This is a genomic window from Paenibacillus sp. FSL H7-0350 (assembly GCF_038593195.1).
In the GTDB taxonomy this organism is placed as follows: Bacteria; Bacillota; Bacilli; order Paenibacillales; family Paenibacillaceae; genus Paenibacillus_AQ.
Genome location: NZ_CP151972.1, coordinates 1,903,161 through 2,018,503, shown reverse-complemented (window position 1 = coordinate 2,018,503; position 115,343 = coordinate 1,903,161). Strand labels below are relative to the sequence as shown.

Genomic DNA, 115,343 nt, shown 5'->3' with positions numbered 1-115,343 from the left:
TTATCCTGAAAGTGCCTGCGGCGGGCTTCTCACCGTTCCTGAACAATCTGGAGAAGATTAAGCATGAGAAGCTCCAGAGAAGCATACAGGGGCAGGATGTGTCGGAGGAATATGTGGACCTGGAGTCACGCCTTAAGGCGAAGCAGATGATGGAGGCACAGTATATTGATTTTATGAAAAAAGCGACCAAACCGGCTGATCTCGTCCAGTTCGCCAACCAGCTTGGGGAAATCCAGGAGCAAATCGAACAGATCAAGGGCAGAATGCGGTATATCGATCAGAACGTATCGTTCTCTACAGTGGAGCTTCGCCTCTACCAGACTGAGAAGAGTCTTGCCCTTACACAGACTAATTCCGAGGGGCCGCTGGGTGAACGGGCTTCGGAAGCGCTTAAGAGCAGCATGAAGGCGTTGTCTGTGATGTTCCAGTGGCTTGTTGTTGTATTGGCGGCCGCGCTCCCCGTCCTGCTGGTAGCTGGAGTCGTGGTGGCACTGGTGCTCTGGTTACGGAAAAGCTTCAAGCGGCGGCAACCTGCGCATCCTGAACAGGCACGCCTGGGCAGCAACCGTCTGCCGGACCGGGAAGCGCAGCCTCATTCTGAAGCGGCACCTCTAGCACCGGCCGCACCGGAAGAGGAGAATACGGATAAGCAGAACAAATAGAATAAAGCCTCCATACCCGTGAATCCGGGCTGGAGGCTTTGTTCTTGGCCGAATGTATGCGAAAAACAGCATACATTGTGCAGGTACGCAGGCGTGTGGCCCTAATGTATGCGGAAAACAGCATACATTCGGGCCACAGGTAAGTTATGCAATATATGAAGCTATAGCTTGAGGCAAGCCGGATCTCCAGCCTTAAGCATGCTGGAAGAGCACGCGATACTCGCCGTAGCCTTCCTTTTCCAGATCCTCTTTGGGAACAAAGCGCAGAGCTGCCGAGTTGATACAGTACCGCAGTCCATTCGCACCGGGGCCGTCATTGAACACATGGCCCAAGTGGGAATCTGCTGTCTTGCTGCGTACCTCGGTGCGGATCATGAGGTGGCTGAGATCGCTTTTCTCCTTGACCGCGTAGTCCCGGATCGGACGCGTGAAGCTCGGCCAGCCGCAGCCGGAATCATACTTGTCCTCTGAGCTGAACAGCGGCTCCCCGGAGACAATATCCACATAGATCCCGTCCCCATGGTGATCCCAGAATTCGTTGCGGAACGGAGATTCCGTTGCGCTGTTCTGTGTCACTTCATATTGAAGCGGAGTCAGGCGCTCCTTCAGGCTCTGCGGGTCCTCCTTGTGCGTCCAGTGGGCTTCGATGAACGCTTCCCGGCCCGAGCCCTTGCGGTAACGCTTGTAATGGCCGGGATTCTTGTGATGATAGCCCTGATGATATTCTTCAGCGGGATAGAAGGGCTTAGCCGGAAGAATAGGCGTCACAATGGGAGCGGAGAATCGTCCGCTGGCCTGAAGGGCCGCCTTGGAAGCCTCTGCCTGCTGGCGCTGCTCCTCCGAATGGGTGAAGATGGCCGTTCCGTAAGAGGTGCCGCGGTCATGGAATTGCCCTCCGGCATCGGTGGGGTCAATCTGCTGCCAGAACAGCTCAAGCAGCTTGCTATATGGAAAAATATCCGGATTAAACGTAATTTGCACCGCCTCAACATGTCCGGTCGTTTCCGAGCATACTTCCTCGTAGGTCGGATTCACGGTATGTCCGCCTGTATAGCCGGATATAATCTTGACAATGCCGGGAAGCTCTTCAAAAGGGGATACCATACACCAGAAGCATCCACCGGCGAAGGTGGCTTGCTCGGTCTTGAAATTTATAGAATCAGCTTGAAATTCACTCATTGTTATCCCTCCATCTGTAGAATGCAATTAAATAGATCACAATTTAATTATAAATCAAATAGAGGCTTACTGCCAGCATACCAGAAATTCTTGAAGCGTTAGCGGCCCGCAGTAGGACGGCGGCGCATGGACAATCCGGCCACAGCCAGTACGGCAATATACACGATTATAGCTACAGCCGCACTTCGCGGGTGCTGGAACATCTGTCCTCCGAGGAAGGCGTAGAGGGCGATGCCGGGGATTTTGCCAAGTGCGGTGGCTCCAAGATAGCTCCAGAAAGGCAGTCCGGCGGCACCGGCGTAGATATTCACAGCCATCTGCGGGATAAACGGTGCCAGCCGGGCAATCACTACGGATGCAAAAGGACGCTGCTCCACAGCGGACACAAATCTGTCCAGCGCCGAAATTCTGCTTAGATAGGCCATAGATTTGCTCCGGAACATGGATGCAACGACTCCATAGACAAGGGCTGCCGCTATTGTAGTTGCACTCCAGCAGATTAACGCTCCTGCGAAGCTTCCATAAGCATATCCGAACAGACCGATAATCAGCTTATAGGGCAGGACCGGAAACAAGGCCAGCACTGTGGCGGCGAGCATGGACAAATACAAAGGATGATCCTCTCTAAGCCAGGCCAGAAGTTCATACCTGTAGATAAACGCGAGGATTATGCACGAAACATATAGAATAACCGTTAGCCATTTTCTCATTATACTATGCCCCTTCTTCACTCCATCCATTTCATCATACTGAAAAAAAAGCAATTAATGCAATTATTGAAGCAAAGATCATTGTTCCCGCAGCATGACACGGTATAATACATCTATAAGGGAATAGAAATTCCCCCGAGTATGTAAGGAGAGATGCTGTTAATGAAACTACCTGTCCGCAAAAGAGTGGCAATGATCGGCATTGGCGATATTGCCCGTAAAGTCTATTTGCCGCTGCTCTCCCGGCATGATCAGGCCGAGGTGGTGGGTGTGCTCAGCCATTCCTCTGCTACGGTCGAGCGGGCAGTTCAGGCTTATCGCCTTCAGCGGGGCACAACCGAGCTTACGGAGCTGCTGTCCTGGGATCTGGATGCTGTGTTCATACATAGTCCAACAACTACGCACTATGAGCTGGTTACCTCTTGCCTGAAGCATGGGGTGTCCGTGTATGTGGACAAGCCGCTCTCCTATGATCTTGAGGAATCCCGCCGGATGGCAGAGCTTGCTGAGAACAAGGGGCTGCTGCTGGGGGTGGGCTTCAACCGCCGCTATGCCCCAATGTATGTTGCCGCCAAATCCTGGCTGCATAAGGCCGGAGGCATCAGTCAATCCACCGCAGTCAAACACCGTACGAAGCTGCAGCAGGGCAGCAGCCATGAGACGATCCATGATGACCTGATCCATATGCTGGATCTGCTGCTCTGGCTGTCCGGCGGAGATTATGAGCTGCTGCACAGCAGCCTGAGGGCGGATGCGGAGGGACGGCTTCTGCAGGCTTCGGGAATGCTGGGTTGGGAGAACGGCACCACCGGCCATTACAGCATGGTCCGGGATGCCGGGGCTGATCTGGAGAAGCTGGAGCTGCACGGACATGGCAGATCGGTTGAGGTGACGGATATGGAACGGGTTATATTATATGAGCAGGGCTCGTTGCCGCGCACGCAGAACTTCGGCAGCTGGGATACCGTGCTGGAGCGCAGAGGCTTCAGCGGAACGGTCAGCCATTATCTCAGTAATATAGCGACACCGGAGCAGTGCGGGATTTCCGCTTCGGCTGTATTGCCGAGCCATGAATTAGCAGCAAGACTAAGCCGCTGAGCAGTCAGAATCGCAGCAGAGAGGAGAACAACATGGAGGATTACGACAACAAGTCGATGGAAGAGCGGATCATCGAGAGCTATAAGCGGGACGAGGAAATGATGATTCTCGTATTTGCCCAGTGGTGTGTGAATAATAAGCTGGACCCGCATGCCCTGTATCTGCAGGCTTATCCGCAGCAGGAGGGCAATCAGGCGCTGGCCAATGCGCTGGCCCTGACGGTATCCGCAGAGGAGGCGGGGTTCATCTCCGATGATACGGTGCTGGGTGTACTCTCTCTCTATAGCAACGATGATCTTGCCTATGTGGTTACAGAGGCCATCCAGCTTAGACGCAAGGCAGAAGACACCAAAGATTGAGAGTGGAAATATAATAATAGTGGTTAATGAACTTTTTTTTGGCAAACGATGTTCATTCCAGAATAAATGTGGTAAAATTATATATACTAACTAATTGTAAGCTTCATAAGTGAGAGGTGATAACCATGGAAGAACATCAATTGACGATGTGCCCGAGATTTGAGACGGCTTTTTCGTTTCTGGGCAAGCGTTGGAACGGACTCATTATTCAGACCTTGATGAGCGGCCCCAAGCGGTTCAAGGATATTTCCGGACTGATTCCGTCAATGAGCGATAAGATGCTGTCCGAGCGCATGAAGGATCTGGAATGCGAGGGCATTCTGGTACGACATGTGTACCCGGAAACACCGGTGCGCATTGAGTATGAATTAACAGTGAAGGGCCGTGCGCTTGAGCCGGTCATGCAGCAAATCCAGTCCTGGGCCGAGAGCTGGGTGGAGTAGCAGTACCGTAATATATATTTGATGACAGCCTCTTGCCGATTATCGGGTAAGGGGCTTTTCATATGCTGTTTTACTTGTTTATGCAGATTTTGCCCAAATAAACCTTGCACTTAGGCCCTACCTGTGTAATATAATAGAACATACTAAATATTACGGATGTGTGGAAGCGTTAACAAAAGTAGGAAAAGCTCAGGGTTATATGGCAGCGCGGATGCTTACGGGATGTGTTTTGGACGATGCTGATGGAAGGAAGCGGAGGGCTTACACAACTTTTAGGAGGCGAAGACCATGACCATTACCTTGTTTTCCCGGGAAATAACCTATGGAAAAAAGGATGTCGCCGAACTGGAGACTGCTTCGATTAAAGTACAGCTGATCTATGACAAGGTGCTGTTCATGCTTCATAACCATCTCCCGGATTCTCTGTGGGATGCGTGGATCGGCGTGCCGTATGAGATCATTTCTTCTCTATATAAAGGGGATAATGACAGCGGGAGTGTGTTTCAGAAATGGATTCAAGGCCCGTCCGGATGGAAATGCATCGGCTGTGAACGGCATTGTCTGGAGCCGGTAACGGCTAAGGAAGGGAGTGGCTCAAATGTACAGCGCCGTTTTACTTTTCATAATGGAATCAGCCAGAGCATGGTACTTCAAGCTGTGATCTGGTCCATGTATGAGAATACCCGGCTGCTCCAGCCTTACTTGGGGGAGGAGGCTTTTCTGAGCGAGGAGGATATGGAGCTAATCTCTGTATATTTCGTGCCAACCTATCTGACCCCGGTACCACTGAGCGAATTGAACAAACCAGCCAAAGAATATAAGGACAAGAACATCAGAGTGTATCAGGAATGGATCTCTGCCCCCGATCTGGTGCTGCAGTGGAACGGCGGCCTGACCGAAGGCAGATGGATGACGGGTGTATATGTGGATCATTCAAGGTTCGCCGGACTTGGCCCCTATCTGAAGGATGCGCAGGGCAAGCGGACTTATATGCAGGCGACGGTTCAATAAAAAAAGTGGAATTCGAAAAAAAGAGTTGAACTTGAAGCCAGGTCGTCGCTGCGGCGAACATTTGGACTTCCGGCCGCTGCCCAGTTTGGATTTCTTGATATTAACCGCTCTACTCCGCCCGGTTATTCCTCCGTCGGATCAAGTACACAGTGCTTAAGATGACCAGTCCAGCTGTAACAGAAATGATTAGAATGACTGTCCCGTTCGCACCGCTGTCAGCTGCTGATTGGGCGGCGGTTGGATTCACGAAGGTAACGATAAGGATACAGGCCGCCACCACAATGGCCAGAATTGCACCCGCAATGCTTCTCCCGCCCACTCCGCTCTGCCTGCTGCCCGGTCCCACATACGCACCGCTCCAGATCAAGCGTACCAGATAGAAACCCACACCCAGCATGAAAATTGTGTAATTGCCCAGCGGATACTCCAGCCACTTCATTCCGTAGTTTTGCAGCCCCATATCTGCCAGCAATAAGAATGCCATCAAAAGAAATGCCTGATTCCCCGCCTTATGCCGCTTCTGCAGTTGTCTCTCATCCAGGTTCGTTCTGCTCATCCTTCGTTCCCTCCCAAAATAGTTGATCCAGTGTCTTCCCCAGTGTTACACAAATGTCAATGCACAACCTCAGGGTGGGGTTGTAATCACCGTTCTCAATCGCGATAATCGTCTGCCTTGTGACCCCCACGGCATCTGCGAGCTGTTTTTGCGACATGTCTTTTGCCGCTCGGGAAGCTTTGAGCCTCAGATTTTTCCCCATTCCCTCACCTCACTCATAGTGTAAAATATATAAAACAAAAAGTCTAGTATATTTTACATTTGGAGTACTGTATTTCTCGTTCAATAAAATTTTATATATTCAGTGCGTACAATCACAAGTTCCGCCTAATGCCAGTGATAAGGTGTAGAAGTGAAAAGAAGCACAAACCTACATCTTAACCTGAGGAGGGGCCAACATGGCGTCCAATCAATTAAACGATACAACAATTCATCCCGGGTTCACCCCGGAAGCAATGGTCAGAGATATTGTTCTGCAGTTCCCCAAAGCAGCAGATTATTTCAAAGCACAGCGGATCGATTTCTGCTGCGGAGGCGCAAAGCCGCTGGCTGAAGCCGCTGCTGAGAAGGGTCTTGACCCGGCAGCAATGGTACAGGAGCTGAACAAGCTGCAGGAACAGCATCCGGTGCTGGAAGAGGATACCGCCTGGAACGAGGCTTCGTCAGAGGAGCTGGTGGATTATATTGTGAACAAGCATCACCGTTATCTGCGTGAAGAGCTTCCGCTTATCAGTCAAAATGTAACCAAGGTGTTCCGCGTTCATGGTGAGGATTCACCGCATCTGGGAGAAATGCACCGTCTGTTCAATATGCTGCGTGAAGAGCTGTTGCAGCATACGGCGAAGGAAGAAGAGAGCGAATTCCCTAAGATGCTAGCCTACACCCAGAACCCGACTGAAGAAGGACTTACTGAGCTGCGCGGATTGCTGCATAATCTGGAAGCTGAGCATGACGGGGCGGGAGAGATTCTGCGTGAGCTGCGTAGAGTTACTAATGACTATACACCGCCCGCGCATGCCTGCACGACTTATCGCCTGACCTATGCCCGTCTTGAAGAACTGGAAGGCATGACCTTCGAGCATGTGCATCTGGAGAACAACATTCTGTTCCTGCGTTATCAATAGGACCGGCTGCAATGGATAAGTCCCTTCGGGGACTTTTTACTTTTTATACCGGCAGAAATGATTTGAGAACCCTTCCTCTATGCGTTATCCTTAAAGAGTCCGGGAAATACATATGAAGGCGGTGCCGTGGGATGTCCACGAAATGGATGCGCTTAATGCTGTGCCTTCTCTTGCTGGCCGCGGCAAGCGGTTGTGGCTTGGGATCAGGGAATGGCGGCAGCAGTAACGGAGGCCAGGGACTAACCTTTTCAGTCAAGGTGGGTGACAGCGAAATGGCCGGAAGCTCAGCCAGATTGCTTAACGAAGCTTACGTGCCTGGGAATTCAATAATAGAGCTGTTTAGGAAGAGTGGCGTTGTTACATTTTCAGCGGATGGAACTAATATTCTTGAGGTGAATAAGGTTTCCCTGGGTCAGGATATGAGCTGGGAGATTCAGGTGAACGGCAAGAAGGTTCAAGAGCTGAATACGACCCTGGAACCGGGTTCGGCCATTACGATGTCAGCAGGGCCTGCCGGAGCCGGAAAGATGTTTCAGCCTGTCATCATCACTGTGAACGGGGGGAGCGAGCAGCCGGAGCTGACACATTCGAATGTGCTTTCTTTTATGCAGGATATGTCCGTCAAGGGATTGCTCCAGAACAGCGGTATGGTCCAGCTTGCCGAAGATAACCGGACGGTGCTTACTGTGATGGAATATACCCCGCTCAGCAGCGAGGAATGGAGACTGAAGGTCAACGATAAAGGACTGCTCGGCAATGGAGTGGACATGAAGCTCAGTCCACAGGACAAGCTGGAGATCTCTCTGGTACTGAAATAAGTGAATGAAGTAGATGAGTGAGATTGTGTACCCGATGAACGGATATCTGTGCGAAACTGCATGGGTATCCGTTTTTTTGAATAATAAATCTCTATGCTTCACGCCAGAAATTGTCCTATATAAGAACGGCGAAGTCATTTTCAGTTGTGTGAAAAAATTCACATAAGATGTGACTGTGGTCACACTTGCCATGGAATGGGGGACAGTATAATTTCTCTATCAGGTAAGTTATTGAAGAAATCAGAGTTTCTGAAGGAGGGTCTACCAATGGCAGCGGAAAGAGAAAAGTTAGTGCTGATTGGAAATGGCATGGCGGGAGTAGGCACTATTGAGCAGATTCTGAAGCTGGGCGGCGCTTATGATATTTCGGTCTTCGGCAGTGAGCCGCATCCCAACTATAACCGGATTATGTTGTCCTATGTACTTGAAGGCAGCAAATCGATTGAAGACATCATTCTTAACGATCTCGGGTGGTATGAAGATAATCATATTACACTGCATACCGGTACGACGGTCACCAGGATCGATGATCAGAACAAACTAATATTGACCGATAATGGACTGGCGGTTCCTTACGATAAAGCAATTATTGCAACGGGTTCGAATTCTTTCATTCTCCCCGTACCCGGCAGCACCAAGGATGGAGTAGTCGGCTTCCGCGATATCGCGGATTGTGATGCAATGCTGGCAGCGGCGAAGCAGTACCGCACGGCGGCTGTGATCGGCGGAGGACTGCTGGGTCTGGAAGCTGCGAAGGGCCTGGTCAATCTGGGCATGGATGTTACCGTTGTGCATCTGCTGGAGGATCTGATGGAGCGCCAGCTGGACCGTACCGCTTCTTCAATGCTACAGGCAGAGCTTACGCGTCAAGGTGTGAGATTCGCCATGGGCAAGCAGACGGTTGAATTGACCGGAGAAGAACGGGTGACTGGTCTACGATTCAGTGATGGCAGTGTGCTGCCGGCAGAGTTTGTAGTGATGGCTGTTGGAATCAAGCCGAATGTCCAGCTTGCGAAGGACAGCGGAATCACCGTTAACCGCGGGATTGTAGTTGACGATTATATGCAGACTTCCATGGCAGATGTGTATTCTGTCGGTGAATGTACAGAGCACCGGGGAACCTGCTACGGACTCGTAGCACCGCTATTCGAGCAGGGCATGGTTCTCGCCAAGCATCTGTCCGGTGTACAGACTCCGGGCTATGAAGGCTCAGTTGTAGCAACCAAGCTCAAAATTTCCGGGGTAGATGTATTCTCCGCCGGTGAATTCACCGAAACGCCGGAGCATACCGTCATTTCTGCCAAGGATGAATGGAAGCGAACCTACAAGAAGATTTTGCTTAAGAATAATGTGATTGTCGGTGCTGTTCTGTTCGGTGATGTAACGGAATCTGCCAACCTGCAGAAGCTTGTGAAAAACAGCACAGAGATGACCAATGAAATCTATGATGAGGTTATGGGCACAAGCTGCTGTGGCGGAGGCGGAGCCAAGAAAGGCATGTCTGTTGAAGCGATGGCCGATGAAGAAATCGTCTGCGGCTGCAACGGCGTAACCAAAAAAGCGATTGTTGATGCTGTTACGGAGAACGGCTTCACTACGGTAGATGAGATCAAAGCCTGCACGGGTGCAACCCGCTCCTGCGGCGGCTGTAAGCCAGTGGTGGAGCAGATTCTGCAATTCGTTCTCGGAGACAGCTTCCAGCAGAGCGCCAAGCAGGGAATCTGCAGCTGCACCTCGCTTAGCCGGGATGAGATCGTTGCCGAGATTACGGCAAAAGGCCTCCGGACTACCAAGGAAGTCATGCATGTCCTGGACTGGAAGCAGGCAGAAGGCTGTTCCAAATGCCGCCCGGCTGTGAACTATTATCTGGGGATGATCTACCCTGACACTCATGAAGACGAGAAGGAATCCCGGTTCGTCAATGAACGGATGAGCGCCAATATTCAGAAGGACGGAACTTATACAGTTATCCCGCGGATGTATGGCGGGGTGACCACTCCTGAGGATTTGAAGCGGATTGCCGATGTGTCCCTGAAGTATGATGTGAAGGTTGTGAAGGTAACGGGCGGCCAACGTCTTGACCTGATCGGTGTCAAAAAAGAAGATGTACCTAAGGTGTGGGAGGAGCTGGATATGCCGTCCGGCTATGGGTATGCGAAGTCGCTGCGTACAGTAAAAACTTGCGTGGGTTCGCAGTTCTGCCGCTTCGGCACACAGGATTCCATGGGCATGGGCGCTATGCTTGAGCGTAAATATGAGCGGCTGGATATGCCGGCCAAGTTCAAGATGGCGGTTAACGGCTGTCCGCGTAACTGTGCAGAATCGTGCACGAAGGATATCGGAATTGTCGGCAACGACGGCGGCTGGGAAGTGTTCATCGGCGGTAACGGCGGGATTAAGCCGCGCATCGCAGATGCCTTCTGCAAGGTGAAGACCGACGAGGAACTGGTTGAGGTCTGCTCGGCTGTCATCCAGTACTACCGTGAGACCGGTAATTACCTGGAGAGAACCTCCGAATGGGTAGAGCGTATGGGTCTTGAGCATATCCAGACTGTGGTTATGGGCAATGACGACAACCGTAAAGAGCTTGCGGCACGTATTGACTTTGCCCTGGCCCAGGTGAGTGATCCTTGGCGGAAAATGCTGGATGACAAAAACACCCGCACCGCGCTGTTCGAAGAGACACAGGTATAGTCTAAAGGGAGAGGGAGAGAGCATAATGGAACGGAGTAATCGGGAATATACGATAGGCGCAGTGGAAGATTTCATGCTGCAGATCGGCCGGGTAGTTCATGCAGGAGAGGTCGAATTAGCGATATTCCGCACATCGGACGGCGCAATCTATGCGGTCCGTAACCACAGTCCCCATCCGAAGGGTGGTCCGCTCGCAGAAGGAATCGTATCGGGCTATTATTTATATGATCCGCTGCATGACTGGAAGATCGACCTTCGCACCGGAGAGGTTCAGGCACCGGACCGGGGGCAGGCAGAAGTCTATCCGGTTACAGTAGAGGGCGGAGTTGTTATGGTCACTCTGCCTGCGGCAGTAACAACTCTAAATTAAAGGAAGAGCAGGTGCGGATATGTTTACGCAGAGCGTAGAGAATATCGTTGAGACAGCCGTAGGGAAACGCGACAAAATGAATGAGAGCCTGCCCAAATATTTTTTGGCGGCCCTCCTGGCAGGAGCATATGTGGGTATCGGTATTATTCTGATCTTCTCACTGGGGGCACCGCTGGCGGCGATCAAATCACCGTTCCAGCCGTTGATTATGGGAGCATCCTTCGGGATTGCCTTGACCTTGGTTGTCTTCGCAGGCTCAGAGCTGTTTACAGGTAATAATATGTTCTTCACGGTAAGCACGCTTGCCGGGAGAACAACAGTCTGGGATACGGTGAAGAACTGGGTCCTGGTATTCCTCGGCAATGTGGCCGGTGCTGTGGTGCTGGCGCTGCTGATTCAGGGATCGGGCCTCTTCAAGGCAGCGCCTGCCGAGCATCTGATCTTCGCGGCGGCTGCCAAAAAGATGAGCCTGCCGTTCTCAGAGCTGTTCTTCCGCGGTATTCTCTGTAACTGGCTGGTCTGCCTGGCACTGTGGATGTCCTCCCGTGCCAAGAGTGAAGCGGCGAAGCTGGTGCTGATCTGGTGGTGTCTGTTCGCCTTCATCGCGAGCGGCTATGAACACAGTGTAGCGAATATGACGCTCCTCAGCGTAGCCGTGCTGCTGCCGAATCATCCAGAGACAGTGAGCATCGCCGGCTGGTTCCACAACATGATTCCTGTTACGCTTGGCAACATCATCGGCGGCGGTGTCTTTGTCGGAATGGCCTACTGGCTAATTTCACCTGTGCGTACTCCGCGTAACGTATCTGTCCCTCCTCAGACTAAGAAAGCAAGCTAGATTCAATATCAAGCCCCGCAGCTGCTACATGGCTGCGGGGCTTTTTTGCCGCTCAATCCCTGCTATAATACACTTCAGGAGGTTATTCTCATATGAATATATTGATTCTTGGTGCCACCGGCCGGGTGGGGAGCCATATTGTTACCCATGCTCTTCAGGATGGACATCATGTGACCGTGCTGGTCCGCACGCCGGAGAAGGTTCAGCCTCTCCATGCCAACCTGACGATCATCGAAGGTAATGTTCTTAATCAAGATGATGTCGCCCGGGCAGTGCAGGGAAATGATGTAGTGATTAGTGCGTTGAACACCGATGGGACAACCACACTTACAGACAGTATGCCTTTTATCATCGGAGCCATGTACGAGGAAGAGATAGAGCGCATTATTACCGTAGGAACTGCGGGCATTCTTCAAAGTGAGTTTTCTCCGGAACTCCTGCGTTACCAATCCAGCGAATCTAAACGCAGGTCCACCCGTGCTGCAGAAGAACATGAACAAGCCTATCGCTTGTTGGAGCGGTCGACTCTGAAATGGACCATTGTGTGCCCAACCGCTCTGCTGAACGGAGAACGCTTGGGGACCTATCGTGTGAGACAAGATATTCTGCCCGAAGGAGGCAGTGAAATATCTGTAGCAGATACAGCGGAATTCACGTATAGTCAAATTGATGCTAGCGATTTCATAAGAACCCGTGTAGGTATAGCTTACTGATACAGGTGATCTATTTAGAAGACGAACGGAGGGGAGGGGTGCGATGGCAAGCTTTAACCATTTTGGCGTATATGGAATTTGTCAGCGTGACGGCAGGCTGCTGGTGATCCATAAAGGAAGGGGCCCTTATAGCGGAAGATACGATCTGCCGGGGGGGAGACTGGAGACTGGTGAATCCCTGGTTGACGGCTTGATCAGAGAGTTTGTTGAAGAGACTGGTTATACAGTAAAGGTACAACAAAACCTGGGCACCTTCGATTTCTTTATCCCGCATAACGAAGATCACTTTACACAAATGCATCATATGGCAGCCTTGTATCAGGTTGAATTGGCCGGGGAAGAAGAGCCTGTTGCCATTTCAATGTTCGATGAACAGGATTCCCGTGGGGCGGAATGGGTGGATTACACTAGAATAACACTCGACTCAGCTTCTCCGTTAGCCGTATATGCTGCTAAGTTCCTTAGGGGTGAGGAGCTGCCTGTAACACCAGAATATTATGATGATTGGGAAGTAAAAGGTTCATAGGATGTGCCGCCAGTACGGTGAATACATCGCCGGACAAGAAAAAAAGACGCCGGACAGGGCGCCTTGACCACTCTATTAAATTTATCGGGTCAGATATGTTTCAATGAGGTAAATAGAGGGTATTATTGATAGGAAATTAAATTCGGCAAATTTCATTGGGACATAATTCGCAATGGCAGATTTCCTGAAGCATCGCCAGATCCTTGATGACAATCATACCATTCTCATACTCCACTGCATCTTTTTTGCGCAGATCACTCAGCATGCGGTTAACGCTCTCACGGGTAGCGCCGATCATGTTGGACAGATCTGTATGCGTGATTTTTTTGTTAATCAGAATGCTGTCGCCGGTCTTCTCACCATAGGTGTTGCCAAGACGGATCAGTGTGGAGCAGAGTGCGCCCGGTTTGCCGTACATCATCAGATCGCGGAATTTCGTCTGTGTGAGACGGTGATGAATCCCCATCCATTTCATGAAGTCAATAGCGAAATCGCAGTGCTGGCAGATCAGAATCTCCAGATCCTTCTGCTCGATCACGCCAACTTCACTCTCTTCAATCACTTCGGCCGTGAAGCTGTGCTTCGTGCTGAAGAACGGGTCAGCCTGACCCACCATATCACCAGCCTGATACATATACAGAATCAGTTCTTTGCCTTCGTCTGTAGATTTGGTTAATTTCACACGTCCACGCTTGATATAAAACAATTTATCCGAAAAGTCGCCTTCCCAGAAGAGGTGAGAACCCTCAGGGACCATGCGTTCCTTCATTGTGACCAACAGGCGGTTAAAGTTCTGTTCGGAGAAACAGTTTGTATTGCCGCGGGCTTCGATAACATTATAATGTTCCTTTATCATAATCGACATCCCCTTTATTCCCTCAGTTTTTCAGTAAATTTTAAATTAATTATACCTTGAAATTCCTCTTTATGGTTAAATATTTTCGTATAAAAGTGTCGAATTTTTAACATTGTGATAATTTTCACTTCATTTGTGTGAGATTGGTTACGTTTTTGCCCTGAAAAGGGTTCCTTTCCCTGTGTTATAGGATATTATAGCAGCTCCCCCCTGTTCTGGATAGTTCTAGGGAGGGAACGGCTTTTTTTGGTTTTCCCGCATGTTAATGATGTCCGTACAAATGCACATAACTCGCTTACGAGCTGACCTTGGTCCTGTGCGGGCTTAGAGATATTCTGAAACTGAGCGTCCGAACCTCCGCATAGGGCGGCGGGGCAGGCCGAGTATTCTCTTAGCGAAGGAGAGTTCCAAGATGGCAAAGGTAGCAGATCCCTATCTGAAGGTCGATCCATGGGCAATTATTGAAGAGGGCTTCGATCCGGAACGAAACCGGACTTCAGAATCGATTTTTTCACTGGGCAATGAGTACATGGGGGTGCGGGGGTATGCGGACGAGGGCTACAGCGGGGATTCCTTGCCGGGCAGCTATTTCAATGGACTAAATGAGCAAATGGGGGTCGGCAACCACTATAAGGGTATTATCCGGTCGCTGCGATATATGGTGAATACGGTAGACTGGCTGCATACCCGGATCTCGGTAGATGGTGAACCGCTGGATCTGGCCCATTCCCGTATTGACAAGTACACCCGCAGACTGGATTTCCGAACCGGGACCTATACACGGGAGTTCATCTGGCTGCTGGCGGACGGGAAAAAGCTGAAGCTCTGCTTCACGCGGCTGGTTAGTATGACCACATCTCATCTGGGAATGCAGCAAATCACCTTCACGCCGCTTAATTTCACGGGTACGGTGGATGTTCGCACAGGGCTTGACTTCGGCATGATCCATGAGGAACACGGCCAGAGCATGTGGAGGGAGCTGCGCAGCGGAGAGGAGGGTGCGGTGACTGCCATTATGGCCCGTACGCTAACGACCGGGAATCAGCTGTTCTCAGGCTGTGTCCTGAAGTCTTCGCAGGAGCTGAATACGGAGCTTGTGGATGAGGACCGCTATATCGGGCAACAATTCTCGCTTATGCTGGCTGAAGGCGAGCCTGCTTCCTTCACGAAGCTGGTAGTCAATGTGACAGGCAGTAATACTTCACGAGCAGCAGACCATCTCTGGACAAAAGGCATGGAGCTTGCAGCAGCAGCGGACGGGCTGGTAGAGGAAGAGGTGCTTGCTGACCAGGCCGCCTATTGGAGCGGTATCTGGGCTGTCAGTGATATCCGGATTGAAGGAGACCCGGAGAATCAACAGGGCATCCGTTTTTGTATTTTTCAGCTGTATCAGACGTATCACGGGGACCATCCCGGGTACAACATCGGTGCCAAAGGGTTGACCGGTGAAGCCTACCGGGGCCTTGCCTTTTGGGATACGGAGTCTTATTGCCTGCCGTTCTATCTGTTCAATAATCCGAAGGCGGCCCGCAGCCTGCTGGAATTCCGCTACAAGACGTTGCCGGAGGCGCTGCAGCGCGGGCACGAGGTGGATTGCGAAGGGGCTTTTTACCCGATTGCCACAATAGACGGAACAGAGAGCTGTGACCTGTGGCAGCACTCCAACCTGCAGCTTCATGTCGGGACGGCCGTCTCCTACGGAATCTGGCATTATATGAATAATACAGGCGACCGGGAATTCCTTTACAGCAAAGGGGCCGAGATGCTGATTCAGATCAGCCGGTTCTATGCATCACGCGGCCAATGGGGGCAGCGCACCGGGGAATACGGATATTATGGTGTGATGGGACCTGACGAATTCCAGCTCATGGTAAACAATAACTGCTACATCAATCTGATGGCCCAGAAGTTATTCGAATATACGCTCGAAACGGTAGCCTTAATGAAGGCGGAGACGCCGGAGAAATATGCGGCGGTTATAGCGGCTACTGCGCTCCGTGAGGAGGAACTGGCTGACTGGGATTACAAGCGTGCACATATGAAAATCCCGTTCGACCCCGGCAGCGGCCTATATGAGGAGCATGACGGATTCTTCGATATGCCGCATCTCGACATTCACTCCATTCCGGTGTCCGAGTTCCCGCTCTACGCTCACTGGTCTTATGATCGCCTGTACCGTTACGATATGATCAAGCAGCCGGATGTGCTGATGTTCATGTTCCTGTATAACGGGCAATTCTCCCGCGAGGCCAAGCTGGCGAATTACGAATATTATGAACCGAGATGTATTCATGAGTCCTCGCTCTCGCCGTCCATTCACTCGATTCTGGCCAATGAACTTGGCAAGCCGGAGGAAGCGTACCGGTTCTTCGAGTTCGCCACGCGTCTGGATCTGGACAATTATAATCGCAATACCCGGGAAGGGCTGCACACCACATCAATCGCCGCAGCGTGGATGAACATCGTCTATGGCTTCGGCGGGATGCGCTCGGATGGAGATTGCCTGTCCTTCTGGCCGGTGCTGCCGCAGCAGTGGACCGTCTACAGCTTCCAGGTGATCTGCAGGGGCGTACTGCTGGGCATTACGGTAAATGCGGAGGCGGTTTCCTTCAGAGCGGTAAATGGCGGAAGCGCAGAGGTGCTGATCTATGATCAGCGGGTGACCGTAGATGAAGCTGGGATTGAGCTTCCGCTTGCTGAAGGGATGGCTGTGTAATGGACTGGACGGTTAGCGAGCACAGCTTCGAGCCCTGGCGGATTACGGCGAACGGCAACAAATATATGACCGGCAATGGTTATATGGGCTTCCGGGGAGTGCTTGAAGAGTTCGGAAAGGAGCAGCTTGCGGCGGTTACGTTAGCCGGAGTATATGACCGGGCGGGCGAGAAATGGCGCGAGCCGGTGAACGCCCCGAATGGACTGTATACGTTAATCACCTGTGACGGCATAAAGCTAAGCGTATTGGAAATAGAACCCCTGGAGCATACACAACGTCTGGATCTCCGTTCCGCAGTTCATCGTAGGGAGACGGTGTTCGGTGTCCGCGAGGGCGGCAGACTGACCCTGACCGCAGAGCGGTTCGCCAGCATGGACCAGCTCCATCTGCTGGCCGCCAGATGGACTCTGCACTGCACTGCCGATTGCCGGATAGAGATTACGACGGGAATCGATGGCGCGGTGTGGGATATCAACGGCCCCCATCTGCTGGAGCAGCAGAGCCGCTCTGCCGGCGGGGGGCTGCTGTCAACAGCGGTTACCGGGGAGCTGGGGCTGCCGGTGGCGGTGGCGGAGCATACAGAGTTCAGCTTAGCAGAACAAGGTACAGTGATGGACATAGACATAATCACAGACATGGGGAGGGCGCTCCGTCATATTTCTTTTGATGCCAAGGCCGGAGAGACTTATGAGTGGTACAAATATGCAGCAGTATTCACAGGTCTGGATGCCGAAGACGGCACTGGTGAGGGCTCCCCTGATGATTGGGCGGTGCAGACCGTCCAGGCAGCAGCCGCTACAGGATATGCTGGACTGCTGGAGGCGCACCGGTGCAAGTGGGCGGAGCGATGGTCACGCAGCGATTGTGTCATTGAAGGCGATGAAGAAGCGCAGTTCGCACTGCGCTACAGTATGTATCAGCTGCTGATTATTGCACCGACGAAGTCGGAGAAGGTCTCGATTCCGGCGCGCGGCTTATCCGGGCAGGTCTATAAGGGTGCGGTATTCTGGGATACAGAAATGTTCATGCTTCCCTTTTTCCTGCACAGCGACCCGGGGATTGCGCGTAATCTGATGATGTACCGTATCCACACGCTGGACGGTGCGCGGCGGAAGGCGGCAGAGTACGGATATTTGGGCGCTTTTTATGCCTGGGAGAGTCAGGATACGGGGGATGATGCCTGCACTCTGTTCAATGTGAACGATGTATTTACCGGGCGGCCCATGCGGACCTATTTCCGCGATAAGCAGATTCATATCAGTGCAGATGTCGTGCATGGAATCTGGCAATACGTGACCTTCACGGGAGATGACAGCATCCTGGCGGACGGCGGGGCGGAGGTCATCTGGGAATGTGCGCGTTTCTTCTATTCCTATGCTCACTATAATCCTGTGAAGCGGCGTTATGAGCTGCTGGATGTTACCGGCCCGGATGAATACCATGAGCGGGTGAATAATAATGCATTTACGAGTGCCATGGTTCAGGAGACACTGAAGATTGCCTTGCGGACAGCAGAACGGTTGCAGGACAAATATCCGGCCGTGTATAACGGTCTTGCTGAACCTTATTCTGACGGGCCGTTCCTGGATGAATTCACTGCAATGCTGGCACAGCTCTACGTCCCGCAGCCGGACCCGGATACGCTGGTGATTGAACAATTCGACCGTTATTTGCAACTGGAGGATGTGTCTCTGGCTGAGCTGAAGGCACGGGTCATTCACCCGAATGAGTACTGGGGCGGAGGCAATGGGCTGGCTGCAACCACAAGAATCCTGAAGCAGGCCGATGTGGTGCTGATGTTACATCTGTTCAAGAGCCGGTTCAGCAGGGAAGTGAAGCAGGCCAATTGGGAATTCTATGAGCCGCGAACCGAGCATGGTTCCAGCCTCAGCGCCTGTATCTACGCGCTGGCTGCAACGGATATCGGCTTGCCGGACTGGGGATATCCGTATTTCATGCGCACTGCCACCGTAGATCTTACCGGTGAGTCGAAGCAGTATGTCGGCGATCTCTATATTGGCGGGACCCATCCGGCTGCAAATGGGGGCGCGTGGATGGCTGCGGTTCTTGGCTTCGCGGGTGTGCGCTTTGATGGACAGATCGTCACCCTTAAGCCGTCTCTGCCGGAGACCTGGAGTTCCATTGAGCTGCCGGTAATCCTGCGCGGAGGCAGCTTCCGGCTGCAGATTGGCCGCGAAGAGATCACGGTTACGGCGGCGCCGGGCAACAGCGAATCGATAAGCTTCGCCGGATTCGGCAGTGAGGCGGTGCCATGCCCGCCCGGTGCAATCCTGGAGTTAGCGTCACAGTCCAATCAGAGAGGAGTATGACAATGATGCTGGAGCATATGAAGGGCGCTATCTTCGATCTGGATGGCGTGATTGTAGACACGGCGAAGTATCACTATCTGGCCTGGCACTCACTCGCCGGGGAGCTGGGCTTCCCGTTCACGGAGACGGACAATGAGCGGCTGAAGGGCGTCAGCCGGATGCGGTCGCTGGATATTCTGCTTGAGATCGGCGGCCTGAGTTTCGGTGAAGCTGAGAAGCTGGCGATGGCGGAGAGGAAGAACCGCCTCTATGTTGAATACATTTCCGGACTGGACGAATCGGAGCTGCTGCCCGGTGTTAGAGTCTATCTAAGTGCGCTCAGAGCACGCGGCGTAGCTATTGCCCTCGGCTCTGCCAGCAAGAATGCAGCCTTCATCCTGGATAAGCTGAATATTGCTGGGCTGTTCGATACGGTGGTAGATGGCAACAAGGTCTCGCAGGCGAAGCCGGACCCTGAGGTGTTCCTGACCGCCTGCCGGGAGCTGGGGCTGGGGCCTCAGGACTGTGTGGTGTTCGAGGATGCAGAGGCCGGAGTAGCCGCCGGGAAGGCGGCCGGCATGAACGTTGTCGGGATTGGCCGGCCGGAGCTGCTGAAGACAGCGGATCTGGTGATATCCGGATTGCATGAACTGTAAGAGCTTGATAGAATGGCCCTTGAGGAACTTTTTTCCTCTATTATCTAATCTAATATAGAAGGAAAGCTTGAGGGATGATAATGGAAACGTTGTTGCTATGGCCTGAAGGTGCGCCTGGAGCGCTGGGAACCAGTGAAGAGGATCAGCCTGCGATTACACCTTATTTAGTTGAAGGCAAGGGGAATGCCGCTGTTCTGGTCTGTCCGGGAGGCGGGTATGCGATGCGTGCCGACCATGAAGGCGGTCCGGTTGCGGAGTGGCTGAATACCCTCGGAATTTCAGCATTCGTGCTGCGTTACCGTGTTGCGCCTTACCAATACCCGAGTGCGCTGCTGGATGCTCAGAGAGCGCTGCGCACGATCCGCTTCCGGGCGGATGAATATGGAATTGACCCGGGCCGTCTCGGCATTCTGGGCTTCTCGGCGGGCGGACATCTTGCTTCTACCGCCGGGGTATCTTATGATCTGGGCAATCCTGATCACCCTGAGCCATTGGAGCGGCTGTCCAGCCGTCCTGACCGCCTCATTCTATGCTACCCGGTCATCTCAATGACCGAAGGGGTGACCCATCAAGGCTCGAAGGAGAATCTGCTGGGAGCCGTTCCCGATGCAGAGCTGTCGCTTAAGCTCAGCAGTGAGTTCCAAGTGACCCCGGACACACCGGCAACGTTCCTCTGGCATACCTCTGATGATGATTATGTCCCGGTAGAGAACAGTCTGTTGTTCGCCGCAGCACTTAGCCGCCATCATGTTCCGTTCGATCTGCATATCTATGCACACGGCGTACACGGTTTGGGTTTAGCTCCTGAAGAACAGCACACTAAGACTTGGGCGGATGCCTGTGCCTCGTGGCTGCAGTTGAACGGGTATACGAGAGCGTGAACTTCTGTATCTAAGCCCGCGTCCAAGGGGACGGTGATAAATCAGCTGAAATGAAGAGCGTCCCACGCTGCCGGTCGGCAGCAGGACGTTCTTTTTTTGCAGGGGTAGAGACTTTAGGCAGCCGGTTATGCTGACTATGTTTCTATATTAATATATATTATTCTATAGATAAGGTGATACGAGAGATCCAGGAAGGCAGGTACATATTATGAGTCTTATGTTTTCACGCGTGCATACAGCGGAAGAAACCGCTGAGGTTGCCCAATTGGCGGCAGAGATATGGAGTGAATATTATATCACCATTATTACCGCAGGGCAGATCGAGTATATGCTTGGCAAGTACCAGTCGGTTCCAGCGATTACGCAGCAGATCCATGAGCAGGGTTACGAATATTACTTAATCCATAGCGTGGAAGGCTCCACGGTGGGGTATATGTCAGCCAGACAAGAGGAAGGGAAGCTCTTCCTGAGCAAGCTCTATATAGGCAAGGAGTACAGGGGGCGCAGCTATGCCAGCCAAGCGTTGGTCTTCCTGGAGAAGCTGTGCCAGGAGCGGAACCTGACTCATATTTGGCTAACGGTCAATCGTGATAATGAATCAAGTATTGCGGTCTATACAAGAAAGGGCTTTCGGACCCTTAGGGAACAAGTGGCAGATATCGGGAACGGATTCGTCATGGATGATTACATTATGGAAAAAGAAATCCCGGTCCCCTGAGAGAGGAACAGCTTATTCATGAACAAGGATTCATCCTATAATCAATCAGTGACCTATTGGAAGCAATATCAGAAGTTTTTCCCGGATGACATGCAGATCAATGAAGCCCATTTACCCGCCGAAGAATGGATGACCTGGAACCATGCTCATATTCATCTGGATCGTATGCCAGCTCCTGACGCACCTTTAAAAATCATTTTCATTCATGGAGCTGGCGGCAATGGCAGGTTGCTCGCTCCATATGCACGAATGCTCCAAACCTACGGTTATGAAGTAGTGTCGCCGGATCTGCCGCCTTATGGTCTAAGCTATACCGATTCAGCGGAATCAATAGATTATCAGTTCTGGATTGACATCCTTAATGAATTGATCGAACAGGAGCTTAGAAGGGACGGCAAGCCTATTATTCTGCTGGGCTCCAGTATTGGAGGCATGTTAGCTTATCATACTGCTGTACAAAGTAAGCGGGTCAAAGGGTTAATAGCAACGACATTTGTAGATACGAGTGATCCGAAGGTTCGTGATCAGTTAGCTCCTAACAAACTCATCAGCCGGTTAGGGGGATGGTGTATGAATCAATTCCCTTCCCTGCTAGACTCCTTGCAGATCTCTGTGAATAGAGTATCCCGGATGAAATGGATCACGAACAACGCCGAGCTGACCAGACTCATTATGAATGATCCCCATGCGGCAGGTACAAGAATCCCTTTACGCTTATTAAGAACCTTTCTAAATATGAAACCGGTCCTGAAACCTCAGCAGTTTGACTTGTGTCCGGTATTACTCGTTCATCCTCAATTAGACCCTATGACTCCTTACTGCTTCAGTAAACCGTTTTATGACCATCTTAAAAGCAGAAAAGAATCTGTGATTTTAGAGGGTGCAGGTCATTTTCCGATTGAACAACAGGGGCTGGAGCAGATGATTGCTGCTGTGCTTGCTTTTTTGAGAACAGTAGAGGAAGAATTACAGCTAACATAAACCGTCCCGCTCAATGTACTCAGGATGAAACACTATAAAACCAGTCCAACACGGGATGTTCGTGTGTGGGCTGGTTTTTGCTTGCTTAGCTGAAAAACTCCATACAAATGGACATAAAGAACTTTGAAATAAACCTGTGTAAGCGCTTGTAGGTTTGTTAAAATATAAGAAATTATAGGTTGCACACGATAACTTATCCTTCTATTTCTCGCTGAAACGGTACCGTCCTTTAAAAGGACGGCAACGCCGTTTCCCCTTGTATTATTGAAACTGGAGGTGAATCCAGGGTGTTGTCCACGCTTGTGAAACCCATTGTCAGGCTCAGTGTTAAGCAGCAGTTGATTCTGCTGTTCCTGATCATGATTACGCCTATTCTGATTCTGAACAGCTACGGAAACTACAAGGCAGAGGAGATTCTGAAGCACCATGTGACCAATGCCTATGTGGAGCTGAACAAGCAGAATCTCGCCATTATTAACAGAGACATCGATACGGTGAACAAAATCACGACCACCGTCATCCAGAATCCGGTCCTGCAGCAGCTCAACATGAGCGGGAATGATACAGTGCTGGAGCGCGTGGAACGTTATGAGACCATCGAGAAGCTGCTCGGCAGCTATTCGCAGGGAGCGGAGCGGGGTGACGGCATCTACTACTCGCTATACGTATATGATCCCGATAACTACTACTTTTTCGCTCCCAATTTCCCGCAGGTGAAGAAGGCGGGGGTTTATTTTTTCTCCAAGGAGGAACGGCCATACTGGTTCGAACAGGTGGTACAGCAGAAGGGCCGCGGATACCTGATGTTCGCCGAGAAGCTGAGCCCGCAGGCCGAAGATCTGAAGACGCTTACGTATGTCAGGGCCGTCAATAATATCTACCGGGGGGTAGGGACGCTCGGCGTGCTGGTGGTGACTAAGATGGAATCGAAGATCGGTGAATCGCTAAGGTCCATCTCACTGCCGGACGGGGAAATCTATCTGACCGATATGAGCAACCGTGTACTGGCCTCGACCACGAATTCAACCGGAGAGGTGATCGTCCTGCCGGACGGCTCGGAGGCGGGAGATCCGGAAGGGACCGAGGATATCATCACTGATGACTTCATCTATGTGGTGAACAACAATCATGCCTTTGAGCAAAAGCTGGTCTACAAGGTGCCCGTCAAATCCCTGCTCCAGCAGCAGAACGAAATGAAACGCGTCATTCAATACATAACAGTGGCTTACGCGCTGTTCGGACTGATCATCATTACCTACTTCTGGCGTTCGCTGATGACTCCTTTGCAGAAGCTGGCTTTTTTTGTACGCAAGTATGAGCCGGGCAACCGTGTGCCCGAGACTCCCCGCAGAGGAAGCAACGATGAGGTCAGTGTGCTGATTACCGCCACGTATGATATGGCCCGCAGACTCAACAGCCTGATTATGTACAAATACCAGATGGAGCTGAAGCAGAAGGAATCGCAGCTGCAGCTGCTCTACCAGCAGATCAACCCCCATCTGCTGTACAACACCCTGGAGAGTATTTATTGGAAAAGCTCGCTCGAAGGCAACGTGGAATCCGCGGAAATGATCAAGGAATTATCCAAGCTGATGAAGATCAGCTTAAGCCGGGGCCGGGAGCTGATCTCGCTCGAAGAGGAGCTTGAACATGCCAGTGCCTACATCAAGCTCCAGCAGCACCGGCATGATTATGTGTTCGCCGTTATCTGGAATATCGCTCCCGGGACCACCAGGAATCTGATTCCCAAGATCACCCTGCAGCCCCTGATCGAGAATGCCATTATCCACGGGGTTAAGCATATGGAGGAGGACGGTGAAATCATCATCACCTCTGTGCTGGAGGATGGCCGGATTCGGATTACCATTGAGGATAACGGCTATAGGCAGGTCGATTATAAGGCTATCGAACAGATCCTCAATGATGACAGCCAGAACCCGGTTAACGGATACGGTATCCGCAATATCCATCAGCGTGTGCAGCTGCATTTCGGCGGGGATTACGGGATCAGCTACGGACCGCGTGAGTGCGGAGGCACGACAGTAAGTGTGATCCTTCCGAAGTCAGAGACTATAGAGTAGAGGAGAGAATACGGTGTTCAATATACTGGTTGTTGATGATGAGCCGCTCATTTGCAAAGGACTGAGCAGCCTGCTGGCTGCTTCCGGGTTGGATATTGACCATATCTATACGGCCGGCAGCGGGTATGAGGCACTGGATTGTATCCGTATGGAGGAGATCGATCTGCTTGTGACCGATATCCAGATGGGGGCGATGAGCGGGATTGAACTGATGCAGCATGCCAAAATGACCAAGCCCTGGGTGCAGACGATCGTCATCTCTGCGCATGAGACCTTTCAATACGCCCAGATGGCGGTCCGGCTGGGGGCGAGAGACTATCTGATCAAGCCGCTGAACAGCGAGCAGTTCCTGGATTCGGTGCGCAGTGTTGTCCTGAAGATGAATAGACCGTCGCCGGAGCTGGCTACATATATGGATGGTAATGGAGACCGCTTCCGGCTGGAGGAGCCGCTTCCCGAGTACAGCGAACTGCTGAACAGTCTGCTTACGGAGACTGCGGAGGTGCTAGAGGCAGAGGAGAAGCTGCGCAAGCTGGATGAGCTAAGGCTGCGGGGGCCGTTTTTTGCGGTGATCAAAATCAAGATCCCCCTGCCGCAAGACCGGCCTGAGCAGAGGTACACTACCCGTGATCACAGCCTGCTGCGTTACGCTGCCTTGAATATCGCCAAGGAGTTGCTGGATCAGGAGTGGAATTCCACTGCCTTCTATTCGCCGGACCAGGAAATCACCATAATCATCCAGTGGGATGAGGAGAGCTACGAGGAGCCGTCCACCGGCCAGTTGAGCAGGTTGGAGGTGCTGGGACGCAGCCTGCATTTTAATATTCACCGCTATCTGCAGCTGAGTGCCGTTATCGGCATCAGCCAGATTCTGAAGGGGCTGAGCTTCATGGATGTGCTGAACCGGCAAGCCTCGAAGGCGATCCTCTGGAACAACGAGCATGTAGATCATTATGTGTTCTATTATGGAGATTTCAACTGGAGTAACTATGCCGCTGATCCGTCGCCCGAGGAGCTACATACGCACAGTAATCTGATCGTGCAGAAGGCGAAGGAATACATTGACGGGAATTATGCCCAGAAGGGGCTAACGATCCATGAAGTAGCGAAGAAGAATCATGTCAGCCCTAATTACCTGAGCTATTTGTTCAAGAAGAATACAGGCTATAACCTGTGGGAATATGTGATTAAGCTGCGGATGGAGGACGGCCGGGAGATGATTCTGAACACCGATCTGCGCCGGTATGAGATAGCGGAGCGGGTGGGATACGAGTCGCCGGAGCATTTCAGCAAAATTTTCAAAAAATACTTTGGACTCAGTCCCAGCGAGCTGAAGAAGTAAGAACGCTTACGATTGCCATAGATATAGACATGTTAAGTCTCTCCCTCATTTCCTACAATGAAGACAGGAGGCGCTTTCCCATAAAGTGCTGAAAGACGACAGGAATGAGGGAGCCGGAATGAATCAGTCTGCTGCGTTACACGATCACCTTCCAGCGGAGCTGGAGAGCAAGCCGTACAAGCAGAACCGTTGGAAAAAGAATTATTGGGGCGTGATGTTTCTTGTCCCCGCATTGATCATCTTCATTATGTTTATGTGGGTGCCTATCTTCAAAGGGTTCCTGTACAGCTTCTACACCGTTGATTTCGTCAAAGGGAATACCTTCGCCGGCCTGGACAATTATGCCAGGGCACTTACCGACCCCGATGTGCTGATTGCTGTCCAAAACACCCTGTACTATATGCTGCTGTGCCTGGTGATCGGCTTCTGGGTTCCGATTGCCTTTGCCATTGCGATCTCCGAGCTGCGGAAATTCGGCGGATTCGTGCGCGTTGCCGCGTATTTGCCATATGTCATGCCTGCTGTAGTCCTATACGGGCTGTGGCGCTGGCTGTATGATCCGGTTGGACCGATTAATGCCTTAATCGGCAGCACCGGAGCGGAGCAGATCGCCTTCCTGACCGATACCCGTTGGTCGATGATCTCGCTGGTCTTCATGGAGACCTGGCAGCAGTTCGGCTCGGGGATGCTGATCTATCTTGCTGCGGTGCTTAGTATTCCCCGGGACTGGTATGAGGCCGCCGAGATTGACGGAGCGGGAGTATGGGCGCGTATCCGCCACATCACCTTGCCTTCGCTGCGCAATCTGATCCTGCTGATGCTGATTCTTCAAGTCATCGCCACCTCTCAGGGCTACCAGTCACAGATGGCCTTGCTGGACGGGGGGCCGAACAATGCAACGCTGACGTATGCTCTGCTTATTGTGAAGTATGCTTTTACCAGACTGGATTATGGTACGGCGACTGCGCTGGGGATGCTGATGTTTGTTGTTCTGGGCGGTTTGGGCATTCTTCAGTTCAAGCTTAACAAGGAGGACAACTAGGATGAAGAGCGCAGACAGAGGGATTCTCTCGGAGCATGATCTTAAGAAAACCAGCAACCGGGTGGTATATGGAATTATGGTTTTGTTCATCGTCCTGATGATCTTCAGCATGCTGTACCCCATCCTCATGACGATGTTCAACGGGCTGAAGTCGAATATCGAGGTCAATTCCTTTCCGCCGCATTTTTTCCCGCAGGAATGGCATTTCGGCAATTTGAAGGATGCGCTGGATTATATCGATCTGGCCATGTTTCTTCGGAACACCCTGTATATTTTTGCAGGAAATATGGCCGCTACCTTAATTGTGCTGGGACTCGCGTCCTTTAGTATCTCCCGGATGCATGTGCCTTACCGCAAGGCCTTCTATTTCTTCTTCCTGATGACACTGTTCATTCCAGCCACGAGCTATATGATTCCGAACTTTGTCAATCTGAAGGAGCTGGGCCTGCTCAATCAATATGCGGCATTCTGGCTGCCGGCAGGCGCGAACACGTTCTTCTTCCTGCTGCTTAAGAATTTCTTCGACGGGATTCATCCCGAGATACTGGAAGCGGCGCGGATGGACGGGGCCTCGGAGCCGAGAAGCTTCTTCACCATCGCGGTGCCGCTGTCGATTCCGATTTTTGCAACACTGGCGATCTTCATCTTCTCCACAGCCTGGAATGACTGGTTCTGGCCGTCACTGGTCATGCACAGTGAAGAGAAGTATACGCTCGCTACCGCCATCTATAAGTACGTTATCAATGTAAAAGCGCTGAATACGAACATCAAATTTGCGATTCTGTTCATTGTCTCTCTGCCGCCGATCCTGGTGTTCCTGGTCTTCCAGAAGTTCATTATGCGCGGGGTTTCATTGTCAGCGGTCAAAGGGTGAGCAGAAGAATCCTTACAGAAGATACGGATCGTATACCTGCACATGAAAGCAATATAATCACACCTCGTTTGTAAGCGGTCTCTCTTTTAAGATGAAAGGGTAAGCTCATTATGAATGGAAAAGGGGAGTTACAATGCGTAAAGTTTCCAGCGTATTCGCCTGTCTCCTGGTAACGGGGACCTTATTGTCCGCTTGCGGGGGCAATAACAACGGCAACAAGCCGGCGGCTGACGGGGGAGAAGCGACACCTGCACCAGCGGCGACCCAGGCGGCAGAAGAGTCGGCAACCCCGTCACAGTCACCGGCAGATGATATCAACCAGAAGAAGGTAACGATCAAAATCCACTATCCTACGCCTGACCTGACCGAGGTGAGAGCGCAGGAGGATGATAAAATCAAGCGGTTCCAGGAAGTCTATCCGAACGTGGAGATCGTCAAGGATGACTGGCAGTATAATGTAAGCGAGATCGGAGTGAAGATGGCTGCGAACGAAGCGCCTACCTTCTTCAACACATATGCTACCGAAGCCAAATTCCTGATTGAGAAGGGCTGGGTAGCCGACATCACCGATCTGTGGAACAACTATGAGTTCAAGGATCAGATCAATCCAGTGCTGCAGAATCAGTTCATTATCGGCGGCAAGGTGTATGGGGTAACGCAGAAGGGTTACGTCACTACAACGATGATCAATAAGAAAATGCTCGATGACAAAGGTGTAGCCGTACCTCCAATGGATTGGACCTGGGACGACATGCTGAACACAGCCAAAGGAGTGGCCGACCCCAAGAAAGGTATCTCCGGGATTGCCCCGATGGGCAAAGGCAATGAAGCCGGCTGGAACTGGACCAACTTCCTGTTTGAAGCAGGCGGGGAGATTCAGAAGATTGAAGGCGGCAAGGTAGTGGCAACCTTCAATTCCGAAGCCGGAATCAAAGCGCTGGATTTCTACAAGAAGCTGAGATGGGAAGCCAAAGCGGTTCCCCAGGATTGGGCACTTGGCTGGGGGGATGCTGTAGGCGCCTTCCAGCAGGGCCGCACAGCGATGGTTATGGCCGGGTCTGACGGTGTCATCGAACAGGCGCTCAACCAGGGCGGGTTCAAGCCTGAGGATGTGCTGACCTATCCGATGCCAGCGGCAGAGAAGGGCGGCAAGCATACCGGCGTACTCGGCGGCGACTATCTGGTCATCAACCCGAATGCCAGCAAGGATGAACAGGAGATGGCCTTCCGTTATATTACCTTCGACTATTTCTCAGATAAAGGACTGGAAGCGCTCGACGCCATTATCAGCCAGCGTAAAACGGACGGCAAATATTATATCCCGCCGCTTCTGGATTACTATGCTGCGGATTCCGACTTCGGCAAGAAGACCAAGGCCGTCTATGACAAGTACGATATTGTATATCAGTACAGTCCTGAAATCATGGCGCTGCTGGATGGCAAGCCTGAAGCCCAGTACAACACTCAGGACTATTATGCCACGATGTCCAACGTGATCCAGGAGCTGTTCGCCAAGGAAGGCACAGACTCGAAGGTCCAGCTTGATGCGGCGGCCGCAACGGTCCAGCAGAAATTCTTCGATACGATTAAGGTGGAGTAGATTTAGATGTCCTCCTAGTGGGGGAAGAGGTGGATAAAAGGAGACAGCAGAGATGCTGTCTCCTTTTTTTAAAATATAAGAATTTATATGTTTCACACGATAACTTATCCTTCTATTTCTCGCTGAAACGGAACCGTCCTTTAAAAGGACGGCAAAGCCGTTTCCACTTGTAAAGTTGAGATTTATATTTATATTTATATTCACACCGTCAGAGTTATTCTATAGAAGAGCAGCGGATGAACTGAAGTGACGGCTTGGCATTCATGAGCAGAATTACCGATGCCCAACTGGCATTGCAAGGCAAGATGGGCCATCAACGCTGCAGACTACCGTATTGCGTTCGCAGAATAGACAAATATTAATTAAATAATGCATATAATATGGAAAAAATACCGGTAAATGATCGAATGAAAGCGCTTTGAAAACAACTCAAAAAAAACTTTAAACTTTGTGAAAGATTTCACTATACAAGGTGAAAAGGATGTGCTAAGATAAATGTATAGAAAGAAACAACCTAAAAATTGACAGGAGGACGAGGGAGATGGCAGTTAAAAACGAAGTCGCCGCCCAAGTGAAACAAACCACCGCTGAAGAGTATATTCAGGTTTTGGTGGATAAAGCAAAGAAAGCCCACGAAGCGTTCATGGGCCTGGATCAAGAGCAGACAAACACAATCGTTCATGCAATGGCGCTGGCCGGACTCGACAAGCATATGTACCTGGCAAAACTGGCAGTTGAAGAAACAGGACGCGGAGTATACGAAGACAAAATTACGAAGAACATCTTCTCCACTGAATATATCTGGCACGGAATTAAGTACGACAAGACTGTAGGCGTTATTGAGGATAACGCTTATGACAGCTTCCAGAAAATTGCTGAACCAGTCGGAATCATTATGGGTATCACACCGGTTACCAACCCAACATCCACCACAATGTTTAAAGCTTTGATTTCCGCGAAGACACGTAACCCTATTATATTCGGTTTCCACCCGTCAGCGCAAGAGTGTAGTGCGGCAGCAGCCAAAATTCTGCATGATGCAGGCGTAGCAGCCGGCGCACCAGAGAACTTCATCCAATGGATTGAGCTTCCTACAATGGACAAAACAAACGCATTGATGAACAATCCGGACGTTGCACTGATTCTGGCAACCGGCGGATCGGCAATGGTCAAAGCAGCTTACAGCTGCGGCAAACCGGCACTTGGCGTAGGTCCTGGTAACGTGCCTGCCTTCATTGAGAAGAGTGCTGACATTGATCAGGCTGTAACTGACCTTATCCTGTCGAAGACTTTCGATAATGGTATGATCTGTGCTTCCGAGCAGGCTGTCATCATTGAAGAAGCTATCTTCGATCAAGTGAAGAAGAAAATGATTGCAAACGGCTGTTACTTTGTGAACAAAGAAGAAGCAGCCAAGCTGACCAGCGGCGCAATGAACGTAGAGAAATGTGCGGTTAACCCGGCTATCGTTGGCCAATCCGCTGTGAAGATCGCTGAAATGTGCGGCATTCAGGTTCCTGCCGGAACGAAGATCCTGGTAGCTGAGCTTGAAGGTGTAGGTACTAAATATCCATTGTCCGCTGAGAAGTTGAGCCCGGTTCTGGCTTGCTACAAAGTGAAGAATGCTGACCAGGGTATCGAACGCGCAGCTCAAATCGTTGAATTTGGCGGCATGGGCCACAGCTCGGCTATCCATTCCAACAACGAAGAAGTTATCATGAAGTTCTCCAACCGTCTGCAGACCGGACGTATTCTCGTCAACTCGCCATCCACACACGGCGCAATCGGTGATATTTATAACACTAATATCCCTTCATTGACACTGGGCTGCGGATCTTACGGACGCAACTCGGTATCGCAGAACGTGACTGCCATCAATCTGATCAACGTGAAAAGGGTGAACCGTCGTACCGTGAATATGCAATGGTTTAAAGTACCTGACAAGATTTACTTCGAGAAGGGGTCCACTCAGTACCTGGCCAAAATGCCTGATATTACACGCGTAGCTATTATCACTGACCCTATGATGGTGAAGCTCGGATATGTTGAAAGAGTTGAGCATTATCTGCGTCAACGTCAGACTCCTGTAGCCATCGAAGTGTTCTCTGAAGTTGAACCAGATCCATCGACAACTACTGTAGAAAAAGGTGCGGCAATGATGAACAGATTCCAGCCGGACTGCATCATCGCACTCGGCGGCGGTTCCCCTATGGATGCTGCCAAAGGAATGTGGCTGTTCTATGAACATCCGGATGCAGACTTCAACGGCCTGAAGCAGAAGTTCATGGATATCCGCAAACGGGTATACAAATTCCCTAAGCTCGGCAACAAAGCGAAATTCGTTGCGATTCCTACAACTTCCGGTACAGGTTCCGAAGTAACCTCGTTCGCAGTTATCACAGATAAGACAACGGGTAATAATACTAAGTATCCGCTGGCTGACTATGAGCTGACTCCAGACGTAGCTATTATCGATCCTGAGTTTGTATACAGCTTGCCAAGAACAGCAGTTGCCGATACAGGTATGGACGTATTGACACATGCAATCGAAGCTTATGTATCTGTAATGGCCAGTGACTATTCCGATGGTCTGGCAATCAAAGCTATTCAGCTGGTATTCCAGTGGCTGGAGAAATCCGCACTGCAAGGCGACAAACTGGCCCGTGAGAAAATGCACAACGCATCGACACTTGCCGGTATGGCCTTTGCCAATGCATTCCTGGGGATTAACCACAGCTTGGCGCACAAATGGGGCGGACAGTACCACACCGCGCATGGCCGCACCAATGCAATCCTGATGCCGCATGTTATCCGTTACAATGCCAAGAAGCCTACGAAGTTCGCTTCGTTCCCTAAATATTCGCACTTTGTAGCTGACGAACGGTATGCTGAAATTGCCCGTATTCTGGGATTGCCAGCACGCACTACCGAAGAAGGCGTAACCAGCCTGATCAATGCGATCCGCGACATGAACAAAAAACTTGGCATCGAAGAATCCTTCTCGGCTCTTGGTTTCGATCCTAAGGACTTCGAATCCCGTGTAGACTATCTGGCTGACCGTGCATTTGAAGACCAATGTACAACTGCCAACCCTAAAATGCCGCTGGTATCCGAGCTTGCTGATGTTTACCGCAACGCATTCTACGGCAAATTCGATAATTAATTAACGGTTGCCTGACAAAGAATAAGGTTAAAGGTTAATATGGGACTGGATGGAAGTGACAAATATCACCGAAAGAGTGATATTTGTCACAGTCCTTTTTCAGAAAATAAACTAAAATGTTTATATAAACAACGGTCCCGGTTATGAAGATGCGATTGTGAATTTTATAACAACCATAGCTCATGGGATCACGAGACACGGGATTAACCTTCAAGCCCGCGATCTCTACAAATATACTAAATATAAATGGAGGGATTTAGCATGTCGGTGATTGAAAAAGAAGTACAAGAGGTTAAGTCTGGCTGGAGAAATTTCACAAAAGGCACATGGTCCAAGAAAGTTGACGTTAATAACTTTATTGCCAAGAACATCAAGCCTTATGAAGGAAATGAAGATTTCCTCGTAGGTCCTACCAGCAATACTACTGAACTGTGGAAGATTATCTCCCAGCTGAGTAAGGAAGAAAGAGAAAGAGGCGGCGTATGGGACGTTTCCCTCGATACTGTCTCCACTATCACTTCCCATGCTCCTGGTTACATTGACAAGGACAAGGAACAGATTGTCGGCGTTCAGACTGATGCGCCTTTCAGACGTTCCATCCAACCGTTCGGCGGTATCAAGATGATGATCGATGCTACTAAGGCTTACGGCTTCGAGCTTCCGCAGAATATCGTTGACATGTTCACGAACATCCGCAAAACGCATAACCAAGGCGTATTTGATGCATATACACCAGATATGAGAGCTGTGCGTAAATCCGGCGTAATCACAGGTCTTCCTGATGCTTATGGCCGCGGACGTATCATCGGCGACTATCGCCGTATTGCTCTGTATGGTATTGATTTCCTGATTAAAGACAAGAAGCAGCAACTGGCTGAACTCGAAGTAGACTCCATGACAGAAGATGTTATCCGTCTGCGTGAAGAGCTGTCCGAGCAAATGCGTGCTCTGGGCGAACTGAAACAAATGGCTGCAGCTCATGGTATGGACATCTCCAAACCGGCTGTCAACTTCAAAGAAGCTACACAATGGGTATACTTCGGTTATCTGGCAGCTGTTAAAGAACAGAATGGTGCGGCAATGTCCTTGGGACGCGTATCTTCCTTCCTTGACATCTATGTTCAACGCGACGTTGAAGAAGGTACTCTGACTGAAGAGCAAGCACAAGAAATCGTTGACCATTTCGTAATGAAGCTGCGTATTGTGAAATTCCTGCGTACGCCTGACTATAACGACCTGTTCTCCGGTGACCCTACTTGGGTGACAGAATCCATCGGTGGTATGGCCGAAGACGGTACAACTCGCGTAACCAAGAACAGCTTCCGCTTCCTGCATACCCTGTACAATCTGGGACCAGCACCAGAACCAAACCTGACTGTACTGTGGTCCGAGAAGCTTCCTGAAGGCTTCAAAAAATATTGTGCCAAGGTATCTATTGAAACCAGCGCCATCCAATATGAGAACGATGATGTAATGCGTCCATACTGGGGTGAAGATTATGCAATTGCCTGCTGCGTATCCCCAATGCGTATCGGTAAGCAAATGCAGTTCTTCGGTGCCCGTGCCAACCTGGCTAAGGCTCTGCTGTATGCAATCAATGGTGGTAAAGATGAGAAATCCGGTGCTCAGGTAGGTCCTGAATATCCTGCGATCACTTCTGAATATCTGGATTACAACGAAGTAATGAAACGCTTCAAACCAATGATGGAATGGCTCGCTAAGACTTATGTCAACACGCTGAACATCATTCACTATATGCATGACAAATATTCCTACGAACGTATCGAAATGGCGCTGCATGACCGCGACATTCTGCGTACGATGGCTTGCGGTATCGCCGGACTGTCCGTTGCTGCTGACTCCCTGAGTGCAATCAAATACGCTAAGGTTAAGCCAATCCGTAACGAAGAAGGCATTGCTATCGACTTTGAAACTGAGGGTGAATTCCCTTGCTACGGTAACAACGACGACGCTGTTGACGGCATCGCAGTTGAACTGGTTGAAACCTTCATGTCGATGATCCGCAAAAACAAAACGTATCGTGACGCTGTGCCGACTCAATCGGTACTGACTATCACTTCGAACGTTGTATATGGTAAAAAGACTGGTACTACTCCTGACGGACGTAAAAAAGGCGAACCATTCGCTCCTGGTGCTAACCCAATGCACGGACGCGACAAGAAGGGTGCCCTGGCATCCCTGAACTCTGTTGCCAAACTTCCTTACTCCGATGCACAGGATGGTATCTCGAATACCTTCTCTATCGTTCCTAAGGCACTGGGTAAAGACGAAGATTCCCGTAAGTCCAACCTGGTCTTCATGATGGACGGATACTTCCACAATAACGCTCAGCACTTGAACGTTAACGTATTTAACCGTGAGCAGCTGCTCGACGCTATGGATCACCCAGAGAACTATCCACAGTTGACCATTCGCGTATCCGGCTATGCTGTTAACTTCATCAAGCTGACCCGTGAACAACAGATGGATGTTATCAACCGTACATTCCACGATTCCATGTAAGATGCATTCTTGTTCTACAAGAACTGAAATGAATTAAGAGCTGCCGCCCTTGCAAGAGGGCGGTACACTCTTGTCTGAAAGTGGTTAAAATTTTAAGTTTTTTTGAAAGGATGACATCTCATGCTTAAAGGACATATCCACTCTTTGGAAACGTTTGGTACGGTGGATGGCCCGGGTATCCGCTTCGTGCTTTTTATGCAGGGCTGCCTGCTCAAGTGTCAGTATTGCCACAACCCGGATACATGGGAATTGAATGAAGGCAAGGAAATGACCGTCGAGGAAGTGCTGGCGGAAATTGAGCCTTACCTGAATTATTATAAATCGTCCGGCGGCGGGCTAACCGTATCCGGCGGTGAACCAACCCTCCAGGCGCAATTCGTGAAGCAACTGTTCACCGAGGTGAAGAAACGCTGGAATCTGCATACCACGCTTGATACTAACGGCTATAATGATGGATCGAAAATCAGCGATCTGCTGGATGTTACCGACTTGGTGCTCTTGGATCTGAAGCATATTGATGATGAAGCGCACATCAAACTGACCGGCAAGTCCAACGACCGTACTTTGAAGCTGGCCCGCTGGTTATCTGATAATAACCGTAAAATGTGGATTCGCCATGTTTATGTTCCCGGCATTCATAATAAAGAAGAGGATTTACAGAATCTCGGCCGGTTCATTGGCACCTTAAATGGAGTGGAGAAGTTTGAAATTCTGCCTTATCACGTAATGGGAATCTACAAATGGAAAGAGCTTGGCCGTCCCTATGAGCTTGAAGGGGTGGAGTCACCTTCCGATGAAGAAGTGCAGCGTGCGTACCGGCTGATTGAAGAGGGGCGTAAAGAGTCTGCATTGGTCTAAATAAATATAATAATTATCGAAAGCGGAGCTTCTATTCTGAGGAGTTTCGCTTTTTTGTATGTCAGAAAACCTGACTGAATTCGCTTTCATTAGAGGATTTTATCCCTATTGAAGATAAATCTTAACCTTACGATTACAAATATGTTTTTCTATAATTAGAATTGTAAGGGAAATCATTAAATAGGGAGGGTCACCCGTAATGAGAAAAAGTCTAACACTGCTGTTGTCCCTGATGTTCGTAAGCTCAGCGCTGCTGGCAGGCTGTGGAGGCAACAAGAACAATGCGGCTGCAACGACAGAGCCGGCGGCGACGAAAGAGGCGGCAGCCACCAACGCGGCAGCCACTGAAGAACCTGCCAGTGCGGAGCCTTTCGAGATGACGATTCGTCATACTCAGGTTGGGGCAGACAAGCAGAAACGACTGGCTATTCTGGAGGATGTGGTGGGTAAGGTACAGGCGGATGTGCCTGGACTGACCTTCAAGCTTGATGGTGTAGATTCGGATGTGAACCGTAAGGAGAAGCTGCGCGGTGAAATGGCGGCCGGTAACCCTCCTGAGATCTTCGACCTGTTCGGTAGCCCAGACTCCAAGATCTATGCCAAAGAAGGTAAGCTGCTGGACCTGACCCCGATCCTTGATGAATTAGGCATCAAAGATAAGTTCTCCAATCTGGACCCGTTTACTTATGAAGGCAAAATCTACGGTCTGCCGATCGGCGGCTCCGGTGAAGGTTTCTTCTATAATAAAGAATACTATACAAGTAAGGGATGGAAGGCTCCGACGACCTTTGCCGAACTGGAGAAGCAGCTGGCCGATATTAAAGCGGATGGTAAAGTGCCGATGGCGGGTGCTTCCAAAGCAGGCTGGGTACCGCTGATGCTGGCCAATCATCTCTGGTCCCGTTATGCCGGACCGGATGTGACTGCGAAGTTCGCTACCGGTGAAGCGAAGTGGAATGATCCGAATGTAATCAAGGGCTTGGCGAAATATAAGGAATGGGTGGATAAAGGCTACTTCAAGAAGGGTGAGCTGGGCTTCGAGTATGCTGAATATACTACCCAGTTCACCAGCGCAGAAGCAATCCTGATGTATGACGGGACCTGGAAATCTTCCGTATTCAAGGCCGGACAATCCGGCGAAGGCCTAATCGGTAAGGTCGGGTTCTTCAATATTCCGGCAGTAGAAGGCGGAGTGGGGGATCAGACAGCGCTGATGCGCGATGTGAACAACGGTTATGGCTTCTCCGCTTCGGCGGGTGAAGACGAGCGGCAGCTTGCAGCAGTGAAATCCTTCATTAAAAATATGTTCAATGAAGAGATGCAGCTGCGTGGTCTGGTAGAGGACGGAGTCCTGCCTGCCATGAAGATCGATCCGGCTGTGCTGAATAAGAATATTACGGATGATCTGATGAGTGAGATTGTCGCGGTATTGAACAGCTCCCAGTCGTCCTTCCCGGCCTTTGACTCGCTGGTGCAGGCGGATGTCACCACTGAGATCAGTAATATCCAGATTCAAAGCCTGATCGGCGGGCAGACGACTCCTGAGAAGATGGGTGAAGCGCTTCAGAAGATACAGGAAGAGGCCAATGCGACAGTGGAATAAGAAGCGGTGAACTACATGTACCCTGGTGCTTGCTCCAGGGTGCATTTTTCAAAAGAAAAGCAATATGGAGGTAGCTATGAATAAGGCACTGAGAAATCCTCTGGTGTTCATTCTGTTCGTTATTCCGGCACTGGTTCTGTTCATTATGTTCTTCGTCTATCCCATCTTCAGCTCGATCTATTATAGCTTCACCAGCTGGAACGGTGTATCCGATACGGTCAAATATGCCGGAGTGGACAACTTCAAGAAAGCTCTTGGAGATGAACGCTTCTGGATTTCTGTGAAAAATAACGGTTGGTTTATTCTGTTCTCCGTAGGCATACAGGTGCCGCTGATTGTGTTCTTCTCCTTACTGATCGCCAATGTGAAGAAGCTGAAGGGGCTGTACAAGACGGCGGTCTTCATGCCATCCATTATGTCTACCGCAGTAATAGGCATTCTCTGGGGCTTCATCTACGAGCCGAACATTGGATTGTTCAACAAAGTGCTGGGTCTGGTCGGAATTGAACCAGTCTACTGGCTGTCGGACGAACGGTTCGCCATGCTGTCGATTCTGATTACAAATGCCTGGCAGTGGACCGGATTCTACATTGTGATGGTGCTGGCGGCGATTCTCTCCATTCCCGGGGAGCTGGATGAAGCAGCGGCCATTGATGGCGCTACGGGGTTCCAGCGGGCTACACGCATCACTCTGCCGCTGATCGTACCGATCATCTCGGTCGTGATTATGCTCTCGATTGCCGGAGCGATGAAGGCTGCCGATATCGTTATCGTAATGACCAAGGGAGGCCCGGCGGGTTCAACTGAGGTAATGGCCACCTATATGATTAAGTATGCGATTACCAATTTCAAATACGGGTACGGCAATACGATCGCTGTTCTGATTTTCTTGTTCACGCTTGTGGTAACCGCCCTCTACCAGCTGGTGTTTGCCCGCCGTACGGAAAGGATTGAATACTGATGCCGCGCCTGCTGAAGAAAAGTCTGCCGCACATCGCTTTGCTGGGTTATCTGTTAATTGTGCTGTTCCCGTTTCTCTTCGTCCTCTTCTCCTCGGTGAAGAAGGATAACAATGCGATTGCCCTCCATCCCTTCGGTATTCCGAAGAGCTTCGAATGGTCCAACTATGTGGAAGCCTGGGTGAATGCCAAGATCAGTACTTATTTTTTCAATAGCTTATATATATCGATTCTTGCTTCTGTGGTGTCTATTCTGCTGGCGTCTATGTTCGCCTTCGCGGTCACACGGATGCGCCAGGGGAAGTGGAATAAGATTCTGTTCTCGCTGGTTCTGATCGGGATGCTGATTCCGAACAACGCGCTGATGCTGCCTATCTATACGATTGTCCGTAAGCTGCATATTCTCAATACTCACTGGGCGCTAATTATTCCTTACATTGCCAATGCAATCCCGTTCACGATTATTATTCTGGCGGCATTTATGCGTTCGCTGCCCAGTGAAATTGAAGAAGCTGCAGTCATTGATGGCTTGAAGGCTCAGGGTATCTTTGCTAAAATTATTGTACCTTTGACAGTTCCGGCGATGGTTACGGTATTCATTGTTAATTTCCTGGGAAATTGGAATGAATTCCTGCTAGCTAACTATTTCCTCTCCAATGACGAGCTGCGTACGCTCCCCGTGGGGATGGTTCAGTTCCGCGATCAGTACCAGATGAATTACGCACAGATGTCAGCGGGGATCGTCTTCAGCGTGGTTCCGGTCATAGTGATCTATGCGATTCTGCAGGAGAAGATTATTGAAGGTGTTACCGCAGGCAGTGTAAAAGGATAACATTAATCATGTCAGGAGCAACAGCCGATGAATCTGCGCTACAAATTGTTTACGGCATTCTTAGGCCTGATTATCATTCCGCTGTTCATTCTTGGCATGATTATGTTCTTCGTGACTTATAATTCCATTGAGAAGAAATACAGCCAGCAGTCTGAATATTCGCTCAAAGCGATCAGCTACAGCATTTCTAACGTGTTCAAGGATATGGACAATGTGACTGACAATGGAATTGCCACCTCGGTCTTTCATATGGCGCTCAGCGCGGATGATCCCTCCAAGCAGGATTTAACTGATGCCGAGCAGCTCAGCCTGAATGCCAGCCAACGTAATTTCCGCAGTCTGCTCTATAATCATCCATCGATCAGCTATGCCTTCCTGTATAATTTTAACGGAAAAGGCAGTTCGGAGATTGTATCGGTCTTCAACAAGGAGAACTTCCGCACCCTGCCCTATGATAAGTTCAAAGGCAGTGAGCTGTACCAGGAGGTAATGAAGCTGAACGGGGTTCCGAAATGGGTGGCCCCGCATGAGTACCCTGAGCTGACCGGGACAGAGGCTGTATTTACGCAAATCCGGTTGATTAAGGAGCTAAGCTTTTTTCAGAATATCGGCATTCTGGTTGTTCAGATCAAGAACTGGGAGTTTGAGTCGATTTTCCGCAATCTTAAGATCGGGGGCACGGACCAGAAGGTGTCCTTCATGCTGGTTAACGATGACGGGATGATTCTGCTGGACCCGGACAGGAAGCTGGACGGACAGGATTTCCGTGACTTCACGACGAAGGATATGACCTTCAAACCTGGTTTTCAGAGCTTCAAGACACAGTTCGGCGGCGAGAAAAGCATTCTGTCGGTCTACCATCTCAAGGAGTATCCCTGGAGTCTCGTCTCGGTCACTTCTTGGGATACTTTGTCTCATGAGGTGACGGTGTTCGCCCGCTGGTTCGTTATTGTGATGTTCCTGTGCCTGCTGGGGGCGGTAATCTTCAATCTGTTCTTCATGAACCGGATTACAGGCGGGATTGCTGTAATTGTGCGCTTCATGCGCCGGGTGGAGGACGGAGACCTTACTACCCGTGTCGAGGAGAAGGGCAACGATGAGATGACGCTGCTGGCCAGAGGCTTCAATGATCTTATGGACAAAATCAACTCGTTGTTCAGCCGGGTTCATCTGGAACAGCAGCGCAAGAATCAAGCGGAAATGCGTGTGCTGCAGGCACAGATCAAGCCGCATTTTCTGTTCAATACCCTGGAATCGATCAATGTGCTGGCTGTGCAGAATGAAGGCCGCAAGGTCAGTGAGATGGTCTACCGGCTGGCGAGTATTCTGCGGATCAGCATTCAGGACAGGGATGAGATTACGCTGGAGGAAGAGGTTAAGCATCTGCGCAATTATCTGGATATCCAGAAGTTCCGTTTCGAGGATCTGTTCGATTATGAGCTTGAGATTCCGCCAGAGCTGCTGGGCTGCGGGATTCTGAAGCTTACGCTCCAGCCGCTGGTGGAGAACAGCATTCAGCATGGTTTTGAGGGGATCGGGTATAAGGGTCTGGTGAGTGTCAAAGTATGGGAGACCCAAGGCAATCTGGTACTGCGGATACAGGATAACGGAATCGGGATGACCCCGTCCCAGCTGTCTATGTTCCAATATATGGTGAATGATGCGGCAGAGCATCAGCCGGAAGCTAAGCCGGGGCAGGGCATTCATTTGGAGCGGCGGGGGCTGGGTGTACGCAGTGTCGCAGACCGGATACGGATCGAATACGGCGACAGATATGGGATTTTCATATGTGCAAGTCCTGAGGAAGGAACGATCATCCAGTGCGTCATTCCGAAATACGGGCAGGGGGAAGGCCATTATGCTAAAAGTATTATTGGTTGACGATGAAGCGCCCATTCTGAGCAATCTCAACACCGTACTGCCCTGGCAGGACATGGGGATGGAGGTTACGGGGATGGCACGAAGCGGGGTGGAGGCGCTGCGCATGGCCGAGGAATCGCCGCCAGATCTGGTGCTCTGCGATATCCGCATGCCGGTGATGGATGGGCTGACGTTCATCGGCAAGCTGCGGGAGATGGGGCTTACGAGTGAGGTACTGCTGCTCAGCGGCTACCAGGAATTCGATTACGCGCGTGAAGCAATCAGGCTCGGGGTGAAGGAGTATATCTGCAAACCGATTCATTACGGGGACCTTGGCGACAAGGTGCGGGAGATCGGCTCGCGGATCCGCAGCAGGCAGTATAAGGATAAATTGTACAACAGCATCCCGTTGTTTCAGGAAGTGCCTGCGGCTGGCGAGCCTGTCAAAAAAACACCGGAGCAGCTGATGAATCAAGCCGCACAGTTCATCTCGGAGCGCCTCCATGCGGATCTCGGCATTGATGAGGTGGCGAATACTATAGGCATTAGCAGCAGTTATTTCTGCCTGTTGTTCAAGAACCGCTTCGCGATGACCTTCGTGGAGTATGTCACCCAGCAGCGAATTGAAGCTGCCAAATTCATGCTCGCCAGCAGCGATAAGAGCATCACTGCCATCAGCTCAGGTATCGGCTATCAGGAACGCCGTTATTTCACTAAGGTGTTCCTGAAGCAGACGGGAATGACCCCCAAGGAATACCGCAGCAGGTTCAGGACGGCCGATGCCCGTATCTAGCAGGTTGCCGGCCATAGCGATTGCCCAGGTACAGGGGGCGGTCGTTATTTTTTTGTTTTCTTTTTACACAGAATGAAACTTTTCGCTATAACATGCGTCTAATACTATGTTTTGTAAAATGAACGTGGCAAAATATTCTGCCGTCCTGAAGAGGACGGCTCCCGTTTTTACGGGGAATATAAGGTGGAGAGAAAGTAATGAAGATACCTGCCTTATACACTACAATGGGAGCAGAAGGAGTCGTACAATGAATTTGAAAAAAGTATTTTTAGTGGCAGTATTGGCTGTATCGCAAGTCGCTGCAGCCATTCCGGCTTGGGCCGCGCCTGTCAGCACAGAGAGTACAACACCTCAGAGTGTTAACGAAGCGGCAAACACCGCTGACACACAGCTTCAGCCCGAGTCAACGGATCCGCTGCCGCCGCTGGTAACCGAGCCGCCAGCAGGCACAGTAATACCGACTCCAACACCGGCACCAGTTCCTACAGCATCACCGGTTCAAGGCATTCCGGCAGTGACAGCGACACCGGTTCCGGCCGCTACTGTTGTTCCAGGTGCAACAGCAGCTCCTGTGGACGGTACTGTTCCGACCGATGCGGTTATGCCTACAGCAACTCCGCTTACGGATACTCCTATGAATCCAAGCATGACTACCTCTGCTACAGGAGGAGGCCAGCTTATTCTGATGATGAACAGCAACAAGATGTTCAGAAATGGTACGCCTTACACGGCCAATCAGCCGATGGCAGTCAAGAACGGCGTGTCTTACGTATCCATTCGCGCAATGGTGGAAATGGTTGGCGTTGCCTTCACGTATGATGCCAAAACCAAAGAGGTCATTGTGACTAAGGGAACCAGCATTATGCGCTTCAAAACAGACAGCAAAATCTATACGGTCAATGGTACTAAGTTCACCATGAAGGGACCGGCTTACCAGTTCAAAGGTACCTTCATGATTCCGTTAACCTCGATTACCTATGCACTTAATATTCCTTATACTGTAGATAATGTACAAAAGCGGGTTATTCTTACGCTGAATACGAAGCCGACGGCTTCCTTCACAGTTCAGCCTAAGGAAATCTATGCCGGTGAGACTACCGTGAATTATGTGACCTCCAGCTCTTCGCCGAACGGTACGCCGATTGTTGAAGAACGGTGGAGCGACAATAAGCGGGATATCTATGATCAGGCGGGCTTCTATACGGTTACCTACTCGGTGCGGGATGCCAATAACATGTGGAGTGATCCTTATCCGGTCACAATCCAGGTACTGCAGCCTAATCAGCCGCCAGTGGCCCAATTCACAACAGATAAAGAAGAATACAAAATGGGTGAGCCGGTAACGCTGACCGATACCAGCTATGATCCTGAGAATGAAGAGCTGACTGCCGTCTGGAACAATCGTTCTCTGGCGTACTTTAACCCGGGACCGCTATCCATTCAGCTGACGGTTACGGACAAGCGCGGTCTTAGCAGTACTTTTGAGAAGACGATTACAATCACCAATGAACAACTGTATACACAGGATGAAGTAACGAAGCTGTTCACCATTCCGGGGGATATCATCAGCATGGACGGCGGGATGATTCCGTCGCTTCCGAATCTGCCGTATACGCTGTCGTCCGAAGGTTACACCCTGATCCGCAGCAACAGCCCAGAGACCGTTAATACGGAAGGTGTACTGTACCGTGAAAGCTCTGTGGGCAATACACGCTTCCTTGTGCATCATATGAACAATATGGCTACCAGACAGAAGCTCTATGTGATTGCTACGAACAACAACCTGTATCCGACAACCATTACTACCCAGTATCTGGGGGTTGCCGGTCCCGTGACATTACCGGAATATACGGGCAAAGTATCGATGGAGAAATACTTTAACTCCATGATTACCGGCTCGGCTCAATCGCAAATTACCCTGCAGCCGGGGCAAAGTCTTCCGATTATGACTGACCTGAACAAAAATGCAATGAAGCCTAAAGACGTAATGTCGCTGAGCGCAGACCTGTTCAGTGATCTGCCGGTTCAGTATAACGTAGTCATAGTGGAGGAGAGCAAAGATCCGGTTGCTGAGCTTCCTTATCTGCCTATTCTTGACAGCGATGGTGTGCATACCCGCGGAACATTTCCAGATTCTACGCGAATCATGAACGTCACCGATCTGGTGGGTGCCACGCAAAGCAAGCTGCTTCTGGGGGACAATAAACTTGACAAGAACCTGGACGGTATTGATCCAATGAAGGGAACGGTTGTTTCCAATGCTGGTAACTTCGGGGTACTTTACAAAATCGTACTGGAGCGTGTTGCAGCAAACACGCTGATCACCTTCAACCCGCGCGGGGGTCCTTATCTGGGACCGTTGCTTGTAAACGGCACAATGGTGAACCTGCCCAATAAGGGCACATTAGGCAAATCATCAGACACGAATGCTGTCATCTACCGTACCGGAGAGTATGAAGGGCGTGTAGAGATTGTGTTCTCCGTCGCTTCCGGCAGCAACCTGCCCGTTAACTTTGTCTTCACCCCGCTTCCGGCGAAAAAATAATTTTTCTACAATACAAACGGCAGCGCTCCTAATGGAGCGGCTGCCGTTTTGTATTCTGCCGCAAGTCTGCTGATGCGGGCAGGTAACGGGCACATTTATTGACTGGGCAGTGCTTTTGGGGCATTATAAAGAGAGTGCAACACAAACGACCTATGTTATGGGAGATGAGCGAATGCTGTCGACAGATCAAATCCTGGAAGCCATGTCGGGGCAGGGGCTGCGAATCACCGATCAGCGCAAGACGCTTGCCAAATTATTCGGCGAGAATACGGGATATTTGTCTGCGAAGGATGTATATGAGCATATGGGCCGCAAGTATAGCGGGCTGAGCTTCGATACAGTCTACCGCAACCTGCGCGTTATGGAGGAGCTTGGGGTACTGGAGCAGATTGTGTTTGAAGAAGGCGTCAAATTCAAGGCAAGCTGCAGTCAGGACCACCACCATCATCATATGATTTGTCTTCAATGTATGAAGACTTACCCGATTCAGTTCTGCCCGATGAATCTGACCGATCCGCCGGATCAGTTCCGGGTAGTCAAGCATAAATTCGAGGTGTTCGGCTACTGTAAAGATTGTGAGCAGGGAAGAGAAGAAGAGCCGGCCGGGGCCGCCCGCAGCAAAGAGGGGCGCTGAATATGGCTACCCTACGAAGAACGGTACAGGTCCCTATCCGGGTCTACCGCAAGTTCATTTCACCGCTCAAGCCCGCCACCTGCCGGTTCTACCCGACTTGTTCGGCGTACGCGCTGGAAGCCATAGAGGTCCATGGGGCGCTGAAGGGTTCGTGGCTGGCTGCCAGGCGGATTGCCCGCTGCCATCCCTTCCATCCGGGTGGTCTTGACCCGGTGCCGCCGCGCGAAGAGCATCCTTCCGGAGACAAGCCGCTGCATACGACTTGACATGGACAGCCGGGATGGGTATATTTTGAATAATAAGTGATATTCCGAGGAACGGATAAGTAAATGTGGACACCATTACAGAGAGCCGGGGCTGCTGGGAGCCGGTATGGGACGCCAGATTGAATATGGTCCGGGAGGAACTGTGTTCGAGCGGAAGGCCTGAAGCCGGGTCTGCGTAAGCGCACGGCGTGTTCCAGCGTTAATGGACAGTTCCATTTGGGAACTGACGAAGCCTGTGCTCTGTGAGGAGCCGGGGAATGTTGGGTGGTATCGCGTGAGTTTACTCTCGCCCCATATAGGGGGCGGGAGTTTTTTGTGTGAAATGGACGATTAGGGATAACGAAGGGATGATGAAGTAATGAGTGAGAACAAAACCTTTTATCTGACAACACCGATCTATTATCCGAGCGATAAGCTGCATATCGGGCATGCGTATTCCACGGTAGCCGGTGACGCGATGGCCCGCTACAAGCGGCTGCGCGGCTATGAGGTGCGCTATCTGACGGGAACGGACGAACATGGGCAGAAGATTGAAGAGAAGGCCGGGAAGGCCGGGAAGACCCCGCAGGAGTTCGTGGACGGGATTGTAGTCGGCATTAAGGATCTGTGGAAGAAGCTGGACATCTCGAATGATGATTTCATCCGTACCACAGAGGAGCGCCATAAGAAGGTGGTCGCGGATATTTTTGACCGTCTACTGAAGCAGGGGGATATCTACAAAGGGGAATACGAAGGCTGGTACTGTATTTCGGATGAGACCTTCTACACCGAAACCCAACTGGTGGATATTGAACGTGATGCTGACGGCAAGATTACCGGAGGGAAAAGTCCGGACAGCGGACACCCGGTGGAACTGGTCAAGGAGGAGAGCTACTTCTTCCGCATGAGCAAGTATGCTGACCGTCTGCTGAAGTTCTACGAGGAGAACCCTGAGTTTATCCTGCCGGAATCCCGCAAGAACGAGATGATTAACAACTTCATCAAGCCGGGTCTGGAGGATCTGGCGGTATCCCGTACGACTTTTGACTGGGGCGTTAAGGTAAAAGGCGACGAGAAGCATGTAGTGTATGTATGGATCGATGCGCTTACTAACTACATTACGGCCCTTGGCTATGGCTCGGAGGACCGCAGCCTGTATGACAAGTACTGGCCTGCGGATGTACATATCGTCGGGAAGGAAATTGTCCGCTTCCATACGATCTACTGGCCGATCATTCTGATGGCACTTGGCGAACCGCTGCCGAAGAAGGTGTTCGCGCACGGTTGGCTGCTGATGAAGGATGGCAAGATGTCCAAATCCAAGGGCAATGTGGTTGATCCGGTGACGCTGATTGACCGTTACGGCCTGGATGCTCTGCGCTATTATCTGCTGCGCGAGGTTCCCTTCGGCTCGGACGGAACCTTCACGCCGGAGAGCTTCGTGGATCGTATTAACTACGATCTGGCCAATGACCTGGGTAACCTGCTGAACCGGACTGGCGCAATGGTGGAGAAATACTTCGGCGGCGAGCTTCCGGCTTATGCCGGCCAGGTGACCGCATTTGACGGTGAGCTTGAGGCGGTAGTACAGAGTACTTACGCCAAGGTGGAAGAAGCGATGGAGAAGATGGAATTCTCCGTAGCCCTGACTGCCATCGGCGCGCTGATCAGCCGGACGAACAAATACATTGATGAGACTCAGCCTTGGGTGCTCGCCAAGGACGAGAGCCGCAGCGCTGAGCTGGCTTCGGTAATGAGACACCTTGTCGAGGGACTGCGCACCGCGTCCATCCTGCTCCAGCCGTTCCTGACCGGCGCTCCGGCGAAGATCTGGGAGCAGCTGGGCATTCAGCCGGGCGAGCTGACCACCTGGGAGAGCGGCCGATCCTTCGGCCTGATTCCAGCGGGCACCCGGCTGGTGAAGGGCGACCCGATCTTCCCGCGCCTGGATGTGGCGCAGGAGGTAGCGTACATCGCCGAAGCGATGGGAGCCGGGAAGCCGGCCGCTGCAGAGGCGGCGCCGGCAGCGGCTGCTGTGACTCCGGAAGCGGCGGGTGCCGATCCGGAGGAAGAGGAGCATAAGGAAGAAATCGGCATCGACGATTTCGCCAAGGCGGAGCTGCGCGTAGCCCAGGTTATCGCCTGCGAGCCAGTGAAGAAGGCGGATAAGCTGCTGAAGCTGCAGCTGGATCTTGGCTATGAGCAGCGCCAGGTGGTATCCGGCATTGCGAAGTTCTACACACCGGAGGAGCTGGTGGGACGCAAGGTGATCTGCATTGTGAACCTGAAGCCGGTGAAGCTGCGCGGTGAGCTGTCTCAGGGCATGATTCTGGCCGCCTCCAAGGGCGAGCAGCTGACCATTGCTACCGTGCCGGACAGCATGCCGAACGGAGCGATTGTGAAATAAGAATGCCAAGAAGGGCATTCACATAATGACCGTACAGCAATCTCCGCAAGCCACAGGCAGCGGGGATTGCTTCTTTTTGCTCCAAGATAACGGGGTACAGGGCGCCTTGCAGACTACGAAATGCAGATCGGAGTTGACTTATCGTAACCATTACTATTATAATTCTAATAGTAAATTTTACGATTTAAGGGGTCGATAGAGAAATGGTAACAAAAAGCTTGCAAAAAGGGCTGCTGCTTGCTGCTGTGCTGCTGCTTACGCTGTCGCTGGCGGCATGCGGACCGAAGAGCAACGGAAGCATTATTGAAGGAAAAGTGAACGTTATAACTACTTTTTATCCTATATATGAATTCACTGCCGAAATCGGTGGCGACGAAGCCAATGTAATCAACCTGCTTCCTGTAGGGGTCGAGCCGCATGATTGGACACCGCGCAGCCAGGATATCATAAGTACTTCTAAGGCGCAGCTGTTCCTCTATAATGGAGCCGGTCTGGAAGGTTGGGTACCCAATTTCCTTAAGAGCCTTGATGGTGACAGTAAGACCAAGGCTGTAGAGGTTAGCCAAGGGGTGAAGCTGATTACAACGGATGAAGACGATGGGCATGATCATGGTCATGAAGGTGAAGAAGCTGAAGCAGACGGGCATGGCGACAGCCTGCACACCGACCCGCATACCTGGGTAAGTCCAAAATCGGCGCTTGTGATGGCTAAGAATATCAAGGAAAGTCTTCAAGCCGTTGATCCTGCGCATACCGCAGGCTATGAAGAGCGTTATCTGAAGCTCGTGGACCGCCTGAACGCACTGGATCTGAAGTTCACTGAAGAGCTGGGCAAGCTGCCTAACAAGGAGATTGTCGTATCTCATCAGGCGTTCTCGTATCTGGCACGTGACTACGGCCTGTCGCAGCATGCCATTATGGGGCTGTCGCCGGACGCTGAACCGCGCGGGCAGGATTTGGTGAAGCTGGCGGCGCTGGTTAAGGCAGAGGGCATCCGTTATATTTTCTTCGAGGAGCTTGTATCCGATAAGCTGGCTAAGACACTGGCAAGTGAGACCGGTGTATCCACGATGGTGCTGAACCCGGTAGAAGGACTGACCGAGGCCCAGCAGAAGAACGGGGACAACTATTTCACGTTAATGGAGAAAAATTTGCAAAATCTCATTCTGGCCTTACAATAATAAGGAAAGTATAAGTGAAAGGCGGTACTTCACATGCAACCGGTATCCCTGGACTGCCATCAGCATATGATCGAAATACAGGATTTGTCCTTCTCCTACGGGGAACAGAAGGTCATTTCGAACTTGAATTATACGGTAAAAGAACGTGATTTCCTCGGTATCCTCGGTTCTAACGGTGCAGGCAAGACGACACTGCTTAAGATGATCGTCGGCCTGCTGCCGGCCACCAGCGGGGAGATCAAATTATTCGGCCAGCCGGTGCGGAGGTTCAAGGACTGGGAGCGGATCGGCTATGTGCCGCAGAAGAATGCGTTCAACCCGCTGTTCCCCGCAACCGTCCGTGAGGTCGTATTGTCCGGTCTGTACAACAACAAGAATCTGATCCGGCGGGTCTCGAAGGCCCAGCACCGGCAGTGTGAGGATGCACTGGAAGTGATGCGGATTCAGGACATCGCCGAGAAAAGAGTCGGCCAGCTGTCCGGCGGCCAGCAGCAGCGTGTCTTCCTGGCCCGCGCGCTGATCAACCACCCGGATCTGCTGATTCTGGATGAGCCTACCGTCGGCATTGACGCCGAGACCCAGGCCGGATTCTTCGAGCTGATCATGCACATGCATGCCCATCACCATATGACCTTCCTGATGGTCTCGCATGATATCGACATGATGAAGAATTACCTGGGCAGTGAGCCGGTACAGAAGAATGGTAAAATCAACTTCTACTGCCGCCACTCGCACGAGGCGCAGAACTGCGAAGTCGATAATCTGCAGCACACATTGTCCTAATTGGTGCTGGTAATTGTATTTTGTACATCAGTTAGCCCGCATTTTAGCCTCAATCCCAGTTCTGTTGCAGTTTGTACATTAGTTTTTTTGAAATCGGCCGTTTTCCAGCCCTTCTGACAATATCCATTGTACGAAATACAACAGAATCAGATTATATGCTCAAAAGTGATGATTCTGTTGTACGTTCTGCAATTAAGGGGTGGGGTGCTTTCCGGATCGTCAATTGTACAACATAGGACGACCTATTCAGTATTCGGATCGTCCATTGTGCAACATAAGACGATCCCTTAATCTTTTGATCTTAGTCTTTTGATCTTAGTCTTTTGATCTTAGTCTTTTGATCTTAGTCTTTTGATCTTTAGTATTGTAACGTAAGTAGATCCCTCCCCCTGTAAAGCGTATCCCGCAGGGAGGCAAAGCGATCCTTCCGCAAACGTTCCTAAGCGCCGCAAGTCGGTCCCCCCACGCCAATTGCACTTAGCGGGTGTCCAGAGGGCAGAGCCCTTGGGGCCCTCCCTTCGGGAAGGGAGGGTTTGGGAGGGATCGAACAAGGATTTGAAAAAGGGTTCGATAAAGCTTTCCCATTGAAAGGTTTCACATTTGAAAGGTAGGAGAACATCATCTTGGAAATCCTGTTTAGTGATTTTTTCCAGCGGGCGCTGGCCGGAGGGCTGATGATTGGCATTACGGCACCGCTGATCGGCGTTTTTCTGGTGCTGCGGCGCCTGTCCATGATCGGAGATACACTGGCGCATGTTACGATTGCCGGGGTCGCGCTGGGCTTTCTGACCGGCTTTTACCCGCTGGGTGCGGGGCTGATCTTTGCAGTCGTGGCCTCATTTGCCATTGAGAAGCTGCGCAAAGCCTACAAAAGCTACGCTGAACTGTCCATTGCGATCATTATGTCGGGCGGTGTTGCGCTGGCCTCGCTTTTTTTCACCTTGGGCAAAGGGTATAATGCAGATGTAATGAGCTATCTGTTCGGCAGCATCTATACGCTGAATACTACCGATCTAATTGTGGTGGGAATCGTAACGATTGCGGTTGTGGTGGTCGTAACCTTATTCTTCAAAGAATTCTTCCTGCTCAGCTTCGAGGAGGATGCGGCCAGTGTCAGCGGACTTCCGGTGAAACTGCTCAATATGCTGATCACGGTGTTAACGGCCCTGGTGATCAGTACGGCGATCAAGATTGTCGGCTCGCTGCTGGTCTCTGCGCTGTTAACCATTCCTGTTGCGATTAGTCTGCTGCTGTCTCGGAGCTTCAAGTCCTCGGTCATTCTGTCCGTGGCGATTGCCGAGATTGCCGTCACTTCCGGATTAGTCATTGCAGGGGTATGGAACCTGGCTCCGGGAGCAACAATTGTCCTGCTGCTGATTGCACTGTTGACCCTAACCCTCATCGGCAAAAAAGGGCTGCCGGCCTAACAAACAAGCGTAACCGGCCGTCCTCAGCACCAACTACATAACAGAATCTGTACTGCTGCTACATGAAGTGACCCGAGTGACCCCGAGTATGGAAGGAGATGCGCCCGTGTCCAACCTGAATGCAGGAATCGCTTTTGCCGCCGGAGTGGCATCATTCATATCGCCTTGTTGCCTGCCGCTGTATCCTTCTTATCTATCTTATATTACCGGTTTATCGGTGCAGGAACTGAAGAGCGGCAGTAACAGCAAAGAGGTCCGTCTCCGGACCCTCTCGCATACACTGGCGTTTATTCTGGGCTTCTCTGCAGTGTTCTACACCCTCGGCTTTGGAGCAGGCTTGTTCGGTGAATTCTTCAACGGCCAGCGGGATTTGATTCGTCAATTATCGGCGATCCTAATCATTGTCATGGGGCTCTTCCTGCTGGGCGTATTCCAGCCGCAGTTCCTGCTCCGGGAACGCAAGCTGGAGCTGAGATGGAAGCCTGCCGGTTACCTTGGCTCCTTCATCTTCGGCATCGGGTTCTCGGCAGGCTGGTCGCCCTGCATAGGCCCTATTCTAACCGCCATAATTGCGCTATCGGCCAGTGATCCGGGAACGTGGTTTACGATGATAACGGCATACAGTATCGGCTTTGCACTTCCGTTCTTCGGACTGGCCTTTTTCCTGGGCGGAGCCCGCAAGATTCTGAAATACTCCAACCTGCTGATGAAGCTGGGCGGCGGGCTGATGGTATTCATGGGCATCCTGCTGTTCACCGACCAGATGTTCCGTATTACGATTTGGCTGCAGGGCATCACGCCGCGCTGGCTGATTTTCTAATTAGGTGACTTAAGTGAAATAATCAATAGCCGCTTCCGGAAAATGTTCAAAAATCCGCTCTGTGATGAATTCGCGCAGGGCGGTTTGCTGTTCGTCCGGGTAGACGTATTTGTTCTGTCCCCATTTGCCCCATTTCTTCTTGCGCTTCTCGATGTCCATCTCCAGCTTCGACTTTGGATAACGCTTCTCGATGACAGTCTTAGCTGTCTTGGTGAAGCGGTGCTGGATCATTTCAAAGGTTAGCCCCTTGCCAATCCCCGGCGGCAGGGCATGCGCCAGCTTCTCCAGCAGCTCGCTGTAGCCTTCTTCCCAGCCATCGTGCCAGATAATAGGGGCAATGATGAAGCCCAGCGGATATCCGGCACGGGCGATCTGTCCGGCGGCCTCAATCCGCTCTTCGAAGCGTGAGGTGGCCGGCTCGAAGTTCTTAATCACATAGTCGGCGTTCACGCTGAAGCGTACACGGGTATGGCCGTTATGCTTCAGCTTAAGCAGCGGCTCGACATGCTGGTATTTGGTCACGAAGCGCAGCCGCCCGAGCGGCTCCTCCGCCATGAATTCGATCAGTTCCGTCAGCGAACCCGTAATATGCTCAAGGCCAAGCGGGTCTGAGGTACAGGCCGCTTCGAACGTCGTGATTTCCGGGGAACGCTCGGTGATATATTTTTTGGCGGCATCGATGATGTCCCCGGTGTTGACATAGACGCGGATGTAGGGCTTCGCTCCCAGCGTGGTCTGCAGGTAACAATAATGGCAATGGCCCATGCACCCGGTGGCAATCGGAATCGCATAATCGGCAGACGGCTTCGACTGGTCAAAAGTGAGTGTCTTGCGCAAGCCGACCACAAGCGTCCGTTTGGCGATTTTGTATTGTTCGACTTCCGTCTCGCCCGGCAGATTGGTAATCCGGTTATGCGAGGTGGTCATGCGGTAGGGAATATTGCGGGACTTGACCCACTCCATAATCCGCTCCCCTTTGGGATAATTCAGCGCATCAGGTTCAAAGAACACAAGCTCCGGGATGAAGAGTCCGGTGGGCTTGCGCGTTCTTTTGGCAGGAGGGCGTTCGGGTGTGATTAAGCTCATGATTTCACGCTCCTTAGGAATGAGGATAACGTTATTGTGCCAATCTGCGGGCGAATGGAATCATGGTAAACATCACTAAGCGGGGAAGCGGATGACCGGCAGGACTTGCCAAGGAGCGGCAGAAGCATGTATCATTGTTAGAGCAAGGCCCGGTCCCACCGTTACGCTCATTATAGAAAAGAGGTAAGCTAGAATGCCAACACCCAGCATGGAGGATTATTTGGAGCGCATATATAAGCTCATCGACGAGAAGGGTTATGCGCGGGTCTCGGATATTGCCGAGGGGCTGGAAGTCCATCCCTCCTCTGTGACCAAGATGATCCAAAAACTGGATAAGGACGAATATCTCATCTATGAGAAATATCGTGGGCTTGTCCTAACAAGCAAAGGAAAAAAAGTGGGGAAACGTCTTGTGGACCGCCATCAGCTGCTGGAGGAGTTCCTCGGGATTATTGGGGTACAGCAAGAGCATATTTATAAGGATGTTGAAGGCATTGAGCATCACTTGAGCTGGGATTCCATCACCCGGATCGAAACGCTGGTGGAATATTTCCGCCGGGATGAAGCGCGTGTGCAGACCTTGTACGATATTCACCATGAGATAGCCAGCGATTCATAAACGTGGCTTTTTTTGTTTGATTAGCGCAACCTTTCCAGTTTTTTTACGTCAAAACGGGTACCGTTCCTTTTTCACCTAAGGAAGGATTCCGTTTACACCAAAGAGCGGCCTTCTCCCTTATTTAAGGATGAGAGGGTCATTTTTTATATATACAACTTCAACACCTGGGAGGAATTATGAATTACCGTAAATGGATCGTAGGACTGCTCGTAATTATGCTATGTCTGCCTGTGTGGACGCCGGGTGCACGTGCAGCTTCTGTGCAGATCACCATTGAACTGGATGGGGAGACGCTTAGCCCGGATGTGCCGCCGTATATTACACGTACTAACGTTACGATGGTGCCGGCTGGAGTGATTAGCCAGGGACTGGGTGCCGGTGTGAAATGGGATCAGGCCAGTAAGACAGCAACCATCAGCAAGGATAATAATGTACTGCAGCTGACCAGCGGCAAAACAAGCGCCATCGTTAACGGTGCTACCGTCCGTCTGGATACTTCTGTACAGATCACGCAGGGGCGGGTGATGGTACCGCTTCGCTTTGTAAGCGAGCAGCTTGGGCTGCAGGTACTCTGGGTTCAGGCTACGAAGCATATTTCCTTATACTCCGGCATGGAAATCGGCGGGCCTTCTACACCTGTGACGCCATCAGTTCCGTCAGTGCCTACACCAACTGTACCTACGCCATCTGTGACAATACCAACGGTACCGTCACCAACCGTACCTTCGATTCCTGGTGCCAAGACCGCAAAGGCCATGAAGGGGGCTTGGGTATCCACTGTGTATAATCTGGATTGGCCCTCAACGTCTTCGGCAGGCAATCCGGACAAGCAGAAGAAGGAGTTCGACAGCCTGCTGGATAAGCTGAAGGCAGCCGGGTTCAATAGTGTATTCGTTCAGGTCAGACCGTCTGGTGATGCGCTTTATCCTTCACAGATCGTGCCCTGGTCCAAGGTGCTTAGCGGGACTCAGGGTAAGGAGCCCGGCTACGACCCGCTGGCCTATATGGTTAGCAGTGCCCACAGCCGGGGAATGCAGCTGCACGCCTGGTTCAATCCATTCCGGGCTACAACCGATGCTTCTACCAGCAGCCTAGCCCCTAACCATGTAGCCAAGCTTCATCCGGACTGGATCGTCAAGGCGGAGAATAAGCTGTACATCAACCCGGGGATTCCGGAAGCGCGGCAGCATATTATTGACACGGTGATGGAGGTGGTCAGAGGGTATGATATCGACGGGGTGCATTTGGATGATTATTTCTATCCGTCCAATGTAGCTTTTGCCGATGATACGGCCTTCAAGACCTTCAATGCACAAGGAATTGCTGGCAAAGGAGATTGGCGGCGGGATAATATCAACCAGTTCATTCGTCAGCTGGGGCAGGAGATTCATGCAGCGAAGCCGTCCGTCTCATATGGGGTCAGCCCGTTCGGGGTATGGCGTAACAAAAAGGCAGACAGCACCGGCTCGGATACTTCAGCAGGGGTGTCAGCCTATGATGACATGTATGCGGATGTGCGTACCTGGATTCAGAACGGCTGGATCGATTATGTTGCCCCGCAGGTCTATTGGAGCCTCTCCTTCAGCGCTGCCCGTTATGATAAGCTGGTGGACTGGTGGGTGAATGAGGTTAAGGGAACGAAGGTTAAGCTGTATATCGGTCTGGCCTCCTACAAGGTAGGGGATACCAAGCAGACAGCGGAATGGCAGAGCGGAGATCAGATTATCAACCAGCTCAAATATAATGAGAAGTACGATGAGGTGACAGGCAGCATCCTGTTCCGGGCGAATGATATTGTAGTCCGTGACCCGTATGGACTGGCCAGCCTGCTCAGCTTCTATTTCAAGAATTAAGTCATGAATACTCCCCCGTGCTCATAGATAACAATACATTCTATGGAACGGGGGATTGCCATGTATGGAGATTAACGCTGTATTTGAAGGCGGTGGAGTTAAAGGAATTGCTCTTGCAGGTGCGGTGCAGGCAACGGAACGCGCGGGCCGGACCTTCGGGCGGGTAGCAGGTACCTCTTCCGGCTCGATCATTGCCTCGCTGCTGGCAGCGGGGTACTGCGGTGAGACCATGAGCCGGATTATCCGGCGTACGCCGTTCACCTCCTTCCTGACAAGGGCAGCGCTCTACAACACCGCCTTCGTCGGGCCGGCCTTACGTGTGCTGCTCAAGAAGGGGCTGTACTCAGGCCAGGCGCTGGAAGCGTGGATTCGCGGCCTCCTGCTGGAGCAGGGGGTAGTTACGTTCCGGGATCTGCCGCGCGGCAAGCTGCGGGTGATTACATCAGACATCACCAACGGGCGGATTGTGGTGCTGCCCGATGATTTGGTGCAGTACGGGATAGAGCCTGACAGCTTCGAAGTTGCCAAGGCGGTGCGGATGAGCTGCAGTATTCCGTACTTCTTCGATCCGGTGATCCTGCGGCTGGCCGGAGAGGCGGCCCGGGGGAAATCGTTCAGCGGGCAGCTGATCTATATGGTGGACGGCGGGGTGCTCAGTAATTTTCCGCTCTGGCTGTTCGATGAGAAGAAAGATGGCTTCCAATCACCAGAGCGCAGAACGCCAACCATTGGCTACCAGCTGATCGGAAAGGCATCCCCGCAGCCGCATCATATTACGGGGCCGTTCAGCATGCTGGAGGCGATGGTGGAGACGATGCTCTCCGCACATGATGAACGGTATATTGAGACGGATAAATTCGTTCGTACGGTCAAAATCCCTACGCTGGGCATCTCCACCACCGAGTTTCATATCACGGAGACACAGACCGACGCCTTGTATACGGCGGGGATCGCAGCCGGAGAAGAGTTCTTCGCTAACTATCGTCCAGCACCGCCTTCCTATACCTGGAAGGCACCCCTTCAGACTGCAGGTCCAAGGCGGTAATGACTCAAGTACTTTGCGGGGCCCCCAAAAACAAAAAAAAGGCATCCCGCACGTTATTCCAATAACGTGGGGATGCCTTTTGCAGTTATGCTTGAATGGTTCAGTGATATTTGGGCAACTGATCGTCATTCTTACCCTTACTGCCTTCGATGACCTGGAAGGGATAACTTTTGCGCTTACCGGGTGAGCCTGTGGTCTTGCGGATGCCGGCAACCTTGGACATCGTCTTGACCGAAGGCTTAACCTTGGTGCGCGGACGTCCGGGTCCGCCTCCCATTCTGCCGGGGGCTATCTTGTAGGCGTAATACAACAGTCCCAGCAGAATCAGGGGTAAGATGAAGATGGACAGGGCCATCAGGCCGCGCGCCATAATATCCATCACTAGGCCCCATACGGCAAGAGCTGTCGTAATCCAAAATATCAAAGCATGTCTGATCATTGGCTAATCATCCTTTCGCAGGATCCAAAATGCCGCCTGACACACTTGCCTCCGAATATCCTTTTGCTTCAATTGCAGCGTCCAGCTCCCGCATCCGGTTGAAGGAAGCGATAGACACCTCTACCATATCGTCCTTAGGTTCCTTGGTAGTCAACAGCTGCAGCCACAGGCCAGGGTACCCCAGATACTTAAGGCCGGGAATATCTCTTACCGCATTCGTGCCCTTTAGTACCTCGAACGAGATTCCGATGACCACCGGCAAAAGAACGATACGCTGCAGTACCCGTTCCATCAGGGAATTCCATGGGACGACCGAGTAGATAATCACACCGAGGATAATCGTCAGCATCATGAAGCTGCTTCCGCAGCGGTAATGCAGACGGCTGTATTTCTGTACGTTCGCTACTGTCAGCTCTTCACCAGCTTCAAAGGCGCTGATGACCTTATGCTCAGCTCCATGGTACTGGAAGAGCCGCTTGATCACTGGTGTCTGCGAGATCGCCCAGAGATAGACGAGCAGGAGAATGAGCTTGATGCCGCCTTCCACAAGGTTGTGCAGAATATAGTTGTCAAATACATTCTTGAACAAAAAATCTTCTACGAATACCGGGACCAGCGTGAAAATCAGCTTGCCGAACAGGAAAGAAAGAATACCCATTACAGCTACGCCGAAGATCATCCCGAGACTCCAGCCTTCGTCCTTCTTCTTGTCCTTGCCCTTCGCCTGCTGCTTAGCAAGCTCTTCCGGCTCCGTCTCATCCTCGGCATAGGATTCTGCCGAATAGTTCAGATGCTTCGAGCCTTTGGCGCTGGAATCTATAATACTGACAATGCCGCGAAGCAGCGGAATCTTGCGCAGTTTAAGGACCCAGCTCTTATCGCTCTTCGGCACCTCCAAAAATGTAATCTCCTGATTCTTTCGTCTTACGGCTGTTACGTTGACATGCTTGCCGCCGAACATGACGCCTTCGATGACGGCTTGGCCGCCGTAACTGGGAGTTTCCTGGGACAACCAATTCACCTTCCCGTATATTGATATGATTTATATAATACATTGTAACTAATTTTTAACCACATTACTAGTTGGATTGCCGTTAGCTGTACATACTAGCTATAGAGAGCGGAGTGGAAACCGGATTAACCCCATACCGAAAGAGAGGCAACTCTATGAGTTCTTCAAGCAAGGCCAAGACCGTCCAGACGAATCCTTTTTATTTCTCCATTGAACTGGGTTATTTCGCCGGTTTAATCTGGGGAGGATTGCACTGGCTGATGTACGTTTTGCACTTTACCAAGGTCATTCCGGGATTTTTGGCGGAGCCCTTTTTCAAGCATGGATTTCTGGTGACCCCTGCCGGGCATCTGCTTGGATATTTGTTTTTTATTGTATTCTCAGTATTGGCGTCCCTGATCTACGTATTAATTTTCCGGAAGCTTAACGGGCCTTGGCCCGGGATGATATACGGAGTGCTGTGGTGGTCGGTCCTGTTCCTTGCGTGTTCGCGCCTATTCCTGCTCCAGCCGCCGTTCAAGCTGTCGTGGAACACGGTCATCAGCGAATTCTGCCTTTTCCTGCTCTGGGGATTATTCATCGGATATACGGCGGCAATCGAGTATACGGATGAACGCAAACGCGAACAGCAGACGAAGCTGGCCTAGGTCCTTCGAAAAAACTTCTCAGTTGGCCTGCGGCTATGGTAAAATACAATGTGGCTATTTCGAGAGGAGAATGAAAATGGGCAACAAGCGCGTCTCCAAGCTGCGTAAGGTTCTGCAGGAACTGGGACTGGATGCGATGTTAATTACCAGCGGATATAACCGCCGCTATTTGAGTGGGTTCACCGGCTCCTCCGGGTACGTGCTGGTTACCGGTGATGACAGTTATCTGCTGACGGACTTCCGGTATATGACACAGGCCTCGGAACAGGTGAATGGCCTCAAGGTGGTACAGCATGACTCGAAATTCATTGACACCGTGCGGGAACTGCTGCCGAAGGGCGGACAAGTCCGTGTCGGCTTCGAGCAGGATGATGTGACCTTCAGTGCATACACCGCTTATGCGGAGGCTCTTGCCCCGGCAGCTATGGTACCGGTATCGAAGGCTGTTGAGAACCTGCGCATGTTCAAGGACGAGGAAGAGCTGGCTGTTATGCAGCGGGCTGCCGATCTGGCAGACGCCACGTTCAGTCATATCCTGAATGTGATCAAGCCGGGCATGACGGAACGCGATGTCGATCTGGAAATGGAATTCTACATGCGTACGCATGGTGCAACTTCGTCTTCATTCGATACGATCGTCGCTTCCGGTGAGCGTTCAGCTATGCCGCATGGAGTAGCGAGCAGCAAGGTTATCGGGAACAACGAATTCGTCACTTTCGATTTCGGCGCTCTCCTTGACGGTTACTGCTCCGATGTGACCCGTACAATTGCTCTGGGATCACCGGACCCTAAGTTGAAGGAGATCTATGATATTGTGCTTGAAGCGCAGCTTCATACGCTGGCGCATATCAAGCCCGGCATGACCGGCCGTGAATGTGATGCCCTGGCCCGTGATATCATCACCCGCTACGGGTATGGTGAATATTTCGGCCACAGCACAGGCCATGGTCTCGGGATGGAAGTACATGAATGGCCGCGGTTGTCCAAGCTGGCGGATGAAGTCATCCAGCCGGGGATGGTTGTCACTGTGGAGCCGGGAATCTATCTCTCAGGTCTTGGCGGCGTACGGATTGAAGATGATATTGTCATTACCGAGAGCGGCATCACGCTGCTGACACATTCATCTAAGGATTACATGGTACTGTAAGACACTATTATTCAGTTCATTTATGGATTCCAGGAGGGATTTTTTGTGATTTCAGTTAACGATTTTAAGACAGGCTTGACCGTAGAAGTAGAAGGGGACATCTTCACCGTCCTAGATTTCCAGCACGTGAAGCCGGGTAAAGGCGCAGCCTTCGTCCGCTCCAAGCTAAAGAACCTGCGTAACGGCAATACGGTTGAACGCACGTTCCGTGCCGGTGAAACCATTGGCCGTGCCATCATCGAGAACCGTGGCGTACAATACCTATATGCAAGCGGCTCTGAGCATGTGTTCATGGACAACGAGACTTACGACCAGTTCGAATTGACAGCCAAGCAGCTCGAATGGGAGCTTAACTTCCTTAGAGAGAACATGACAGTGAATATCGTCAGCTACCAGGGTGAAATCCTCGGGATCAACCTGCCGACCAGCGTAGAGCTGAAGGTTACCGAGACCGAACCAGGCGTGAAGGGTAACACGGCTCAAGGTGCAACCAAAGCCGCTATTCTAGAGACCGGTCATACGGTTCAGGTACCGCTGTTCATTAATGAAGGAGATGTTCTCCTGGTCGATACCCGCGAAGGTAAATATATCTCCCGCGCGTAGGAGCCTTTTTGGATTCCAGTTGTAACTTGAGGGCCTCCCCGCTTGATGCGGTGGAGGTCTTTTTGCTGTGGCAGGCTGGGCGAGAGGGAAGAAGTGATGGAAAAGGGGCTGAAAAGGATGAAAGGGATAAATCCCTCAGATTTAGCGGGAAGTTAGCTGAATGGGGGGATTAGGGGTATTAATCCCTTTAATTAAACTAAAAGTGGACAGGCCGGGGAAATCAAAGGGATAAATCCCTCAGATCCGCAGAAAGCGGGAGGCACATTAGGACTCAAAGGGATAAATCCCTCTAACGGACGTCTCCGGTGGGGCTGAATGTGGAGTGAATGAGCGAATGAGGAGCACTAGTGCTCCTGAATGGAGCCGAAGCGGGCTGGATGAGAGTAATGAGGAGCACTAGTGCTCCTGAATGGAGCCGAAGCGGGCTGGATGAGAGTAATGAGGAGCACTAGTGCTCCTGAATTGGGCTAAAGCGGGCTGAATGAGCGAATGAGGAGCACTAGTGCACCAGAATGGAGCCGAAGCGGGCTGGATGAGAGTAATGAGGAGCACTAGTGCTCCTGAATGGAGCCAAGCGGGCTGGATGAGCGAATGAGGAGCATTAGTGCACCTGAATGAAGCCTGAGCAGGCCGCGGCGGGTTCGGGGTTAAGGCCGGGTTCATCAAAAATGGGCATTTTATTTTGTGAAACCATTAACGCATGTTATGATTTTCGTATTATACTGTGTTAAAGCGTTAACCAAAATTTAAGCTACTTTAGAGCGAAATAGGGAGTGAATGGAACTTTGTCACTTTATGTCATGAAATTCGGGGGCAGCTCCGTCGGCGACGTTGAACGCATGAAGCGTGTTGCAGGGCGGATCGCAGCCAAGCAGGATGAAGGGCAGCGCTGCGTTGTGGTGGTCTCCGCTATGGGAGATACCACAGATGATCTGATCGATCAGGCGAATCAGCTGAACGGTCAGCCCCCCGCACGCGAGATGGATATGCTGATGACTACCGGAGAGCAGATCTCCGTTGCGCTTCTGTCGATTGCGCTTCACGGAATCGGCCGGAATGCCGTATCCTATACAGGCTGGCAGGCCGGGTTCCGTACCGATGAGACCCACGGCCGGGCACGGATCAGTGAGATTGTTCCACGCCGGGTGCTGGAGTCGCTGGAGCGTGAGCAGATTGTGATTGTAGCCGGATTCCAGGGCATGACGCTGGATGGCGAGATCACTACACTGGGCCGCGGAGGCTCGGATACGACAGCGGTTGCGCTGGCTGCAGCGATCAAAGCGGATGTCTGCGAGATCTACACCGACGTAGATGGCATCTACTCGACTGACCCGCGTATTGTGAAGACGGCGCGCAAGTTGAAGGAAATCTCCTACGACGAGATGCTGGAACTGGCGAATCTCGGGGCAGCCGTGCTGCATCCGCGTGCTGTGGAATATGCCAAACGATATCAAGTGAAGCTGGTCGTAAGATCAAGCTTTAACCATAATGAAGGTACTGTGGTGAAGGAGGAAGCAAGCATGGAGCAGGGTGTAGCAGTAAGCGGAATTGCCTATGACAAGAATGTGGCCCGGATCAGTATTCTGGGAGTTCCTGATGTGCCGGGTGTACTCGCCCAGGTATTCGGCAAGCTGGCCGATGAGGGCGTGGATGTTGACATTATCGTGCAGAGCGGAGTGCAGAAAGGGGAGGCAGACTTCTCCTTTACTGTAGCGCTTGGCGATCTTGAGAAGGCCAAAGAGGTCATCCAGGGGCTGCACAGCGTATTGCCTTACCGTGAAGTGACTTCCGAGGACAGTCTGGTCAAGGTATCGATTGTCGGCGCCGGGATGGTTAGCCACCCGGGGGTTGCCGCCAAGATGTTCGAGGTCATCTCGAATGAAGGCGTGAGCATCAAGATGGTCAGCACCTCCGAGATCAAGGTATCGTGTGTGATTGAATCCGGCAACCTGCAGCAGATTATTCAGGCGCTGCATACCGCTTATAACTTAGATACAGAAGAGCAAGCCTTCGTTGGAGGTCCACAGGACCGCCGCTAAGCCTGCCGGAAGGTATCGTAATTACAGAAGAGTGCTATTCCCCGCAGATGCGGAGAACAGCACTCTTTTTGTGTGTCATACATTAGTTAAGAATGGCCCGCACCATGCACTCGCTAGCTCAGCCGCCGGAACCTGCCCATAATCTCCACGGTCTCCAGTACGTTAACGAAGGATTTCGGATCGGTCTCCAGAATCGTTTTGCGCAGATCTGCCAGCTCATAGCGGGTGGTTACGGTCATCAGCATCGTGTTGCCCTCGTGACTGTACCCGCCCTCCGCGTTCACAACGGTGATGCCGTGGGGCAGGCTGGTCAGCCGGTTCAGCATTTTCTCGCGCTCCTTGGTGACGATGAAGCAGGTCAGCTTGACATGGCGGATGTGAATCATATCCACCACCCGGCTTTTGACGAAGATACAGAGCATCGCGTAGAGTGCGGAATCCCAGCTTTTGAAGAAGCCGAGACATAAGATAACCAGGCCGTCCATGACGAACAACACGGTGCCCATGGGAATATCCCGCTTACGGGTAATGATAGAACCGAGAATGTCGAAGCCCCCGGAAGAACCGCCCGCCCGCAGCGAGAAGCCCACCCCTCCCGCAATAATTACCCCGCCGAAGATACTGGCCAGAATCGGGTCCTTGGTGAGCTTCACCACAGGGATGACGTTCAGAAACCAGGTAGTGCACAGGACAGACAGCATGCTATAGCAGATGTACTTTTTACCCACGGCGACGAAGCCCCAGATCAGGATCGGGAGATTGATGGCGAAATAGTACAGCGAGATAAATTTTGGATGAGTCAAATACCCGATGATGGAAGCTGTCCCGGCTACACCGCCGCTGAGCAATTGGTGCGGAATCAGGAACAGGCGGAGCCCTGCTGCTACCAGAAAGGCTGAAAATACAATAATAGCTACCTCTTTTACCTGTCTGGCTATCGTTCCTGATACAAGCGGTATTACGAAATTACGAACTTGCATGACTGTGGTCCCCTTCTTTGCTCAGTTATCTTTGGATACGGCAAAATTAATTTTATCATACCGATGATATTTTTTTATAGAAGGCGGGACTATGATTTCTTTCACACCTCCTGAATATTCCGCTAGTATCCCCATTTCTCCTTGTCTAAAGTCGCGCCCTTCCGCATATCCATGGATAACAGCTTGTTTGATGTGCAGGGATTGTGTACGATCCATAGATTTGAACGAAGGAGTTGAGAACATTGGACAAGTATGTAAGCTGGATGTCTGGCCTGCGGCTGCTGTCCGGCACTGTGGAGATTGCGGCGGCCTTGATTATGCTGAAGCTGAATCAGGTGGATAAGGCGCTGGCTGTCAATTCGGGACTGGCGCTTGTCGGCCCTACGATCCTCATTCTGACCACGGCTGTCGGCCTTACAGGGATGGCAGAGCAGCTGTCCTGGGGCAAGCTTGGCTGGATTGGCTGCGGGGTGGCTATTCTCTTATTCGGGATTCTCAAGAAATGATAGATGATAGGCATAAAGCATAAGTACAAGCATAAATATGAAATAAAGCTATTAATAGAGGACAGCTTGGGGGTACCTGGTATGGCAAATGACTGGCTTCTGTTGTTTCCCGAAAAAGTAAGAGCGCTGCTCGGCGGCCTCCCCGCTGCGCTCCTGGACAAGGTGGAGGAGATTCGCGTCCGTGAGGGACGGCCGCTGGAGATCAACTATTCCGGCAAGTATCATTTCATCGGCGCCGGCGGCACCCTGACCCAGCTACCCGGCGAGGCGTACCGGCCGGACCGGGAGGATACGCACCGGCTGCTGGACCTCATCAGCAATCATTCCCTCTATACGATGGAGGAGGAGCTGCGCAAGGGCTTCATCACCATTCCGGGCGGACACCGGATCGGCCTCTGCGGCCGGACGGTTCTGAGCGGGGGCGGTGTGGAACATCTGCGTGATATTACCGGCTTCAACGTGCGGATTGCCCGTGAGGTGCACGGCATCGCCGATGGCGTGCTGCCTTATCTGCTGGACCGGGGGCGGCAGCGGGTCATGCATACGCTGATCCTGTCCCCGCCGCAGCATGGCAAGACCACACTGCTGCGCGATCTGGCCAGGCAGCTGTCGGCAGGTACAAGCGGGGGCCGGGAAGGCAGCCGGCCGGGGCTGAAGGTCGGCATCGTCGACGAACGCTCCGAGATTGCGGGCAGCCGCCGGGGAATTCCGGCTTTCGATGTCGGGCCGCGCACGGATATTCTGGACGGCTGCCCCAAGGCGGAAGGCATGATGATGATGATCCGCTCCCTGTCGCCCGATGTGCTGATCGCCGATGAAATCGGCCGCATGGAGGACGCGGATGCGGTGACCGAGGCGCTGCACGCCGGGATCTCGGTGGTCGCTTCCGCGCACGGCAAGGAAGTGTCCGAGCTGGCCCGGCGGCCGGGCCTCGGCGGGCTGCTGGAGCACCGGATGTTCGAGCGGTATGTGATTCTGCACCGCGGAGCCTCCGGCTTGTCCTTCCGCATTCTGGATGCCCAGAAGCGCGGGCTGCTGCTGGTCTCGCCGGAGGAGCAGCCGGTGTCAGGGGGTGACCGCCATGCTTAAACTGCTTGGCGCGGTACTGATCGTGCTGGCCGGAACACTGGCCGGCTTCAAGCGGGCGGCCCAGTATGCCGACCGGCCAAGGCATATCCGGGCCTTGATTGCAGCGCTCCAGCGGCTGGAGACCGAGATCCAGTACGGCTACACGCCGCTGCCGGAGGCGCTGCGCCGGATCGGGCTGCAGACGAAGGAGCCGCTGCGGGCCTTCTTTCTTACGGCGGCGGACGAGATGAATCCGCCGCATAACTACAGTGCGGAAGAGGCCATCCGGCGGGCGGTGGAAGCCCACTGGAGCAGCGCATCGCTGCGGGGCACGGAGAAGGAGATCATCCGGCAGCTCAGCTGCACGCTCGGAACCAGTGACCGGCCGAATCAGAGCACGCATATTGCACTAGCTTTACAGCAATTGAAGCAGGAGGAGACAGCGGCCAGAGAAGATCAGGGCAAGTATGAGAAGGTGAGTAAAAGCCTGGGTCTGCTGCTTGGAGCATTGATCGTCATTTTGATCTTTTAGCGAGGTGCCAGGAATGAATATTGAAGTCAACGCGATCTTTCAGATTGCCGGCATCGGCATCATTATCGCCATGATCCACACGGTGCTTAAGCAGATGGGCAAAGAGGATATCGCCCACTGGGTAACGATTGTCGGCTTTATCATCGTCCTGTTCATGGTCATCCGCATGCTGGATGGGCTGCTGCAGGAAATCAAAACGATTTTTCTTTTTCAGTAGGCTGAAGTTATGGAAATCATTCAGATTGTGGGAATTGGCATCTTGGCGACGGTCCTTATCCTCGTCCTGAAGGAGCAAAAGCCGGTATTCGCCTTCCTGCTGACTACTGCGGCCGGCATTCTGATCTTCCTGTTCCTGATCGGCAAGATCGGAACGATTCTCGGTACGCTGGAGCGGGTCGCGGAATCCTCCGGGATGGAAATGATCCATATCAAAACCGTGTTCAAAATCATCGGCATCTCCTATATCGCGGAATTCGGGGCGCAGATCGTGAGGGATGCCGGGCAGGAATCGATTGCTTCCAAGATTGAGCTGGCCGGCAAGGTGCTGATCATGGTACTGGCTGTTCCGATTATCAGCATTATTATTGAAACGGTCATGAAGCTGCTGCCAGCCTGATACAGCGGACATGCCGGACAAGTTGGAGTAAAGCGGAGGTGAGGGGAATGCAGGAGTATAGTATTTTTCGGCCGCCAAAAGGGGTAAAAGCGCTCCTGCTTCTGCCAGCCCTGCTGCTGGTGCTCCAGTTGCTTCTGCTGTGTGGAAGCACGGCAAGTGCCGCAAGTTCTGCAAGTGTTGCAGATGCTGCAAGTACGGCTCCGGTTCCTTCGTCCCCGGCTACAGGCGGCAGCGGAGGCCCGGCGTCTCCTGTTGACCAGTGGGTGAAAGGGCAGGTGGAGCATCTGCCAAAGGACAAAGTGGAGTCTTACTGGGACCAGCTAATGAAGGACTACGGTGGATTTTTCCCGGAGGGCCGGACACCTTCCTTGATGGATATGCTGCTGCCGGGGGATAAGGGCTTAAGCTTCAAAAGCGTATTGTCCGGCCTGATGAATTTCATGTGGCACGAGGTGCTCTACAACGGCAAGCTGCTGGTCACGATAGTGATGATCAGTGTGCTGAGCATGATTCTGGAGACACTGCAGACCGCTTTTGAACGGAAATCCGTCAGTAAGATCGCTTATATGCTCTGCTACATGGTGGTGCTTGTCATCGCCGTCAACAGCTTCAACGTTGCTATCGGGTATGCCAAGGATGCCATCGACCGGATGATCGACTTCATGATGGCTATGATTCCGCTGCTGTTCGCGCTGCTGGCCTCGATGGGCAATATCGTCACGGTGTCGGTAACCCACCCGCTGATTGTATTCATGATCCATACCGTAGGCACGCTGATTCATACGCTGGTCTTCCCGCTGCTGTTCTTCTCGGCGGTGCTGCATCTGGTGAGCGCCATGTCGGAGAAATACAAGCTGACCCATCTGGCCAACCTGCTGCGCAATATCGGGGCCGGGCTGCTGGGGGTGCTGCTGACGGTGTTTCTCGGCGTGATCTCCGTCCGGGGGATTACCAGCTCGGTTACAGACGGAGTGACTATACGCGCGGCCAAATATATAACAGGGAATTTCGTACCGGTGATCGGTAAAATGTTCGCGGATGCTACGGACACAGTCATCTCGGCCTCACTGCTGGTGAAGAACGCCATCGGGCTGTCGGGAGTGATCATTATCCTCTTCCTGTGCGCGTTCCCGGCAATCAAAATTCTGATCCTCGCCCTGATTTACAATCTTGCTGCCGCTGTCATGCAGCCGCTGGGCGAGACACCGATCGTGACCTGCCTGCAGACAATTGGCAAAAGCATGGTTTACGTCTTCGCAGCGCTGGCCGCCGTCTCGCTGATGTTCTTCCTGGCGGTAACCATTATGCTGACTGCGGGCAATGTGACCGTGATGATGCGATAGAACGAAATGACAAGGAGGTGCGCCATGTCCTGGCTCAGCAGTTGGCTCCATGAGCTGATTCTCGTCGTGCTGATGGCTGCATTCGTGGAGATGCTGCTGCCCAGTAAATCCATGGAACGCTACGCCAGGCTGGTGCTCAGCCTGCTGGTTCTGCTAACGATGCTCAGCCCGATAATCTCTCTGCTGAAGGGGGATGCGAGCAAGGAGTTGACCGTGGCGATGCAGCAGCAGGAACGAAGCGGAGGGCTACTAAGCGGAACGGGCGGCGCACCGGATTCGCTGGACAAGATTCTGGCAGACGGGCGGATGCTTGCTGCCGGAGCACGTGACCAGAGCCTGAAGCTGGCTGCCGAGGAAATCGCCGGCCAGATGCGCGACCAGATTGCCGGGAGCACCGGGCTCGGCGGGGTGAAGGTGACGGTGGCCCTGGCCATGGGCCCGAACCCAAATGCGCCGCTGGGCGAGGAGGTGCCGCTGATCTCCTCGGTCACGGTAGCTCTCCCGCCGGAGCAGAGCGCCTCTGGAGGCGCTGTCCCGGGCGCTGGTACTGCAGCCCACCCGTCAGCCGGGCCGATCCAGATTAACCCTGTGGAACCGGTCCAGGTCAGCCTGGAGGGCAGCGGCGGGGATGGTGAAGCGCAGGAAGCTGCTTCCTCAGGGGGTTCGGCTCCGGCGTCATCCTCTTCCGGGAGTGGAACGGAGGGGACGCAGGAGCCCCTGGCGGAGGAAGCCGGAACAATTATCAAGTTGCTGGAGCAGAACTGGAACCTGGACCCCACCCTGATCAAGGTGCAGAGCAGCGGGGCCGGTACCGTGAAATCATAAGAGGAGGCGGGCAATCAATGGGCAATTGGCTGAAAAAGCTGGAGCAGTGGGCCGGAGGCGGCAGCGGCAGCCCGAAGCGCAGCCACACCTTCCGCTGGCTTATCATTATCGGCCTGCTGGGTGTTGCGATCATGCTGTTCAACTCCTTCGTGAATGTGAAGAAGCTGGACAACGAGAACACGGGGCGTGAACCGCCGGACAGCGGGACCTCGCAGACCGTCCTGCAGCAGGAGGCCGGGAGCGCGAATTCTTTTGACAGCATCGAACTGGCGATGGAGAACCGCACGAAGGGGATTCTGGAGAAAATCGTGGGGGTCGGTACTGTAGATATCATGGTCACCGTAGATTCCACAGAGGAGATTATCGTGCAGCGCAATATGAATGACTCGCAGCAGCAAAGTGAAGAAACAGATGCCAGCGGCGGTAAACGCCATACCACCCAGTACACCAGGGACGGCCAGATCGTCACTTACAGCCAGTCAGGGAACGAGGCCCCGATCATCACCAAGCGGGTGAAGCCTCAGGTACGGGGAGTGCTGGTGGTCGCCAAAGGGGCAGAGAACAAGGTCGTGCGCAGTCTGATTGAGCAGGCGGTTGAAAAAGGGCTTAACGTTCCGGTCTACCGGATTTCTGTTGTCCCGCGCAAGCAGGAATAGGCATGTCTCAGGCAACCCCGGCATATGCTTTAACAGAAGAGGCTTGTACGATACACACGCGACACACACGACAAGAGGGCTGGCAACAAAATTATAGGAGGTATAAACAATGAAGGGCAAAAGACAAACGATTTGGCTGGTTTCTATGCTCAGTTTGATGGTAGTGCTCTCTGCATATTATCTGTTCACGGAAGATACGGGGGCTCCCATCCCCAAAGAAACCGCAGGCAGCATCCAGGTGGACACTATAAAAGACGGGACGGGCGGCGGAACCGCCACTACGCTTGACAGCGGACTTGTCATCAAAGAGGTCAGCACAGACAAAGGTATTGCAGTAGGAACCGTGGATGACAGCAGCAAGACCGTCAAGGATGAAGCAGCATCAACAGTGGCAACTGAAGACAGTACGACTCCGGCCGTGATAGATGACAGCAGTGTGGTTGCTGACAGCAGCAATACCGCTAAGGATACAACTGCTACAACGGATAAGGCAGCCACTACTACGGCTGATAAAGGCAAGGATACGGCTGGCAGCAAGGATACCAAGGAAAATAAGGACACTAAGGATACCAAGGACAGCAAAGACAGCAAAGACAGCAAAGATACGTCAGCCGCTGTAGACAAGACTTCGGCGAAGGATGATAAGGAAATCCTGGATGAAGTGGCTTCGCAGAGCGTATCGGCCAGCAGCCTGTTCACGAACTATCTGTACGAACGCGAGCAGAAGAACCTGAAGGACCACAATGATCTTATGGCACTGATTAACAATATGGATAAGACACCAGCCGAGAGTGCGGTTGCCCAGGAACAGCTTAACAAGCTGGAAGAGAAGGAATCCAAAATCACCGGGATTGAAGAAAAGCTTCAACAAAAATACGGTGAGGCCATTGTGAAAGAAGAAGCGGGTGACGCCTATACAATCGTGGTGCTCAGCGATAAGCTGGATGTGAAGCAGGCGGTTGGCATCGTGGATTTTGTAATGAAGGAACTGAGCGTTACCCAAGACAAGATTAAGGTCCAATACGTCTCGGAGCAGTAAGCCTGCTGAATATAATCAGGGAAAATAGAATAAAATGCCGAAAGAGCCCGGGCGCGTCCCAGGCTCTTTCCATTTCTAGCGTTTGTGATATAATACATAAAGTTATCGATGCATAGAAAAAGAAGATTACGCAGGTAGCGGTTACACAAGGTAGCGATTCAAGAGAATTACAGAGCAGACCCGCCTTACAGGTATGCTTGTCAGAACGGATATCGTATCCTGCTCAGCCTGCGTCCCAAAATGGCTTCGAGAGAAAGCTGAAGGAGTGAACTACCCAATGTTCAAGTTAAGTGAGATTAAGGAATTAATTCAATTGCTGGACCAGACTTCCTCCGTGCACGAGCTGGAGATTGAAAGCGAAGGTATGAAGCTGGCTATCCGTAAACCGGATCGCTCTGAAGCTGAAGGAACAGTAATTCAGGCGGTTCCTTATAACTACCCCTTTACGCCAGCCCCGCAGCCGCAAAGTCCGCAGTTCATTGCCCCTCCGGCTGTCAGTGAAGCTCCTGCTGCGGCGCAGCAGCCCGCAACCTCCGCTGAAGGCGCATTACATAAAATCGTCTCGCCGATGGTCGGGACCTTCTACAGTGCCGCTTCACCGGAGACGCCTTCCTTTGTTAATGTCGGAGACCGGGTAAATGAGAAATCCACGGTCTGCATCATTGAAGCGATGAAGCTGATGAATGAGCTGGAAGCCGAAGTGAAGGGCGAGATTGTCTCTGTCCTGGTTGAGAACGGGCAACTGGTGGAATACGGCCAGCCGCTGTTTCTGGTGAGAGCGGAATAATTGCCGCGAGAATGAGGAGGAGCTTGCAAGCTTCGCTAAACTTTGGGAGGAAATGCATGAACATTCAAAAAGTGTTGATTGCCAACCGCGGCGAGATTGCGGTCCGCATTATCCGGGCCTGCCGCGAGCTGGGTATTGCCACCGTGGCTGTCTATTCGGAACCGGACCGTGATTCCCTGCATGTCCGTCTTGCGGATGAGGCGTACTGTATCGGACCGATGCCCGCCAAGGACAGCTATTTGAACTTTACTAATATTATGAGCGTTGCTACGCTGACGGAATGCGATGCCGTTCACCCCGGCTATGGCTTCCTGGCGGAGAACGCAGATTTCGCCGAGATCTGTGAATCCTGCAACATTACCTTCATCGGTCCGTCGCCGGATGCAATTACGCGGATGGGCGACAAGGCCGTAGCCAAGGAGACGATGAAGCAGGCTGGGGTTCCGATTATACCGGGCTCCGAGGGGCTTGTCGGCGACATAGAAGAAGCGGTGATGCTGGGCCGGGATATCGGGTATCCGATCATCGTCAAGGCTACCGCAGGCGGCGGAGGCAAGGGCATCCGTATTGCCGAGGATGAAGAGTCACTGGTGAAGCAGATTACCGCAGCCCAGCAGGAGGCTCAGAAGGCCTTCGGCAATGCCGGGGTCTACCTGGAGAAATTCCTGACCGGCATGAAGCATGTGGAGATTCAGATCATCGCCGATAATCACGGCAACGTAGTCCATCTGGGTGAACGTGACTGCTCTGTGCAGCGCCGCCGCCAGAAGCTGTTGGAGGAAGCACCTTGCTCCATCCTGACACCGGAAACCCGTGAGGCGATGGGCCAAGCGGCTGTCCGTGCCGCGCATGCAGTTAATTACTCGGGGGCGGGCACACTTGAATTCCTGCTCGGGCCTGACGGCCAGTTCTATTTCATGGAGATGAATACCCGTATCCAGGTGGAGCATCCAGTGACAGAGATGGTTACCGGAGTAGATCTGATCAAGGAAATGATCTCTGTGGCGGAAGGTAACACTCTCTCCTTCACCCAAGAGGATATTGTCATCAACGGGTGGTCGATCGAGTGCCGGATCAATGCGGAGGACCCTGAACGTAATTTCATGCCGTCTCCCGGCAAAATAGGCTTCTATCTGCCTCCGGGCGGACTCGGTGTACGGGTGGACAGCGCAGCTTACCCCGGCTATACCATTTCACCTTTTTATGACTCCATGATTGCCAAGCTGATCGTCTGGGCACCGACCCGGGAAGAGGCTGTCGCCAAGATGAAGCGTGCACTGGCTGAATTTGCGGTGGAGGGCATACATACCACCATTTCATTCCACCAGAGACTGCTGGAGCATCCGGTGTTTTTGGACGGGAACTTCGATATCAAGTTCCTTGAGGAGTATGAAGTTTAGGACGGCTTCTCATGGTTTGTCATAAAGTTCGTCAAATGATATAGTATGTTTAATAATAGGCGTACTGCCCGCTTGAAGTGCCCCTACAACTTTTTTGCTGGAAAGGTGTGAAGTCCAAATGAGTACATTGCCGACAGAATTTGAACGTACGGAAATCGGTGAAATCCAGATCGCTCCAGAAGTGATCGAGGTTATCGCCGGTTTGGCAACCGTTGAGGTGAAAGGTGTGGCCGGAATGAGCGGCGGTTTCGCCGGCGGAATCGTGGAGCTTCTCGGACGCAAGAACCTGTCCAAAGGGGTTAAGGTTGAGGTTGGACAGCGCGAGGCTGCGGTGGATGTGTCCGTAATTATCGAATACGGCTACCGTCTTCCGGAAGTGGCTGCTGAAATTCAGCGCAATGTTAAGCGCTCCATCGAAACCATGACCGGTCTGACCGTTGTGGAAGTGAATGTGCATATTCATGATGTGCAGTTCAAAAGCAATACAAGCATTGACAAGAGCGAGGACACGGATGCGGTTATCCGCGTGAAGTAAGGGTTCAGTTCTTCCATAAACCCCCGACAGTGCGTCGAGGGTTTACCTTAATTTAAGGAGGTTGTGAGACTCGTGGCCAAAATTCTGGACAGGCTTCTGCTGTTCCTCTACAGCTTAAGCATTGGAATACTATCTGTAACTGCCATCCTCCTCTTAAGCGGTATCATCCCGGACAAGTATGAGATTTCGGACGGACCGGCGGTCTATATCGCTGCAATCTCGGTGGCGGTCATTCTGTTCCTGCTGAGCATCCGCTTCTTCTACATCTCCCTGCGCCGCGACCGCGCATCCCTGCCGTCTGTGGATCAGCGAACAGAATACGGGGATATTCAGATCTCGATGGAGACCATTGAGAACCTGAGTCTGAAGGCTGCGGGCAAAGTGAAGGGCATCCGCGACCTGAAATCACGCATCCGTGTCTCACAGGCGGGTCTTGAGATTATGATCCGGGCGGTCGTCGACGGCGAGCATTCGCTGCCGCTGCTAACTACGGATGTACAGCGCCAGGTACATGATTTCGTGCAGGAGACAACCGGAATTCCGGTTGCAGATGTGTCTGTATACATTGCTAACCTCACACAGGCACCAAGCTTCAAAAGTCGAGTGGAATAGAGGTGAGTTTCCCTTATGTCCTGGAGAGAAGTATGGGAAAGTCACGGGGGTAGAATTACCGGAGTTGCCTTCGGTGTCTTTCTCGGATTGATTTATCTGATTAGCGGTTTTTGGGATATGCTGTTCTTTGCACTGGTAGTGTTCATCGGATATACGTTCGGCAAACGAAAGGATACCGCGCAGGGTCCCCTGGTTCAATGGCAGGAGATCGCAGAGCGGCTGTCCGGACGCTGGCGTCCCTTCAAGTGAACCGCGATAGTCTTTCTCCCGGAAGCCTGGAACCCGTTACTTTGAGTTGCTGACCTGCGGAAGAAAGGCTGCGCGGTTTTTTTGCGGCTTAGGAAGCTGAATTCGTTTGAAATCCGCATTTAGGGAAATGTAAGTACTAGTATGGTCCGATTTCCGATGATTGTAGTTGAATTGCGTAACATCAAAAACAACAAAATAAACGAAAACAAGAATGAAAGTTAGTTCGTAGGAGGAACACATGAAGAGACGTTTAGCGAGAGAAATTATTGTACAAAGCCTGTATCAGATGGAAATGAACGATGTTGAGGTAACTGAAGCGGTTGAGATGCTGATTGAAGAAGCGGCGGATGAGAACGAAACCGAGCGCGTCATTACAGATGAGATTGAACTTAAGGCTTATGTAGTTACCCATGTTAACGGCGTGTGGGAGCACAAAATGGCGATTGACGATATGCTGGAGCATTACCTTAAGGGCTGGCAGATGAGCCGCCTGTCACGCGTAGACCGTCAGATTCTGCGTCTGGCTACCTTCGAGATGATCTTCGCCAGCGATGTGCCAGCCAAGGTGTCTGTCAATGAGGCGATTGATCTGGCCAAGCATTTCGGCACAGAAGATTCCGGTAAATTCGTGAACGGTGTCCTCGGTAAAATGATTCAGGATGTGGACACGCTTAGAGCTGAGCTGTAGTTCAGCTTCAGATTCGATTCAGATTGAGCAGCAAGCGGCAGTAACAGGCTTATAAGCCTTCAATAGACAATAGGGGAGAGACCTACATGACAGCAGCGATTATCAGCGGTAAACAGGTATCGGACGACATTCGGATCGGAATTGCCCGGGAGGTTGCAGACTTAGCAGAGCGCGGCGTGAAGCCGGGTCTGGCTGTCGTTCTGGTCGGTGAAGATCCGGCTTCCCAGGTCTATGTGCGCAACAAGGAGAAGTCCTGTATTGAACTGGGCTTCCATTCCGAAGTGCACCGGCTCGATGCTGCTACCACCCAGCAGGAGCTGCTGGCACTGGTGGCAGACCTGAACGGCCGCAGCGATATTGACGGCATCCTCGTTCAGCTGCCGCTTCCGAAGCATATTGAAGAGAAGGCTGTGATTGACGCCATTTCGGTGGAGAAGGATGTAGACGGCTTCCACCCGGTCAATGTGGGGAACCTCGTCATCGGGGATGACAGTCTGCTTCCCTGTACGCCTGCCGGGGTCATTGAACTGATCAAGCGGACAGGTACGGACATCTCCGGTAAGCATGCTGTTGTAATCGGCCGTAGTAATATTGTCGGCAAGCCTGTATCCCTGCTGTTACAGCGTGAGAATGCCACAGTAACCATGTGCCACTCGCGCACAGCGAATATGGCTGAGCTTAGCCGTCAGGCAGATATCCTGGTGGTAGCGATTGGCCGGGCTAACTTCATCGATGCCTCGTTCGTGAAGCCGGGGGCGATTGTGATTGATGTCGGCATGAACCGTCTGGATACAGGCAAGCTCGCCGGGGATGTGGATTATGAGAGTGCCCGGGAAGTGGCCGGGTTCATTACGCCGGTGCCGGGCGGAGTGGGACCGATGACGATCACTATGCTGATGAGCAACACGCTGATCGCGGCCAAACGCCGCCGCGGCCTGAAGTAGGCCGGACTTATGGCGGCAGAGCGGCAGATCTACTCCATCAAGGAGCTTAACAAATATATCCGCATGAAGCTGGATTCGGATGCGCTGCTGTCCGATGTATGGATTCGCGGTGAAATCTCGAATTTCACCCATCACGGAAGCGGGCATATGTATTTCACGCTGAAGGATGAGAGCAGCCGGATCAAAGCTATCATGTTCGCTTCGCATAACTCGCGGCTGCCGTTCGTGCCGAAGGAAGGCACGAAGGTAATCGCCAGGGGGAATGTGACCGTATATGAACGGGACGGGCAATACCAGTTCTATGCGACACATATGCAGCCTGACGGGATCGGCAGCCTGTATCTGGCTTACGAGCAGCTGAAAAGCAAGCTGGAGAAGGAAGGCCTGTTCGCAGCGGAGCGCAAGCGCCCGCTGCCGCAATTCCCGCGTTGCATCGGGGTTGTGACCTCCCCGACAGGAGCTGCTGTGAGGGACATCATCATCACCCTGCAGCGCCGTTATCCGCAGGTTGCGATTGTGCTCTACCCTGTACTAGTGCAGGGTAAGGGGGCTGGCCCGTCCATTGTACAGGCCATCCAGAACCTGAATGCTATGGGAGAGGCCGATGTGCTGATTGTCGGGCGCGGCGGCGGCTCCCTGGAGGAGCTGTGGGCCTTCAATGAAGAGGCCGTCGCCCGGGCGATAGCGGCCTCCGGGATTCCGGTCATCTCGGCTGTGGGCCACGAGACCGACTTCACGATCGCCGATTTCGCCGCCGATCTCCGGGCGGCCACCCCTACGGCAGCGGCAGAGCTCGCTGTGCCGAGCGCAGCCGAGCTGGCCGGGCAGCTGCGCATGGCCCGGCAGCGGCTGCGCCAAGCGCTGCTGCGCCGCTCGCAGCGCGGCGGCGAACGCCTCGCTGCGCTGCAGCGCTCGCTGGCGCTGGCCGGCCCCCGCCGGCAGCTGGCCCAGCACGCGCAGCGGCTGGATATGCTGCGCGCGGCCCTGCTCCGCGCAGCAGAGACAAGGCACAGCCGCGCGCAGGGGCGCAGTGCGCTGCTGCACCAGAGCTTGCAGCGCTTCCATCCGCTGAGCAGCGTCAGCGCTGCCCGCCGGCGCACGGATGGCCTCACCCGTGAGCTGACGGCGGCCATGCAGGCGCGCCTTGCAGATAAGCGTGCGCGGTTCGGGGCGGAGCTGCGCCATCTGGATGCGCTCAGCCCGCTTAAGGTCATGTCGCGGGGCTACAGCCTCGTGTATGACGAGAAGGAACAGCGTGTAATCAAATCGCTGAAGGAAGTAGAGCTTGGCGATGTGGTCAACATAAAGCTTAATGACGGACAACTAAACTGCCACGTATGGGGAATGAAGGAGGATGGCAAAGCGAATGGCGAAGGAAGCTGAACTGGATTTTGAGGGAGCCATGGAGCGCCTGGAGGGTATCGTGCGTGAGCTTGAACATGGTGACGTTCCCCTGGAGAAGGCGATTGATTTATTCCAGCAGGGAATGAAGCTCTCGCAGCTATGCGGCAGCAAGCTGGAGCAGGTAGAGCGCAAGATTGAGATGATCACCGTGGAGGATGGCGAACTGCGCAAGAAGCCGTTCGGCAGCCGGCTGGAAGGCGATAGCGATGAGTCATTCTGAGCTTGAGCCATCCGGCGGGGCGGCGGGGCCGCAGGGCCGCGAACCGCTGGAGCAGTATATAGCTGACGTTAGCAGCTGGGTTGCTGCTGCTCTAAGCGGGGTCGTACCAGAGCAGTGGGACGTCCCCCAGGTCCTAAGAGAGTCGATGGAATACTCGCTGCAAGCTGGTGGTAAGCGCCTGCGGCCGCTGCTCGTCACCGCCGCGTGCGAAGCGCTGGGCGGCAGCCGTGAAGCTGCGCTGCCTGTAGCAGCTGCGATTGAAATGGTGCACACCTATTCTCTGATTCATGACGATCTTCCGGCGATGGATAATGATGATTACCGACGCGGCAAGCTGACGAACCATAAGGTCTTCGGGGAAGCGATGGCCATTCTGGCAGGGGATTCGCTGCTGACCCATGCGTTCTACAGTGTGGTACAAGCCTCCCGTAAGCATGGGGTTCCGGCAGAGCGCGTGTTGTCCATCGTGGAGGATCTGGCTGAGATGGCAGGCCCGCGCGGTATGGTCGGCGGTCAGGTAGCCGATATGGAAGGCGAGCAGGGAATGACCGACCTGCAGCAGCTCCAGTATATTCATCTGCACAAGACTGGCGATCTGATGATCTTCTCCTTGCTTGCGGGCGGCAGAATCGCCGGTGCGAATGAGGGGCAGCTGGAGGCCCTGCGCCGGTTCGGCACACAGATCGGTCTGGCCTTCCAGATTCAGGATGATATTCTGGACCTCATAGGTGATGAGAGCAAGCTGGGCAAAAAGACCGGCAGTGATATCAAACAGCAGAAGGTGACCTATCCGTATTTCATCGGCCTTGAAGCTTCGCGCGAAGAGGTGAAGCAACTTACGGCTGCTGCGCATCTGGCGATCCTAAAAGGAGGGTTCCAGGACCCGTCCCGGCTGCTGGAAATTGCAGATTATTTGATGTCACGTGACCACTAAATGAAGATTCGGCAAACGGCTGTGTTTCAGCAGCCGTTTCGTTTGTGTTATAATGGGGTTTATATTTTACAACATCTAGGAAAGCGGGGAATACTCGTGCTGCTTCCACAAATAAATGATCCTCAGGAGCTAAAATCTTTATCAGTCGGGGAACTGGCTGCCCTTGCGGAGGAAATCCGCCAGTTTCTGATCGAGAAGCTGTCAGTAACAGGGGGACATCTCGCATCCAATCTGGGAGTCGTGGAGCTCACGCTGGCCCTGCATTACTGCTATGACAGTCCCCGGGATAAGATGATCTATGATGTAGGGCATCAAGCGTATGTCCACAAGATATTGACCGGCCGTCAGGACCGGTTCGATTCCCTGCGCAAGCAGGGCGGACTCTGCGGCTTCGTCAAACGTTCGGAGAGTGAGCATGATGTCTGGGAAGCCGGACACAGCAGCACTTCTCTGTCGGCGGCAATGGGCATGGCGATGGCCCGTGACCTCAAGGGTGAAGACAATAAGGTAATTGCCGTTATCGGCGATGGCGCCCTCACCGGCGGAATGGCCTTTGAAGCGCTGAACCATATCGGGCATGAGCGCCGCAAGCTCATGGTGATCCTGAACGACAATGAAATGTCCATTGCACCGAATGTAGGAGCGATGCATAACTATCTGAGCAAGATCCGTTCGGACCGTCATTATCTGCGGGCTAAGGACGAGGTCGAAGGCCTGCTGAAGAAAATCCCGGCCATCGGCGGACGTCTGGCGAAGACTGCGCAGAATGTGAAGGACGGTCTGAAGAACATGCTGGTACCCGGTGTTCTGTTCGAAGAACTCGGATTTACCTATCTTGGACCCGTGGACGGTCATGATCTGGAGAAGATGATCGACACCTTCCATCAGGCGGATAATGTATCCGGGCCTGTCCTGGTGCATGTCCTTACCACCAAAGGCAAGGGCTACAAACCGGCGGAAGTCGATTCCTATAAATGGCACGGAATTTCCCCTTACAAAATCGAATCCGGTCAGGTTCTTAAAGCAGTCGGCAATCCGATGTACACGGAAGTCTTCGGACAGACGTTAATCGAGCTGGGGCATCAGGATAAGCGGCTGGTTGCCGTAACACCGGCGATGCCGGGCGGCTCTGGACTATTCCCGTTCGCCAAGGAATTTCCGGACCGGATGATTGATGTCGGGATTGCGGAGCAGCATGCCGCCACCTTATGTGCGGCCTTGGCTATGGAAGGCATGAAGCCGGTATTTGCCGTCTACTCCACCTTCATGCAGCGCGCTTATGATCAGATCGTTCACGACATTTGCCGCCATAATGCTAATGTTATGTTCGCCATTGACCGTGCGGGCTTTGTCGGCGCAGACGGGGAGACCCATCAGGGCGTGTACGATATCGCTTTTATGCGTCATATTCCGAACATGGTGCTTATGATGCCGAAGGATGAGAATGAGCTGCGCCACATGATGAAGACGGCGCTGGACTATAATGAAGGACCGATTGCTTACCGTTATCCGCGGATTAACGGCACGGGTGTGGCTCTGGATGCTGAGCTGCACAGTCTGCCTATCGGCACCTGGGAACGTCTGCGTCCCGGAGAAGATTATGCCGTGCTTGCCTGCGGCCCGATGGTTCAGGTGGCCGAAGAGGCGGCGGAAGTGCTGAAGCGTGAAGGTATTCAGATCGGTGTAGTCAATGCGCGCTTCCTGAAGCCGCTGGATAATACCATGCTGCTTGATCTGGCACATGCCGGAACGGGTATGGTGGTGCTGGAAGAAGCGAGCCAGGCCGGCGGCCTTGGCAGTGCGGTGCTGGAGTTCTTTGCAGAGCATGAAATATATGATGCACATGTTCACCTGATGGGAGTGCCGGATATTTTCGTCGAGCATGGGTCCATCAAGGAGCAGCGGCAGGAGACCGGGCTTACCGTTGAAGCCGTATGCGCACGTATTAAGTCAATGAAGGGGCTCAGCACTTATACCTATAAGTCAACCTCTACCTCGTAAGGGCAGGGGCGGAGGGCTGACCGAAGTGATCGGGAGATGAACATGGAACACCCTAAGGAACGAATTGATGTGCTGTTAGTGGAGCAAGGCTTCTACGACAGCCGTGAGAAGGCCAAGGCTGCCATCATGGCGGGCCTGGTGCTTGCGAACGAAGAACGGATTGAAAAGCCGGGGATGAAGGTGCTCCGCAGCTCTGTCCTCAGAGTCAAGGGAGCACTACACCCCTATGTCAGCCGCGGCGGCTTGAAGCTGGAGAAGGCCTTACGGCAGTTCGGCATCGGGCTGACCGGCCGCAACATGCTGGATATCGGCTCCTCAACAGGAGGCTTCACCGATTGTGCGCTTCAGAACGGCGTGGCCCATGTGTACGCGATCGATGTGGGACATAACCAGCTCGACTGGAGCCTGCGTAATGATGATCGGGTAACCGTAATGGAGCAGACCAACTTCCGTTACATGACCCCGCCAGATTTGAAGGGACCGGTACCTGACTTTGCAAGTATCGATGTCTCCTTCATTTCACTGAGAATCATCCTGCCGCCGCTTATGGCGCTGCTGAACCGTCCTGCTGATATCGCTGCGCTGATTAAGCCGCAGTTCGAAGCCGGCCGCGAGAAGGTGGGCAAGTCTGGAGTCGTGCGCGAACCGGCTGTTCACCGGGAGGTGCTGTTAAACGTACTGACCATGGCAGCCGAACTGGGCTACACGCTTGCAGGACTGACGTATTCCCCTATTACCGGGGGGGAAGGTAATATCGAATTTCTGGCACACTGGAAGCTGCTGCCTGCTGAGGCTGCGGAGCAGCCTTCAGCGCAGGAGACTTCTGCGGCTGAAGCACAGCCGAATAATTTCGCCGCGCTTGCCGACTCCGTCATTAAGGAAGCGAATGCAACCTTCAGCGCTGCGGGCCATGGAAACTCATCGAAGAGATGAGTTTCTTTTGCTGCAAAGATAACAATTTTATAGGTCTCCCCGAACCGGAATTAGCGGCAGATTGTCGGCCAGAAGCAGGATTTTACCCGCCGGCACGCGAATAGATTCACCGAGGTGATGGGAGTGGCGAGCTCGGACAAGGCTGTAGTGGCACTTATAGGACTGGCGGCGGCAATCTTTATCCTTTATAGAATCTATATTTGGCTGCAGGGGTCCCCGGGTTCCTTCATGAAGGACCGGGTGCCGATCAACAAGGTCATTCAGTCCCATCCATCCATCGCTCTGCTGGAGGATGCAGGGTATGAGGTCATCGGCGGGAAGCTGAAGATTCCGCTGTCTTTTCAGGTGAATGGGGCACCGATGTACAGCAGGCTGTTCATTGATTACGTAGCCACCAGGAATGAGGAGCATTACTATCTGGTCATCCTGTCCCGCCCCCGCAAGGAGCTTGAATTCACCGGCAGCGGACTCCGGGACTACATCCTCCCCTATCTGCTGATCTACCCGGATTGCAGCGGGGTACTCTATGTGGATACGGTGACTTCCAACATTCATGTAATTAATTTCGGCAAGGACGACGGAGAATCCAGTTAAGCACTATATAAATACGGGAGGCAACAATGAAGGGACACAGGCATATCAAGATTAGAGAAATTATCTCGCAAAAGGAAATCGAAACCCAGGATGATCTGGTGGAGGCGCTGCGGGAATCGGGTTTTCAAGTCACCCAGGCTACCGTATCCCGAGATATCAAAGAATTGCTGCTGATTAAGGTACCGATGGATGACGGACGTTACAAGTATTCCCTGCCCACCGACCAGCGTTACAACCCCACCCAGAAGCTGAAGCGGGTGCTGGTGGACAACTTTGTACAAATCGACTATTCCGCGAATCTTGTGGTCATGAAATGTCTGCCGGGAACGGCCAATTCTGTGGCTGCGCTGATTGACAATATCGACTGGCCGCAAATTATGGGTACGATCTCCGGAGACGACACCATCCTGATTATCTGCCGCCAGCCGGAGGACAGCAAGGACGTCATTTCACAAATTATGGGCTATATATCGTAGTTCTGCCTGCGGGCAGACAGGCAATCATCTTGTCGGAGGTGCTGTATTCGTGTTAGAGACATTGTCTATACGCAATCTGGCCGTGGTTGAGGCGGTGGATGTGCATTTTTATCCGGGGTTCCATGTCCTTACAGGGGAGACCGGTGCCGGGAAATCAATTATCATCGATGCGCTCGCACTTATTGCCGGGGGACGCGGTTCTGCTGACTCCATCCGGTACGGGTGTGAGAAGGCCGAAATGGAAGCGCTTTTCAGTCTGCCGGGAAGCCATCCGGTCTGGGATACGCTGGAGCGGCTGGGCATTGGGGCAGAACGTGAGGAGCATCTGGTGATCCGCCGGGAGATTACCTCCCAGGGCAAGAGTACTTCGCGCGTGAACGGTCAGATGGTCAATCTGAGCATGCTGCGCGAAATCGGGGAGCAACTGGTCAATATTCATGGACAGCATGAGCATCAGAACCTGTTGAAGGCTGAACGTCACCTGGGCCTGCTGGATACCTATGGGGAAGCGGTGATCGGACCGCTCAAGGCAGATTATCAGGAGAAATATACAGCCTTCGCCAAAGTGGAAAAAGAACTTCGGGAACTTCAGGAATCCAGCCAAAAGGCGTATCAGATGCTGGATTTGTACCGTTTTCAGCTGGAGGAAATTTCTGCTGCGGGACTAAAACCGGGAGAAGATGAATTACTTGCCGAAGAACGGGTAAAACTATCCCACAGCGAGAAAATGATGGATTCAGTATCCGGCGCATACGAGCTGCTGTATGACAGGCAAGGGCTGGAGTCCATTGGTAATGTAATCTCCAGGCTTGAAGATGCGGTGCGGTATGACGAAAAAGGTCTGCGGGCAGTCTTCGAGCAATTGCAGTCGGCGTATTACCAGCTGGAGGATGCGGCGTTTCAGCTGCGCGACTACCGTGAAGAGATCGAATTCAATCCGGCGCGGCTGGATGATATTGAGAACCGTCTGGACCAGATTACTGGCTTGCGTCGTAAATACGGGGATAGCGTAGAGCAGATTCTGGAGTATTATCAGCAGATTGAGCGGGAGACGGATCTTCTGGAGAATAAAGACGAATATATCCTGAAATTAACGGCCAAACGCGATGGTCTGCTTCATATCTTAATGGAGTCAGCCGAAGCTCTGAGCGGAGCGCGGCGGCAGTGTGCGACGGATCTTGCTTCACAGGTCGAGGGAGAGCTGAAGGATCTGCAGATGGAACGGACCTCACTCCAGGTGAAGATGGAGACGCTCGAAGATCCGCGCGGCATGGAGTATCAGGGACGGCGGTACCGTCTGACCCGGCAGGGGATCGACAGCGCTGAATTCATGATCTCCCCGAATCCCGGCGAGCCGCTGCGTCCGCTAGGCAAGATCGCCTCCGGTGGAGAGCTATCGCGGATTATGCTGGCAATGAAGAGTATTTTTGCGCGGCATGATGCGATTCCAGTCCTTATCTTCGATGAGGTGGATACCGGGGTCAGCGGACGTGCGGCCCAGTCCATCGCGGACAAGCTGTATAAGCTGTCCTCCACCTGCCAGGTGTTCTCCATTACCCACCTGCCGCAGGTGGCCTGTATGGCGGATCATCAATACCTGATTGCCAAAAAAGTCGAAGACGGACGCACGATGACTGAGGTGGACTCCCTCTCGGCCGAAGGCCGCGTAATGGAGCTGGCCCGGATGCTGGGCGGTGTGGAAATTACCGAAAAAACATTGCATCACGCACAGGAGATGCTGGGTCTGGCCGAGGCCAGCAAGGCAGCTGCAAGCTAAGCGGGACAATGATTGACAGTAATAAAAGCCTGGGGGCAAGGTTATCTTATAGGTACGCAATTGGCGACCACCTTTTTCGTCAAGCGAAAGAAGCAAAAGGGAGTGTGACAGCCATTGAAGCCTAACCTCAGGAAGTTAATGCCCGGCCTTTTATTTGCCTTCTTTCTCAGTTTATCAGGCATAACGGGACCCTCACAGATCCACGCAGCACCGCTTGAACATCAGCCGCTTACGGCGGTACAGGGAACCGAGAATGAACTTAAGGTCATCCCCGGAGGTCAGACGATTGGCGTGAAGGTGAAGTCGGCAGGCGTGCTGGTTGTAGGTCATCATCTGATTGAAGTATCGGAGCAGTCCAAGATTTCACCCGGCGAGAATAGCGGCATCCTGCCCGGCGATCTCATGATCTCCATCAACGGGGTGAAGCTGGACGAGGTATCGAAGGTAGCAAGGCTGGTCGAAGAGGCCGGCAAAAGCAATGATTCCTTAAGCATCATCTACAAACGCGACGGTAAAGAGCACACAGCTCAGCTGAAGCCCGCGTATGACCGCACAGACAAGGTATGGCGGCTCGGGCTCTACATCCGTGATTCCGCAGCAGGTGTAGGGACACTCACTTTCTATGCCCCGAAGCAGGGTGTGTACGGGGCCCTTGGGCATGTCATCACTGACATGAACACAGGTACGCCGATTGTGGTCGGCAGCGGGCATATCGTGCAGTCCAGCGTCACTTCGATCTCCAAGAGCCAGGATGGCGATCCGGGGGAGAAACGGGCTCGTTTTCTGAAAGAAAGCCAGGTTCTCGGGAATGTGGAGAGTAACACGGATTTCGGAATATTCGGTAAAATGACCCGTAATCCTGAGCACAGCCTGTATCAGGAGCCGATTCCGGTGGCCATGAGCACTGAAGTGAAGGAAGGTCCCGCACAGATTCTTACTGTCGTCGATGGTCAACAGGTCGAACGCTTCAACGTAGAGATCATCCATGTCGCCCGTCAGCAGACCCCTGCTACGAAGGGCATGGTGCTGCGCATCACCGACCCCCGTCTGCTCGATAAGACCGGAGGGATTGTCCAGGGGATGAGCGGTAGCCCGATTGTCCAGAACGGCCGTCTGATCGGTGCAGTGACCCATGTATTCGTCAATGATCCCAAGTCAGGGTATGGCTGCTTCATTGAGTGGATGCTTAGGGACTCCGGTGTGGTTCAACAGGATCAGGAGCTTCAATACAATCTTAAGGCGGTTTAGCCTTAAGATTTTTTTGTCGAAGGGCAGCGATTATCCTCGAAACCTGAAATAAAATATTCAATTATAAATCAACACCGAAAAAAAATAAAGAAAAATAATTTTCGACAGAAGGATATTCAAATCTGATGTCGAAAGTTATAGGGAGAGAAGATGATCATTATTTTCTGAATAGCAGATATATAAGGAGGAAGCAGCCAGTGCAGAATATTGAAGTGTTGTTGGCCGATGATAACAGGGAGTTCACGAACTTGCTCGCAGAGTACATTACTGAACAAGAAGATATGACCGTGACAGGCATTGCCTATAATGGGGAAGAGGTACTACAGATGCTCAGCGGAGCACGCAAGATCCCTGATGTCCTTATTCTTGATATCATTATGCCGCATCTGGACGGCCTCGGCGTACTTGAACGCCTGCGTGATATGGATCTGAACCCGCAGCCCAAGATCATTATGCTGACCGCTTTCGGCCAGGAGAATATTACGCAGAGAGCCGTTCAGCTTGGAGCCTCTTATTATATTCTGAAACCGTTTGACATGGAGGTTCTGGCGAACCGTGTGCGCCAGCTGGTCGGTACGCAGGGCAGCATGAGCACTTCCGGTAACATGTCCGGCTATTCTTCTTCCAGATCTTCCAGTAATGTGGTTCCGCTGTCCAAGGGCAAGAACCTGGATGCGAATATTACGTCAATCATTCATGAAATCGGCGTCCCTGCACATATCAAAGGCTACCAGTACCTGCGTGAAGCCATCACCATGGTCTATAACAACATTGAGATCCTTGGTGCCATCACCAAGACGCTGTATCCGGCTATAGCCGAGAAGTTCAAGACCACGCCTTCCCGCGTAGAACGCGCCATCCGCCACGCGATTGAAGTCGCCTGGACCCGTGGCAATATCGACAGCATCTCCCACCTGTTCGGCTATACCATTAATATCTCCAAATCCAAGCCAACTAACTCGGAATTTATTGCCATGGTCGCCGACAAGCTGCGGATTGAGCATAAGGTGTCTTGAAAGGGTTAGGGGTAGGAATAGCATAATAATAAATACCACTTGCTAATGGGAAATTGTATTCCCCAATAGCAAGTGGTATTTTGTTTCACTGAACCCAGGTCCGATATACACGAAAAGCCGATCATATTCGGCGCTGCTGCGATGATGTAGAGGCCTAACTCCACAGCCCGTAAGATTTCAGGGAAATCCTTCAAGAAGTGCAGCAATGCTGCCTAATCGAAGCAACCTTTGTTGAAATCCTGCATGAATAGCAACAAACCGAGCACTAACGTGCTTTAAACACCAGATTTCCTGCAAATGATGCAACAATGTGCGGTAGCCAGTAACATTTTATAGAGGAATCCTGCAAGAAGTGCAACAATGAGGCTCCATACAGTGGTCGGTGAGAAAAACTCTCAGAAATGGATATTGTTCTTCTTCACAAAAATATAGAAGCCCATCGCGGGCTTCAGTTATATTGTTACGTTGTATTTGTCTAGGATGATCCTGAGGCAGTCGCCATTGAGTAACAGCCTCGTTTGCGGTCATGACTTGCGTGTGAGTCTGTAAACGCCTGTTAAAAGCGAATACAGTGCAACGAACGAGATAATAGCTATATAGTAAGGATTGGATTGAACCACGAAAATCAAAGGTATCATGATGATGAATATTGACAATCGTAATGTGCCTTCACGTTTAGATTTAGACATTGAATACACATCCTTCTAAGCTATAGTGAAATAAATGAATTGGTCTTTTAGATTGACTATATGCAACGTTACTTTAAACAGTATCAGCTGGAAAGTATTATATATCAATGCTAGTGAAGCTCGTCAACTGAATAAATAACAAATCAAGCCACTCCTTCATTCGAATGGCTTTTTTAGTTTATAATGAAGGGATAAGCAAAGGGGGTGGGAGAAATCATAGCGCAGATTCTTTTAGGGATCTGGATGCTCACACAGGCAGTTTGTCATTTTTTTGGACTTGATGTGTTCCTTCGGCAATCCGTTAGGAATAGTTTGAGTAAGGAGGAGCGGGCATCTTTCCAAAGAGGGATGGTCTTGCCCTATCTCGTATTAGGGATGACTTTTATTGGAATGGGGATTGTTGAGCGTAAGGCGATCCTGTCCATGCCGCTTTTCCTGGGACTCTATATTATATTGTGTGCGGCGTCCTTGGCCGGGGTATTGAGGAATAACAAAAAGCACTTGGGCTATTATATGTGGTGAATCTATAGCAGCTAGTACCTTATCGGATTTAACATCTTTTTTCCAAGCGGGCCTTGTTCTTCAGGGGGGGTTGGCTTAGCGTAACGGACTGAGGTGCTCTTCTTTGGGAAGAAAGTCGCCAATTGGGCGAGTAACGGACTCCATGCAATTAGAATAAAAAGTGGACGCCACGTTAAGAGACACTGGATAATAGGCTTAACGAAGGAAGGTGTCCAATGTGGGGGAACGACGGCAACGATACAATGAAGAATTTAAGAAGCAGACGGTGAAATATGTGCAGGAGCAGACCAAGAGTATAGGGGATATCTGTGAGGAGCTGAATATCCCCAAGAGTACAATTCACCAATGGATCTCTCAGTACCGCCAATTCGAGCAGGAGGCCATTCACCATCCGGAGAAAATGCGTCAGATTGAACAGACGCTTAAGGATGCCGAAGCGGAGAATCACCGCAAAGAACGTGAAATCGAGGACCTGAAAGAAGAACTGGCCATTCTAAAAAAGGCGCTGCACATCTTCAGCAAAGAAAAGAACTAAGGTTCCAGTTTATCGAAGATCACCGCTCGGATTTTCGATTGGAGAAGATGTGCAAGGTCCTAAAGGTATCCCGAAGCGGGTACTACAAATGGCGTGCGGCAGAGCAGCCGGTACGCCTCGAGCGAAAAGAGAAGCTGATTCAGCGTATTCGGTGGTATCACCAGGATTCAGGGGGCACCTACGGCAGCCCAAGGATTCATCGGGAACTCCAAAAGGAGGGCTGGAAGGTCTCCGAGCGTACCGTCGGCCTGTTCATGCGCGAGCAAGGGATACGTTCGTGTATGGCCCGTAAATATCGGGTCACGACCACGGATTCGAATCACAATCTGCCGATCGCGCCCAATGAACTGAAGCAAGACTTTTCGGCCACAAGGCCAAATGAAAAATGGGTGGCCGATATTACGTACATTCCATGTCGCCAAGGCAAACTCTATTTGGCGAGTATTCTGGACCTGTATACGAAACAGATTGTGGGGTGGAAGCTCAGTGACCGGATGACCACAGATCTGGTTCTAGACGCCCTCAAGCAGGCCTACAAGGCGAAAAAGCCTGGGAAGGACCTGATACACCACTCCGACCGAGGATCTCAGTATGCCTCCAAGGATTACCGGAAACAGCTCCAAACCTATCGTATGAAAGCGAGTATGAGCCGCAGGGGCAACTGCTACGATAATGCTTGTATAGAAGCGTTCCACAGCATTCTGAAGCGCGAGTTGATTTACAGTCATCCAAAGTTTAAAACCATGGAAGAGGCATACCAAAAGCTATACTGGTATTTGGAGTTGTTTTACAACCGTAAGCGTTCCAACAGTACTCTGGGATACATGTCGCCAGTGCGTTTTGAGCAACTTTACTACCAGACAGTCGTTTAATTGGGCGTCCACTTTATTGACAGAAGAGCACCACAGGCCTTATCCTTTGCATTTCAGCTCCGAAACGTCTCCTAGAGAGACTATAAGGTCCACTGAGTCCGTTAAGCTGCAAAAAGTGGCGATTTCGCGGGGATAAGATCTCTCCGGTCCATTAGATTTTGGGTGGATAGGGTTTAACAAGCGTATCCATCCTTTTTAATCTGATGCTCTACTGGTAGTTCAGCAGTTTTAAACGTGTGAAAATTACTTTGTCGGAGACTGCGGTGCAGCTCCGGCTCTTTGCTTGTGACAGCAGCAGAATCGTTTCTGCTTCAGCTCCTGTATTGATTCGATAATTCCTGCAGCAGTCTTCCTATTTGTCCTCGCAGAGCCGCAGGCTGGCGTACATGGGCCTCCAATCCGAATCCCAGAAAAAAATGGGCTGCCCAATTCAGATAGGACTCACTTATGTGCGTATCTATAATGCCTGAACCATCCTCATGCACTTCAATCGACTGGGACAGCCATATCTCAGATTGACAGCGTCTAACGCCCTCAGGTGTCAGCTCCACTACGAGCTCCACCAGATCCCTATCCTCCATCTGCATCACCCAATGGCGAATATTGGCCTCCTCGGACGTAATATTGTAGGTCAGATTGTTATCTGCCGCTGGTTGACACGTTTTCACCCGATCTACACGAAAGACCCGCATATCCTTGGCTACCCCGCAATACGCCCGGCAATACCACAACCCATTCACTGTATACACACCAAGAGGTAGAATGTCTCGCTCACTCCGTTCCTTGGCTTCATAAACAATATGGACGGTCTGTTGCTCCAAAGCCGCTTCCAGTAAGTCTATTAGACAAGGAAGGTCCAGATCATGGGGAGGTATCCAGAACACCAGACGCTCTTGCATCCGCTGAATCGCTGCTTTCCTGTCCGCTGTCATGTAATGCATGAATTTTTGCAGTGCGGTGTTGACCTCATCGTCGAACGGGAGGGATTTATAGTTCTGAAGTGACTGGCAGGCAAAAAACAAAGCCATCGCCTCATGCTCAGTGAAGCTGATCGGCGGAAGTACCTTTTCGCGCAGGACGCGGTAGCCCCCGTGAGCCCCCGGTTGGGAATACAGAGGCACTCCCAGCTCACTCAACTCCGTCAGATCGCGGATCATGGTCCGCCGGGATACGCCGCACTCGTCAGCTAACTCCTGTATTGTAAATTTCCTGCGTTCATTCACCAGCATAATTAATTGGATGAGGCGTTGTGCTTTGTTCACTTTCATACTCCCTTGGGAATTAAGTTTGGAATAGTGCCATGGTTTGGCACTATTCTTCTTTATACTAAACCATATTAGTGAAGTCAAGCCTACGACACAGCTAACAATAACCTTAGAGGAGCAACGGACATGACACAAGCAACAATGCCTTATGTACTGGAATTGGTTGTATTTCATTTAAAGGAAGACACAAACGAGGCCAGTTTCCTCGAAGCTTCACGGACCTTAACCCAATTTCTGCACACCCAGATTCCCGGTTTCCAGTCCCGGAATCTGATGCATACGGCAGACCATAACCAATGGACCGATATGATCTGCTGGTCGACAATGGAAACGGCGCTGGCAGCGATGGAAGAGCTTCATTCTTCACCGGAGTTTCGGGATTTTGCCGGGATGATCGACTCACAGAGTATTCAAATGCTGCATCTCACTGCGGCAGAGTCCGCTTCGGGAAATCCTGAGGAGGGCTCAGCTCATGCATAAAGTTACTGTGATTGGCCTCGGAGCCATGGGAGCAGCCATTGCCGCAGTACTGGTAGAGCAGAATTACCAGGTTACGGTATGGAACCGCACTCCCTCAAGAGCAGATTCACTTATCCGTCGCGGAGCTGTTCTCGCTTCCAGTGCAGCTTCAGCCGTAGCTGCCAGTCCGATCACGATCATCTGTTTAGCCGATTACGGAGTATCCACAAGTATCTTGAACCAGGAGTCGGTAAAGTCCGCTCTGGCCGGCCGTGTGCTCATTCAGCTCAGTACCGGAAGTCCGCAGCAAGCCCGTGACCTTGAAGCGTGGACCACTAGACTGGGGGCGGCTTATCTGGATGGAGCTATTGTGGCCTCACCACCGCAAATGGGTAGCGCAGGAGCTACAATCTTCGTCTCGGGGAGCATGAGTACTTGGCGACAAAGTGAGTCGCTTTTACAAAAGCTAGCCGGAAACGTTTCTTATCACGGTGAACAAGTCAGCGCAGCAGCTTCCACCGACTTGGCCTTCCTGGCCTATCTATTCGGCTCTTATCTGGGTTTTTTCCACGCGGCACGCATTCTAGAAACGGATGAATTATCTGTTGAGGCTTTTGGTGCAATGATTGCCCAGGTATCGCCGGTGATCGGTGAGGTGATGAAATATCAGGGCACGGTCATCCAGAACAACGCCTACAGTCAACCCTTAAGCTCGCTTCAAATGTCCATGACAAGCATTGAACTGCTTACGCTGCAGGCACGTGAATCAGGCATCAATAACGAATTCCCGAGGTTTGCAGAGAATCTCTTCCACAAGGCCCTTCATGCTGGCTATGGGAGCGAGGAAGTCGCAGCTTTGGTTAAGGTACTACGCCAAGAATAATTATGTAAAAGAAACCGACCAAGCCATTCCTTGGTCGGTTTTGTTATAAATATAAGCTTATATTTCATATACCTTAATTAACGGACTGGTTGCCCAGGCTGCTAAGGTAAGCATCGGCTTCTTGATATGTAGGGTAATGCACGGCGAATTTGCCGAACAGTCTTTTCATTTGCATTTTCCAGACCGGGGAGTCTGCAACGTATACCCAGCCGCCTACCCCTGCTTCTATCGCTCGGTCACCGGTCGGGGCGAGCATTGCGGCTACTTCAGGCGCTAGCACAGTTGGGGAACCTGTCACATCGGTTACTCCGGTAAAGCCCGGCTTCAGCTGCTTCAGAGCATTTTCAAAATCTGCTATGTAGGCGGGTACATCACTCTCAGTCAGGCCGTAGGCTTTGACGATTACCTGGTTTTTTGCAATATTGACTTCCATTGTGTAAGACATGAACATTCCTCCAATTGTGGTATTAAGTTTACATTAGTTAATATCGGATAAGATCGGGGTGTATTTGAGAGAATAAGGAAAACGGATCGGAACGGCTCTCATTTATGGGAATTAACTCCAGAAATTAAGAGGATGTGGAGGTTTTTACGATTCTGATCCAAAGAATTTACACAAACAATTGTTATTATGAAACACAAATTGTTGTCTTGTGTTATGATATAGGTAGAGGTGGCTCTTATGAACGATTTCGATAATTACCCCGATGAGCTGGGGAATTTCATCCGGCACTTCAGGAAGGCCCGCGGGTTAACCCTCAGGGGGCTGGAAGAGAAGAGCGGCATCAGCTATTCACAGCTCAGCAAGATTGAACGGGGAGAGAGTATCCCGCTTAAGGATAACCTGGATAAGATCATTGAAGCACTCGGAGGGGATCTCAAGAACCGGATGTATCATTTGGCCGACTATATGCCTGATATTGAGTACATCAAGACCCTGAAACAGGGCTACAAGCTACCTAAGCATAATCAGTCCCAAGACTACATTTACGAGACGGCGTTCAACAAGCTGAAGGAATTCCGGGCGAAGGAAGACAAAGAAACGTCATATGTTTCCTTTGATTCTGAAGAGGTAATCGTTTATGAGACGGAATATGGGGCAGGAATGGTTATAGAGAAGATCGAGAAGTACAACCTGACCGATGTGCTGAACGATATATTCGAGGGAAGTCTGGATAGCCTCCGCAGGCAGCCGCGCCAGGGGCGTCAGGCATACTTGTTCGGAGAATGGCTGCGTGAAGGTATTTATGAGCTGAAGGAAGAGGAACAAGACCAGGTTATTCAGGCCTTGAAGGAATTCACCCAGTTCAAAGTACAACAGATCAAGGGCGTGTACAAGTAAAGAAGGGCCCGGCATAACGTGCTTCCAAAATGAATAATGTTGCCCTTTCTTGCAGCCATCTATTCATCTTGATCCATAAACAAACTACAAATGGTTAGACAGAAAAGGGGATAAGAAACATGAGAATCAATATGAAGTTTACCAGTAAAGGAAAAGCTGCGATCGAGAATTTCAACAACGAAGAGCTGTTGGAGATTTTTGCACGATACATCAAGACACTGACCAAAAAATACGATATCGAAGTAGATGTGCCGCTAGAAGTGAATCAGAATATCGTTGCCGATGGAACCGTCATTGCCATGGCTCAGAACGTCAAATGTGACGCAGAGACCTTCTTCAAAGAGCTGGGACGCGACATCAAGGTTCCCCTGAAAAAGCGCCTCGGCGGTAAGCTGGAGAACGTGTTCAAGACCGAAATTATCGAGTAGACAGAAGTTTGTTACACACCAAAAACCATCCCCGCACTGTCTGTGGAGGATGGTTTTTTGGCGTCTGTGCAAGTATATCTTATGGAAGGAGAGCTTCGCATGCTAATGATGTTGGGTTTTTGAAATATTCCGCGTAGTGAGGACGTTCCTGATTATCTGGATAAAATCTGGCGAAGCCTTGGCTTCCAGCGCCAATTCGTAGATGTTCATTAATTGTTCGTCAGACAATTGCTCAAGTGATGAGGGGCGCGGAGAAGGATGAAAGTAAGTTTCCATTGTATTCCTCCATCATGGTTGAGAGTGTTGGGAAAGATAATTAAGATATTAATGAAATGCTTCTATGTAAATGGTACCATCTGGAATATAATCCGTCTGCTGGTATTCGCCCTGTGAATTTTACTTTACATATGTTGGATAATATGTGATAATGATTGAATTTGTAGCCGTATATGATTATAAAAAAGCAGCGACCCTCTATTTGGAGGATCGCTGCTCTCTTTACATTCTACGACGGTGATTCGTTTTTCCTTGAAGCTAGAAATCTGCGGATACGTGTTTCATTGGACTCTGATACAGTAGCAAATTGTTCCCCTTGATTGAACAGAACAATCTTCCGTTCCGGATCATAACCGTCAATATTGCCAATGTTGACTACATTGCTGCGGTCAAGACGTTCAAAGCCCATGCCTCCGTAAGCTGCATACAAATCGGAAAGAGTGGTAGGGAGAACAAATTCGCCTTCTTTCGTATGGACGAATATCGTATTCTTGTGGTTAGAGAAATACAATATCTCCTCCTCCCGGATACTGCGGGAAGAGCCGTCGTTTAGTAAGACACGCATGTACTCCCCATCCTTGTGTAATTACTTACGTAATTCTTTTGGTGCTTCCGGACTGTGAATCCAAGATTTTAGTACTGAAGCAAATACATGGGCTGATGATGTCAGGGCTTTGGATGCAATGCGTGCTAGTTTCTGTTTCAATTCAGACCCTCCTTTTAGGTAAAGATATTACTGTTAAGGATTGAGCAAAGAAAGCCAATCCGAGGACAGACGAACAAATGAAGAAATTTGATGTTACCATCATTAAGGAAATCACCTTCAAGAATGGATAAATGCGTAGAGGGATTCTTACATTGGCATCAGGATTAGGTGCAAAAATAAGCATAATAATAAATGAGGATAAATTAATTATCCACAATTGATTCTCGATTAAAAAAGAAAGGTGTGGTAGGGATGAACATAATGTGATAGATATGGCATTACAGGCTGTTGCAGTCTTAAGATGCTTACCGCCAGACATAAATCTTAGAAAGGCAAAGCCAAAAAGAACAGTTGCGGTTTCTCCAACACTTCCTGTAAACCATCCAATGAGCAAGGATGATATGATAATGACCAAGCTGTTTAAAATTATATTAAGGGAATATTGCATAATTTCAATAGAGCTAGTCTCCTGAGGATTCGTTTGTTTAATAATTGAAGCAATTTTATTGCTTAATATATTCATGACCGCTTCTGTCCTTCGTATAAGATAAGTAAATATAACAAAACATAAGGGTGAAATATATAACTGGTAGAGCCAGAAAGTAACCAGAATCAAATAGATGCATAATAGAAATTACAACTGCTACAGTTGGTAAATTTAGAATGAAAAGTATTTTTTCGCGTTTGCTAATTATGACAATCCCATTGGGTTTATCTGGAACATAATCAAATCCTTTACGCTTATATCCAACATAATAACCTGTTATTATAGCAGTCAAAGCTGTGAGGAATTGCAAAAAATACGTAGTAATATCTAAGCCGTAGAATGTTTGACTTGATAATAAACCGAATTTATTAAATATTAGTGCGTAAATTAACTGAATAAATGTGTAAGCTTGGTAGGTCATGCCTGTAAGTATTGCTGAATAAAATATATGAATTCTAAAAAGTAGCCATAAGAAACAAAAAATTAAGAGATATTGTACAATTATGTCTAACTCTACCCAAGAATAGTTCACACGAATTACAAATGAAAGGAATGCCATTATAAAACTTGCAAATATCATTTCTATATGGAAAACATCAATTTTAAAAACTTTGAAAGCTAAATAAAACATTGCGTACGTTTCCAATATTGAAAATATCATAAATAGCACAAAATCCAGCATGCTTACACTCCCGGGAAATAGATTAACAAATCTGTAATCCTGGTGATATTATACATAATAGGCTAGGATACAACAACAGGTTTTGACACAATCCGGCAAATATTTCTTAAAAATTGGATTGGAGAGGGGTTTTTACCATGAATCAGCGTCCTGCGCAAGGAGAGTACACCGAATTTCAGTCCAGATATATTACATTGGTGCCGCCGGAAGGAGAACTGCGCGTCATTCTAAGAGAGCAGACTCAGCAGGTGCTGGCTCTGCTTGGCGGGCTGACAGAGGAGCAAGGAGCCTACCGCTATGCCCCCGGGAAGTGGAGTATCAAGGAAATGCTAGGGCATCTGACGGATAATGACCGCATCATGTCTTACCGGTTGCTTTGTTTTGCGAGGGGGGAACAGGCGCCGTTGCCTGGTTATGAGGAGAATGATTATGCGGCTGCCGGGGCGTTCGACCGCTTCACGCTGCAGGAGATGATTGCGCACTACCGGATCGTCCGGGAGTCCACCTTGGCGCTGGCAGATAGTCTTGCGGAGGACGTCTATGCCCGTACAGGGAATTTTGGCGGGATTGCCATGTCTGTGCGTGCGCAGCTCTGTCTGATCATCGGACATGAACAGCACCATCTGCGGATTCTACTTGAACGTTATCTGAACTAAAGGGAGGTGACGCATGTGGGCTTACTTAGAGGCATCTGGCATTTCTTCGTCCCGCGGGAGCGCACATTAGTGTACACTACTTTTGATCAGGGACAATATTTCCGGGTCAAAAGCCGCCTTGCGGCAGCAGGCATCCCTCACCGTTCCAGGATTAACGGCGGCATGAGAGAGACCACACGGCGTGCTAACTTCGGAGGGAAGAGTACGATGCAGCATGATTTGTTCGTCCGCAAGGAGGATGAGCACAAGGCGCTTCAAGCGGTTCAATAGACGGGAGAACAAACAACGCATTCCGGCCGGATTAGGGCTGGAGTGCGTTTTAATGTTGTATATTAGGGTATTTTACAATGGGGGATTCTTGTGGCATTTACGGCAGACCGGGTAATAGGCTTCATTGCCGCCGATCTGGATCTGTTTGCCGCTGTATACCGGCTTGCCGTTCTCAACCCGCAGTGCCATGGTGGCTTTCCGTGCGCAGAACCAGCAGATGGTCTTCATTTCTTCAATCTTGTCGGCGTAGATCAGCATATATTTGCTGCCTTCGAACAGATTGTTCTGGAAATCGTTTTTGAGGCCGAAGGCCATCACCGGAATGTCTAGCTCATCCACAATGCGCACCAGCTGCAGGATGCAGTCCTTGCTCAGGAACTGGCACTCGTCGATCAGCACACAGTGGGGCTTCGGCAGACTATTTTTGACGATGCTGTACATATCTGTATGCTCATCAATCGGAATGGCCTGCTTGCGCAGTCCGATCCGGGAGGAGATGTATCCTACTTCATCCCGGTTATCAATGGAAGGTGTGAAGAGGAGCACCGACTTGCCCTGCTCTTCATAATTATGTGCAACCTTGAGAATCTCAATGGATTTGCCGCTGTTCATAGCTCCATACCTGAAAAATAATTGTGCCACGTCCATCTATCCTTTCACTGTTCAGCTAATCTGCTACACGACCAAAAAATCGACCTTACTAGAGTATCATACTCGGGGCCGGAGTAGCCAGTGCAAACATTGTTTCCGCCCGGGATGTGCTATAATGAACGCAATTGTGTCTTCAACAGGAGAATATAGTGAACAGAAGGGAAGTTAGTCAGGTGACAGAGAAATTGGAGCAATACAAGGAACGGATCCATGCACTGCGGGAGAAGGGGGAGCTTATCCCGGGTACGGAGAATTTACTGGAAGACATGCTGGCCGAGCTCACTGAGCTGAACCGCAGCAACAAGGCACTGCGCCGGGTCATTTTGAAGTCGGGACAGGGCTCTGCCATGTCTACCCGCCTGCGGGATGCGCTCTACGAATAAGCAAATGGGGTATCTTCGATGAAGCTAATGTTGACTTTTCTTAAAAAATACCGGGTCGCCGCCATTGCCGCGCTGGTCATGATGCTGATTGAGCTGGCCGTGGAGCTGTCGCAGCCGCTGCTGATCTCCAAAATCATTGATGACGGTATCCGGCAACAGGACACGGCTGTCGTCTGGCTGTGGGGCGGTGTGCTGGTTGGGAGCGCCGCTGTGGCATTTGTGGCGGGAATACTCAGCTCCTTTTTTGCATCGCATACCAGTCAGGGGTTCGCGTTCGACCTGCGTGACAAATTGTATGAAAAGGTACAGTCGTTCTCTTACGATATTTTTAGCCGCTTCCCTACCTCATCCCTGATCACCCGCCTTACTGGGGATGTAACACAAATACAGGATACGATATTCATGGGGCTGCGGTTCATGACCCGTATTCCGCTGGTTGTGATCGGAAGCGTGATTATGGCGCTTGTTGTACATATCAAGCTGGGATTGCTGCTGACCGTGACCCTGCCGTTCTTGGTGATATTTATGATCTGGCTGATGCGCAGGGCGTCCGAGCTGTTCCGCAATGTGCAGACGAGGCTTGACGGCGTGAATGGGGTTATTCAGGAGAATCTGACCGGAATCCGGCTGATCCGTGTATTTGTGCGGATGGGCCATGAGATCGGGCGGTTCGCAACGTTCAGCGGAGAGCTGATGAGATCGACTGTTGCTGCGCTGAGGCTCACCGAGACCTCAACACCGTTCATTATGATCATCGTCAATGCCGGGATTCTGGCCGTGCTGTGGTTTGGGCGTATTGAGATCTCTACAGGGGATGCTACGCTGGGGCAGACGGTTGCCGTCATTAACTACTCGCTGCGTACGATGGGAGCGCTGTCAGCACTATCCTGGATCATGGTAAGCTTCTCCCGCGCACGGGCATCATCCGGACGGATCGCTGAAGTGATGGCGGCAAGCGAAGGTCCGGGCGAGCTGGGCATGACTTCAGGAGAAGGTCTAACGTCGGCTGCCCAAGGCAAGGTTGAATTCCAGCAGGTCAGCTTCAGCTATCCCGGCAGTGACATTAAGGTTCTGGAGGACATCTCCTTCTCGGTGCAGCCGGGTGAACGTGTGGCAATTATGGGCGCGACCGGCTCCGGCAAAACCTCTCTGGTAACGCTGATTCCCCGGCTGTATGAATGCGGCAGCGGCAGCATCCTGGTGGACGGACAGAAGCATACGGAGATGGATATGCAGACCTTACGGGGCTCTATTGGCTATGTACCGCAGGAGGTGCTCCTGTTCACCGGCTCAATCCGGGAGAATATAGCCTGGGGAAATGCAGCGGCGAGTCAGGCAGAGATTGAGCAGGCAGCGGCGGCAGCCCAGATTCATGACACAGTTGCAGCGCTGCCGCAGGGCTACGATACTGCCCTCGGGCAACGCGGAGTTAATCTGTCGGGCGGGCAGAAGCAGCGTCTGAGCATTGCGCGGGCGCTGGTGCGCAGACCGGCGATTCTGATTCTGGATGACAGTACCAGTGCGCTTGATGCGGTGACGGAGGGACTTTTGCTGGCAGAATTGAAGAAGTTGTCCTGCACGACCTTCCTGATCACACAGAAAATCAGCTCAACCGCCTCAGCGGATCTGATTCTGCTGCTGGACGAAGGCCGGCTGATTGCGCAGGGGACCCATTCCGAGCTAATGGATGAGTCCGCACTGTACCGCAAAATCTATCAATCGCAGACAGGGGAGGCGCAGCATGTTCAAAGCACTCATTGAGCCGTTCCGCTATCCGAAGCTGGAGGTAGGCCACGGCGAAGCCAAAATCTTCGGGGCGATGGGCAGCCGGAAGCCGAAGGCGAAGGCCAAGAACTGGTCGGGCACACTAGGCCGCATATGGACGTATCTCGCCGAACGCCGGACAAAGCTGATCTTAGTGCTGTTCATGGTTCTGCTAAGCTCAGCCTTGTCACTCCTTGGACCTTACCTGATCAGCCGGGCAGTGGACGATTATCTCGGCGGGGAGGGCGGCAGAACGTGGGCTGTCTTCCTGCTGGTTCTGGCGCTCGTCTACCTGCTGAATTCTTTGGTCTCCTGGCTGCAAAATGTCTGGATGATCGAGGTGGCCCAGGAGACGGTCTACCGGATGCGGACCGATCTGTTCTCGCACCTGCACCGTCTGCCGATCTCCTTCTTCAACCGCAGGCAGCAGGGGGAGATTATGAGCCGTCTGACCAATGATATTGAGAATATCAGCTCGACGCTGAACAGCTCGGCCATTCAGATCTTTTCCAGTATTCTGACGCTGGTGGGAACGGTAGGCGTGATGCTGTGGCTCAGCCCGTTGCTAACGCTGCTGACCTTCATTGTGGTACCGCTGATGATGCTGGGCATGCGCTGGATTACCCGGCGGACCGGACCGCTGTTCAAAGAGCGGCAGCGCAATATGGGTGAGCTGAACGGGTTCATCGAAGAGACCTTGTCCGGGCAACGGATTATCAAAGCCTTCTCGCAGGAGGAGCGGGTGATCACCGGCTTCAGAGAGCGTAATACACGGATTATGCTGTCGGGGTATTGGGCACAATCGATTTCGGGCTTTATTCCTAAGCTGATGAATGGTCTGAACAATCTGAGCTTTGCCATCGTGGCCGGAGTCGGGGGGCTGCTTGCCATCCGCGGGCTCGTGACGGTGGGGATTATTATTGCTTTTGCCGAATATGCGCGTCAGTTCACCCGGCCGCTGAATGATCTGGCGAACCAGTGGAACACTTTGCTGTCGGCTATCGCCGGGGCGGAGCGTGTTTTCGAGGTGCTGGATGAGGAGACGGAGGCCCGGGATGAAGGCGAGGCGGTGAAGCTGGAACATGTGGAGGGAGCCGTAAAGTTCACGGATGTGTCCTTCTCTTATGAAGGTGGAGCCGATACGCTCCAGGGAATTACGTTCGAGGCGAAGCCAGGGGAGATGATTGCGCTGGTCGGACCTACCGGTGCTGGCAAAACGACACTAATCGGCCTGCTGTCCCGCTTCTACGATCCGAGCCGGGGCAGCATTACGCTGGACGGGCGGGAGCTGTCAACGGTCACCCGTGAAAGTCTGCGCAGTCATATGGCCTTCGTCCTGCAGGATTCCTTCCTGTTCAAAGGTACGATCCGCGATAATATCCGCTACGGCAGGCTGGATGCAACCGATGAAGAGGTGGAGGAGGCCGCGAAGCTGGCCAATGCCCATGCCTTCATTATGCGACTCCAGGACGGCTACGACCGGATGCTGTCTGTAGATGGCAGCGGTATCAGCCAGGGGCAGAAGCAACTCTTGGCTATTGCCCGGGCAATTTTGGCGAATCCGTCCATGCTGGTACTGGATGAGGCGACGAGCAGCATCGATACGGTGACTGAGATCAAGATTCAGGAAGGGCTCCAGGCGCTGATGCGCGGCCGGACCAGCTTCGTGATCGCCCACCGGCTGGGCACGATCCGCGCTGCTGACCGCATTCTGGTGCTTGAGGGCGGACGTCTGCTTCAGCAGGGCTCGCATGAGGAGCTGCTGAAGCAGGGCGGTCTTTACAGCGAGCTGGTGCGGGGGAGCAAGGAAGCGGCTGGGGAGTGAATGAGCGCTGAGTGAGCGGAGAACGGACGTGTGCTGGAGCTTTTGAGGGAGTAGGATGTTTGCCGAATGGGGTGAACGAAGGCTGCGCTGAGGCTAATGCTAATGCGTACAGACTAATGAAGTAAAGGCTACTGCGGCTAATTAGCTAAGGTAACTGTATATTGTGCAATAGAAATCCGATTTTTGAGTGGTAAATGGCATTCTGCTGTATTTGGTACATTAGATTTTGCCAGTTTGGGGCTAATAGCGGGTTTGAGCGAAATTCTGTTGTACAAAGTACAATAGCTCTTTATTTCTGCTGGATATTGCCCAACTCTGTTGTACCATATGCAATTGCTCTATCGTATGGTTCTAGTGTGATCAATAACCAACAAGGGGATGCTTCAGCAGCCGATTCGTTCATGGCTTGAGACATCCCCTGTTTCAATTATTAGGATTAGGAGCGGGCTTCGGAAGACGGGGGCTGCTGTGCTTGCTGCTTCTCCCGGAAGCGGGGGCCTACGTAGTTCTTTTTGCGGTCACGGGTCAGAATCCAGCCGCCCAGGAAGGTCATGCCCGCCAGGAACAAGAGCAGTCCGCCGCCGAAATGCAGCCACGCAAATTTGGGAATAGCAGTCTCATCGCCATGCATGGCAAAATAATTGAACAGATCATCTTTCATCATCAGGAAGCCCGTCATTGCCAGGAGGCCGGGAATCACTAGAATAAGGATGGCAATGAAGCGTGAAATCAGCAGTTTCATCACAGTCGCTCCTCTTCGCAGCCGTTTGAATTCACCCATATGATAACGCTTTAGCCTGCAAAAGTCCATGAATACATGACGTTTGTATGTTTTGTATTACTCCCGAAAGAGAGTACAATATAAGAGATTGAACTGAATTCAAGAGGAATGACTGGAGGATACATATCATGACAATGACCTGTGATGTAGCGATACTTGGCGGAGGCACCGGCGGTTATGTGGCAGCGATTCGCGCTGCGCAGCTGGGCAAATCTGTTGTCGTTATTGAAATGGACAAGCTGGGCGGAACCTGCCTGCACCGCGGCTGTATTCCCAGCAAATCACTGCTGCGCAGTGCAGAGGTATTGGCTGAAATCAACGAGAGCGAAAGCTACGGTATAGAGACTACGGGCACCAAGCTGGTGTTCCCCAAAGTGCAGCAGCGCAAGGAAGCGGTAGTGGAGCAGCTTCATCAAGGGGTGCAGTATCTGATGCGCAAGCACAAGATTCAGGTGCTGAAGGGCAAAGGCCGGATCATTGGTCCTTCGATCTTCTCCCCGCGAAGCGGCGCAGTGGCTGTTGAGCTGGAGAATGGTGAGATGGAGACCGTGGTCTCTACGAATCTCATCATCGCTACCGGCTCGCGCCCGCGCATTCTGCCGGGCCTGGTGCCTGACGGCAAGGTGATTCTGAGCAGTGAAGAAGCGCTGACGCTTGAGGAGCTGCCGGCCTCAATAATAATTGTGGGCGGCGGGGTAATCGGAGTGGAGTGGGCGTCCATGCTGGCTGATTTCGGAGTGCAGGTGACTGTTGTAGAGACAGCCGGACAGCTTTTGCCGCAGGAGGATGAAGAGGTGGCACGGGAGCTGCTGCGCCTGCTGAAGAAACGAGGAGTCCGGGTGCTCACTGGAACAACGGTAGATGCAGAGACCTGCACGGTGTCAGAGACAGGGATTACGATTGAAGCCCGCAAGGGAGAGCAGAGCCAGAGTCTGTCGGCTGACAAACTGCTCGTATCTGTGGGGCGCGTCGCGAATATTGAGAATCTCGGACTTGAAAATACAGATATCCGCTTCGATACAGGTGTCATTGCGGTAAATGCCAATATGCAGACGGGTGAACCGCATATCTATGCGATTGGCGATTGTATCGGCGGACTGCAGCTGGCTCATGCTGCCAGCCATGAGGGCATCCGTGCCGTCAATCATCTGGCCGGTGAAGCGCTCCATCCGTATGAAGCCCATCTGGTTCCGCGCTGTGTCTATACACGGCCGGAAGTGGCTAGTGTCGGCTACACGGAGAAGGAAGCGAAGCAGCTCGGCCGCGAGACGGTGACCGGGAAGTTCCCGTTCTCGGCCATCGGCAAAGCCATTGTCTACGGAATGAAGGATGGCTTCGTGAAGGTAGTGGCTGACGCGAAGAACGGGGATATCCTCGGCGTGCAGATGATCGGCCCGCATGTGACCGACCTGATCGGCGAAGCGGCGCTGGCACAGATCTTGGATGCCACACCTTGGGAGGTCGGGGAGGCTGTACATGCCCATCCGACACTATCGGAGGTACTGGGCGAGGCCATGCTGGCGGTGGATGGAAGAGCAATCGGATTCTAGCGTGCGATAGAGAGCTTAACAAGAAGGCCGGAGGGAGCGGAAGGCGCGTACTGCGCTAATATCGCTCCATACCGGCTATATTTGTTCGTTTCCAGAGCTTCTGCATGGCGGAGGGATTTTGGCTTTTCTTTTTGCCGGGAAAACGGATATAATGAATTTAGTACCTGGTGATAGGATCAGGGCACATATAACAATATTAAGGTCAATCTGCCTGGCGGACGCATCCTGAACCGCTTAGAGATAGCGGGGGCTGGAAGCTGGCGCCGGCAATACTTTCAAGGAGGTACCTCTTATATGGAATCCCAAGGTACTGTAGACACGGTTAACAGACATAAGCAGCTTGGACTCACAGACGGCCAGGTTATCGATATGTACAGATTCATGCAGCTCGGACGGAAATATGATGAGCGCAGTCTGCTGTTGCAGCGCGCGGGCAAGATCAATTTCCATGTATCCGGTATCGGGCAGGAGGCGGCACAGGTCGCGGCGGCATTTGCACTGGACCGGGAGAATGACTATTTCCTGCCCTACTACCGGGACTATGCGTTTGTCCTCTCTGTTGGAATGACCACGCGCGAGCTGATGCTGTCCGTCTTCGCCAAGGCGGAAGATCCGAACAGCGGCGGCCGGCAGATGCCGGGCCACTTCGGCAGTAAGCGCCTGCGGATTGTAACGGGCTCTAGCCCGGTCACGACCCAGGTTCCGCATGCAGCAGGCTTCGCGCTGGCGGCGAAGATGCAGAAGAAGAAGTTCGTCTCCTTCGTCACCTTCGGGGAAGGCTCCAGCAATCAGGGGGATTTCCATGAAGCGTGTAACTTTGCCGGTGTAAATAAGCTGCCTATGATTATTTTTTGCCAGAACAATCAGTATGCGATCTCGATTCCGGCCCATAAGCAGCTTGGCGGCAAGGTCAGCGACCGTGCGCTTGGCTACGGCTTCCCAGGCATCCGGGTGGACGGCAATGATCCGCTGGAGGTCTACCGCGTGGTCAAGGAGGCCCGGGACCGTGCGCTTGCCGGTGAAGGCCCGACCTTGATTGAAGCGATGATGTACCGCCTGTCGCCGCATTCCACCTCGGATAACGATCTGGCCTACCGGACCCAGGAGGAAGTCGATGAGAACTGGAAAAAAGACGGCATCGCCGCGTTCCGCACCTATCTGACCGGACTCGGTCTATGGAGTGACGAGCAGGAGCATGATCTGGCTGCCGAATATAATCTTGAACTGAAAGAAGCTATAACCTACGCGGAGAATGCGCCGTTCCCGAAACCGGAAGATACGCTGCTGCATGTCTACGATGAATCCGGCCTGAAGGGGGGCGCTTAAGCCATGGCGATGATGGAATATATCGATGCAATCCGGCTGGCGATGAAGGAAGAGATGGAACGTGACGAGTCGGTGTTCGTGCTGGGTGAGGATGTCGGCGTGAAGGGCGGCGTCTTCACAACAACCAAAGGCTTGCAGGAGCAGTTCGGCGCAGAACGGGTGCTGGACACGCCGCTTGCGGAATCTGCCATTGCAGGGGTGGCTATCGGTGCTGCGATGTACGGCATGAAGCCGATTGCCGAGATGCAGTACTCTGATTTCATGCTGCCCGCAACGAACCAGATTATCAGCGAAGCAGCCAAAATCCGCTACCGTTCCAACAACGACTGGAACTGTCCGGTCGTCATCCGTGCGCCGATCGGCGGCGGCATCTTCGGCGGGTTGTACCACTCGCAGTGTCCGGAGTCGATCTTCTTCGGCACGCCGGGGCTTAAGATTGTGGCGCCTTATTCGGCAGCAGATGCCAAGGGCCTGCTCAAGGCCGCTGTCCGTGATCCTGATCCGGTGCTGTTCTTCGAGAACAAGAAATGCTACAAGCTGATCAAGGGCGATGTGCCGGAAGGCGACTACACGGTGCCGATTGGTGAAGCGAATCTGCTGCGTGAAGGCAGTGATATTACGGTGATCGGGTATAGCTTGCCGCTGCATTTTGCGATGCAGGCAGCGGAGGAGCTGGAGAAGGAGCATGGCGTCACCGCACATATCCTGGATCTGCGTACCCTCCAGCCGCTGGACCGCGAGGCGATTATTGCCGCTGTCCGGCAGACCGGCAAGGTGCTGATTGTCCATGAGGATAACAAGACCGGAGGCATCGGCGCTGAAGTCGCGGCGATCATCGCCGAGCATTGTCTGTTTGACCTCGATGCGCCAATCTTCCGCCTGTGCGGACCCGATGTACCGGCGATGCCGATCTCGCCGCCGATGGAGAAATTCTTCCTGCTTAGCAAGGACAAGGTTAAGGCTGAAATGCTGCGTCTGGCGCAGTATTAATATATAAGAGAAACCGGCGGGATAAGTAAGTGAAGCTGCCTGTGCCGACTTAGGGCGATAATGTTGCAGAAAGTGCAGCTTGTGGGTACTAGGTAAACAGAGGTTAAGGACAGGTTGTTGCAGGAAATGCAGCATTATGTCCGCTCAGCCGCCTGAATGAAGAGAATTGCTGCATTTTGAGCAACATTTTTGATTTTGGGCAGATTTGTCTGGGCGAATATTGTATTAAGTGCAGGATTTCGTGGCTGAATCGCCACCTGAGCGAAGAAAATGGTAAATTTCGTTTAGAACACTTTGAGTCTATGCTTCCGAAGACAGTTGTGTACGAAGCAAATTCAAGAAGTCGACGCTTTCAAAACTAAGCGCATGCTTCCGAAGACAATTGTGTACCAAGTTCTTCAGGATGCCTGTGCTTACCAAACATTAAGGAGTGACATTATGTCTGACAATACAACGCTGACGGATGTAATTATGCCGCAGCTGGCTGAATCGCTGGTATCGGCGACCATCGGGAAATGGCTGAAGCAGCCGGGCGATTCAATAGAGCAATATGAGCCGATCTGCGAGCTGATCACGGATAAAGTGAACGCGGAGCTGCCTGCAACGGTAGACGGCACGCTGGTCGAGCTGCTGGCCGAAGAGGGCCAGACGGTCAGCGTCGGCGAGATCATCGCCCGCATCGCTGTGGCTGGCTCCGCCGCGCCAGCTGCTGCGGCCCCGTCACCGGCAGCTTCCGGTGACGCCCCAGCCCCTGCCGCTGCCCCGGCTGCGGCATCCGGCACCGCCCCGCAGGCGGCTCACGCCGCCGCGCGGCCGCCTGTGCCCGCTGCGGCTTATGACGCCGCAGCGCCAATGCGCTCCCGTTACTCTCCGGCTGTGCAGTCGCTGGCCGCCGAGCACGGCATCAACCTGGCGGCCGTGCCTGGCACCGGCCTGGGCGGACGTATCACACGCAAGGATGTGCTCACTTTCCTTACGAGCGGCGCCGCAGCCGTTCAGCCGCCGGCACCCGCTGTAGCCCCAGCCGCAGCGCCGGTGCCTGACACGGCCCCTGCTGCCGCTGTACCCGCAGCGCAGCAGCCTGTGCTCCAGCCTGTGCCGGACGCACTTCAGCCGGTCCGTAACTCCGGCCTGCACCTTAGCGAATCGCCGAAGATTCCGACGATTGAGATCGAAGGCGGACGGGGCAGCAGCTCGGAATATCTGATCGACGTTACACCGATCCGTAATACGATCGCTACCAGAATGCGCCAGAGTGTCTCGGAGATCCCGCACGCCTGGACAATGATCGAGGTCGATGTGACCAATCTGGTGGTGCTGCGCAACAAGCTGAAGGATGAGTTCAAGCGCAAAGAGGGCATTAACCTGACCTATCTCGCTTTTCTGATGAAGGCTGTGGTCAGTGCGATCAAGGATTACCCGATCATGAACTCCGTCTGGGCCGTTGACAAAATCATCGTCAAACGCGACATCAACATCTCGCTGGCCGTAGGCACAGAGGATTCCGTCATGACGCCGGTCATCAAAAAAGCCGATCAAAAGAATGTCGCTGGGCTGGCCCGCGAGATCGACGAATTGGCTTTGAAGACACGGGAACGCAAACTGCGCTTGGACGATACGCAGGGCGGCACGTTCACGGTGAACAACACCGGCTCGTTTGGCTCGATTCTGTCTTATCCGATTATCAACTATCCGCAGGCGGCGATCCTGACCTTTGAATCCATTGTCAAAAGACCTGTCGTCATCAATGATATGATTGCCGTGCGTTCGATGGCGAATATCTGTCTGTCGCTGGATCACCGGATTCTGGACGGAGTCATCAGCGGACGGTTCCTGCAGCGCGTGAAGGATAATGTGGAAGGCTACACCCCGGAAACGAAGCTCTACTAAGTAAGACGGCTGCGGACCCCTGGGACAGGGAGAATGAGAAGCAAAGGGGAACTTACGATCATGGAGAACCTGAACCTAAGGAAACTTACAGTTACCATTCTTCCAGTGATGGAGTACGGGGCGGCCTGGGAGCTGCAAAAGGAAGCGGTGCATGCGATTGATGCGGGCTCTGCTTCCGAGCAGCTGATTCTGCTGCAGCATCCGCCCACGTACACCATCGGTTCGCAGAATCATCCGGAGCATCTGCTCCTCAGCGGGGAACAACTCAGGCAGCAGGGCATTGCGCTGTTTGAGATTGACCGCGGGGGAGATATTACATATCACGGGCCCGGCCAGCTGGTCGGTTACCCGCTTTTGAAGCTGGGCGAGAACGGCAAGGTTGATCTGCACGGCTATCTGCGCAGGCTGGAGTCAGTGATTATTGCGTACCTGGAGGCCTATGGAATTACGGGAACCCGCAAGCAGGGGTATACCGGGGTGTGGGTCGGTGATGAGAAAATCTGTGCTATCGGCGTCAAGTTCAACAAGTGTAAATTCCGCCGGGGTTTTGTCACCAGTCATGGCTTCGCCTTCAACGTATCGGCCGGGATCGGGCAAAGCGGCTTCACGGGCATTATCCCTTGCGGTATTGCGGAATACGGAGTGACCTCGCTTGAGGAATGCACGGGGCGCGCTTTTGACATCGGGACGGTTGCTGAAGAGCTGGTGCCTTATTTCCTGGAGCAGTTTCCGTATAACCAAACAGCGCCCGGGGAACCCGGACGCAGTTACTTAAGTGCTAAGCGTGATTAACCGGCCAAAAACGGCTCGATGACGAACAGCACCGTAGAGGCGATCATAGCGAACAGCATGATGTAGATAATTATGCGAAACCATTTTTGTCGTTGCATGAGTGACTCCTTTGAGATTAGTTTAAGTTATGAGCATGAGCCCACAATTGAACGCAGTACCACCATTGTAACGTATCTGAGAAAGAGAGGGAAGTCCATATGATATCAGAAGACCGATTGATCCATGAGTTCATGGAGCTTGTCCAGATTGACAGTGAGACCCGGAATGAACGGCAGATTGCCGATGTGCTTAAGGAGAAGTTCAGCAGCCTGGGGCTGACTGCGCTGGAAGACGATTCGCAGGAGAGAACGGGACACGGAGCCGGCAATCTGTTCGTGACCTGGCCTGCGGACAGCGGAGTGAGCGCGCCGAAGCTGCTGTTCACCTGTCATATGGATACTGTAGTGCCCGGCCAGAAGATCAAGCCAACCCTTGGGGAAGACGGCTGGATTCGAAGCGATGGCAGCACGATTCTTGGGGCGGATAACAAAGCAGGACTGGCTGCCCTGTTCGAAGCGATCCGGGTGATTCAGGAGCAGAAGCTGCCGCACGGCCAGATTCAGTTCGTCATTACGGCAGGCGAAGAGTCGGGGCTGATGGGCGCACGTGCCATGGACCCGGCATCTCTGGATGCTGACATGGGCTTCGCGCTGGATTCCAACGGAGAAGTGGGAGCTATTGCTACCGCCGCACCAGGCGTGGCCCGGATCTCGATGCAGATCTTCGGGAAATCCGCCCATGCAGGCGTAAACCCGGAGGACGGCATCAGCGCCATCCAGGTAGCGAGCAAAGCTATTTCGGCCATGAAGCTGGGACGGATCGACAACGAAACGACAGCGAATATCGGCAAGTTCGCCGGCGGCGGGCCGACGAATGTGGTCTGCGACCATGTGCAGCTGGATGCGGAGGCCCGCAGTATTGTGCAGGAGAAGGTTGACCTTCAGGTGGCCTCCATGCGGGAGGCACTGGAGACAACAGCCCGCGAACACGGGGCGCAGAGTGAATTCCGCAGCGAGACTATCTATCCGGCGTTCAGCTTTGGTGCGGGTGATCCGGTCGTTCAACTGGCGGCCCGTGCGGTCACTGCGCAGGGCCTGACACCCCGCCTGTTCGCTTCCGGCGGCGGCAGTGATGCCAATGTGTTCAACGGCCTGAACGTTCCGGTTGTGAACCTGGCAGTTGGCTACGAGGATATCCATACCACGAAGGAGCGGATCAAGGCCGCAGACATCGTCAAGGTGGCCAGTCTGGTTGTAGCCATTGTGGCCGAGAGCCAGAAGGGCTAAGCCGATAAGAGGCTGTGCAGGGACCCGGCCAGGGCAAGGCTTTTGCTAAAAATATAAGAAGTTAAATGTTGCACACGATAACTTATCCTTCTATTTCTCGCTGAAACGGTAGCGTCCTTTAAAAGGACGGCAAAGCCGTTTCCACTTAGGCGGTCTGCTGCCGCTTATGAATAACAATAAAGGAGCTGCTTCCGGGATGATCCGGGAGACAGCTCCTTCTTATACCCTGGAATATCATAGACGCTGACCGGAAGAACGAAGCGGCATTATCCAGCCTTGGAAGCTTTGATCCGCGAATCTGCCTGGAGCAGCAGGATGTAAGAGAGGGGCATATCGCGCCCGTATTGCTTCATCCACCCGGCCATTACGGCCATAATCTGTTCCGGTTTACCTACCATTGTTACTGCGGATGAGCTTGCTTGGACAAGGATGTCATTCATGCCTGCATTCCTTCTTTCTTCATAAGTTTGCTATAATACACCCTATGCATAACGATGCCAAAGGAGACCACAAATCTATGAAAAAAGATGAAATAAACCGCAACCCCGCATTGGATGAAGAAACATTGTCGACGAAGCCGATTTTTGCAGGCCACATTATTTCGCTTCAGGTGGATACTGTGAGACTGCCTGACGGCAACACCGCAACCCGTGAGGTTGTGAAGCACCCTGGAGCTGTAGCTGTGCTCGCTTTGAATCAAGGTAAAATGCTGGTCGTGGAGCAGTACCGTCAGCCGATGCACCGTACCGAGGTGGAGATTCCGGCAGGGAAGCTGGACCCGGGCGAAGATCCGCTGGCGGCTGCGGGCCGTGAGCTTCAGGAGGAGACCGGCTTTCATAGCGGGGGGCTGAAGCTGCTGAAGTCGTTCTATACCTCTCCCGGCTTCGCCGACGAGATCATTCACCTCTATGTGACCGAGGATGCCCAGCCGGGCGAGATGGCGCTGGATGAGGATGAGTTCCTGGAGGTCTCCGAGCTGACGCTGGAGGAAGCCTACCAGTACATTGCGGACGGACGTATTGCCGATGCCAAGACGATGATGGCGGTCTATGCCTGGCATCTGTATACGCTGACAGGCCAATGGCACTAGCGGCGGAGCTCAGCAGTGTCTACTGTGATCTGCATGTGCATATCGGACGGACTTCGGAGGGCCAGGCGGTCAAAATCAGCGGCAGCCGTGATCTGACCTTTGCCGGGATTGCCAGGGAGGCAGCGGAGCGCAAGGGGATTGGTCTGATTGGCATTATCGACAGCCACTCTCCGGGTGTGCTGCGGGATATTCATACTTCGCTGGATTCCGGTGAGATGACGATAGCCGCAGGCGGCGGAATTGCTTACCGGGGGACGACGATCCTGCTGGGAACCGAGATTGAGATCCGCGAGCCCGGGCGGCGGGAGTGCCATGTCCTGGCTTTCATGCCGGACCTCGGGACGATGGAGGATTTCAGCACCTGGATGAGCGCCCATATGCGTAATGTGAATCTCAGCTCCCAGCGTCTGTACGCCCCTTCCAGGGTGCTTCAGGACGAGATTACCGGGCGGGGCGGGCTGCTGATCCCGGCCCATATTTTCACGCCCCACAAGGGGCTCTATGGCTGTGCGGCCGAGCGGATGGCTGAGTTATTCGATCTGGACCGCATCGCAGCAGTGGAGCTTGGCCTTAGTGCGGATTCAGAGATGGCAGGGTATATCTCCGAGCTTGACCGTTACAGCTTCCTGACCAATTCCGATGCCCATTCCCTCGGCAAAATCGGCCGCGAGTATAATGTCATCGAGATGCGGGAGCCCTCCTTCCGAGAGCTGAAGCTGGCGCTCCAGCGCTCGGAAGGACGCAGGGTCAGCGCCAACTTCGGGCTGAATCCCCGGCTGGGTAAATATCACCGGACCTACTGCGGCGGTTGTGGCAGCATCATCGATGAAGCCTACAGCACCTCGGAGCGCTGCCCGTATTGCGGTAGTCCGAAGCTGGTCCAGGGTGTGCTGGACCGGATTCTGCACATTGCCGACCGTTCGCTGCCGCAGGTTCCGGATTACCGGCCTCCGTACCATTACCAGGTGCCGCTGGAGTTCATTCCCGGTCTGGGCAAGCGTAAGCTGAACCTGCTGCTGGAGGCTTTTGGCACAGAGATGAACATTCTGCACCGGGCTGCGGAAGCCGAGCTTGCCGCTGTAGCGGGAGCAGAGCTGGCGGGGCTGATCGTGCTGGCCCGCAGCGGGCAGCTCGTCCTCTCCTCGGGAGGCGGCGGGACCTACGGCAAGGTGGTCAAGAGCTAAGGACAAGTCATAGATTAGGACATTCCCTCATATGGTGTAACATGTGACCGGAAAGGGGAATGTCAGGGTGCGCAGTTTAAAGCTGATGGTGAAGGAACAGACGCCTCTTTATATTTTTGTCGCGGTATTATTTCTGGTCGGAGTGGTATTCGGAGCGCTTATCGTCACTGCGCTTACGCTGGATCAGCAGCAGGAGCTGGGCGATTACTTAAGCAATTTCTTCGTGACAGTCGATCAGCAGGGATTGCCTGACGCGCAGGATTCATACTGGAGCATCGCCGCTTTTCATCTGAAGTGGGTCGGCCTGATCTGGGTACTCGGCTTGTCCGTAATCGGCCTCCCGGGCATTCTGATTCTGGATTTCCTCAAAGGCGTGCTGATCGGCTTCACCGTCGGCACGCTGGTCAGCCAATATTCCTGGCACGGCATGCTGTTCGCCCTGGTCTCCGTCGCTCCGCATAATCTGGTGCTGATTCCAGTGCTGCTGGTGTGCAGTGCGGCCGCGCTCGGATTCTCCCTGCTGATGATCCGCAGCCGTGTGCTGGGACAGCAGCGCCGCACGCAGATTACCCATCCGTTCATGATGTATACGCTGCTCTCCCTTGGGATGGCGCTGCTGGTGATGGGAATCTCGGGCTTCGAGGCTTACGTGACTCCGGTGATGATGCGCTGGGTGACGCCGCTGCTGGTGTCAGCCGGGTGAAAGTGAGAAGCAGACAGGGGCAGGGAATCGGCGCCGGTGCTGCGGAGAGAGAATGGAAGATTTCACTAATATGGAGTATTTGTGAATGTGCGGGTCAGCTCCCTCCAGATGCTAAAACCGTTTGACTTCTCAAAGGAAATCCCCCTATAATGGAAGAAGTGGCTTGAAGCCCGGTGTGGTAATTTTCCAAGGGGGAGGCAGACAATGGAAGCCCGAATAGACAAGATTAAGCAACAACTACAATCCCAAGGATACAAGCTTACACCTCAACGGGAAGCGACCTTAAGAGTTCTCCTGGAGAACGAGGATGATCATTTAAGTGCGGAAGATGTATTCATGCTTGTGAAAGAAAAGGCGCCTGAGATCGGTCTTGCCACCGTGTATCGTACCCTGGAACTGCTTAGCGAGCTTCATGTCGTGGAGAAGATCAATTTCGGAGACGGTGTGGCCCGCTATGATCTGCGTACGGATACGGCGAAGCATCATCACCATCATTTGATTTGTGTGCAGTGCGGAACGATGGATGAGATTCGTGAGGATTGGCTGGGACCGCTGGAAGAGCGGCTGGAGCAGGAATACAACTTCACGGTGGTTGATCATAGACTTGATTTTCACGGAATATGCCACCGCTGCAAGGATAAGAATCCTGCAGAGGACAATACTCCCGAATAAGCGTATATAGAATGTGGACTTAAGAATGCTTCATAGCGAATTTCCTAAGTTCATCTTCAGATGAAGAAGGACCGCGCAAGCTCTCCCCCGGCTGAATGGCTGGAGGGGAGCTTTTTGATTGCGTGGAGAGCCGCTGAAGGCGGGCTACGGCGGGGGGATGAAAGGGATAAATCCCTTTGAATCGGCTGAAAGTGGGCTGGGTGAGGAAATGAAGGGGATAAATCCCTTTGAATTGGCTGAAAGTGTGCTGGATGAGGAGATGAAAGGGATAAATCCCTTTGAATTGGCTGAAAGTGGGCAGGACGAAAAAAAGAAAGGGATAAATCCCACTAAATTCATCAAAAGTGTGCTGGACGGGCAGTTGAAGGTGAGCAATGAAGAGCACAAGTGCCCCTGAATCCTGCCAAAGTCGGCTAAACGGGCAAATGAAGAGCACAAGTGCCCCTGAATCCTGCCAAAGTCGGCTAAACGGGCAAATGAAGAGCACAAGTGCACCTGATTCCAGCCAAAGACGGCTAAATGAGCAAATGAAGAGCATAAGTGCTCCTGATTCCAGCCAAAGTAGGCTGAACGGGCAAATGAAGAGCACAAGTACACCTGATTTCGGCAGAGCCGTCTCAGTGAGAGCGGCCAGGGAGCCCAATATTACTTAACATACATAACATGAGCCTCCGGCGCATAAAGTGAAGGACGAGTTCTGCTCACGCTCCTTTTGTCCGCTCTCCTTCTGCTGCACTTACCCAAGCGCAGCAGAAGGAGAGCATGTGCAGGATGCTGATGCAGACGCTGATATCATTTTGAGGAGGCTGCCTGGATGATTATTTCTCTGCCCCGCACGGTGCGCCGGCTGTATTTCATGACGATGCTTGTGGCGGTAAGCTGTGTGCTGTATTATGTTTTGAGCTGGGTCAGCGCATGGATCAGTCCGGCCCGTAATGTTGAGATTCCTGAAGGCACCGCCGTCCGGGCGTTTCAAGATGTAGAGTACGGTGAACAGGGGCTAAGTGCGGGAGATCGACTGCGCCTTTTTTACTGGTACGGGGAGTAACGGGACGGATTGCAGGATTAAGGGAGAAGTATGTCGAATCAATCTATAGCATGTCATGGAACAACGCTGTTCCGGCTGCTGGACCCCATCCGCTGCGAAGCCGCATGAAGCAGCCTGAGTCTGACAGGAGCGTGAATTGATGAAGTCATACTTACAGCCGTTTATGCAGTATTTGTCCGGGGACAAAGGATTGTCTCCTAGTACGCTGGAATCCTATGGACGGGATATATCGCAGTTTCTGGAGTTTGCGGAAGAGCGCGGCCTGGACGCGGCAGAAGAGATTAGAAGAACACATATTATGCTTTATCTGGGTGCCCTGCGCGGGGCAGGGAAGGCAGCAGCCACGGTGAACCGGAATACGGTATCGCTGCGTGCCTATTTTCATTTTTTGCTGAAGGAACGGCTGATTGTCCAAGATCCTACGCTGGATATGGAAGCCATCAAGCCGATTCACAAACCGCCGATCATTCTTAGTATTGAGGAGATAGAGCGCCTGCTGGCGGCTCCGGATGAAGCTGCTCCCCAGGGGATGCGCGATAAGGCTATGCTGGAGCTGCTCTATGCGACGGGTATCCGTGTGACGGAGCTGATCTCGCTGAATGTGGAGGATGTGAACACCGGCCTGCGGTTTGCGCGCTGCAGCGGCGCCTCCGGCAAGGAGCGTGTGGTCCCGATCGGCGTGATTGCTGCGGACTGCGTTGCCCGTTATGCCTCTGGGATGCGGGACAAGCTGCTGCGTGCAAGCCGGGAGGAGCCTGCGCTGTTCTTGAACAGTCTGGGGGGACGGCTGACCCGTCAGGGCTTTTGGAAAATCGTCAAAAAATACGCGCGTGAAGCTCAGATTGACCAGGACATCACGCCGCATACCCTGCGCCACTCCTTCGCTGCCCATCTGCTGGAGGGCGGAGCGGACCTGCGCTCTGTGCAGCAGATGCTGGGCCATTCCGATAGTTCGACCACTCAGATTTACAGCGGAATTGCCCGCAAGAATATGAAGGAGGTCTACGAGAATCATCATCCCCGGGCGAAATAGCCGGCTGTACAGGGATGAGGGACCTTAGGAATAACGGGCAGGCGGACTTGGATTGGGCCGAAAAGATGCTTTTTGTGAGTAAGAAAGTTATGATGGAATCATACTGAAGAAATCGCTCCCGGGAGAGGTTCTCCCGGAGTTTCTTCATGCTTAGAGCACAGGGCAGAATTATGCAAACTATAAAAGGAGTGAAGACGGCAATGTCCTCATTTAAACGCATCGGATTTATTGTTCTGGACAGTGTAGGTATCGGTGAAGCGCCGGATGCTGCTAATTTCGGAGATACAGGCTCCCATACGCTCGGACATATTCTGGAACGGGTTCCGGGTCTTAAGCTTCCGAATCTGCAGCAGCTCGGGTTGGCGAATATTGCGCCGCTGCCACCACTTGAACCGGTAACGGCCCCTACAGGCTACTACGGTAAAATGCAGGAGGTATCTGTAGGCAAGGACACGATGACCGGCCACTGGGAGCTGATGGGGCTGAAGATCGAGGTTCCTTTTAACACCTACTTCGACGGCTTCCCGGCGGAGCTGATTGAGAAGTTCGAAGCGGCTACCGGACGCAAGGTCATCGGCAACAAGCCGGCTTCCGGCACCGA

Annotated in this window: 116 protein-coding genes and 1 other annotated feature (2 of these 117 cut by a window edge); of the genes, 97 read left to right on the top strand and 19 right to left on the bottom strand. The window is 52.2% G+C overall.

Annotated elements, in window-relative coordinates; genetic code table 11:
• Positions 1 to 662, top strand: partial view of a DUF4349 domain-containing protein gene (locus tag NYE24_RS09505; protein WP_051493875.1) — the 3' portion only. Its footprint begins 478 nt before the window's first position; 662 of the gene's 1,140 nt are visible here — the last part of the coding sequence; its start codon lies off the left edge, out of view; the stop codon is at positions 660 to 662.
• A 192-nt stretch (positions 663 to 854) separates the two neighbouring features.
• Here NYE24_RS09505 and msrA read toward each other — a convergent pair whose 3' ends face one another.
• Both msrA and NYE24_RS09495 read right to left on the bottom strand, forming a co-directional pair.
• The gene (msrA, locus tag NYE24_RS09500; protein WP_051493874.1) at positions 855 to 1,841 is read right to left on the bottom strand and encodes a peptide-methionine (S)-S-oxide reductase MsrA; all 987 of its coding nucleotides are present in this window, start codon (positions 1,839 to 1,841) and stop codon (positions 855 to 857) included.
• Between the two features lie 98 nt (positions 1,842 to 1,939).
• Positions 1,940 to 2,551 (bottom strand): VTT domain-containing protein, encoded by a 612-nt coding sequence (locus tag NYE24_RS09495; RefSeq protein ID WP_076154451.1) that lies wholly within the window; start codon positions 2,549 to 2,551, stop codon positions 1,940 to 1,942.
• Positions 2,552 to 2,713: 162 nt separating this feature from the next.
• On the opposite strand from NYE24_RS09495, the gene NYE24_RS09490 reads away from it, so the two are divergent.
• The 4 genes from NYE24_RS09490 to NYE24_RS09475 all read left to right on the top strand — a co-directional run bounded on the left by NYE24_RS09490 (position 2,714) and on the right by NYE24_RS09475 (position 5,462).
• Positions 2,714 to 3,649, top strand: coding sequence for a Gfo/Idh/MocA family oxidoreductase (locus NYE24_RS09490; protein WP_036698499.1), 936 nt, complete (start codon positions 2,714 to 2,716; stop codon positions 3,647 to 3,649).
• A gap of 32 nt (positions 3,650 to 3,681) precedes the next feature.
• Positions 3,682 to 4,008, top strand: a complete 327-nt coding sequence (locus tag NYE24_RS09485) for a hypothetical protein (RefSeq protein ID WP_036698498.1) — start codon at positions 3,682 to 3,684, stop codon at positions 4,006 to 4,008.
• Between the two features lie 125 nt (positions 4,009 to 4,133).
• Positions 4,134 to 4,451 carry a helix-turn-helix domain-containing protein gene (locus NYE24_RS09480; RefSeq protein WP_036698497.1) on the top strand — a complete coding sequence of 106 codons (318 nt, stop codon included), beginning with the start codon at positions 4,134 to 4,136 and terminating at the stop codon, positions 4,449 to 4,451.
• 288 nt (positions 4,452 to 4,739) lie between these two features.
• Positions 4,740 to 5,462: a hypothetical protein gene (locus NYE24_RS09475; protein ID WP_036698496.1), complete on the top strand. Its 723-nt coding sequence runs from the start codon at positions 4,740 to 4,742 to the stop codon at positions 5,460 to 5,462.
• A 109-nt stretch (positions 5,463 to 5,571) separates the two neighbouring features.
• Here NYE24_RS09475 and NYE24_RS09470 read toward each other — a convergent pair whose 3' ends face one another.
• Positions 5,572 to 6,018 (bottom strand): DUF6773 family protein, encoded by a 447-nt coding sequence (locus NYE24_RS09470; RefSeq protein ID WP_036698495.1) that lies wholly within the window; start codon positions 6,016 to 6,018, stop codon positions 5,572 to 5,574.
• Positions 5,996 to 6,220, bottom strand: a complete 225-nt coding sequence (locus NYE24_RS09465; RefSeq protein ID WP_036698494.1) for a helix-turn-helix transcriptional regulator — start codon at positions 6,218 to 6,220, stop codon at positions 5,996 to 5,998. Before NYE24_RS09465 ends, NYE24_RS09470 begins: the two co-directional genes overlap by 23 nt.
• Positions 6,221 to 6,446: 226 nt before the next feature.
• On the opposite strand from NYE24_RS09465, the gene ric reads away from it, so the two are divergent.
• The 7 genes from ric (at position 6,447) to NYE24_RS09430 (ending at position 13,101) form a co-directional block, all read left to right on the top strand.
• Positions 6,447 to 7,142: an iron-sulfur cluster repair di-iron protein gene (gene ric, locus NYE24_RS09460; protein WP_143804220.1), complete on the top strand. Its 696-nt coding sequence runs from the start codon at positions 6,447 to 6,449 to the stop codon at positions 7,140 to 7,142.
• A gap of 131 nt (positions 7,143 to 7,273) precedes the next feature.
• On the top strand, positions 7,274 to 7,960 hold the full coding sequence (locus NYE24_RS09455) for a hypothetical protein (RefSeq protein WP_036698493.1): 687 nt from the start codon (positions 7,274 to 7,276) through the stop codon (positions 7,958 to 7,960).
• A 267-nt stretch (positions 7,961 to 8,227) separates the two neighbouring features.
• Positions 8,228 to 10,654, top strand: coding sequence for a nitrite reductase large subunit NirB (gene nirB, locus NYE24_RS09450; protein WP_342478529.1), 2,427 nt, complete (start codon positions 8,228 to 8,230; stop codon positions 10,652 to 10,654).
• Positions 10,655 to 10,679: 25 nt separating this feature from the next.
• Entirely contained in the window at positions 10,680 to 11,024 is a 345-nt protein-coding gene (gene nirD, locus NYE24_RS09445; RefSeq protein WP_342478528.1) for a nitrite reductase small subunit NirD, read from the top strand.
• A gap of 19 nt (positions 11,025 to 11,043) precedes the next feature.
• The gene (locus tag NYE24_RS09440; protein ID WP_036698487.1) at positions 11,044 to 11,862 is read left to right on the top strand and encodes a formate/nitrite transporter family protein; all 819 of its coding nucleotides are present in this window, start codon (positions 11,044 to 11,046) and stop codon (positions 11,860 to 11,862) included.
• A 92-nt stretch (positions 11,863 to 11,954) separates the two neighbouring features.
• Complete coding sequence (locus NYE24_RS09435; protein ID WP_342478527.1) at positions 11,955 to 12,575, top strand: SDR family oxidoreductase; 621 nt, start codon at positions 11,955 to 11,957, stop codon at positions 12,573 to 12,575.
• 43 nt (positions 12,576 to 12,618) lie between these two features.
• Positions 12,619 to 13,101: an NUDIX hydrolase gene (locus NYE24_RS09430; RefSeq protein ID WP_342478526.1), complete on the top strand. Its 483-nt coding sequence runs from the start codon at positions 12,619 to 12,621 to the stop codon at positions 13,099 to 13,101.
• 136 nt (positions 13,102 to 13,237) lie between these two features.
• Here the strand turns inward: NYE24_RS09430 and NYE24_RS09425 are convergent, their stop codons facing one another.
• A complete protein-coding gene (locus tag NYE24_RS09425) occupies positions 13,238 to 13,954 on the bottom strand; it encodes a Crp/Fnr family transcriptional regulator (RefSeq protein WP_036698804.1) in 717 nt (238 codons plus the stop codon).
• Positions 13,955 to 14,369: 415 nt separating this feature from the next.
• On the opposite strand from NYE24_RS09425, the gene NYE24_RS09420 reads away from it, so the two are divergent.
• From NYE24_RS09420 to NYE24_RS09290, 27 genes are all read left to right on the top strand, one after another.
• A complete protein-coding gene (locus tag NYE24_RS09420) occupies positions 14,370 to 16,673 on the top strand; it encodes a glycosyl hydrolase family 65 protein (RefSeq protein ID WP_342478525.1) in 2,304 nt (767 codons plus the stop codon).
• Positions 16,673 to 19,003 carry a glycosyl hydrolase family 65 protein gene (locus NYE24_RS09415; RefSeq protein WP_342478524.1) on the top strand — a complete coding sequence of 777 codons (2,331 nt, stop codon included), beginning with the start codon at positions 16,673 to 16,675 and terminating at the stop codon, positions 19,001 to 19,003. The genes NYE24_RS09420 and NYE24_RS09415 overlap by 1 nt, the downstream gene beginning before the upstream one ends.
• A gap of 5 nt (positions 19,004 to 19,008) precedes the next feature.
• Positions 19,009 to 19,638 carry a beta-phosphoglucomutase gene (gene pgmB, locus NYE24_RS09410; RefSeq protein ID WP_076154504.1) on the top strand — a complete coding sequence of 210 codons (630 nt, stop codon included), beginning with the start codon at positions 19,009 to 19,011 and terminating at the stop codon, positions 19,636 to 19,638.
• 80 nt (positions 19,639 to 19,718) lie between these two features.
• Positions 19,719 to 20,519 carry an alpha/beta hydrolase gene (locus tag NYE24_RS09405; RefSeq protein WP_036698801.1) on the top strand — a complete coding sequence of 267 codons (801 nt, stop codon included), beginning with the start codon at positions 19,719 to 19,721 and terminating at the stop codon, positions 20,517 to 20,519.
• Between the two features lie 208 nt (positions 20,520 to 20,727).
• Positions 20,728 to 21,237 (top strand): GNAT family N-acetyltransferase, encoded by a 510-nt coding sequence (locus NYE24_RS09400; RefSeq protein ID WP_342478523.1) that lies wholly within the window; start codon positions 20,728 to 20,730, stop codon positions 21,235 to 21,237.
• A gap of 18 nt (positions 21,238 to 21,255) precedes the next feature.
• On the top strand, positions 21,256 to 22,218 hold the full coding sequence (locus tag NYE24_RS09395) for an alpha/beta hydrolase (RefSeq protein WP_342478522.1): 963 nt from the start codon (positions 21,256 to 21,258) through the stop codon (positions 22,216 to 22,218).
• A 359-nt stretch (positions 22,219 to 22,577) separates the two neighbouring features.
• The gene (locus NYE24_RS09390; RefSeq protein WP_342479220.1) at positions 22,578 to 24,299 is read left to right on the top strand and encodes a histidine kinase; all 1,722 of its coding nucleotides are present in this window, start codon (positions 22,578 to 22,580) and stop codon (positions 24,297 to 24,299) included.
• 13 nt (positions 24,300 to 24,312) lie between these two features.
• Complete coding sequence (locus NYE24_RS09385) at positions 24,313 to 25,641, top strand: response regulator (RefSeq protein WP_342478521.1); 1,329 nt, start codon at positions 24,313 to 24,315, stop codon at positions 25,639 to 25,641.
• A 214-nt stretch (positions 25,642 to 25,855) separates the two neighbouring features.
• Positions 25,856 to 26,683: a sugar ABC transporter permease gene (locus NYE24_RS09380; protein WP_342479219.1), complete on the top strand. Its 828-nt coding sequence runs from the start codon at positions 25,856 to 25,858 to the stop codon at positions 26,681 to 26,683.
• Position 26,684: 1 nt separating this feature from the next.
• Complete coding sequence (locus NYE24_RS09375; protein ID WP_341026000.1) at positions 26,685 to 27,557, top strand: carbohydrate ABC transporter permease; 873 nt, start codon at positions 26,685 to 26,687, stop codon at positions 27,555 to 27,557.
• 133 nt (positions 27,558 to 27,690) lie between these two features.
• Positions 27,691 to 29,157, top strand: a complete 1,467-nt coding sequence (locus NYE24_RS09370) for an extracellular solute-binding protein (RefSeq protein ID WP_076154433.1) — start codon at positions 27,691 to 27,693, stop codon at positions 29,155 to 29,157.
• Positions 29,158 to 29,698: 541 nt separating this feature from the next.
• Positions 29,699 to 32,320 (top strand): bifunctional acetaldehyde-CoA/alcohol dehydrogenase, encoded by a 2,622-nt coding sequence (adhE, locus tag NYE24_RS09365; protein WP_036698470.1) that lies wholly within the window; start codon positions 29,699 to 29,701, stop codon positions 32,318 to 32,320.
• 261 nt (positions 32,321 to 32,581) lie between these two features.
• On the top strand, positions 32,582 to 34,843 hold the full coding sequence (pflB, locus tag NYE24_RS09360) for a formate C-acetyltransferase (protein WP_036698469.1): 2,262 nt from the start codon (positions 32,582 to 32,584) through the stop codon (positions 34,841 to 34,843).
• A gap of 120 nt (positions 34,844 to 34,963) precedes the next feature.
• Positions 34,964 to 35,701, top strand: a complete 738-nt coding sequence (gene pflA, locus NYE24_RS09355; protein WP_036698467.1) for a pyruvate formate-lyase-activating protein — start codon at positions 34,964 to 34,966, stop codon at positions 35,699 to 35,701.
• 199 nt (positions 35,702 to 35,900) lie between these two features.
• Positions 35,901 to 37,304, top strand: coding sequence for an extracellular solute-binding protein (locus tag NYE24_RS09350; RefSeq protein WP_342478520.1), 1,404 nt, complete (start codon positions 35,901 to 35,903; stop codon positions 37,302 to 37,304).
• 76 nt (positions 37,305 to 37,380) lie between these two features.
• A complete protein-coding gene (locus NYE24_RS09345) occupies positions 37,381 to 38,265 on the top strand; it encodes a sugar ABC transporter permease (protein ID WP_036698463.1) in 885 nt (294 codons plus the stop codon).
• Positions 38,265 to 39,095, top strand: a complete 831-nt coding sequence (locus NYE24_RS09340; RefSeq protein WP_036698462.1) for a carbohydrate ABC transporter permease — start codon at positions 38,265 to 38,267, stop codon at positions 39,093 to 39,095. The genes NYE24_RS09345 and NYE24_RS09340 overlap by 1 nt, the downstream gene beginning before the upstream one ends.
• A 27-nt stretch (positions 39,096 to 39,122) precedes the next feature.
• Positions 39,123 to 40,976 (top strand): sensor histidine kinase, encoded by a 1,854-nt coding sequence (locus NYE24_RS09335; RefSeq protein WP_342478519.1) that lies wholly within the window; start codon positions 39,123 to 39,125, stop codon positions 40,974 to 40,976.
• Complete coding sequence (locus NYE24_RS09330) at positions 40,954 to 41,748, top strand: response regulator (protein WP_342478518.1); 795 nt, start codon at positions 40,954 to 40,956, stop codon at positions 41,746 to 41,748. Before NYE24_RS09335 ends, NYE24_RS09330 begins: the two co-directional genes overlap by 23 nt.
• Before the next feature lie 247 nt (positions 41,749 to 41,995).
• Positions 41,996 to 44,293, top strand: a complete 2,298-nt coding sequence (locus NYE24_RS09325) for a stalk domain-containing protein (RefSeq protein ID WP_342478517.1) — start codon at positions 41,996 to 41,998, stop codon at positions 44,291 to 44,293.
• A gap of 172 nt (positions 44,294 to 44,465) precedes the next feature.
• Entirely contained in the window at positions 44,466 to 44,927 is a 462-nt protein-coding gene (locus tag NYE24_RS09320) for a Fur family transcriptional regulator (protein ID WP_036731890.1), read from the top strand.
• Between the two features lie 2 nt (positions 44,928 to 44,929).
• Positions 44,930 to 45,193 carry a membrane protein insertion efficiency factor YidD gene (gene yidD, locus NYE24_RS09315; RefSeq protein ID WP_342478516.1) on the top strand — a complete coding sequence of 88 codons (264 nt, stop codon included), beginning with the start codon at positions 44,930 to 44,932 and terminating at the stop codon, positions 45,191 to 45,193.
• 38 nt (positions 45,194 to 45,231) lie between these two features.
• Positions 45,232 to 45,490, top strand: a binding site (T-box leader).
• A 61-nt stretch (positions 45,491 to 45,551) separates the two neighbouring features.
• A complete protein-coding gene (gene metG / locus NYE24_RS09310; RefSeq protein ID WP_342478515.1) occupies positions 45,552 to 47,579 on the top strand; it encodes a methionine--tRNA ligase in 2,028 nt (675 codons plus the stop codon).
• Positions 47,580 to 47,782: 203 nt separating this feature from the next.
• Entirely contained in the window at positions 47,783 to 48,760 is a 978-nt protein-coding gene (locus NYE24_RS09305; RefSeq protein WP_342478514.1) for a zinc ABC transporter substrate-binding protein, read from the top strand.
• 33 nt (positions 48,761 to 48,793) lie between these two features.
• Entirely contained in the window at positions 48,794 to 49,543 is a 750-nt protein-coding gene (locus tag NYE24_RS09300; protein ID WP_341025992.1) for a metal ABC transporter ATP-binding protein, read from the top strand.
• 623 nt (positions 49,544 to 50,166) lie between these two features.
• Positions 50,167 to 50,970 carry a metal ABC transporter permease gene (locus NYE24_RS09295; RefSeq protein ID WP_036698438.1) on the top strand — a complete coding sequence of 268 codons (804 nt, stop codon included), beginning with the start codon at positions 50,167 to 50,169 and terminating at the stop codon, positions 50,968 to 50,970.
• 106 nt (positions 50,971 to 51,076) lie between these two features.
• Positions 51,077 to 51,790 carry a cytochrome c biogenesis protein CcdA gene (locus tag NYE24_RS09290; RefSeq protein WP_036698435.1) on the top strand — a complete coding sequence of 238 codons (714 nt, stop codon included), beginning with the start codon at positions 51,077 to 51,079 and terminating at the stop codon, positions 51,788 to 51,790.
• A gap of 9 nt (positions 51,791 to 51,799) precedes the next feature.
• Here NYE24_RS09290 and splB read toward each other — a convergent pair whose 3' ends face one another.
• Positions 51,800 to 52,876: a spore photoproduct lyase gene (gene splB / locus NYE24_RS09285; protein WP_036698433.1), complete on the bottom strand. Its 1,077-nt coding sequence runs from the start codon at positions 52,874 to 52,876 to the stop codon at positions 51,800 to 51,802.
• A 193-nt stretch (positions 52,877 to 53,069) separates the two neighbouring features.
• Here splB and mntR point away from each other — a divergent pair, with 193 nt between their 5' ends.
• From mntR to NYE24_RS09270, 3 genes are all read left to right on the top strand, one after another.
• Positions 53,070 to 53,495: a transcriptional regulator MntR gene (gene mntR / locus NYE24_RS09280; RefSeq protein ID WP_036698430.1), complete on the top strand. Its 426-nt coding sequence runs from the start codon at positions 53,070 to 53,072 to the stop codon at positions 53,493 to 53,495.
• A 176-nt stretch (positions 53,496 to 53,671) separates the two neighbouring features.
• Complete coding sequence (locus tag NYE24_RS09275; protein WP_342478513.1) at positions 53,672 to 55,348, top strand: family 10 glycosylhydrolase; 1,677 nt, start codon at positions 53,672 to 53,674, stop codon at positions 55,346 to 55,348.
• Positions 55,349 to 55,412: 64 nt separating this feature from the next.
• On the top strand, positions 55,413 to 56,393 hold the full coding sequence (locus NYE24_RS09270) for a patatin-like phospholipase family protein (RefSeq protein ID WP_342478512.1): 981 nt from the start codon (positions 55,413 to 55,415) through the stop codon (positions 56,391 to 56,393).
• Between the two features lie 100 nt (positions 56,394 to 56,493).
• Here NYE24_RS09270 and NYE24_RS09265 read toward each other — a convergent pair whose 3' ends face one another.
• Together NYE24_RS09265 and NYE24_RS09260 are read right to left on the bottom strand one after the other, a co-directional pair.
• Positions 56,494 to 56,832 (bottom strand): hypothetical protein, encoded by a 339-nt coding sequence (locus NYE24_RS09265; protein WP_036698426.1) that lies wholly within the window; start codon positions 56,830 to 56,832, stop codon positions 56,494 to 56,496.
• Positions 56,833 to 56,839: 7 nt separating this feature from the next.
• Positions 56,840 to 57,844 (bottom strand): DUF1385 domain-containing protein, encoded by a 1,005-nt coding sequence (locus tag NYE24_RS09260; protein WP_036698424.1) that lies wholly within the window; start codon positions 57,842 to 57,844, stop codon positions 56,840 to 56,842.
• Between the two features lie 155 nt (positions 57,845 to 57,999).
• Here NYE24_RS09260 and NYE24_RS09255 point away from each other — a divergent pair, with 155 nt between their 5' ends.
• The 4 genes from NYE24_RS09255 to NYE24_RS09240 all read left to right on the top strand — a co-directional run bounded on the left by NYE24_RS09255 (position 58,000) and on the right by NYE24_RS09240 (position 62,280).
• Entirely contained in the window at positions 58,000 to 58,491 is a 492-nt protein-coding gene (locus tag NYE24_RS09255; RefSeq protein WP_036698422.1) for a YqhR family membrane protein, read from the top strand.
• Between the two features lie 76 nt (positions 58,492 to 58,567).
• A complete protein-coding gene (locus NYE24_RS09250) occupies positions 58,568 to 59,638 on the top strand; it encodes a Xaa-Pro peptidase family protein (RefSeq protein WP_036698420.1) in 1,071 nt (356 codons plus the stop codon).
• 45 nt (positions 59,639 to 59,683) lie between these two features.
• Positions 59,684 to 60,241 (top strand): elongation factor P, encoded by a 558-nt coding sequence (efp, locus tag NYE24_RS09245; protein WP_036698418.1) that lies wholly within the window; start codon positions 59,684 to 59,686, stop codon positions 60,239 to 60,241.
• 785 nt (positions 60,242 to 61,026) lie between these two features.
• Positions 61,027 to 62,280: an aspartate kinase gene (locus NYE24_RS09240; RefSeq protein ID WP_342478511.1), complete on the top strand. Its 1,254-nt coding sequence runs from the start codon at positions 61,027 to 61,029 to the stop codon at positions 62,278 to 62,280.
• A 113-nt stretch (positions 62,281 to 62,393) separates the two neighbouring features.
• Here NYE24_RS09240 and NYE24_RS09235 read toward each other — a convergent pair whose 3' ends face one another.
• The gene (locus NYE24_RS09235; protein ID WP_179090387.1) at positions 62,394 to 63,260 is read right to left on the bottom strand and encodes a YitT family protein; all 867 of its coding nucleotides are present in this window, start codon (positions 63,258 to 63,260) and stop codon (positions 62,394 to 62,396) included.
• A gap of 263 nt (positions 63,261 to 63,523) precedes the next feature.
• On the opposite strand from NYE24_RS09235, the gene NYE24_RS09230 reads away from it, so the two are divergent.
• The 28 genes from NYE24_RS09230 to NYE24_RS09095 all read left to right on the top strand — a co-directional run bounded on the left by NYE24_RS09230 (position 63,524) and on the right by NYE24_RS09095 (position 88,281).
• Entirely contained in the window at positions 63,524 to 63,766 is a 243-nt protein-coding gene (locus tag NYE24_RS09230; RefSeq protein ID WP_341185255.1) for a YqhV family protein, read from the top strand.
• A gap of 81 nt (positions 63,767 to 63,847) precedes the next feature.
• On the top strand, positions 63,848 to 64,855 hold the full coding sequence (gene spoIIIAA, locus NYE24_RS09225) for a stage III sporulation protein AA (RefSeq protein ID WP_342478510.1): 1,008 nt from the start codon (positions 63,848 to 63,850) through the stop codon (positions 64,853 to 64,855).
• A complete protein-coding gene (gene spoIIIAB, locus NYE24_RS09220) occupies positions 64,848 to 65,366 on the top strand; it encodes a stage III sporulation protein SpoIIIAB (RefSeq protein WP_036698413.1) in 519 nt (172 codons plus the stop codon). Before spoIIIAA ends, spoIIIAB begins: the two co-directional genes overlap by 8 nt.
• A gap of 13 nt (positions 65,367 to 65,379) precedes the next feature.
• Positions 65,380 to 65,583: a stage III sporulation protein AC gene (gene spoIIIAC, locus NYE24_RS09215; RefSeq protein WP_020426549.1), complete on the top strand. Its 204-nt coding sequence runs from the start codon at positions 65,380 to 65,382 to the stop codon at positions 65,581 to 65,583.
• A 9-nt stretch (positions 65,584 to 65,592) separates the two neighbouring features.
• Positions 65,593 to 65,982, top strand: a complete 390-nt coding sequence (spoIIIAD, locus tag NYE24_RS09210) for a stage III sporulation protein AD (RefSeq protein WP_036698407.1) — start codon at positions 65,593 to 65,595, stop codon at positions 65,980 to 65,982.
• A gap of 47 nt (positions 65,983 to 66,029) precedes the next feature.
• A complete protein-coding gene (gene spoIIIAE / locus NYE24_RS09205; RefSeq protein WP_076154420.1) occupies positions 66,030 to 67,325 on the top strand; it encodes a stage III sporulation protein AE in 1,296 nt (431 codons plus the stop codon).
• 24 nt (positions 67,326 to 67,349) lie between these two features.
• Positions 67,350 to 68,150, top strand: coding sequence for a stage III sporulation protein AF (gene spoIIIAF / locus NYE24_RS09200; RefSeq protein ID WP_076154419.1), 801 nt, complete (start codon positions 67,350 to 67,352; stop codon positions 68,148 to 68,150).
• Positions 68,151 to 68,167: 17 nt separating this feature from the next.
• Positions 68,168 to 68,806 (top strand): stage III sporulation protein AG, encoded by a 639-nt coding sequence (gene spoIIIAG, locus NYE24_RS09195; RefSeq protein ID WP_076154418.1) that lies wholly within the window; start codon positions 68,168 to 68,170, stop codon positions 68,804 to 68,806.
• Positions 68,807 to 68,915: 109 nt separating this feature from the next.
• Positions 68,916 to 69,845: a SpoIIIAH-like family protein gene (locus NYE24_RS09190; protein WP_342478509.1), complete on the top strand. Its 930-nt coding sequence runs from the start codon at positions 68,916 to 68,918 to the stop codon at positions 69,843 to 69,845.
• A gap of 277 nt (positions 69,846 to 70,122) precedes the next feature.
• Positions 70,123 to 70,632, top strand: a complete 510-nt coding sequence (gene accB, locus NYE24_RS09185) for an acetyl-CoA carboxylase biotin carboxyl carrier protein (protein WP_076154416.1) — start codon at positions 70,123 to 70,125, stop codon at positions 70,630 to 70,632.
• A gap of 56 nt (positions 70,633 to 70,688) precedes the next feature.
• On the top strand, positions 70,689 to 72,032 hold the full coding sequence (accC, locus tag NYE24_RS09180) for an acetyl-CoA carboxylase biotin carboxylase subunit (RefSeq protein WP_076154415.1): 1,344 nt from the start codon (positions 70,689 to 70,691) through the stop codon (positions 72,030 to 72,032).
• Between the two features lie 118 nt (positions 72,033 to 72,150).
• Complete coding sequence (locus tag NYE24_RS09175; RefSeq protein ID WP_036698392.1) at positions 72,151 to 72,567, top strand: Asp23/Gls24 family envelope stress response protein; 417 nt, start codon at positions 72,151 to 72,153, stop codon at positions 72,565 to 72,567.
• 72 nt (positions 72,568 to 72,639) lie between these two features.
• Positions 72,640 to 73,179 (top strand): alkaline shock response membrane anchor protein AmaP, encoded by a 540-nt coding sequence (gene amaP / locus NYE24_RS09170; RefSeq protein ID WP_076154414.1) that lies wholly within the window; start codon positions 72,640 to 72,642, stop codon positions 73,177 to 73,179.
• A 15-nt stretch (positions 73,180 to 73,194) separates the two neighbouring features.
• Positions 73,195 to 73,428: a DUF2273 domain-containing protein gene (locus NYE24_RS09165; protein ID WP_342478508.1), complete on the top strand. Its 234-nt coding sequence runs from the start codon at positions 73,195 to 73,197 to the stop codon at positions 73,426 to 73,428.
• A gap of 238 nt (positions 73,429 to 73,666) precedes the next feature.
• On the top strand, positions 73,667 to 74,116 hold the full coding sequence (gene nusB / locus NYE24_RS09160; protein ID WP_076154413.1) for a transcription antitermination factor NusB: 450 nt from the start codon (positions 73,667 to 73,669) through the stop codon (positions 74,114 to 74,116).
• A gap of 86 nt (positions 74,117 to 74,202) precedes the next feature.
• Positions 74,203 to 75,060, top strand: coding sequence for a bifunctional methylenetetrahydrofolate dehydrogenase/methenyltetrahydrofolate cyclohydrolase FolD (gene folD, locus NYE24_RS09155; protein ID WP_036698383.1), 858 nt, complete (start codon positions 74,203 to 74,205; stop codon positions 75,058 to 75,060).
• A gap of 9 nt (positions 75,061 to 75,069) precedes the next feature.
• Positions 75,070 to 76,443: an exodeoxyribonuclease VII large subunit gene (gene xseA, locus NYE24_RS09150; RefSeq protein ID WP_036698381.1), complete on the top strand. Its 1,374-nt coding sequence runs from the start codon at positions 75,070 to 75,072 to the stop codon at positions 76,441 to 76,443.
• Positions 76,427 to 76,684 carry an exodeoxyribonuclease VII small subunit gene (gene xseB, locus NYE24_RS09145; protein ID WP_036698378.1) on the top strand — a complete coding sequence of 86 codons (258 nt, stop codon included), beginning with the start codon at positions 76,427 to 76,429 and terminating at the stop codon, positions 76,682 to 76,684. The genes xseA and xseB overlap by 17 nt, the downstream gene beginning before the upstream one ends.
• Positions 76,671 to 77,618 (top strand): polyprenyl synthetase family protein, encoded by a 948-nt coding sequence (locus NYE24_RS09140; RefSeq protein ID WP_051493869.1) that lies wholly within the window; start codon positions 76,671 to 76,673, stop codon positions 77,616 to 77,618. Before xseB ends, NYE24_RS09140 begins: the two co-directional genes overlap by 14 nt.
• A 96-nt stretch (positions 77,619 to 77,714) precedes the next feature.
• Positions 77,715 to 79,619, top strand: a complete 1,905-nt coding sequence (dxs, locus tag NYE24_RS09135) for a 1-deoxy-D-xylulose-5-phosphate synthase (RefSeq protein WP_036698377.1) — start codon at positions 77,715 to 77,717, stop codon at positions 79,617 to 79,619.
• Positions 79,620 to 79,661: 42 nt separating this feature from the next.
• Positions 79,662 to 80,552 carry a TlyA family RNA methyltransferase gene (locus NYE24_RS09130; RefSeq protein ID WP_342479218.1) on the top strand — a complete coding sequence of 297 codons (891 nt, stop codon included), beginning with the start codon at positions 79,662 to 79,664 and terminating at the stop codon, positions 80,550 to 80,552.
• Positions 80,553 to 80,669: 117 nt separating this feature from the next.
• Complete coding sequence (locus NYE24_RS09125) at positions 80,670 to 81,146, top strand: hypothetical protein (RefSeq protein ID WP_036698373.1); 477 nt, start codon at positions 80,670 to 80,672, stop codon at positions 81,144 to 81,146.
• Between the two features lie 26 nt (positions 81,147 to 81,172).
• On the top strand, positions 81,173 to 81,622 hold the full coding sequence (gene argR / locus NYE24_RS09120) for a transcriptional regulator ArgR (protein WP_036698370.1): 450 nt from the start codon (positions 81,173 to 81,175) through the stop codon (positions 81,620 to 81,622).
• Positions 81,623 to 81,671: 49 nt separating this feature from the next.
• Positions 81,672 to 83,399: a DNA repair protein RecN gene (recN, locus tag NYE24_RS09115; RefSeq protein WP_036698368.1), complete on the top strand. Its 1,728-nt coding sequence runs from the start codon at positions 81,672 to 81,674 to the stop codon at positions 83,397 to 83,399.
• 114 nt (positions 83,400 to 83,513) lie between these two features.
• Entirely contained in the window at positions 83,514 to 84,647 is a 1,134-nt protein-coding gene (gene spoIVB, locus NYE24_RS09110) for a SpoIVB peptidase (RefSeq protein WP_342478507.1), read from the top strand.
• 197 nt (positions 84,648 to 84,844) lie between these two features.
• Positions 84,845 to 85,663: a sporulation transcription factor Spo0A gene (gene spo0A / locus NYE24_RS09105; protein WP_036698363.1), complete on the top strand. Its 819-nt coding sequence runs from the start codon at positions 84,845 to 84,847 to the stop codon at positions 85,661 to 85,663.
• 1,428 nt (positions 85,664 to 87,091) lie between these two features.
• Positions 87,092 to 87,409 carry a transposase gene (locus NYE24_RS09100; protein WP_342477004.1) on the top strand — a complete coding sequence of 106 codons (318 nt, stop codon included), beginning with the start codon at positions 87,092 to 87,094 and terminating at the stop codon, positions 87,407 to 87,409.
• A gap of 11 nt (positions 87,410 to 87,420) precedes the next feature.
• Entirely contained in the window at positions 87,421 to 88,281 is an 861-nt protein-coding gene (locus tag NYE24_RS09095) for an IS3 family transposase (protein WP_342479201.1), read from the top strand.
• A 311-nt stretch (positions 88,282 to 88,592) separates the two neighbouring features.
• On the opposite strand, the gene NYE24_RS09090 is transcribed toward NYE24_RS09095, so the two are convergent.
• On the bottom strand, positions 88,593 to 89,543 hold the full coding sequence (locus NYE24_RS09090; protein WP_342478506.1) for a YafY family protein: 951 nt from the start codon (positions 89,541 to 89,543) through the stop codon (positions 88,593 to 88,595).
• Positions 89,544 to 89,672: 129 nt separating this feature from the next.
• Between NYE24_RS09090 and NYE24_RS09085 the strand changes: the two genes are divergently transcribed.
• A complete protein-coding gene (locus tag NYE24_RS09085; RefSeq protein WP_342478505.1) occupies positions 89,673 to 90,026 on the top strand; it encodes a hypothetical protein in 354 nt (117 codons plus the stop codon).
• Positions 90,019 to 90,888 carry an NAD(P)-binding domain-containing protein gene (locus NYE24_RS09080; RefSeq protein WP_342478504.1) on the top strand — a complete coding sequence of 290 codons (870 nt, stop codon included), beginning with the start codon at positions 90,019 to 90,021 and terminating at the stop codon, positions 90,886 to 90,888. Before NYE24_RS09085 ends, NYE24_RS09080 begins: the two co-directional genes overlap by 8 nt.
• Positions 90,889 to 90,961: 73 nt before the next feature.
• On the opposite strand, the gene NYE24_RS09075 is transcribed toward NYE24_RS09080, so the two are convergent.
• Positions 90,962 to 91,333 (bottom strand): hypothetical protein, encoded by a 372-nt coding sequence (locus tag NYE24_RS09075; RefSeq protein WP_036698357.1) that lies wholly within the window; start codon positions 91,331 to 91,333, stop codon positions 90,962 to 90,964.
• A gap of 237 nt (positions 91,334 to 91,570) precedes the next feature.
• Between NYE24_RS09075 and NYE24_RS09070 the strand changes: the two genes are divergently transcribed.
• Together NYE24_RS09070 and NYE24_RS09065 are read left to right on the top strand one after the other, a co-directional pair.
• The gene (locus tag NYE24_RS09070) at positions 91,571 to 92,230 is read left to right on the top strand and encodes a helix-turn-helix transcriptional regulator (RefSeq protein ID WP_036698355.1); all 660 of its coding nucleotides are present in this window, start codon (positions 91,571 to 91,573) and stop codon (positions 92,228 to 92,230) included.
• A 119-nt stretch (positions 92,231 to 92,349) separates the two neighbouring features.
• A complete protein-coding gene (locus NYE24_RS09065) occupies positions 92,350 to 92,658 on the top strand; it encodes a hypothetical protein (RefSeq protein ID WP_036698353.1) in 309 nt (102 codons plus the stop codon).
• 102 nt (positions 92,659 to 92,760) lie between these two features.
• Here the strand turns inward: NYE24_RS09065 and NYE24_RS09060 are convergent, their stop codons facing one another.
• From NYE24_RS09060 to NYE24_RS09045, 4 genes are all read right to left on the bottom strand, one after another.
• Positions 92,761 to 92,934 carry a sporulation histidine kinase inhibitor Sda gene (locus NYE24_RS09060; RefSeq protein ID WP_083677725.1) on the bottom strand — a complete coding sequence of 58 codons (174 nt, stop codon included), beginning with the start codon at positions 92,932 to 92,934 and terminating at the stop codon, positions 92,761 to 92,763.
• Between the two features lie 229 nt (positions 92,935 to 93,163).
• Positions 93,164 to 93,499, bottom strand: coding sequence for a LytTR family DNA-binding domain-containing protein (locus NYE24_RS09055; RefSeq protein WP_036698352.1), 336 nt, complete (start codon positions 93,497 to 93,499; stop codon positions 93,164 to 93,166).
• A 142-nt stretch (positions 93,500 to 93,641) separates the two neighbouring features.
• Positions 93,642 to 94,163 (bottom strand): accessory gene regulator B family protein, encoded by a 522-nt coding sequence (locus NYE24_RS09050; protein WP_342478503.1) that lies wholly within the window; start codon positions 94,161 to 94,163, stop codon positions 93,642 to 93,644.
• Positions 94,144 to 94,809, bottom strand: a complete 666-nt coding sequence (locus NYE24_RS09045) for a hypothetical protein (protein WP_036698350.1) — start codon at positions 94,807 to 94,809, stop codon at positions 94,144 to 94,146. The genes NYE24_RS09050 and NYE24_RS09045 overlap by 20 nt, the downstream gene beginning before the upstream one ends.
• Positions 94,810 to 94,946: 137 nt before the next feature.
• Here NYE24_RS09045 and NYE24_RS09040 point away from each other — a divergent pair, with 137 nt between their 5' ends.
• Both NYE24_RS09040 and NYE24_RS09035 read left to right on the top strand, forming a co-directional pair.
• A complete protein-coding gene (locus NYE24_RS09040) occupies positions 94,947 to 95,465 on the top strand; it encodes a DinB family protein (protein ID WP_342478502.1) in 519 nt (172 codons plus the stop codon).
• A gap of 15 nt (positions 95,466 to 95,480) precedes the next feature.
• Positions 95,481 to 95,735 (top strand): hypothetical protein, encoded by a 255-nt coding sequence (locus tag NYE24_RS09035; protein ID WP_342478501.1) that lies wholly within the window; start codon positions 95,481 to 95,483, stop codon positions 95,733 to 95,735.
• Positions 95,736 to 95,807: 72 nt separating this feature from the next.
• On the opposite strand, the gene NYE24_RS09030 is transcribed toward NYE24_RS09035, so the two are convergent.
• The gene (locus NYE24_RS09030) at positions 95,808 to 96,377 is read right to left on the bottom strand and encodes a thymidine kinase (protein ID WP_036698342.1); all 570 of its coding nucleotides are present in this window, start codon (positions 96,375 to 96,377) and stop codon (positions 95,808 to 95,810) included.
• Positions 96,378 to 96,559: 182 nt separating this feature from the next.
• Here NYE24_RS09030 and NYE24_RS09025 point away from each other — a divergent pair, with 182 nt between their 5' ends.
• The 3 genes from NYE24_RS09025 to NYE24_RS09015 are packed head-to-tail and all read left to right on the top strand — an operon-like array spanning position 96,560 to position 100,358.
• Entirely contained in the window at positions 96,560 to 96,769 is a 210-nt protein-coding gene (locus NYE24_RS09025) for a hypothetical protein (RefSeq protein ID WP_076154406.1), read from the top strand.
• An 18-nt stretch (positions 96,770 to 96,787) separates the two neighbouring features.
• The gene (locus NYE24_RS09020; RefSeq protein WP_036698337.1) at positions 96,788 to 98,530 is read left to right on the top strand and encodes an ABC transporter ATP-binding protein; all 1,743 of its coding nucleotides are present in this window, start codon (positions 96,788 to 96,790) and stop codon (positions 98,528 to 98,530) included.
• Positions 98,511 to 100,358, top strand: a complete 1,848-nt coding sequence (locus NYE24_RS09015) for an ABC transporter ATP-binding protein (protein ID WP_076154404.1) — start codon at positions 98,511 to 98,513, stop codon at positions 100,356 to 100,358. The genes NYE24_RS09020 and NYE24_RS09015 overlap by 20 nt, the downstream gene beginning before the upstream one ends.
• A gap of 436 nt (positions 100,359 to 100,794) precedes the next feature.
• On the opposite strand, the gene NYE24_RS09010 is transcribed toward NYE24_RS09015, so the two are convergent.
• Positions 100,795 to 101,100, bottom strand: a complete 306-nt coding sequence (locus NYE24_RS09010; RefSeq protein ID WP_036698330.1) for a DUF2627 domain-containing protein — start codon at positions 101,098 to 101,100, stop codon at positions 100,795 to 100,797.
• Between the two features lie 167 nt (positions 101,101 to 101,267).
• On the opposite strand from NYE24_RS09010, the gene lpdA reads away from it, so the two are divergent.
• The 5 genes from lpdA (at position 101,268) to lipB (ending at position 107,687) form a co-directional block, all read left to right on the top strand.
• Positions 101,268 to 102,689: a dihydrolipoyl dehydrogenase gene (lpdA, locus tag NYE24_RS09005; protein WP_036698327.1), complete on the top strand. Its 1,422-nt coding sequence runs from the start codon at positions 101,268 to 101,270 to the stop codon at positions 102,687 to 102,689.
• Between the two features lie 294 nt (positions 102,690 to 102,983).
• A complete protein-coding gene (locus tag NYE24_RS09000) occupies positions 102,984 to 104,015 on the top strand; it encodes a thiamine pyrophosphate-dependent dehydrogenase E1 component subunit alpha (protein ID WP_036698323.1) in 1,032 nt (343 codons plus the stop codon).
• Positions 104,016 to 104,018: 3 nt separating this feature from the next.
• On the top strand, positions 104,019 to 105,005 hold the full coding sequence (locus NYE24_RS08995; protein ID WP_036698320.1) for an alpha-ketoacid dehydrogenase subunit beta: 987 nt from the start codon (positions 104,019 to 104,021) through the stop codon (positions 105,003 to 105,005).
• Positions 105,006 to 105,443: 438 nt separating this feature from the next.
• On the top strand, positions 105,444 to 106,895 hold the full coding sequence (locus NYE24_RS08990; RefSeq protein ID WP_036698317.1) for a dihydrolipoamide acetyltransferase family protein: 1,452 nt from the start codon (positions 105,444 to 105,446) through the stop codon (positions 106,893 to 106,895).
• Positions 106,896 to 106,955: 60 nt separating this feature from the next.
• Positions 106,956 to 107,687: a lipoyl(octanoyl) transferase LipB gene (gene lipB / locus NYE24_RS08985; protein WP_143804209.1), complete on the top strand. Its 732-nt coding sequence runs from the start codon at positions 106,956 to 106,958 to the stop codon at positions 107,685 to 107,687.
• Here the strand turns inward: lipB and prli42 are convergent.
• Positions 107,684 to 107,785, bottom strand: a complete 102-nt coding sequence (prli42, locus tag NYE24_RS08980; protein WP_143803916.1) for a stressosome-associated protein Prli42 — start codon at positions 107,783 to 107,785, stop codon at positions 107,684 to 107,686. The two genes, lipB and prli42, sit on opposite strands and share 4 nt — an antisense overlap.
• Before the next feature lie 99 nt (positions 107,786 to 107,884).
• On the opposite strand from prli42, the gene NYE24_RS08975 reads away from it, so the two are divergent.
• Positions 107,885 to 109,012: a M20/M25/M40 family metallo-hydrolase gene (locus NYE24_RS08975; protein WP_342478500.1), complete on the top strand. Its 1,128-nt coding sequence runs from the start codon at positions 107,885 to 107,887 to the stop codon at positions 109,010 to 109,012.
• Between the two features lie 266 nt (positions 109,013 to 109,278).
• Here the strand turns inward: NYE24_RS08975 and NYE24_RS08970 are convergent, their stop codons facing one another.
• A complete protein-coding gene (locus NYE24_RS08970) occupies positions 109,279 to 109,452 on the bottom strand; it encodes a hypothetical protein (RefSeq protein WP_156949694.1) in 174 nt (57 codons plus the stop codon).
• 77 nt (positions 109,453 to 109,529) lie between these two features.
• Here NYE24_RS08970 and NYE24_RS08965 point away from each other — a divergent pair, with 77 nt between their 5' ends.
• The 8 genes from NYE24_RS08965 to deoB all read left to right on the top strand — a co-directional run.
• The gene (locus tag NYE24_RS08965; protein ID WP_051493868.1) at positions 109,530 to 110,102 is read left to right on the top strand and encodes an NUDIX hydrolase; all 573 of its coding nucleotides are present in this window, start codon (positions 109,530 to 109,532) and stop codon (positions 110,100 to 110,102) included.
• Entirely contained in the window at positions 110,093 to 111,286 is a 1,194-nt protein-coding gene (locus tag NYE24_RS08960) for an endonuclease Q family protein (protein ID WP_342478499.1), read from the top strand. Before NYE24_RS08965 ends, NYE24_RS08960 begins: the two co-directional genes overlap by 10 nt.
• A 67-nt stretch (positions 111,287 to 111,353) precedes the next feature.
• Positions 111,354 to 111,989, top strand: a complete 636-nt coding sequence (gene spoIIM, locus NYE24_RS08955; protein ID WP_036698310.1) for a stage II sporulation protein M — start codon at positions 111,354 to 111,356, stop codon at positions 111,987 to 111,989.
• Between the two features lie 204 nt (positions 111,990 to 112,193).
• Positions 112,194 to 112,661 (top strand): Fur family transcriptional regulator, encoded by a 468-nt coding sequence (locus NYE24_RS08950; protein ID WP_036698309.1) that lies wholly within the window; start codon positions 112,194 to 112,196, stop codon positions 112,659 to 112,661.
• 118 nt (positions 112,662 to 112,779) lie between these two features.
• On the top strand, positions 112,780 to 113,058 hold the full coding sequence (locus NYE24_RS08945) for a hypothetical protein (RefSeq protein WP_036698306.1): 279 nt from the start codon (positions 112,780 to 112,782) through the stop codon (positions 113,056 to 113,058).
• Positions 113,059 to 113,475: 417 nt separating this feature from the next.
• Positions 113,476 to 113,709: a DUF4227 family protein gene (locus NYE24_RS08940; RefSeq protein ID WP_341025950.1), complete on the top strand. Its 234-nt coding sequence runs from the start codon at positions 113,476 to 113,478 to the stop codon at positions 113,707 to 113,709.
• A 139-nt stretch (positions 113,710 to 113,848) separates the two neighbouring features.
• Positions 113,849 to 114,742: a site-specific tyrosine recombinase XerD gene (xerD, locus tag NYE24_RS08935; protein ID WP_036698301.1), complete on the top strand. Its 894-nt coding sequence runs from the start codon at positions 113,849 to 113,851 to the stop codon at positions 114,740 to 114,742.
• A 200-nt stretch (positions 114,743 to 114,942) separates the two neighbouring features.
• Positions 114,943 to 115,343 carry the start of a phosphopentomutase gene (gene deoB / locus NYE24_RS08930; protein ID WP_036698293.1) on the top strand. Its footprint extends 778 nt past the window's final position, so 401 of the gene's 1,179 nt are visible here — the first part of the coding sequence; the start codon lies at positions 114,943 to 114,945; its stop codon lies beyond the right edge, outside the window.

Bases quoted from the DNA above. Each gene is read 5' to 3' on its own strand.
- NYE24_RS09455 (WP_036698493.1), top strand. From the start codon at position 7,274: ATGTCCACGAAATGGATGCGCTTAATGCTGTGCCTTCTCTTGCTGGCC.
- NYE24_RS09300 (WP_341025992.1), top strand. From the start codon at position 48,794: ATGCAACCGGTATCCCTGGACTGCCATCAGCATATGATCGAAATACAG.
- NYE24_RS08975 (WP_342478500.1), top strand. From the start codon at position 107,885: ATGATATCAGAAGACCGATTGATCCATGAGTTCATGGAGCTTGTCCAG.
- spoIIIAE (WP_076154420.1), top strand. From the start codon at position 66,030: ATGCAGGAGTATAGTATTTTTCGGCCGCCAAAAGGGGTAAAAGCGCTC.
- NYE24_RS09320 (WP_036731890.1), top strand. From the start codon at position 44,466: ATGCTGTCGACAGATCAAATCCTGGAAGCCATGTCGGGGCAGGGGCTG.
- NYE24_RS09350 (WP_342478520.1), top strand. From the start codon at position 35,901: ATGAGAAAAAGTCTAACACTGCTGTTGTCCCTGATGTTCGTAAGCTCA.
- folD (WP_036698383.1), top strand. From the start codon at position 74,203: ATGACAGCAGCGATTATCAGCGGTAAACAGGTATCGGACGACATTCGG.
- NYE24_RS09335 (WP_342478519.1), top strand. From the start codon at position 39,123: ATGAATCTGCGCTACAAATTGTTTACGGCATTCTTAGGCCTGATTATC.
- NYE24_RS09470 (WP_036698495.1), bottom strand. From the start codon at position 6,018: ATGAGCAGAACGAACCTGGATGAGAGACAACTGCAGAAGCGGCATAAG.
- NYE24_RS09380 (WP_342479219.1), top strand. From the start codon at position 25,856: ATGTTTCTTGTCCCCGCATTGATCATCTTCATTATGTTTATGTGGGTG.
- NYE24_RS09270 (WP_342478512.1), top strand. From the start codon at position 55,413: ATGGAGATTAACGCTGTATTTGAAGGCGGTGGAGTTAAAGGAATTGCT.
- NYE24_RS09070 (WP_036698355.1), top strand. From the start codon at position 91,571: ATGAACGATTTCGATAATTACCCCGATGAGCTGGGGAATTTCATCCGG.
- splB (WP_036698433.1), bottom strand. From the start codon at position 52,876: ATGAGCTTAATCACACCCGAACGCCCTCCTGCCAAAAGAACGCGCAAG.
- NYE24_RS09395 (WP_342478522.1), top strand. From the start codon at position 21,256: ATGAACAAGGATTCATCCTATAATCAATCAGTGACCTATTGGAAGCAA.
- NYE24_RS09015 (WP_076154404.1), top strand. From the start codon at position 98,511: ATGTTCAAAGCACTCATTGAGCCGTTCCGCTATCCGAAGCTGGAGGTA.
- nirD (WP_342478528.1), top strand. From the start codon at position 10,680: ATGGAACGGAGTAATCGGGAATATACGATAGGCGCAGTGGAAGATTTC.
- NYE24_RS09345 (WP_036698463.1), top strand. From the start codon at position 37,381: ATGAATAAGGCACTGAGAAATCCTCTGGTGTTCATTCTGTTCGTTATT.
- metG (WP_342478515.1), top strand. From the start codon at position 45,552: ATGAGTGAGAACAAAACCTTTTATCTGACAACACCGATCTATTATCCG.
- NYE24_RS09415 (WP_342478524.1), top strand. From the start codon at position 16,673: ATGGACTGGACGGTTAGCGAGCACAGCTTCGAGCCCTGGCGGATTACG.
- NYE24_RS08970 (WP_156949694.1), bottom strand. From the start codon at position 109,452: ATGAATGACATCCTTGTCCAAGCAAGCTCATCCGCAGTAACAATGGTA.
- xerD (WP_036698301.1), top strand. From the start codon at position 113,849: ATGAAGTCATACTTACAGCCGTTTATGCAGTATTTGTCCGGGGACAAA.
- NYE24_RS09430 (WP_342478526.1), top strand. From the start codon at position 12,619: ATGGCAAGCTTTAACCATTTTGGCGTATATGGAATTTGTCAGCGTGAC.
- NYE24_RS09175 (WP_036698392.1), top strand. From the start codon at position 72,151: ATGAGTACATTGCCGACAGAATTTGAACGTACGGAAATCGGTGAAATC.
- NYE24_RS09480 (WP_036698497.1), top strand. From the start codon at position 4,134: ATGGAAGAACATCAATTGACGATGTGCCCGAGATTTGAGACGGCTTTT.
- NYE24_RS09390 (WP_342479220.1), top strand. From the start codon at position 22,578: ATGATTACGCCTATTCTGATTCTGAACAGCTACGGAAACTACAAGGCA.
- xseA (WP_036698381.1), top strand. From the start codon at position 75,070: ATGGCGGCAGAGCGGCAGATCTACTCCATCAAGGAGCTTAACAAATAT.
- NYE24_RS09475 (WP_036698496.1), top strand. From the start codon at position 4,740: ATGACCATTACCTTGTTTTCCCGGGAAATAACCTATGGAAAAAAGGAT.
- NYE24_RS09235 (WP_179090387.1), bottom strand. From the start codon at position 63,260: ATGCAAGTTCGTAATTTCGTAATACCGCTTGTATCAGGAACGATAGCC.
- NYE24_RS09020 (WP_036698337.1), top strand. From the start codon at position 96,788: ATGAAGCTAATGTTGACTTTTCTTAAAAAATACCGGGTCGCCGCCATT.
- NYE24_RS08965 (WP_051493868.1), top strand. From the start codon at position 109,530: ATGAAAAAAGATGAAATAAACCGCAACCCCGCATTGGATGAAGAAACA.
- NYE24_RS09375 (WP_341026000.1), top strand. From the start codon at position 26,685: ATGAAGAGCGCAGACAGAGGGATTCTCTCGGAGCATGATCTTAAGAAA.
- adhE (WP_036698470.1), top strand. From the start codon at position 29,699: ATGGCAGTTAAAAACGAAGTCGCCGCCCAAGTGAAACAAACCACCGCT.
- argR (WP_036698370.1), top strand. From the start codon at position 81,173: ATGAAGGGACACAGGCATATCAAGATTAGAGAAATTATCTCGCAAAAG.
- NYE24_RS09250 (WP_036698420.1), top strand. From the start codon at position 58,568: ATGGGCAACAAGCGCGTCTCCAAGCTGCGTAAGGTTCTGCAGGAACTG.
- NYE24_RS09340 (WP_036698462.1), top strand. From the start codon at position 38,265: ATGCCGCGCCTGCTGAAGAAAAGTCTGCCGCACATCGCTTTGCTGGGT.
- NYE24_RS09325 (WP_342478517.1), top strand. From the start codon at position 41,996: ATGAATTTGAAAAAAGTATTTTTAGTGGCAGTATTGGCTGTATCGCAA.
- NYE24_RS09065 (WP_036698353.1), top strand. From the start codon at position 92,350: ATGAGAATCAATATGAAGTTTACCAGTAAAGGAAAAGCTGCGATCGAG.
- lpdA (WP_036698327.1), top strand. From the start codon at position 101,268: ATGACAATGACCTGTGATGTAGCGATACTTGGCGGAGGCACCGGCGGT.
- pgmB (WP_076154504.1), top strand. From the start codon at position 19,009: ATGCTGGAGCATATGAAGGGCGCTATCTTCGATCTGGATGGCGTGATT.
- NYE24_RS09440 (WP_036698487.1), top strand. From the start codon at position 11,044: ATGTTTACGCAGAGCGTAGAGAATATCGTTGAGACAGCCGTAGGGAAA.
- NYE24_RS09255 (WP_036698422.1), top strand. From the start codon at position 58,000: ATGAGTTCTTCAAGCAAGGCCAAGACCGTCCAGACGAATCCTTTTTAT.
- NYE24_RS08950 (WP_036698309.1), top strand. From the start codon at position 112,194: ATGGAAGCCCGAATAGACAAGATTAAGCAACAACTACAATCCCAAGGA.
- NYE24_RS08995 (WP_036698320.1), top strand. From the start codon at position 104,019: ATGGCGATGATGGAATATATCGATGCAATCCGGCTGGCGATGAAGGAA.
- NYE24_RS09485 (WP_036698498.1), top strand. From the start codon at position 3,682: ATGGAGGATTACGACAACAAGTCGATGGAAGAGCGGATCATCGAGAGC.
- NYE24_RS08960 (WP_342478499.1), top strand. From the start codon at position 110,093: ATGGCACTAGCGGCGGAGCTCAGCAGTGTCTACTGTGATCTGCATGTG.
- xseB (WP_036698378.1), top strand. From the start codon at position 76,427: ATGGCGAAGGAAGCTGAACTGGATTTTGAGGGAGCCATGGAGCGCCTG.
- NYE24_RS09060 (WP_083677725.1), bottom strand. From the start codon at position 92,934: ATGGAAACTTACTTTCATCCTTCTCCGCGCCCCTCATCACTTGAGCAA.
- spoIIIAA (WP_342478510.1), top strand. From the start codon at position 63,848: ATGGCAAATGACTGGCTTCTGTTGTTTCCCGAAAAAGTAAGAGCGCTG.
- pflA (WP_036698467.1), top strand. From the start codon at position 34,964: ATGCTTAAAGGACATATCCACTCTTTGGAAACGTTTGGTACGGTGGAT.
- spoIIIAG (WP_076154418.1), top strand. From the start codon at position 68,168: ATGGGCAATTGGCTGAAAAAGCTGGAGCAGTGGGCCGGAGGCGGCAGC.
- NYE24_RS09490 (WP_036698499.1), top strand. From the start codon at position 2,714: ATGAAACTACCTGTCCGCAAAAGAGTGGCAATGATCGGCATTGGCGAT.
- NYE24_RS09000 (WP_036698323.1), top strand. From the start codon at position 102,984: ATGGAATCCCAAGGTACTGTAGACACGGTTAACAGACATAAGCAGCTT.
- spoIIIAB (WP_036698413.1), top strand. From the start codon at position 64,848: ATGCTTAAACTGCTTGGCGCGGTACTGATCGTGCTGGCCGGAACACTG.
- NYE24_RS09465 (WP_036698494.1), bottom strand. From the start codon at position 6,220: ATGGGGAAAAATCTGAGGCTCAAAGCTTCCCGAGCGGCAAAAGACATG.
- NYE24_RS08940 (WP_341025950.1), top strand. From the start codon at position 113,476: ATGATTATTTCTCTGCCCCGCACGGTGCGCCGGCTGTATTTCATGACG.
- NYE24_RS09230 (WP_341185255.1), top strand. From the start codon at position 63,524: ATGTCTGGCCTGCGGCTGCTGTCCGGCACTGTGGAGATTGCGGCGGCC.
- NYE24_RS09400 (WP_342478523.1), top strand. From the start codon at position 20,728: ATGAGTCTTATGTTTTCACGCGTGCATACAGCGGAAGAAACCGCTGAG.
- msrA (WP_051493874.1), bottom strand. From the start codon at position 1,841: ATGAGTGAATTTCAAGCTGATTCTATAAATTTCAAGACCGAGCAAGCC.
- spoIIIAC (WP_020426549.1), top strand. From the start codon at position 65,380: ATGAATATTGAAGTCAACGCGATCTTTCAGATTGCCGGCATCGGCATC.
- NYE24_RS09050 (WP_342478503.1), bottom strand. From the start codon at position 94,163: ATGAATATATTAAGCAATAAAATTGCTTCAATTATTAAACAAACGAAT.
- NYE24_RS09165 (WP_342478508.1), top strand. From the start codon at position 73,195: ATGTCCTGGAGAGAAGTATGGGAAAGTCACGGGGGTAGAATTACCGGA.
- accC (WP_076154415.1), top strand. From the start codon at position 70,689: ATGAACATTCAAAAAGTGTTGATTGCCAACCGCGGCGAGATTGCGGTC.
- NYE24_RS09080 (WP_342478504.1), top strand. From the start codon at position 90,019: ATGCATAAAGTTACTGTGATTGGCCTCGGAGCCATGGGAGCAGCCATT.
- NYE24_RS09130 (WP_342479218.1), top strand. From the start codon at position 79,662: ATGGAACACCCTAAGGAACGAATTGATGTGCTGTTAGTGGAGCAAGGC.
- nirB (WP_342478529.1), top strand. From the start codon at position 8,228: ATGGCAGCGGAAAGAGAAAAGTTAGTGCTGATTGGAAATGGCATGGCG.
- spoIIIAD (WP_036698407.1), top strand. From the start codon at position 65,593: ATGGAAATCATTCAGATTGTGGGAATTGGCATCTTGGCGACGGTCCTT.
- NYE24_RS09265 (WP_036698426.1), bottom strand. From the start codon at position 56,832: ATGATCAGACATGCTTTGATATTTTGGATTACGACAGCTCTTGCCGTA.
- prli42 (WP_143803916.1), bottom strand. From the start codon at position 107,785: ATGCAACGACAAAAATGGTTTCGCATAATTATCTACATCATGCTGTTC.
- NYE24_RS09140 (WP_051493869.1), top strand. From the start codon at position 76,671: ATGAGTCATTCTGAGCTTGAGCCATCCGGCGGGGCGGCGGGGCCGCAG.
- NYE24_RS09495 (WP_076154451.1), bottom strand. From the start codon at position 2,551: ATGAGAAAATGGCTAACGGTTATTCTATATGTTTCGTGCATAATCCTC.
- NYE24_RS09085 (WP_342478505.1), top strand. From the start codon at position 89,673: ATGACACAAGCAACAATGCCTTATGTACTGGAATTGGTTGTATTTCAT.
- pflB (WP_036698469.1), top strand. From the start codon at position 32,582: ATGTCGGTGATTGAAAAAGAAGTACAAGAGGTTAAGTCTGGCTGGAGA.
- spoIIIAF (WP_076154419.1), top strand. From the start codon at position 67,350: ATGTCCTGGCTCAGCAGTTGGCTCCATGAGCTGATTCTCGTCGTGCTG.
- NYE24_RS09125 (WP_036698373.1), top strand. From the start codon at position 80,670: ATGGGAGTGGCGAGCTCGGACAAGGCTGTAGTGGCACTTATAGGACTG.
- nusB (WP_076154413.1), top strand. From the start codon at position 73,667: ATGAAGAGACGTTTAGCGAGAGAAATTATTGTACAAAGCCTGTATCAG.
- NYE24_RS09330 (WP_342478518.1), top strand. From the start codon at position 40,954: ATGCTAAAAGTATTATTGGTTGACGATGAAGCGCCCATTCTGAGCAAT.
- NYE24_RS09370 (WP_076154433.1), top strand. From the start codon at position 27,691: ATGCGTAAAGTTTCCAGCGTATTCGCCTGTCTCCTGGTAACGGGGACC.
- NYE24_RS09275 (WP_342478513.1), top strand. From the start codon at position 53,672: ATGAATTACCGTAAATGGATCGTAGGACTGCTCGTAATTATGCTATGT.
- NYE24_RS09420 (WP_342478525.1), top strand. From the start codon at position 14,370: ATGGCAAAGGTAGCAGATCCCTATCTGAAGGTCGATCCATGGGCAATT.
- NYE24_RS09045 (WP_036698350.1), bottom strand. From the start codon at position 94,809: ATGCTGGATTTTGTGCTATTTATGATATTTTCAATATTGGAAACGTAC.
- NYE24_RS09010 (WP_036698330.1), bottom strand. From the start codon at position 101,100: ATGAAACTGCTGATTTCACGCTTCATTGCCATCCTTATTCTAGTGATT.
- yidD (WP_342478516.1), top strand. From the start codon at position 44,930: ATGGCTACCCTACGAAGAACGGTACAGGTCCCTATCCGGGTCTACCGC.
- NYE24_RS08990 (WP_036698317.1), top strand. From the start codon at position 105,444: ATGTCTGACAATACAACGCTGACGGATGTAATTATGCCGCAGCTGGCT.
- lipB (WP_143804209.1), top strand. From the start codon at position 106,956: ATGGAGAACCTGAACCTAAGGAAACTTACAGTTACCATTCTTCCAGTG.
- NYE24_RS09435 (WP_342478527.1), top strand. From the start codon at position 11,955: ATGAATATATTGATTCTTGGTGCCACCGGCCGGGTGGGGAGCCATATT.
- NYE24_RS09305 (WP_342478514.1), top strand. From the start codon at position 47,783: ATGGTAACAAAAAGCTTGCAAAAAGGGCTGCTGCTTGCTGCTGTGCTG.
- NYE24_RS09040 (WP_342478502.1), top strand. From the start codon at position 94,947: ATGAATCAGCGTCCTGCGCAAGGAGAGTACACCGAATTTCAGTCCAGA.
- NYE24_RS09405 (WP_036698801.1), top strand. From the start codon at position 19,719: ATGGAAACGTTGTTGCTATGGCCTGAAGGTGCGCCTGGAGCGCTGGGA.
- accB (WP_076154416.1), top strand. From the start codon at position 70,123: ATGTTCAAGTTAAGTGAGATTAAGGAATTAATTCAATTGCTGGACCAG.
- NYE24_RS09055 (WP_036698352.1), bottom strand. From the start codon at position 93,499: ATGCGTGTCTTACTAAACGACGGCTCTTCCCGCAGTATCCGGGAGGAG.
- NYE24_RS09190 (WP_342478509.1), top strand. From the start codon at position 68,916: ATGAAGGGCAAAAGACAAACGATTTGGCTGGTTTCTATGCTCAGTTTG.
- mntR (WP_036698430.1), top strand. From the start codon at position 53,070: ATGCCAACACCCAGCATGGAGGATTATTTGGAGCGCATATATAAGCTC.
- NYE24_RS09075 (WP_036698357.1), bottom strand. From the start codon at position 91,333: ATGTCTTACACAATGGAAGTCAATATTGCAAAAAACCAGGTAATCGTC.